The organism is Lachnobacterium bovis, assembly GCF_900111325.1.
Lineage (GTDB): Bacteria > Bacillota > Clostridia > Lachnospirales > Lachnospiraceae > Roseburia > Roseburia bovis_A.
Window position 1 is genome coordinate 1 of the sequence record NZ_FOGW01000007.1, and the last position, 115343, is coordinate 115343.

General features: G+C 30.9%; 110 protein-coding genes, 3 pseudogenes and 2 riboswitches (1 of these 115 running past the window's edge). Of the genes and pseudogenes, 95 read left to right on the plus strand and 18 right to left on the minus strand.

Features of this window, described 5'->3' with window-relative positions; genetic code table 11:
- The 31 genes and pseudogenes from BMY79_RS12115 to BMY79_RS03455 all read left to right on the plus strand — a co-directional run.
- A partial coding sequence (locus BMY79_RS12115) for an ATP-binding protein (protein ID WP_242941478.1) occupies nt 1–208 on the plus strand: 208 nt, incomplete at its 5' end.
- A 287-nt stretch (nt 209–495) separates the two neighbouring features.
- Complete coding sequence (locus tag BMY79_RS12620; RefSeq protein WP_330390084.1) at nt 496–759, plus strand: hypothetical protein; 264 nt, start codon at nt 496–498, stop codon at nt 757–759.
- 401 nt (nt 760–1160) lie between these two features.
- Nucleotides 1161–1310 carry a hypothetical protein gene (locus tag BMY79_RS12290; protein WP_196801254.1) on the plus strand — a complete coding sequence of 50 codons (150 nt, stop codon included), beginning with the start codon at nt 1161–1163 and terminating at the stop codon, nt 1308–1310.
- A gap of 26 nt (nt 1311–1336) precedes the next feature.
- Nucleotides 1337–1681, plus strand: coding sequence for a hypothetical protein (locus BMY79_RS03315; RefSeq protein ID WP_074730409.1), 345 nt, complete (start codon nt 1337–1339; stop codon nt 1679–1681).
- A gap of 508 nt (nt 1682–2189) precedes the next feature.
- On the plus strand, nt 2190–2570 hold the full coding sequence (locus BMY79_RS03325) for an SdpI family protein (RefSeq protein ID WP_022750141.1): 381 nt from the start codon (nt 2190–2192) through the stop codon (nt 2568–2570).
- Nucleotides 2571–3106: 536 nt separating this feature from the next.
- Nucleotides 3107–4273: an MFS transporter gene (locus BMY79_RS03330; RefSeq protein WP_022750144.1), complete on the plus strand. Its 1167-nt coding sequence runs from the start codon at nt 3107–3109 to the stop codon at nt 4271–4273.
- A gap of 112 nt (nt 4274–4385) precedes the next feature.
- Nucleotides 4386–4496: pseudogene (locus BMY79_RS12545) on the plus strand (ATPase); the annotation flags it as partial.
- A 27-nt stretch (nt 4497–4523) separates the two neighbouring features.
- Nucleotides 4524–5339 carry an alpha/beta fold hydrolase gene (locus tag BMY79_RS03340; RefSeq protein ID WP_022750145.1) on the plus strand — a complete coding sequence of 272 codons (816 nt, stop codon included), beginning with the start codon at nt 4524–4526 and terminating at the stop codon, nt 5337–5339.
- A 156-nt stretch (nt 5340–5495) separates the two neighbouring features.
- Nucleotides 5496–5648, plus strand: a complete 153-nt coding sequence (locus tag BMY79_RS12120) for a helix-turn-helix domain-containing protein (protein ID WP_022750147.1) — start codon at nt 5496–5498, stop codon at nt 5646–5648.
- A 271-nt stretch (nt 5649–5919) separates the two neighbouring features.
- Nucleotides 5920–6249, plus strand: a complete 330-nt coding sequence (locus tag BMY79_RS03350) for a PadR family transcriptional regulator (RefSeq protein ID WP_022750149.1) — start codon at nt 5920–5922, stop codon at nt 6247–6249.
- Nucleotides 6242–6910, plus strand: a complete 669-nt coding sequence (locus tag BMY79_RS03355; RefSeq protein ID WP_022750151.1) for a DUF1129 domain-containing protein — start codon at nt 6242–6244, stop codon at nt 6908–6910. Before BMY79_RS03350 ends, BMY79_RS03355 begins: the two co-directional genes overlap by 8 nt.
- Before the next feature lie 163 nt (nt 6911–7073).
- Nucleotides 7074–7418, plus strand: a complete 345-nt coding sequence (locus BMY79_RS03360) for a hypothetical protein (RefSeq protein WP_022750154.1) — start codon at nt 7074–7076, stop codon at nt 7416–7418.
- On the plus strand, nt 7405–8079 hold the full coding sequence (locus tag BMY79_RS03365; RefSeq protein ID WP_022750155.1) for a DUF4417 domain-containing protein: 675 nt from the start codon (nt 7405–7407) through the stop codon (nt 8077–8079). The genes BMY79_RS03360 and BMY79_RS03365 overlap by 14 nt, the downstream gene beginning before the upstream one ends.
- Nucleotides 8080–8221: 142 nt before the next feature.
- Nucleotides 8222–8632 carry a hypothetical protein gene (locus tag BMY79_RS03370; protein ID WP_074730410.1) on the plus strand — a complete coding sequence of 137 codons (411 nt, stop codon included), beginning with the start codon at nt 8222–8224 and terminating at the stop codon, nt 8630–8632.
- Entirely contained in the window at nt 8632–9051 is a 420-nt protein-coding gene (locus BMY79_RS03375; protein WP_031556555.1) for a hypothetical protein, read from the plus strand. Before BMY79_RS03370 ends, BMY79_RS03375 begins: the two co-directional genes overlap by 1 nt.
- Nucleotides 9052–9060: 9 nt before the next feature.
- Complete coding sequence (locus BMY79_RS03380; protein WP_022750158.1) at nt 9061–9420, plus strand: hypothetical protein; 360 nt, start codon at nt 9061–9063, stop codon at nt 9418–9420.
- 4 nt (nt 9421–9424) lie between these two features.
- Complete coding sequence (locus BMY79_RS03385; RefSeq protein WP_022750161.1) at nt 9425–9787, plus strand: hypothetical protein; 363 nt, start codon at nt 9425–9427, stop codon at nt 9785–9787.
- 284 nt (nt 9788–10071) lie between these two features.
- Nucleotides 10072–10401 carry a hypothetical protein gene (locus tag BMY79_RS03390; RefSeq protein ID WP_074730411.1) on the plus strand — a complete coding sequence of 110 codons (330 nt, stop codon included), beginning with the start codon at nt 10072–10074 and terminating at the stop codon, nt 10399–10401.
- 767 nt (nt 10402–11168) lie between these two features.
- Nucleotides 11169–11285, plus strand: a pseudogene (locus tag BMY79_RS12625) (site-specific integrase); the annotation flags it as partial.
- 427 nt (nt 11286–11712) lie between these two features.
- Nucleotides 11713–12066 (plus strand): hypothetical protein, encoded by a 354-nt coding sequence (locus tag BMY79_RS03400; RefSeq protein WP_022750164.1) that lies wholly within the window; start codon nt 11713–11715, stop codon nt 12064–12066.
- 303 nt (nt 12067–12369) lie between these two features.
- A complete protein-coding gene (locus BMY79_RS03405; protein WP_022750165.1) occupies nt 12370–13092 on the plus strand; it encodes an ATP-binding cassette domain-containing protein in 723 nt (240 codons plus the stop codon).
- Entirely contained in the window at nt 13082–14506 is a 1425-nt protein-coding gene (locus BMY79_RS03410; protein WP_074730412.1) for a hypothetical protein, read from the plus strand. The genes BMY79_RS03405 and BMY79_RS03410 overlap by 11 nt, the downstream gene beginning before the upstream one ends.
- A 243-nt stretch (nt 14507–14749) precedes the next feature.
- Nucleotides 14750–14932: a hypothetical protein gene (locus BMY79_RS03420; protein WP_177176419.1), complete on the plus strand. Its 183-nt coding sequence runs from the start codon at nt 14750–14752 to the stop codon at nt 14930–14932.
- A gap of 230 nt (nt 14933–15162) precedes the next feature.
- A complete protein-coding gene (locus BMY79_RS03425; RefSeq protein WP_051532749.1) occupies nt 15163–15507 on the plus strand; it encodes a helix-turn-helix domain-containing protein in 345 nt (114 codons plus the stop codon).
- A gap of 5 nt (nt 15508–15512) precedes the next feature.
- Entirely contained in the window at nt 15513–15647 is a 135-nt protein-coding gene (locus BMY79_RS12450; protein WP_278320622.1) for a hypothetical protein, read from the plus strand.
- Nucleotides 15648–15684: 37 nt separating this feature from the next.
- On the plus strand, nt 15685–16572 hold the full coding sequence (rhuM, locus tag BMY79_RS03430; RefSeq protein ID WP_242941479.1) for a virulence RhuM family protein/type II toxin-antitoxin system death-on-curing family toxin: 888 nt from the start codon (nt 15685–15687) through the stop codon (nt 16570–16572).
- A 100-nt stretch (nt 16573–16672) separates the two neighbouring features.
- Nucleotides 16673–16870, plus strand: a complete 198-nt coding sequence (locus tag BMY79_RS03435) for a helix-turn-helix domain-containing protein (protein ID WP_074730414.1) — start codon at nt 16673–16675, stop codon at nt 16868–16870.
- Between the two features lie 255 nt (nt 16871–17125).
- The gene (locus tag BMY79_RS03440; RefSeq protein ID WP_022749965.1) at nt 17126–17404 is read left to right on the plus strand and encodes a hypothetical protein; all 279 of its coding nucleotides are present in this window, start codon (nt 17126–17128) and stop codon (nt 17402–17404) included.
- A gap of 698 nt (nt 17405–18102) precedes the next feature.
- Nucleotides 18103–18651 (plus strand): GNAT family N-acetyltransferase, encoded by a 549-nt coding sequence (locus BMY79_RS03445; protein WP_027421616.1) that lies wholly within the window; start codon nt 18103–18105, stop codon nt 18649–18651.
- A 17-nt stretch (nt 18652–18668) separates the two neighbouring features.
- The gene (locus BMY79_RS03450) at nt 18669–19529 is read left to right on the plus strand and encodes an NAD-dependent epimerase/dehydratase family protein (protein WP_074730415.1); all 861 of its coding nucleotides are present in this window, start codon (nt 18669–18671) and stop codon (nt 19527–19529) included.
- Nucleotides 19519–20133 carry a dihydrofolate reductase family protein gene (locus BMY79_RS03455; RefSeq protein ID WP_074730416.1) on the plus strand — a complete coding sequence of 205 codons (615 nt, stop codon included), beginning with the start codon at nt 19519–19521 and terminating at the stop codon, nt 20131–20133. Before BMY79_RS03450 ends, BMY79_RS03455 begins: the two co-directional genes overlap by 11 nt.
- Before the next feature lie 332 nt (nt 20134–20465).
- Here the strand turns inward: BMY79_RS03455 and BMY79_RS03460 are convergent.
- Nucleotides 20466–20894: pseudogene (locus tag BMY79_RS03460) on the minus strand (FKBP-type peptidyl-prolyl cis-trans isomerase); the annotation flags it as partial.
- 177 nt (nt 20895–21071) lie between these two features.
- On the opposite strand from BMY79_RS03460, the gene BMY79_RS12455 reads away from it, so the two are divergent.
- From BMY79_RS12455 to BMY79_RS03530, 15 genes are all read left to right on the plus strand, one after another.
- Nucleotides 21072–21206, plus strand: a complete 135-nt coding sequence (locus BMY79_RS12455; protein WP_278244350.1) for a hypothetical protein — start codon at nt 21072–21074, stop codon at nt 21204–21206.
- Nucleotides 21188–21736 (plus strand): hypothetical protein, encoded by a 549-nt coding sequence (locus tag BMY79_RS03465; protein WP_027421613.1) that lies wholly within the window; start codon nt 21188–21190, stop codon nt 21734–21736. Before BMY79_RS12455 ends, BMY79_RS03465 begins: the two co-directional genes overlap by 19 nt.
- Nucleotides 21737–21900: 164 nt before the next feature.
- A complete protein-coding gene (locus tag BMY79_RS03470; protein ID WP_074730417.1) occupies nt 21901–23013 on the plus strand; it encodes a DUF5692 family protein in 1113 nt (370 codons plus the stop codon).
- A gap of 245 nt (nt 23014–23258) precedes the next feature.
- Entirely contained in the window at nt 23259–23594 is a 336-nt protein-coding gene (locus BMY79_RS03475; protein WP_022749975.1) for a DUF1622 domain-containing protein, read from the plus strand.
- A gap of 103 nt (nt 23595–23697) precedes the next feature.
- Nucleotides 23698–23991: a DUF6110 family protein gene (locus BMY79_RS03480; RefSeq protein WP_177176420.1), complete on the plus strand. Its 294-nt coding sequence runs from the start codon at nt 23698–23700 to the stop codon at nt 23989–23991.
- Nucleotides 23992–23994: 3 nt separating this feature from the next.
- Nucleotides 23995–26103: a heavy metal translocating P-type ATPase gene (locus tag BMY79_RS03485; protein ID WP_074730419.1), complete on the plus strand. Its 2109-nt coding sequence runs from the start codon at nt 23995–23997 to the stop codon at nt 26101–26103.
- A gap of 311 nt (nt 26104–26414) precedes the next feature.
- Entirely contained in the window at nt 26415–28445 is a 2031-nt protein-coding gene (locus BMY79_RS03490) for a methyl-accepting chemotaxis protein (RefSeq protein WP_074730420.1), read from the plus strand.
- Between the two features lie 296 nt (nt 28446–28741).
- Nucleotides 28742–29557, plus strand: a complete 816-nt coding sequence (locus BMY79_RS03495; RefSeq protein WP_420323075.1) for a transporter substrate-binding domain-containing protein — start codon at nt 28742–28744, stop codon at nt 29555–29557.
- A 2-nt stretch (nt 29558–29559) separates the two neighbouring features.
- On the plus strand, nt 29560–30219 hold the full coding sequence (locus BMY79_RS03500; protein WP_027421607.1) for an amino acid ABC transporter permease: 660 nt from the start codon (nt 29560–29562) through the stop codon (nt 30217–30219).
- The gene (locus BMY79_RS03505) at nt 30200–30874 is read left to right on the plus strand and encodes an amino acid ABC transporter permease (protein WP_022749985.1); all 675 of its coding nucleotides are present in this window, start codon (nt 30200–30202) and stop codon (nt 30872–30874) included. The genes BMY79_RS03500 and BMY79_RS03505 overlap by 20 nt, the downstream gene beginning before the upstream one ends.
- The gene (locus BMY79_RS03510) at nt 30875–31615 is read left to right on the plus strand and encodes an amino acid ABC transporter ATP-binding protein (RefSeq protein ID WP_027421605.1); all 741 of its coding nucleotides are present in this window, start codon (nt 30875–30877) and stop codon (nt 31613–31615) included.
- 189 nt (nt 31616–31804) lie between these two features.
- Nucleotides 31805–32422, plus strand: coding sequence for a TetR/AcrR family transcriptional regulator (locus BMY79_RS03515; protein ID WP_074730421.1), 618 nt, complete (start codon nt 31805–31807; stop codon nt 32420–32422).
- 22 nt (nt 32423–32444) lie between these two features.
- Nucleotides 32445–32591: a hypothetical protein gene (locus BMY79_RS11985; RefSeq protein ID WP_330390086.1), complete on the plus strand. Its 147-nt coding sequence runs from the start codon at nt 32445–32447 to the stop codon at nt 32589–32591.
- A 16-nt stretch (nt 32592–32607) separates the two neighbouring features.
- Complete coding sequence (locus BMY79_RS03525; RefSeq protein WP_074730422.1) at nt 32608–34362, plus strand: 1-deoxy-D-xylulose-5-phosphate synthase; 1755 nt, start codon at nt 32608–32610, stop codon at nt 34360–34362.
- Between the two features lie 231 nt (nt 34363–34593).
- The gene (locus BMY79_RS03530) at nt 34594–35955 is read left to right on the plus strand and encodes a sodium-dependent transporter (RefSeq protein WP_027421603.1); all 1362 of its coding nucleotides are present in this window, start codon (nt 34594–34596) and stop codon (nt 35953–35955) included.
- A gap of 61 nt (nt 35956–36016) precedes the next feature.
- Here BMY79_RS03530 and BMY79_RS03535 read toward each other — a convergent pair whose 3' ends face one another.
- The 3 genes from BMY79_RS03535 to BMY79_RS03545 are packed head-to-tail and all read right to left on the minus strand — an operon-like array spanning nt 36017 to nt 38318.
- Entirely contained in the window at nt 36017–36634 is a 618-nt protein-coding gene (locus BMY79_RS03535; RefSeq protein WP_029066850.1) for a hypothetical protein, read from the minus strand.
- Nucleotides 36635–36636: 2 nt separating this feature from the next.
- Entirely contained in the window at nt 36637–37248 is a 612-nt protein-coding gene (locus tag BMY79_RS03540) for a YesL family protein (protein WP_022748743.1), read from the minus strand.
- A gap of 17 nt (nt 37249–37265) precedes the next feature.
- Entirely contained in the window at nt 37266–38318 is a 1053-nt protein-coding gene (locus BMY79_RS03545) for a LacI family DNA-binding transcriptional regulator (protein WP_022748747.1), read from the minus strand.
- 315 nt (nt 38319–38633) lie between these two features.
- On the opposite strand from BMY79_RS03545, the gene BMY79_RS03550 reads away from it, so the two are divergent.
- The 6 genes from BMY79_RS03550 (at nt 38634) to BMY79_RS03575 (ending at nt 49305) form a co-directional block, all read left to right on the plus strand.
- Nucleotides 38634–39563 carry an ABC transporter permease gene (locus tag BMY79_RS03550; RefSeq protein WP_074730454.1) on the plus strand — a complete coding sequence of 310 codons (930 nt, stop codon included), beginning with the start codon at nt 38634–38636 and terminating at the stop codon, nt 39561–39563.
- Between the two features lie 45 nt (nt 39564–39608).
- Entirely contained in the window at nt 39609–40481 is an 873-nt protein-coding gene (locus BMY79_RS03555; protein ID WP_420323074.1) for a carbohydrate ABC transporter permease, read from the plus strand.
- Nucleotides 40482–40503: 22 nt separating this feature from the next.
- Nucleotides 40504–42168 (plus strand): extracellular solute-binding protein, encoded by a 1665-nt coding sequence (locus BMY79_RS03560; protein WP_027421600.1) that lies wholly within the window; start codon nt 40504–40506, stop codon nt 42166–42168.
- Between the two features lie 39 nt (nt 42169–42207).
- Entirely contained in the window at nt 42208–43698 is a 1491-nt protein-coding gene (locus tag BMY79_RS03565) for a glycoside hydrolase family 32 protein (RefSeq protein ID WP_022748753.1), read from the plus strand.
- Between the two features lie 291 nt (nt 43699–43989).
- Nucleotides 43990–44532, plus strand: a complete 543-nt coding sequence (locus tag BMY79_RS03570) for a BUD32 family EKC/KEOPS complex subunit (protein ID WP_022748754.1) — start codon at nt 43990–43992, stop codon at nt 44530–44532.
- A gap of 93 nt (nt 44533–44625) precedes the next feature.
- Nucleotides 44626–49305 (plus strand): DUF4011 domain-containing protein, encoded by a 4680-nt coding sequence (locus tag BMY79_RS03575; RefSeq protein WP_143065812.1) that lies wholly within the window; start codon nt 44626–44628, stop codon nt 49303–49305.
- A 101-nt stretch (nt 49306–49406) separates the two neighbouring features.
- On the opposite strand, the gene BMY79_RS03580 is transcribed toward BMY79_RS03575, so the two are convergent.
- Entirely contained in the window at nt 49407–51101 is a 1695-nt protein-coding gene (locus tag BMY79_RS03580) for a phospho-sugar mutase (protein WP_074730424.1), read from the minus strand.
- A 275-nt stretch (nt 51102–51376) separates the two neighbouring features.
- Between BMY79_RS03580 and BMY79_RS03585 the strand changes: the two genes are divergently transcribed.
- From BMY79_RS03585 to BMY79_RS12295, 11 genes are all read left to right on the plus strand, one after another.
- Nucleotides 51377–52075: a response regulator transcription factor gene (locus tag BMY79_RS03585; RefSeq protein ID WP_022748768.1), complete on the plus strand. Its 699-nt coding sequence runs from the start codon at nt 51377–51379 to the stop codon at nt 52073–52075.
- Between the two features lie 3 nt (nt 52076–52078).
- On the plus strand, nt 52079–54187 hold the full coding sequence (locus tag BMY79_RS03590; RefSeq protein WP_074730425.1) for a sensor histidine kinase: 2109 nt from the start codon (nt 52079–52081) through the stop codon (nt 54185–54187).
- Nucleotides 54165–55316: a glycerate kinase family protein gene (locus BMY79_RS03595; RefSeq protein ID WP_074730426.1), complete on the plus strand. Its 1152-nt coding sequence runs from the start codon at nt 54165–54167 to the stop codon at nt 55314–55316. Before BMY79_RS03590 ends, BMY79_RS03595 begins: the two co-directional genes overlap by 23 nt.
- A gap of 37 nt (nt 55317–55353) precedes the next feature.
- Nucleotides 55354–56031: a zinc dependent phospholipase C family protein gene (locus tag BMY79_RS03600; protein ID WP_074730427.1), complete on the plus strand. Its 678-nt coding sequence runs from the start codon at nt 55354–55356 to the stop codon at nt 56029–56031.
- A gap of 48 nt (nt 56032–56079) precedes the next feature.
- Nucleotides 56080–56185: riboswitch (TPP riboswitch) on the plus strand.
- 109 nt (nt 56186–56294) lie between these two features.
- Complete coding sequence (thiS, locus tag BMY79_RS03605; RefSeq protein WP_022748774.1) at nt 56295–56489, plus strand: sulfur carrier protein ThiS; 195 nt, start codon at nt 56295–56297, stop codon at nt 56487–56489.
- Nucleotides 56490–56491: 2 nt separating this feature from the next.
- Nucleotides 56492–57115, plus strand: coding sequence for a sulfur carrier protein ThiS adenylyltransferase ThiF (thiF, locus tag BMY79_RS03610; RefSeq protein ID WP_022748775.1), 624 nt, complete (start codon nt 56492–56494; stop codon nt 57113–57115).
- Between the two features lie 96 nt (nt 57116–57211).
- Nucleotides 57212–58024, plus strand: coding sequence for a thiazole synthase (locus tag BMY79_RS03615; RefSeq protein WP_083383455.1), 813 nt, complete (start codon nt 57212–57214; stop codon nt 58022–58024).
- Nucleotides 58025–58091: 67 nt separating this feature from the next.
- Nucleotides 58092–59426, plus strand: coding sequence for a 2-iminoacetate synthase ThiH (thiH, locus tag BMY79_RS03620; protein ID WP_022748778.1), 1335 nt, complete (start codon nt 58092–58094; stop codon nt 59424–59426).
- Between the two features lies 1 nt (nt 59427).
- Nucleotides 59428–60069, plus strand: a complete 642-nt coding sequence (locus BMY79_RS03625) for a thiamine phosphate synthase (RefSeq protein ID WP_022748780.1) — start codon at nt 59428–59430, stop codon at nt 60067–60069.
- Between the two features lie 43 nt (nt 60070–60112).
- Nucleotides 60113–61438 carry a phosphomethylpyrimidine synthase ThiC gene (thiC, locus tag BMY79_RS03630; RefSeq protein WP_022748781.1) on the plus strand — a complete coding sequence of 442 codons (1326 nt, stop codon included), beginning with the start codon at nt 60113–60115 and terminating at the stop codon, nt 61436–61438.
- Between the two features lie 33 nt (nt 61439–61471).
- Complete coding sequence (locus BMY79_RS12295; RefSeq protein ID WP_207645448.1) at nt 61472–62251, plus strand: DUF4186 domain-containing protein; 780 nt, start codon at nt 61472–61474, stop codon at nt 62249–62251.
- A gap of 103 nt (nt 62252–62354) precedes the next feature.
- On the opposite strand, the gene BMY79_RS03640 is transcribed toward BMY79_RS12295, so the two are convergent.
- Nucleotides 62355–63722: an MATE family efflux transporter gene (locus BMY79_RS03640; protein ID WP_022748784.1), complete on the minus strand. Its 1368-nt coding sequence runs from the start codon at nt 63720–63722 to the stop codon at nt 62355–62357.
- 124 nt (nt 63723–63846) lie between these two features.
- On the opposite strand from BMY79_RS03640, the gene BMY79_RS03645 reads away from it, so the two are divergent.
- The 13 genes from BMY79_RS03645 to BMY79_RS03705 all read left to right on the plus strand — a co-directional run bounded on the left by BMY79_RS03645 (nt 63847) and on the right by BMY79_RS03705 (nt 80749).
- A complete protein-coding gene (locus tag BMY79_RS03645; RefSeq protein ID WP_074730428.1) occupies nt 63847–64425 on the plus strand; it encodes a hypothetical protein in 579 nt (192 codons plus the stop codon).
- Between the two features lie 49 nt (nt 64426–64474).
- Nucleotides 64475–64936, plus strand: a complete 462-nt coding sequence (locus tag BMY79_RS03650) for an RpiB/LacA/LacB family sugar-phosphate isomerase (RefSeq protein WP_022748787.1) — start codon at nt 64475–64477, stop codon at nt 64934–64936.
- 68 nt (nt 64937–65004) lie between these two features.
- Nucleotides 65005–66504, plus strand: coding sequence for a methyl-accepting chemotaxis protein (locus BMY79_RS03655; protein WP_074730429.1), 1500 nt, complete (start codon nt 65005–65007; stop codon nt 66502–66504).
- Nucleotides 66505–66562: 58 nt separating this feature from the next.
- Entirely contained in the window at nt 66563–68203 is a 1641-nt protein-coding gene (locus BMY79_RS03660; RefSeq protein ID WP_027421589.1) for a GGDEF domain-containing protein, read from the plus strand.
- A gap of 22 nt (nt 68204–68225) precedes the next feature.
- Nucleotides 68226–69929: an ATP-binding cassette domain-containing protein gene (locus tag BMY79_RS03665; protein WP_074730430.1), complete on the plus strand. Its 1704-nt coding sequence runs from the start codon at nt 68226–68228 to the stop codon at nt 69927–69929.
- Nucleotides 69930–69963: 34 nt separating this feature from the next.
- A complete protein-coding gene (locus BMY79_RS03670; protein ID WP_022748793.1) occupies nt 69964–71604 on the plus strand; it encodes a GGDEF domain-containing protein in 1641 nt (546 codons plus the stop codon).
- Between the two features lie 58 nt (nt 71605–71662).
- Nucleotides 71663–71848 (plus strand): hypothetical protein, encoded by a 186-nt coding sequence (locus BMY79_RS03675; protein ID WP_022748795.1) that lies wholly within the window; start codon nt 71663–71665, stop codon nt 71846–71848.
- A 133-nt stretch (nt 71849–71981) separates the two neighbouring features.
- The gene (locus BMY79_RS03680) at nt 71982–72782 is read left to right on the plus strand and encodes a class I SAM-dependent methyltransferase (RefSeq protein WP_027421588.1); all 801 of its coding nucleotides are present in this window, start codon (nt 71982–71984) and stop codon (nt 72780–72782) included.
- A gap of 343 nt (nt 72783–73125) precedes the next feature.
- Nucleotides 73126–75240, plus strand: a complete 2115-nt coding sequence (gene glgX / locus BMY79_RS03685) for a glycogen debranching protein GlgX (protein ID WP_027429986.1) — start codon at nt 73126–73128, stop codon at nt 75238–75240.
- Between the two features lie 299 nt (nt 75241–75539).
- Complete coding sequence (locus BMY79_RS03690; protein ID WP_074730431.1) at nt 75540–76289, plus strand: response regulator transcription factor; 750 nt, start codon at nt 75540–75542, stop codon at nt 76287–76289.
- On the plus strand, nt 76274–77515 hold the full coding sequence (locus BMY79_RS03695) for a sensor histidine kinase (RefSeq protein ID WP_051532746.1): 1242 nt from the start codon (nt 76274–76276) through the stop codon (nt 77513–77515). Before BMY79_RS03690 ends, BMY79_RS03695 begins: the two co-directional genes overlap by 16 nt.
- A 95-nt stretch (nt 77516–77610) precedes the next feature.
- Nucleotides 77611–78366, plus strand: a complete 756-nt coding sequence (locus BMY79_RS03700) for an ABC transporter ATP-binding protein (protein ID WP_022748802.1) — start codon at nt 77611–77613, stop codon at nt 78364–78366.
- A 1-nt stretch (nt 78367) separates the two neighbouring features.
- Entirely contained in the window at nt 78368–80749 is a 2382-nt protein-coding gene (locus tag BMY79_RS03705) for an ABC transporter permease (protein ID WP_074730432.1), read from the plus strand.
- A 91-nt stretch (nt 80750–80840) separates the two neighbouring features.
- Here the strand turns inward: BMY79_RS03705 and ymfI are convergent, their stop codons facing one another.
- Nucleotides 80841–81572: an elongation factor P 5-aminopentanone reductase gene (gene ymfI / locus BMY79_RS03710; protein WP_022748805.1), complete on the minus strand. Its 732-nt coding sequence runs from the start codon at nt 81570–81572 to the stop codon at nt 80841–80843.
- 129 nt (nt 81573–81701) lie between these two features.
- A riboswitch (TPP riboswitch) is annotated at nt 81702–81806 on the plus strand.
- 24 nt (nt 81807–81830) lie between these two features.
- Between ymfI and thiD the strand changes: the two genes are divergently transcribed.
- Nucleotides 81831–83336 carry a bifunctional hydroxymethylpyrimidine kinase/phosphomethylpyrimidine kinase gene (thiD, locus tag BMY79_RS12495; RefSeq protein WP_083383456.1) on the plus strand — a complete coding sequence of 502 codons (1506 nt, stop codon included), beginning with the start codon at nt 81831–81833 and terminating at the stop codon, nt 83334–83336.
- 26 nt (nt 83337–83362) lie between these two features.
- On the opposite strand, the gene BMY79_RS03720 is transcribed toward thiD, so the two are convergent.
- From BMY79_RS03720 to BMY79_RS03730, 3 genes are all read right to left on the minus strand, one after another.
- On the minus strand, nt 83363–84271 hold the full coding sequence (locus tag BMY79_RS03720; RefSeq protein ID WP_074730433.1) for an N-acetylmuramoyl-L-alanine amidase: 909 nt from the start codon (nt 84269–84271) through the stop codon (nt 83363–83365).
- A gap of 277 nt (nt 84272–84548) precedes the next feature.
- Nucleotides 84549–85307: a response regulator gene (locus tag BMY79_RS03725; RefSeq protein WP_022748810.1), complete on the minus strand. Its 759-nt coding sequence runs from the start codon at nt 85305–85307 to the stop codon at nt 84549–84551.
- A gap of 1 nt (nt 85308) precedes the next feature.
- A complete protein-coding gene (locus tag BMY79_RS03730) occupies nt 85309–87225 on the minus strand; it encodes an ATP-binding protein (protein WP_177176421.1) in 1917 nt (638 codons plus the stop codon).
- 829 nt (nt 87226–88054) lie between these two features.
- Between BMY79_RS03730 and epsC the strand changes: the two genes are divergently transcribed.
- From epsC to BMY79_RS03755, 5 genes are all read left to right on the plus strand, one after another.
- The gene (gene epsC, locus BMY79_RS03735) at nt 88055–89008 is read left to right on the plus strand and encodes a serine O-acetyltransferase EpsC (protein WP_027421585.1); all 954 of its coding nucleotides are present in this window, start codon (nt 88055–88057) and stop codon (nt 89006–89008) included.
- The gene (locus tag BMY79_RS03740) at nt 88992–89909 is read left to right on the plus strand and encodes a hypothetical protein (protein WP_022748814.1); all 918 of its coding nucleotides are present in this window, start codon (nt 88992–88994) and stop codon (nt 89907–89909) included. Before epsC ends, BMY79_RS03740 begins: the two co-directional genes overlap by 17 nt.
- A 209-nt stretch (nt 89910–90118) precedes the next feature.
- Nucleotides 90119–90277 (plus strand): rubredoxin, encoded by a 159-nt coding sequence (gene rd / locus BMY79_RS03745; RefSeq protein WP_074730435.1) that lies wholly within the window; start codon nt 90119–90121, stop codon nt 90275–90277.
- Nucleotides 90278–90507: 230 nt separating this feature from the next.
- Nucleotides 90508–91059, plus strand: a complete 552-nt coding sequence (locus BMY79_RS03750) for a glutathione peroxidase (RefSeq protein WP_022748817.1) — start codon at nt 90508–90510, stop codon at nt 91057–91059.
- A gap of 28 nt (nt 91060–91087) precedes the next feature.
- Nucleotides 91088–91867: an HAD family hydrolase gene (locus BMY79_RS03755; RefSeq protein ID WP_022748818.1), complete on the plus strand. Its 780-nt coding sequence runs from the start codon at nt 91088–91090 to the stop codon at nt 91865–91867.
- 150 nt (nt 91868–92017) lie between these two features.
- Here the strand turns inward: BMY79_RS03755 and BMY79_RS03760 are convergent, their stop codons facing one another.
- The 3 genes from BMY79_RS03760 to BMY79_RS03770 are packed head-to-tail and all read right to left on the minus strand — an operon-like array spanning nt 92018 to nt 94773.
- Nucleotides 92018–92560 (minus strand): transcription repressor NadR, encoded by a 543-nt coding sequence (locus tag BMY79_RS03760; RefSeq protein ID WP_022748820.1) that lies wholly within the window; start codon nt 92558–92560, stop codon nt 92018–92020.
- A gap of 41 nt (nt 92561–92601) precedes the next feature.
- Nucleotides 92602–93459 (minus strand): carboxylating nicotinate-nucleotide diphosphorylase, encoded by an 858-nt coding sequence (gene nadC, locus BMY79_RS03765; RefSeq protein ID WP_022748821.1) that lies wholly within the window; start codon nt 93457–93459, stop codon nt 92602–92604.
- Between the two features lie 12 nt (nt 93460–93471).
- Nucleotides 93472–94773, minus strand: coding sequence for an L-aspartate oxidase (locus tag BMY79_RS03770; protein ID WP_022748823.1), 1302 nt, complete (start codon nt 94771–94773; stop codon nt 93472–93474).
- A gap of 221 nt (nt 94774–94994) precedes the next feature.
- On the opposite strand from BMY79_RS03770, the gene nadA reads away from it, so the two are divergent.
- A complete protein-coding gene (nadA, locus tag BMY79_RS03775) occupies nt 94995–95912 on the plus strand; it encodes a quinolinate synthase NadA (protein WP_074730436.1) in 918 nt (305 codons plus the stop codon).
- Nucleotides 95913–96239: 327 nt separating this feature from the next.
- A complete protein-coding gene (gene ade, locus BMY79_RS03780; protein WP_074730437.1) occupies nt 96240–98066 on the plus strand; it encodes an adenine deaminase in 1827 nt (608 codons plus the stop codon).
- Nucleotides 98067–98153: 87 nt separating this feature from the next.
- Here ade and BMY79_RS03785 read toward each other — a convergent pair whose 3' ends face one another.
- Nucleotides 98154–98588 carry a DUF4234 domain-containing protein gene (locus BMY79_RS03785; RefSeq protein ID WP_022750103.1) on the minus strand — a complete coding sequence of 145 codons (435 nt, stop codon included), beginning with the start codon at nt 98586–98588 and terminating at the stop codon, nt 98154–98156.
- Nucleotides 98576–99043 carry a DUF2752 domain-containing protein gene (locus tag BMY79_RS12630; RefSeq protein WP_083383457.1) on the minus strand — a complete coding sequence of 156 codons (468 nt, stop codon included), beginning with the start codon at nt 99041–99043 and terminating at the stop codon, nt 98576–98578. Before BMY79_RS12630 ends, BMY79_RS03785 begins: the two co-directional genes overlap by 13 nt.
- 244 nt (nt 99044–99287) lie before the next feature.
- Between BMY79_RS12630 and BMY79_RS03795 the strand changes: the two genes are divergently transcribed.
- Complete coding sequence (locus BMY79_RS03795) at nt 99288–100376, plus strand: C40 family peptidase (protein ID WP_074730439.1); 1089 nt, start codon at nt 99288–99290, stop codon at nt 100374–100376.
- A 209-nt stretch (nt 100377–100585) separates the two neighbouring features.
- On the opposite strand, the gene hydE is transcribed toward BMY79_RS03795, so the two are convergent.
- Complete coding sequence (gene hydE / locus BMY79_RS03800; protein WP_022750106.1) at nt 100586–101647, minus strand: [FeFe] hydrogenase H-cluster radical SAM maturase HydE; 1062 nt, start codon at nt 101645–101647, stop codon at nt 100586–100588.
- A 62-nt stretch (nt 101648–101709) separates the two neighbouring features.
- Nucleotides 101710–102192 (minus strand): DUF2798 domain-containing protein, encoded by a 483-nt coding sequence (locus tag BMY79_RS03805; protein ID WP_074730440.1) that lies wholly within the window; start codon nt 102190–102192, stop codon nt 101710–101712.
- Between the two features lie 148 nt (nt 102193–102340).
- Between BMY79_RS03805 and BMY79_RS03810 the strand changes: the two genes are divergently transcribed.
- The 7 genes from BMY79_RS03810 (at nt 102341) to BMY79_RS03840 (ending at nt 111247) form a co-directional block, all read left to right on the plus strand.
- Nucleotides 102341–103261: a tRNA modification radical SAM protein MnmL/YtqA gene (locus BMY79_RS03810; RefSeq protein WP_074730441.1), complete on the plus strand. Its 921-nt coding sequence runs from the start codon at nt 102341–102343 to the stop codon at nt 103259–103261.
- Nucleotides 103262–103364: 103 nt separating this feature from the next.
- Nucleotides 103365–104543, plus strand: coding sequence for a BTAD domain-containing putative transcriptional regulator (locus BMY79_RS03815; protein WP_074730442.1), 1179 nt, complete (start codon nt 103365–103367; stop codon nt 104541–104543).
- A 341-nt stretch (nt 104544–104884) separates the two neighbouring features.
- Nucleotides 104885–107512, plus strand: a complete 2628-nt coding sequence (locus BMY79_RS12125) for a lipocalin-like domain-containing protein (RefSeq protein WP_074730444.1) — start codon at nt 104885–104887, stop codon at nt 107510–107512.
- Nucleotides 107513–108044: 532 nt separating this feature from the next.
- Entirely contained in the window at nt 108045–108905 is an 861-nt protein-coding gene (locus BMY79_RS03830) for an SDR family oxidoreductase (RefSeq protein WP_022750115.1), read from the plus strand.
- Nucleotides 108895–110247 carry a dicarboxylate/amino acid:cation symporter gene (locus BMY79_RS03835; protein WP_074730445.1) on the plus strand — a complete coding sequence of 451 codons (1353 nt, stop codon included), beginning with the start codon at nt 108895–108897 and terminating at the stop codon, nt 110245–110247. The genes BMY79_RS03830 and BMY79_RS03835 overlap by 11 nt, the downstream gene beginning before the upstream one ends.
- A gap of 82 nt (nt 110248–110329) precedes the next feature.
- On the plus strand, nt 110330–110476 hold the full coding sequence (locus BMY79_RS12130; protein WP_177176422.1) for a hypothetical protein: 147 nt from the start codon (nt 110330–110332) through the stop codon (nt 110474–110476).
- Between the two features lie 42 nt (nt 110477–110518).
- Entirely contained in the window at nt 110519–111247 is a 729-nt protein-coding gene (locus tag BMY79_RS03840) for an ion transporter (protein WP_027421576.1), read from the plus strand.
- A gap of 79 nt (nt 111248–111326) precedes the next feature.
- On the opposite strand, the gene BMY79_RS03845 is transcribed toward BMY79_RS03840, so the two are convergent.
- On the minus strand, nt 111327–112217 hold the full coding sequence (locus BMY79_RS03845) for a YitT family protein (protein ID WP_022750120.1): 891 nt from the start codon (nt 112215–112217) through the stop codon (nt 111327–111329).
- Nucleotides 112218–112593: 376 nt separating this feature from the next.
- Here BMY79_RS03845 and pckA point away from each other — a divergent pair, with 376 nt between their 5' ends.
- The 3 genes from pckA to BMY79_RS03860 form a co-directional block, all read left to right on the plus strand.
- Nucleotides 112594–114198, plus strand: coding sequence for a phosphoenolpyruvate carboxykinase (ATP) (gene pckA / locus BMY79_RS03850; protein WP_022749893.1), 1605 nt, complete (start codon nt 112594–112596; stop codon nt 114196–114198).
- 169 nt (nt 114199–114367) lie between these two features.
- Nucleotides 114368–114880, plus strand: coding sequence for a flavodoxin domain-containing protein (locus tag BMY79_RS03855; protein ID WP_022749894.1), 513 nt, complete (start codon nt 114368–114370; stop codon nt 114878–114880).
- Nucleotides 114881–114977: 97 nt separating this feature from the next.
- Nucleotides 114978–115343, plus strand: the 5' end (the start) of a protein-coding gene (locus tag BMY79_RS03860; RefSeq protein WP_074730446.1) for a methyl-accepting chemotaxis protein. It continues 1110 nt past the right edge of the window; 366 of the gene's 1476 nt are visible here — the first part of the coding sequence; the start codon lies at nt 114978–114980; its stop codon lies beyond the right edge, outside the window.

The following is a 115343-nucleotide window of genomic DNA, read 5'->3' on the forward strand; positions in this document are numbered from 1 at the left end:
TGGTCCAAACAATATGATATTTACAAGTAATAAGAGCCCTGATAAATGGGGTGAATACTTCGGAGAAGATTCTTCTTTACTTTGCGCACTTGATAGAATATTTGACGATGCGATGGTTTTTATGATTAAAGGAAACAGCTATCGTGGAAGCAAATGTGAAACTGTAGCAATAACAGCTGGTGAATTATCACCATTAAATAATAAGTAAAACGAAAGGAAAAGGTACATTGGCTATTTTTATATGTCCTAAAATTGGTTAATTCTACCGGTCTAAAAATGGCTAATCTCGCCTGACTCCAACAAGAATGGATAAATCAGCGCCTGCAGGCAATTCAAGTAAGAAAAGAACTTACAGATGAGTGGGATAAGCGTGGCATCAAGAAAGGCATAGAATATGCAATCCTGACAGATGAGATTACGAAAGCTTGGTCCGGGATGACTACGCGGCAGTATAAGAATCATAAAGGTTTGAAAAAGGAAAACTTTAGGGATAATATGTCAACATTGGAGTTGGTGCTTAATATGTTGGCTGAGGCTACTACTACAGAAATATCAAAACAAAAGCAACCGGAGTCCTTTGAGGAAAACCGAATGGTTGCAATTGAAGGTGGAGAAGCCGCTGGAGAAGCACGATTGGCGGTGGAAAAGAGGACCGGAAAACCTGTAATTACGAATAAAAATGCAACCCAATTGCAAGATTTAGTTACAGGTCTCATCGAAACTATAAATGACAAAAACGATGATCAAGGAGAGGAATGAATCATATTCAGACTTATCAGATATGGTATATGAAATATTTATAGTAGTGTGTATAAATCGCAAACGCATGATATTATATTAGGTGAGGTGGTAGGACTAATTCATGCAGATGAATAAATGGGTATGGAGGAGCTTGAGAATCTTCATTTATATGCATATGGATTTGCGCGGTATTGTAAAGCAATAGAACTTCAAAGGATAAAGGATTCGTTTGGAAAATAGAATGGAAATATTTTCAAGGAGGGAGAACTTGAGAAAGATACTTCTGTCGATATATTCGACAGAAGTACAAATAATGTGAGAAAACCTGAAGTTATTGGAAAATACAGAACAAAACTATATAGGGAAGATGACGGAACACATGCAATTACATCTATTCCTCCGGCCTCAGAAGAACTACCTTGTTTTTTATTAATGAAACGCTTGAACATGATAAAGCGAATAATCATGCTCCAGATGGCAAAAGATTATATGGAATGTGGAAGGGTGTCAGAGTTGGAGTTATTAAAACAAATGGTCAAATTGGCACGATTTTTCCGGATTCAAAGTAACCTGGGAAGAAAGGCGGTAGAAAATAATGGATATAAATAGTTTTAGAGAAGTAATAAAGCAGCGCGAAGAAACCAATGATGAATGGACATATGGAGTTGAGCAGTGCTGGAAAAAAGAGATTGAAATTCTCACTGAGGATATTCCTTCTACAATTAGTTTTCTAAAAAATGACTGTACAGCGGAAGAGTATTCGTGGATTAGCGAAGTAATTGATGATGTAGTAGAGAAGGTTCCCAGCAGAGAACTTATTCAGTGTTATAAAGATATCATGATAAAGTTCCCAGAGGAATGCGCCAAGTATAATATTGCAGGGGTGATTGAAATTTGTGAGAATTTCCTCAAGTGGGAGGAAGAGAATAGCAAAAAGTAAAAAGATGTGGAGATGTTATGATGGAACTGAAAGTAAGTGAGTATAAGAGATTTGAGGATATTAAACATGTAAGAGATGATGGGACCGAGTATTGGAGTATTCTAAATGGGAGAAGTTTCATAAAGTAATAAAAAGAGCAATGATTTCTTGTGAAAACTCAGGACGCAGGATTCTTGACCAATTTCCTGAGGTCAGGAATTTGGTTGAAGGTGGCGTGGCTCCAAGGTCTAAGATTGATTATGAACTGACTCGGTACGCGTGTTATTTAATCGTTCAGAATGGTAATCCGCGTAAAGAAGTCATCGCGTTGGGACAGACATACTTTGCAGTACCGAATTGATTGCCAATTTATTCAGAATATCGCAAACAGAAGAAAAGCTACGCAAGGATAGAGTTGAGGGGTTGAAAATGCTACAAGCGTTTATTATAATGTTGGATGAGTGATAATGCAAAGAAGCGTTTGCCTTGATGCAATTTCAGATAAAGTATAAAAAGGGGAGAATTTCGTATGAAAATATTGGGATATATTATTAATATGATAATACCAGTGACATTATTTATGATAGGATTATTTTTCACGTTCAAACCAGCTACAAAAATAAATAATTTGGCAGGGCATCGTACTAAATATTCGAAATTAAGTCAACAAACTTGGGATTATGCTCAAAGGACTATGGCAAAAACATATTTAATCGTGGGAGCTATTTATACTATTATTTCAGCGACTGTAAATATCATCTTATTTAAACAAGGTATAAAAGTGGATGAGCTATGGCTTACAGTCGGAGTTATTGTTTTAGTGCAGTGTACGGCACCATTGATAGAGTATGTGATTGTAGAAAAAGGATTGAAACGTAAATTTGATATGAATGGAAATATACGAAAATAGCTCAAGGATTTGGAAAGAAAGTGGTCAAAATTATTTGTCTGAATCACGCAAGGGAAAGGATATTTAGAATCACAGAATCATACGAATGATTCTAAAATGATTCTATTTTCCAGAAAAGCACAGGAAATACAAGGCACTTCGTGGAATATAAAAAAATAGAAACGCTGAATTTATTAGTATTTCACACGAGAAATAGGTCTGGAATTATGGAGTTTGAGTAATAACATAATGAAAATGTAGTCTGACAATGCTACACTTAATAAAAATTTTTTGACTAGAAAGGAGCACATAAATGTCCTGGAAAACAGTAAATTTAAAGCTTAAAAAAGGTGCTATTTTTGCTGCTGACGGGGATAGTGCGCTCTTTTTTAGGAATTTAAGCGATTGATGACGCGACATATACAGTTATAATGTACCTTTTTATTTAAGGATAATAATTAGGTTATTTCTTTTTCTTGATAAAAGTACCTTTGTATATGCTAAAAAGATTACACTATCTCCTTAATTTTTATGAAAAAGATTAAGGAGATTTTTTTATGAGTAAAAATAATATACAAACAATGAACAATACAAAAATAGAAACAGTAGACAATACAATAGTAAAGGACACATGTAAGAAAATATCAAAAGCACGTGGGCAAATAAAAAAGCTATATTTGCTTGATGGAGTAGGGGCCATGATGATTGCGGGAGCATCCTGGGTGGCACTTCTTGCAGCAAGGGGATATTCGACTGTTGAAATTGGATTCTTTGAAAGCATATTTCATGTTGCAAGCATGATTTTTGAGGTACCATCGGGAGCACTGGCGGACGTTTTTGGAAGAAAGAAAATCATGGTGGCAAGTAGCGTGATGGCAATTATTTCTTCAATTATCATGGTGCTTTCAGATTCATTTTTTACAATAGCTCTTGCAATGATTACAAGTGCTTTTAGCTATAATCTTGCATCGGGGACACGAGAGGCTCTAGCCTACGATAGCTTAAAAGACGCCGGTATAGAGAATGAGTATGATAAATTTGCCTCAAACGATATGATGATTTATGAGGTGACAAGCTCAGCTGCTACACTTTTGGCAGGCGTCGCATTAATGCTTGGATATAAAAAGGCCTATATTATAGATGCTTTAGTTGGACTGCTTGCAGCTATTGTGGCAAGTTCTCTCATGGAAATTAAAACAGAAATACACAAGGAAACTAGCATAAGAAAACGCTTTAAAGAGGTAGTCGCTAGCAGCATCGAATTCATAAGGGAGAATCGAAGAGCAAGACTTATAATTGTTTTTAATGCGCTGATTGGAGCCGTTGATATTCTTATATTGTTTTTCCTGCAGGCGAAATTGCCTGAGATGGGGTTAGGCACAATCCTTCTTGGTCCTGCTCTTTTTGGCATGGGACTAGGCGCCGCGGTCGGGGCAAAGACTATTGAATTTTTTCCTGATGTGCGCTATAGAAATATTTGTATTTTTAGCTTTGTCGGCGTGGTGATAGCTTTTTCATCGATGTTTACACATAATGTAATTGCTATGATTATCGGAGGATTCATTGGCGCGTTTGCGGATGATTTTCTAGAGGTTCGCACTGATGTTGTTTTAAACAATATGATTCCATCCAACCAGAGAGCGACTTTGATGTCGATTAATTCGTTTACATTTTCAGTGGTAATGATAATTATGTCACCGATATTTGGCTGGTTGTTTTCATAGAGAATTAGAAATAATATATGGAGTAGAGAAATGATAGTACACCCAATACCGCCTTTTTATGTTGTGTTATTTTTTGATGCTGTATTTAAAAACCTAAAATTGCATTATGCTGCAAAAAATCGTAATTGTAAATGAAACATCAAAACTATGGAGAACCGATGATGGATATGTAATTATGGGAATGAAGTATTTTCTTTTGAATATTGATAGTTTAGATTTTTAACAGGATGATTTGGAAGGGGTTATGACTATGACAGAACAAATATATGGGACTTCTTGCGGTGATATACATTATTGGATAAATAAAGAGTCAATAAATAGTGAGTTGCAGTTAGTCTTTTTACCTGGACTTACCGCAGATCACAGATTGTTTGAAAAGCAAATTGAATATTTTGAAGGTAAGTATCCGATTTTTGTATGGGATGCACCGGGACACGCTACTTCATGGCCGTTTTGTTTTGATTTTAATTTGATGGACAAAGCAAGATGGCTAGACGAAATCCTTATAAAAGAGGGATTTGACCATCCTGTTATCATTGGTCAGTCCATGGGAGGTTATGTGGGTCAGGCTTATGCACAGCTTTATCCTGAAAAGCTAAAAGGATTTGTTTCTGTGGATTCGGCACCTTTACAGCGTAGGTACGTGACGGCCGCAGAAATTTGGCTGTTGAAGCGGATGGAGTCGGTGTATCGACACTATCCATGGAAGTCTCTTTTGAAGACGGGAACGAATGGGGTGGCCACATCGAACTATGGAAGAAAAATAATGCGTGATATGATGATGACCTATGATGGGGATCAAAAACGGTATGCAAAAATATCAGGTCATGGATTTCGAATATTGGCAGAGGCAATGGAGGCAAATTTGCCCTATGAAATTAAGTGCCCGGCCCTTTTGATCTGTGGAGAAAAGGACCATGCCGGCTCCTGTATCAGGTATAACAAGGCATGGCATAAAAATACCGGAATTCCTATAGAATGGATAAAAGACGCGGGACATAATTCTAATACAGATGCACCGGAAATTGTAAATCGGCTGATTGAAGACCTGGTCAAGAAATTATAGCTAAGAGAACAGTGAGTAGTATCACATTAGAAGAAGATGTGATACTATTTTATTTATGCGGAGAGAAATCTCCGCTTTTTTGTTATGTATAGTTGATAAAAACAAATATTATTGATACAACAAAAACACATAATGAGTGGTATATAACAGGTTATTATGGGAGATAAAAAGGAAGAATTAAAAAACCAGATAGAAACCTTGAAGAATATTAGAACGGATTTGGGGCTTAATCGTAAACAGTTTTCCGAATATATGGATATTCCGATTCGTACATTAGAGGAATGGGAAGCCGGAAGAAGAAAGAATTGATTCGAGAAAGCAATGTGCAAAAAATGCACATTGCAAAAGACAGTTGATATTCAAACCAGAATGCTGGCGAATGCGTTAAATGTTGAGGAGAAAGATGTACTTCGTGCGGTTAGTTTATATACAGACAGTTTAACTTTATTAGACCAGTACGATCATCAAGCGATAGTAAAGCCTACGGGGGACAAAATTTTAATATTGACAGCCATACTATATTGCATTACAATATAGTCACTAACTTGCAATGCAATATAGTGGGAAGGAGGTAATATATATGATTCCATCTCAAATGTTAAAAGGAACCTTAGAGGGTTGCATTTTAAAGGTAATCGATGAAAAAGAAACATATGGTTATGAAATATCTGAAAGACTAAAAGAGTACGGTTTTTTTGATATATCTGAAGGAACTATTTATCCTATGTTATTGAGACTTGAAAAAAACGGAATGATAACAGCGAGAAAAAAAGAGTCACCGGTTGGACCTAAGAGAAAGTATTTTTCATTGACATCTGATGGAAAAAAAGAGCTTCACAACTTTTTTGAAAGTTGGGAAGAGTTATGTGTAGCGGTTGATAACGTATTTAAGGAGAATAGCAATGAATAGAAAAACAAAAATATTAAACAAGCAGAATAATGAATTAGATAAATTAATCACTGATGAAAACCAGGAAGTTTTTACGGATATTATTTGTTATCTTAGAAACGCAGATATTTCTGATTACAATACTGAAGTGGTTAGAAATGATATTAGCAATATGATTCTTGACGCTCAAAAAAGAGGAGACAGTATTGAGCAGGTAATCGGAGGAGACTATAAGGAATTTTGCGATAATATTATTGCCACATTCCCCAAGAAAACGCTTTCCGAAAAAATATTTGGAATAATTGATTTGCTTTGCATATGTCTATCAAGTTTGATGGTGATTTTTTTATTCATATCAAAAAATACAATTGATATCATAAGAAATTTAGCAACTAATCAGGCTGTTGATTGGACATATACCGTTAAACTCGGAACGGTACTGTCATTTGCATTCATAATTTTATTTTCTGTTTTCTTAGTAAGGATGATATTAAATAATGTTTTTGAGGAGAAAGAGAAAAAAGTATCTTTGGCAGTTATTTGTTTAATTGGGGTTACAATTGTTTTAGCGATTGTATGTTTGTTTATTGAAATGCCGCTTTTTAATATAAACATCGGAATACTGCTTGCGATAATTATTTCATTATTTGCAGCTCATTTAATTATTGACAGGGTGGTGTGAAAGTATAAGTCGTGGGACTTTATAAAAAAGGGTTTCACGGCTTTTGTTTTTTTAAAGTACTAATGTGGAAAGGTGTTAGGGTTGGAGTTATAAAAACTCATGGTCAAATTGGTACGATTTTTCCGGATTCTAAACAACCAATAAAGAAAGGCGGTAAAAAATAATGGATATAAATAGTTTTCGAGAAGTAATAAAGCAGCGTGAAGAAACGGATAATGAATGGGATTATGGTATTGAGCAGTGCTGGAAAAAGGAAATTGAGATACTTTCTGAAGATATTCCTTCAACAATTGAGTTCCTAAAAAATGAATGTACAGCAGACGAGTATTCTTGGATAAGCGAAGTTATCGATGCTGTGGTGGATAAAGTGCCAAGTAAGGAGCTTGTACAATGTTATACAGAACTTATGGCAAAGTTCCCAGAAGAGTGCCAAAAGTATAACATTAAAGGAGTTATAGAGATTTGTGAGGGAATACTCAAATGGGAGGAAGAGAATGGCAAAAAATAAAGAAAACCTTGTTGATGAGGGATTTAGAGTATCTCTTGTTGAAACAGCCTTTTTTGATGGAAAATTTGAAATCCCACATATCGATGCTCCAGACAAAATTATTATTCCAAATGGTATGGTTCCTTTCTCAGTAAGAGAAAGGAGCCAGGATAAAAAAGATTTCGTGTGTTTTTATGAGCATGATATTAATTTCAGAGATATACTAACAAAAACAGAAGAATACGTTGATGAATTAAAACAATATCCAGGAATTATTACACCTGACTGCTCACTTTATATTGACGCACCGTTATGTGTCCAAATAGCGGATATCTATTTGAATAGAGCAGTAGGACATTATTTGCAGAAACAAGGGTTATATGTTATTCCAAATATTCGATGGGGAGATGAAAGGACATTTAAAGAAGAATTTCTTGGTGAGAAAGTTGCATTTCAAGGTGTTGACAAGCATAGTATTGTATCGGTAGGTACATATGGCCAAATACAATCAGCTGAATCAAAAAGATTCTTCAGGGAAGGCCTTTCGGAAATGATAAAAGAACTAGAACCTGAGGTTGTATTGGTGTACGGTTCAATGCCTGATACAATATTTGCTGATTTTAAAAAGACAACTAAATTTATTCCATATCCTGATTGGACTACACGGATGAAAAGTAAATAAGTTTGAAAAGCCAGTAACTCATGATATAGAGCCGCTGATGTATGTGCTAATTATATAATTACTTTTGGCAGGTATTCACTTGGATACCAGCTTTTTCGTACTTCATTTGATTGATTCCTGTTCAGACAAATTAGCAACATAGGTGGATAATCATAAAGGTTTCGGAGGATTTGACCTTAGTCCTAGAATAAATTGGGACGTTAATCTTCAAAGGTTTAATTTGCTTCTTAGTAAGTTAGCAGATGCTTTTTTGGCAATTAACGGTGTGAAATTAATGCCGAATTTTAGAACTGGTTGTTTAGATACATTTGAAGTACTTTCAATATATCCACCTAACACATGGTATTCAGTAGGCGCACTTGGATGTGGCAGAGGAAGAATCAAGATAAATGAGATGTATCTCAGAACAAAACTGATTGTTACAAATCCTAATATGCTTATTTACTATGGTAAATTAAAACCGGAATATGCTCATATTTTAGATGAATACGGAGTACAATATAAAGTCTTTACCGACTTTCAACGTCTTAGTCGTAGGAAGGAGGTAGCATAATGTCTGATGCTAAAACAGATTACTCAGAAGCAGTTAGCTCACAGAAGGATGCGGCAACAAGAGATTCAATGATAGCTGATCTGATTCAGCAAGGATATGCAAGAAAAGCTGAATATGGAGTTGGATGGGACACAGTGGATATTAATGATGTTGTATCTGTTGTTGCTCCTGGTGCAAAACCAGTTGTGGTTGGTAGTAAGATAATTTACTATAGTGCTGACGGAACTAAGGCAGTTGTCGCTGATGTTAGTGGATATTTGCGAGTACAAGATTTAACTAAAAAAACCAGAAAACGACAGTACTTAGACCAATTTGGTGACGACGCATATAATGTAGTTGAGAGCAACGGGAAAAAACGAGGTAGAAGTAAGTCGGAGTTTCAGAAGGCGACTCATTATATGATTAAAAAGAGAATGTGAGGTGAGTAAATGTTTGTATATTATATGAATGTTCCATTAAATAAAATAGGGATAGAAGAATTTGAAGGTTATGATGAAGAAATGTCAAATGTTAAGACATTTGAACTTACTCAAGAGGAGTATGATATTTTGAGACAACCTAAAGGCCTATTTCAAGAGTTTGACGAAAGATTCGGAACAATAATTGATGTCTGCGAAGAAGAGCGAATCGTTAATGAAAATTTGAAGGAGGCATTACAGTCTGCTAATAAAATGTTAAATAAGCAAAAAAATGACATTGCAGAAAAAGCTATTAAAAAAGTTATAGACTCTTTGGAATGTGCTATCCAGGCGGGAACTTTTTGGGAAATAGATATTTATTTGGAGTAATGCCATGAGTAAATATATTTATCAAAAATTTCTTCTTAATTGTAATTATGAAGACATAAATATAAATGACTTTCCTGTTTTTGAGGGTGATGTTAAATGCATACTGGATTATCGCTGCGACTATTGCTTGTTTGATATAAATAAAACATTAATACGAAAAATAAGTATTGCAGATATCGACGAACAAGTGGATACAGAAGAGGATTGGAATCAATTATTAAAATGGTTAAAAGAATTCGAGGTTATTGTTCTCTATGATTACCACGTCAATTCAGCTAATCCGATTATTCAAAGTTATCGTGAAGCAACTTTAAAAGCCTATTTGTATCGATTTCAAAAAAATGAAATAAAAATATGTCTTGCATAAACGATATAGTTATAGTATCACGATGATGCGCCTCGTGATAATATTATGATACGATTTCTTCGAAAAGCACAAGAAATATAAGGCATTTCATGTAATTGTGGAAAATAAGAATGCCGTATTTAACATGATTTACCATGAAAAATAGATTTGGAACTACCGACATGGAGTAAAAAATATTGAATATGTGAAGTTTGGTTATGATGAATTTGCAAGCACGGTTGATGGATTTCGTCCTGAAAAAGGGCAATGTGATTGTATAGCTTAATAAAGAAGAGGTGATAAATATGAGCGATGCTATTAAGTGTAGATGTCGAAGGTACTTTAGAAGTAATGACTCTGAATGTTGGTCAATAGAGCATGATGAGGGCGAAGGCTTTGTCTCAGAAGATGTGTTGGTGTTACAATTTACTGATACGAACGATGAACTTGTTAAGGCTTTATATCTATCAAAATCAGAGGAACGTATTAACTCAGAAGTGATTTTGTCTTATTTACTTGCAATTTTTGAAGATTTAACTAATGGAGAAGGCAGTTTTACTCTGAAACGTCAAATTGATGAACATATTGAGGATTATTGGCCAGAAGATTTGGTGAAAAAATTAAATGAGATATAGCTAATGTGTTTGTTGATTCTGATGAGACATCTATAGTAAGTGCTGTGAGGGTAGATGAGCATATGTGGAACCAGTAAAATGATGACGAAATGCTACAAATGGCTTGATATTAGGGTCTATACGGTTTATGATTTAGGTACCTCTAAAGGGATGTGATTGGTTCCCTTGCCAAGCGAAATGGGAGCTTTATCAGATGGGAACCCTACCATATAAAATAAATGGGAACTATAAAAGACGGGAATCATACCGGCAAAGAAGGAATATAACGGGCTGCATCTTCTGACGCAGCCCGTTATTATATTTTAGAAAGTTTAAAGTCTGTACTTGTGAATTGATGCTCAGTACAGACTTTTTAAAATTTTGAGTGACATTTACAGTGACAGCGGCTTTAAGCGTATAAATAGCCTGTGTAAAGATTCTAAAATCAAGTTTAGTTATGAGATTGATGAAGCAGGGTTTACTTTTATAATTCATAGAAAAAAGCTGGTGAAATATCATCGAATAAAACAAATGTTACTGTAAATGTCCCGGAAAATGTCACTCTAAACAAAATGGAAAAGCTAGTATATCAGTTATTTCGTCTATAAAATGTCTACCAAAACCTCAAAAAAGTTGTGGACAACATGGAATAATTAGAAAAGATATACCATATGGCTTGAGGCCGTGTGAAATAACACGGTTTCAGGTCTTTTTTTGGTCATCGCTTCTAATATGCTTCTATTTTTTTCTGAAAGATGCAGGATTTTATCAATAGCATTTATGGTATTGAGACTTCAGACAGAATCTTTGTACTTTCAAAATCATATTTGCATCATGAAACGGACAGAGGTGTTAAGGCAAGTGGAGTAAAGAGGATTCGTATCCATGATCTCAGACATAGCCATGCTTGCCGTTCTAAAGGACACTTCGAGACAGTGTCCTTTTTTCTTTTTATCAATCAGGTAAACGTCCTTCATACATGAGGTTCAGTTCACCATAGACCTGAGTCCAGGTTCTTTAGATAAAAGAAAAATTCCTTTGTTGCATAATATATACAGGTTCGCCAACAGTATAAAAAACAACAAATAAAGCATTTCTAAAATAAGCATGTTTATACTGACAGCATTGATTAGAATAGAATATGAGACCTTCTGACGGAAACTTTTCAAAAGAATATAAAGAAATTAGAAAATAAATAGAGACTTTAAAAAATGTTGACATGCTTTAAAAATGTTGATACTATGCAAATACAGACTTAAGTTTGCGCTTAATAGTTTAGTAGGATAATATGAAAGCAGACAAATCAATAATTTTAAGAAAGGGAGAAAAATAATGAATCAGAAGGAAAGTGAATTTTTGACTAAATGGAGAGAATCCTCAAGTATAACGATGTTTTTTTCTAGTATTTTTGTAGTTTTTGCAATCACATTAATTTCAATGACAGTTAGTTTTCTGGCAATGTTATTCTCGTCAGGGGATAACGGAATCAGATATTGCTTTTTTAAGACGATATATTTTGAAGCGATAACAAATGCAGATGGTGACACATCGTTGGCATTTGGATTTACAGGATCTACTTTCCCAATTTTATTTTTTGCAGGTATTCTATTTATGTTCATTTTTGGAACATATTTTTTTGCAAAAAAATTGCTTAAGTACAGACAGCATTTAATTGAAACAAGATGATGGATACTAAAAAAATTAAATTTTAAAATTTGCTATTAATAATTCTTAAATGCAATGTGATATTTAATTTTTTAGTGATGATTATTTCATTAACAACAATCATTTTTCTGAGAAGTGCTAATACTGCAATTGAGTTACATACTAAATTTTTGATTAGAGAACTGCCACAATTATTTGCGGAATCAATTAAGTGGAGTGAAGATGCAGAATATATTTTAATAGAGTAGGTGTAAAAATATTCATTAATAAATTGGCGAAAGCTGTAATTACATTAAAGGAAATATATTAAATTCGAGGTAAAATATGGAAAAATCAATTTTGGAGATTAACAACTTATCGTATGCTTATGATAAGACAAAAGTATTAGATAATGTAGCATTCCAATGTAATAGAGGAGAAGTGTTAGTAATAGCGGGTCCAAATGGAAGCGGAAAAACAACATTAATAAAACTTTTATTTGGATTGTTGGATAATAAGAAAGGTTCAATTAAGATATTTGGAAGTGATAACACTGATATTTCACTTAAGAAAAAGATGTATTATCTTTCTAGTGAAAACATTTTGCCTCAGTTTTTAACTGGAGACGAATATGTTAGAATGATGTGTAGATTATATGATATTAAAATTGATGAAGAAAAATATAAAAAACTAATTAGCTATTATGCAATGGAACATAGAATTAATCATCTTATAGAAAACTATTCTCATGGTATGGTAAAGAAAATTCAGCTTATTACAGCATTTATTCTTCAATCAGAAATAACTGTAGTTGATGAAACATTGAACGGAATAGATATAGAAGCGAAGGAAGTGAGTAAGATTCTATTTAGAAAATTAGCAGAAAAAGATAAGTTAGTAATTATGTGTACGCACGATTTGGAACTAGCTGAAAAGTTGGGAAATCGTGCAATACTCTTATATAAAGGAACTGTCAAAGACATTGTGAATTTAAAGGAAAAGGATTGTAATTTGACTGAAATTTTTAAGAACTTAGTAGGATTTAAGGAGTCAGATTATGAGATATAGTAAAGTTTGTGAAATTACTAAAATCATGTTTGTTTTTTTTCAACGCAATGTCTTAAATGTTGGTCTGCTTAATAAAAAAATATTTAGATTGTTTATTATTGGAGTTGTGGTCTTATTAACAGCCTTTTTATCATTTGAACTATATAATTTCTTCGAGAGCACAAATAGTTCTCAAAGACAAATAGGTGTGATACTCGATTCTTATAGTTGTTCTGTATTTATGTGGACTTTCGTTGCTTTTATTTTTGTAAAAATATTGTTCATGAAAAAGGGTTCGTTTCTAGAATTTACAGATCAAATGCCCGTGACTAAACAAGAAAAAAATATATCAATATTAATATTTGAAATATGTACTGCATTGTCAGTGGTTATTATCTTTTCATTGGCACTGATAATCACATTGATCACTCGTGATGGATCAGCATTTATTACAAGAATAATATGCAATATTTTCTTTAATTGTGTAACAATATATTTTGTATTTGAATTATTATATAGTATATTTGGAATTTTTTGTAATTATATGGGGCTTGAAAAAGTAAAAAACATTATTGTTATCTGTATACTTTCATTGCTTTTGGTTGGATTTTATTTGGTTATAATACCTGATGTCTTTTTGTCAATTTTGTATACATATAAAGACAATACAGGTACAGCTTCCATACTTTTTTATATGGTTGTTACTGAAAAATATGGTATATTGGCATCCACTATACTTTTTGTAGTGATTAATTCAATATTGGGGTTTTTAATAGTTCATATACCAAATAACGATGCTAACTGTACAAATAAATATGCTAGAACTTGTCGATTCATCATGAAAAAATCTGCAATACTGAGTGCATATGTGGTAAGCTTTTTGCGGAAGGTGGATACAATAAATTATTATTTTATTGCAGTATTCAGTTACTTGATAACAATTGTAATGAAGATTGATAAGGGATATTACGTAATTCTAATTTTGTCATTAAACTCTCTATATGCATATGTAGAGACTGAATCATTAAGAAATATTATTATTCAAAAGAAATATAGTGTTGTAAAAGATTATTGCAGAATAATAATGTCACAGATAATATATATATCAGTATTGGCGATTCCAGTGTGTATAGTAGATATATTCTTAAATAAAGAAATTTTATTTATAGTAGATTTATTTGTTGCAATAATATTTTCAGTGGTATTTTTTACAATGGCAGGAATCTTGTTCCCAGCCAAAAATGAGAATCCATTCTCGGCAATGGTTGGAATAATGTTTATAATTATGATTGGATTAATTGCAGTTTCAGTTTGTTTTTTCTTAAAACTTAATGAAAAGAGCATAATAGTATTTATGGTTTTACTATCAGTTGCCAGTGTGAGTATCAGTATATTTGGAATGAATAAATTGTATGGGAAATTAATTCATTCATGATTTAAAGGTAATGGATTGAGAAATAAAGATCGAATTGTAATTATATCCCCAAACTATCCTTTAGAACGTCACAGCCATGTGGCACATCTTATCGAGCTTGGTTTTTCTCCTGTGGAGATAGCTGATAGATTAGGCCATGAGAGCATGTCGGTTACGATGACATATTCTCATTTGTAGCCATCGAAACAGCGTAAGATGGCAGATAAGTTCAATCAGGATCATGAGCGGATGGAGGATTAGCTGATGAGTGATAAAAAAGAACAGGGAATTCCTTTTAGAGTTACATTACCGCAGGCACCGGATGCTATTAATGCGGATCTTATGACGACTGCAGAGATTCATACAAAATTACAGGAAGGCTTTGAGGATATTGAAGCTGGACGAGTACAGGATGCAAAGGCTGCATTTAGCCGTGAGACCTTTTAAATAAAGGGTTTCACGGCTTTTATTTTTTCTCAAAGTACTGTTGCAGCACTGTCTGGTATAAAAATAGTGATGACATAGCATCTTGACATTGCCAGAAAATGGGAGTGATATAACGTTTATACGGACAATATGCGAAAAGACGTATAAACAAAGAAAGATAGAGAGGAGGGCAAAAGTTATGCTGTGTCCGGAGGAGTTTAAGATATGGATAGAAGAAAGTGTAAAGGAAAATGGAGCAGAAAATGACAATTAGTGAACGCATTTTTAAACTGATGGAAGAACGTGAGCTTACACAGATGGACTTTTCAAAATCCACTGGAATAGCACAGAGTACTATTAGTGATTGGAAACGAAAGAAAACGAATCCGTCTGCAGATAAAATAATGATTATTTGCAATGTGTTAAAAGTGACTCCATATGAATTGTTGCAGGATACGGTTCAATCTGTAGAGGAGTTGGAATATCGAGTGGTTACAAAAGGCACAAAGGAATATGATTTTTTGATTGAAATGGAAAGTCTTAAGAAATCGCAAAAAGAAAGATTGTTGGGGTATATAGAGGCTTTAAAACAATAGGTTTGATGGCGGTGGAACTGGCTGGATTAGTTGAAAAATTATTATCAGGAATTAAGCCGGATAGACAGTTTGTGGAAGAAATCAAAAAAATTCGGAAAAAAGTAATATGCGCTGGAGGTGTTTTTAGTGAAGAAAAGTGAGATTATACTATTTGAAACGAAAGACAAGGAAGTAACTTTGTCTGTCCCGATGGATGGAGAGACAGTATGGCTTTCGCAAGCACAGATGACCGAATTATTTAATGTGGATCGAACAGTAATTACGAGACATGTAAATAATATTTTTAAGGAGAAGGAATTGATTCGAGAAAGCAATGTGCAAAAAATGCACATTGCAAATGCGGATAGACCAGTCCAGTTTTACACATTAGATGTCATCATATCTGTAGGTTATCGCGTTAAATCAAAACGAGGTATCGAATTTCGTCAGTGGGCAAGTAAAATCTTAAAGCAGTATATGATTGATGGCTATGCAATAAATGAGAAACGTTTACATGCATTGCAAAAGACAGTTGATATCCAAACACGAATGTTAGCAGGTGCATTAAATGTTGAAGAAAAGGATATCCTAAGAGCTGTAAATCTGTATACGGACGCATTGACGTTGCTGGATCAGTATGATCATCAATCAATCATAAAACCTGACGGAAAGCAACCGATATATAGGATTACGTATGATGACTGTATGACGATGGTTTCTCATATGAGGGATTCTTTTGATACAGATGTCTTCGGAGTCGAAAAAGAGGTTGGCAAAGTAAATGGTATCATTTCTGCGATATATCAGAGCGCATTTGGTCAGGATGCATATCCGACGATTGAAGAAAAAGCTGCTAATTTGCTGTACTTTATGATTAAGGATCATCCATTTGCTGATGGATGTAAGAGAATAGCGGCCTCTTTGTTTTTGGAATTTTTGGAGAGAAATGATGCATTACTTAGAGATGGCAATAAACGTATTGGTGACGGAGAACTAGTCGCTATTACGCTTATGATTGCAGAATCTAATCCGGAGGAAAAGGATGTTATGGTAAAGCTGGTTATGAATTTACTAGATATGAAATAGTGATTGTAAATTGAATCTATAAATAACTTTCCAAAACCACACGTTGCGTGTATGAAAAGGATGTGATATTATTAAGAAAACTCAATGCGAGGAGGATGAAATGGATATTGCAAAGATGATTAAAGAATTACGTGAGGGTGTGAAAATGAATCGAAAAGAATTCTCAGAGCATACTGGGATTCCAGTTAGGACACTTGAGGATTGGGAGGCTGGTCGTCGTACTCCTCCGGAGTACATACCAAGACTTATAGCATATCAACTGAAATATGAGGAATTGGTGGAAAATAAAGATGTGTAGATGTTATGATGGAACCGAGTATTGGAGTGCCAGAGAACTTGCGCCGACATTGGAATATATTTAATGGAGAAATTTTTCAAAGGTAATAGGCCGAGCTATGATTGCCTGTTAAAATAGTGGGCACAGTGTTTTGGATGATTTTGCTGATGTCAGCAAAATCGTGGATGCAGGAGTTATAACAAATGAGGAGTTTGCTGTTTTTCAAAATTCCGGAATCTATAAGAAGTACAAAAAATTTTTCAAGGGGGTATCTCTATGATTAATGGTGATATTAATGAGTTTATCGATAAACTGTGGAGCGGTGAAGAACTGATATATGTGTATAATGGGAAAAAGTATTTTTCTCAAGGTTACCTAAGGGAAGATAAAGTGTATGTTTTTGAATTACAGCTTTGGGAACCAGAGGTAAAAACGCTTTGGCAGATATCTGGTAAGGACAATCAAGAGAGTTACGAAATCTTTTTAAACCAACCTTTGTTTGATGGAAAAACCTTCTGGGAAATCGAGAAGGATACAGAATGGGTTGATGATTAAAAAATATCCCATCTAATGCTACCAACATTAGGTGGGATATCTGAGGATACGAATACCCTCCAAACAAGTGATTTATTATACTATAACATAGCGCAGCCGTCAAAGACTATTTATGATTCGTTTGGATACAATTTGGGTACAGCAGGTTTTGAATGATACGGACAGAATGAAAAGCGTATCAAATGACACGCACATGAAGCACGAAAAGAATAGAAAAAAACGGTTTGAATTTTCCGAGTAAATGAGATGGAGTAAGAACGTAATAAGCCGTGAGACCTTTTAAATAAAGGGTTTCACGGTTTTTACTTTTATACTTTATGATCAAAGATCATCCGTTTGCGGATGGGTGTAAGAGAATAGCGGCTTACAAGTGAGTAGAAATCTAGTAATATTAAGGGCTGAGAGCATTTGCTCCCAGCTTTTTTTTAACATTTATTGCTCCCAAAAATATTATCTTATAAATAATTGCCATTGTTTGAAGTATCAAATAGATAAGTAAGAAAGGACGTGATATAATAAGAAAAAACGTATAGAGAGTAATATTTTTCAGGACTCAAACCAACCTACAAAGAAACGAGGTAAAAAGTAATGGATATGAATGCCTCAAATTTGGGGCTTGAGAGTTAATTTGTAAACGTTGAATTGTAATATAGAGGACAGTTATGAATTTGTTATTGATGAGGAGGGAAAAATCAAAAATGAGATTTGGGCCGAAGGAGATAATAGATAAAAATGGGCGAAAGGTAATTCTTAGAAATGCTGAAGTTGAGGATGCTGAAGCTCTTATAGAGTACCTAAAAGTTACGACAGGAGAAACCCCTTTTTTGATACGTGAACCTGACGAGGTGACATTATCTTTGGAGCAGGAACAAAATTTTATTAAAGATAAAATAGATGCAACTAGAGAATTGATGCTGATTGCTACGATAGATGGTAATCATATAGGCAATTGTTCACTGATGACTATCGCACCATATAAGCGGTATGCACACAGGTGTGATGTGGCAATAGCATTGTACCAAGAATATTGTGGATGTGGCATAGGAAAAATTATGTTGCAGACAGTGTTAAAGGTTGCAAAGAATGTCGGATATGAACAGGCTGAACTTGAAGTTATTTCAGATAATTATAAAGCAATTTCTCTTTATAAAAAAATGGGGTTTAAGAAGTGTGGACATTTCCCGGATAATATGAAATATGCGGATGGTAAATATGCAGATGCGGACTGGATGATGAAAAAATTATAAGGAAGCAGGAGGAAACAATGGCTAAAATACTAGTAGTTGGTGGAACCAGATTTTTTGGTATTCCAATGGTGAATGCATTAATAGAGGCTGGACACGATGTGACGATTGCAACGCGTGGAAACGCAGAAATTTTATTTGTTGATAAAGTAAGACATATAATAGTAGACCGAAATAATCCGGAGCAGGTCAAAGAAAAGCTTGGAGGAATATATTTTGATTGCATTATTGATAAGGTAGCATATTCTTCAAATGATGTGAAACATCTTATGGATTACGTTTCTTGTGGAAGATATATATTGATGTCATCCTGTTCTGTGTACACAAAGTTTCATTCGAATATCTATGAAAATGAATTTGATCCGTTTTCTTACGAGCTCAAGTGGATGGATAGAATAGCTGATTATGATGAAGGAAAAAGGCAGGCAGAATGCGCAGCGGCTCAGATATATAACAGAATGCCTTTAACATTTGTAAGATATCCAGTGGTTATGGGACCGAATGATTATACAGGAAGGCTAAAATTTTATGTAGATCATATTCGTAAGGAAATCCCAATGTTTATCGATGATTTAAACCAGCGACTTAGTTTCATACATGAGGATGAGGCGGGAAGATTTATTAGTCATCTTGTAGATTATAGCGTTGATGGGGCTGTTAATGGTTCTTCCAAGGGAAGTATATCTATTTCGGAATTAATCAGTATGATAGAAAATTTGACTGGAAAAAAGGCAATTTTTTCAGAAAACGGAGATGCAGCTCCATATAATGGTTACATGGATGATATGACTTTAAACACGGATTTGGCAGATAAGACAGGTTTTGATTTCAGCAATATAAATAGTTGGATAGAGGATCTTATAGCTTATTATGTTAACTAGAGTATTATACAGTGCCTCTGATATTGAAAAGCGATTGAAAGAGGGGGTGTCTCAGTATTATGAAATAGAGCAGACAACGGACCTGTGGTCCTTTAATACAGGCAGGGTTCAGAAAAAGATGGGTGTTAATGAAAAGCCTATGCCTGTAAAGACACCAGTTTCATTTGTATTATTAGATAACAAGCATTTGACAGAGCATGGGGTGAAGTATTTTTGTGCGAGGTCAAAAGAGTTTGTATTGATAACAACAAATAGGAATCATCCGGCTTTTAATGTTAGCGAAGAGAACCTTCATATTATTTATCAGGACGAACTATCTCTTGAAGATGCATTGATTCAACTTAGAGATAAATATGGATGCGAACGAATTACAATCCAAAGTGGAGGAACCGTTAATGGAATATTTCTTCGTGAAAAACTTTTTGATTATGTTGATATTGTTGTTGCGCCAGTGCTGATTGGTGGAAAAGAGACATCTACACTTGTGGATGGTATAGCTCTGACAAAGGAAAATGAGCTTGATAAACTGGGAGTGTTAAGACTGCTTGGATGTGATGTTTTGGAAAATTCATATGTTAGGCTTAGATATAAGGTGATATCATGAGAAATAATAGCAGTTTTAAAGAGATAATTGTTGTGAGAGAGGTTATAAACGGTGAGGACAAAAGATGTAGTAGTGCTTCCATATGATGAGGAATGACATTGCAAAAGTAAAAGCAGATGGCATAGTTAATGAGGTAAATTCAAACGTTGACGTTGGAGTAGTAGCAAGTGGTTTACAAATAGTGAAATGAAACTAAGACCTGAGACTGTGCAAATTTACACAGCTTAAGGTCTTGGTCATTACATTTTTAAATAATATAATATTCAAATATGTTGTTAATAATAAACAGACACCTAATGTTCTTAATTATAAAAACGTCTAATGTTTTAAAATTATAAAACTTCTACAAGCTCAATTGTAAAGTTTAATTCCTTTCCAGCCATTTCGTGATTAGCATCAAAAGTAATGTTTGTATCATCTTTTTGAGTTACTTTTACTGGGAATGGTCTGCCTAATTGATCCTGTAAGTATACTTGTTGACCAACTTCTAATTCTTCGGCTCCAGGAATACTTGAAATTTCTACTGTAAAGATTGCATTTTCATCTGGCATTCCATAGGCTTCTTCTGGCATAAGGTGAATATCCACTTTTTCACCAACTTCCATGTTTGCAACTGCAGCGTCAAATCCTTTAATCATCATTCCAGCACCACATACAAATTCAAGAGGTTCTCCTCTATCATATGATGAATCAAATTGTGTACCGTCGTTAAATGTACCTCTATAATGTGTACGGCAAGTTTTGCCAACATTTTTACCTTCAAAAGTAGGTGTTGATTGATTGTTTTCTGTACTCATTTATTGTTCTCCTTAAAAATAGTTTTCTTTATCTTATAGAAACGATATTTCTATATTATACATGGAAAAAACATTCATTTCTATAATGTTTTGTGAAAAAATAAAATACTTTTCTATAGCATAGAAAAATATAGGGAGACTATGAAAGGTATTTACAAAACATCAATTAATGAATATACTTTAGATGAAATAAATACAAATAAACATAAAAAACGAAGGGCTAGAAGAGCTTCAGAAAAGAAAAAACAGAAGAAAGGATGGAAAAAGAGAGAATGATAGAAGAGTTCGCAAGAGGAAAAATAGGAGAATTTTATGTTAGCGAGGATAAATTTACAGTAGGTAGTTGCATGTTGGATTCAGAAAATGCAGTTTTAATCGAAGCAATTGATCCACAAGGTAAATGGGATGGCTATTATTGGTTTAAAAAAAATACTTTAACAGAAGTAAACTATGATACAAAATATCTTAATAAAATTGAATTATATAGAGAGTATTGGAATAATAATCATGATAATTGTGCGTCTATCAAGTCATCTGATTTGTCAATTAATATTATAGATTTAATAAAAATTGCCAAACAAAATAATGTAATTATAACTATTAGAAGAGATAGCGAAGAAGAATTAGATACCGGATTTGTAACTTCAATTGATGGAAATAGTATCAAGATGGAATGTATAAACCTTGAAACAGCAGAGTTGCTTGAAACAATAGATGTTGAAATTGATAAAATTAATTTTTTAGAAATTGACAGTCCAGATAATAGATTACTTGAATATGCATATTTAAAGAAAAAAAATGATTAAATTTTCAATGATTCGGTCTACCATGCTTTGGTAAATTTTGATATAATTATAACGTGTTGAATTATTTATTGTGATAAAATGCATAGTAAAAATAAACTAATTATTAAAAATTAGTAATTTTTTCTATGTTTTTTATAATAAATTAAATAAGAGGGAGGAAGCTTATGATTTTTCAAATCAATAGCTTATGGCAAGTAATTGGATGGTGTTTAGTGTTTGCAGGTCTTATTCTTGTCAATGAATTTGGACGCCGTAGTAAGATGGGAGGCATGATTGTCTTCGTGATTATTCCGGCTATTTTAACGTGTTATTTTATCGCTATTCATTGTAACGCATTTGGAGGATCTTCTAATCCAACTATGGCATATATGGATGGATGGTTCCATTATTTTAAACTTTATGCGGCTGATATAGGTTGTGTAGGTTTTATGATGATTAAATACAAATGGGGTATCGGTAAAGAAAAATGGTTCGCTTGGTGGCCTTGGTTTATTGTTTCTGCTAATATTATGATTGCAAATGTATCAGATATTGAATCAGCACTTGCAGCATATAAGATTGCAGGAAACTTATCTGGAGCTTGGTGGGCTTCAAATGAAGGTGTATTTATTTATGGTGGTTGGTGGAATGTTGTTAATGCACTTGCAGGTCTTATCAACATTTTTTGTATGACAGGTTGTGTTTATCTTTATACCTCTAAGGATAAGAATCAATCAGATATGTTATGGCCAGATATGACAGTGTGGTTTATAGTTGCATATGACATTTGGAACTTTGAGTATACATATCTTAACCTTCCTACACATTCATGGTACTGTGGAGTTGCTCTTCTTCTTGCACCTACATTTGCTAATGCGCTTTGGAACAAGGGTGCGTGGATTCAAAACCGTGCAAATACACTTGCAATCTGGTGTATGTGGGCTCAGATAGTTCCATTATTCCAGCTTAAAGGTACATTTGCAGCAGCGTTACCTCGTGTATATGGTGGAGCATCTAAAGCAGGTGTCACAACTATGATGCTTTATGATAAAGCGATTGAACTTTATAATGCAGGACAGGGCAAGAGTGCAGAAGTTGGTAAGGTTATTTCAAAACTTGGAATAACAGCAGATCCATCAATGCAAAGTCTTGTTGCAATGCTTTCAGTAGGTGTGAATGTAATTTGCATTTCTGTTATTATTAAGAAGTCAATTCAGAATAAGTGTAATCCTTATTCAAATGAAGTATTTAAAGGAACAAAAGATTACGAAGAAGCACTTGCGCGTTCACAGAGATAATTTTTTTTAAGAGATGATCATATCATTGATATGTACCAAGAATTTTGGACACATATCACATAATGATTGTCTCTTTTTTTATTTTCACATAGCTATGTTCTCTTTTTTATTTTCACATAACTATGTTCTCTTTTTTATTTTCAAAAATAATACTTAACAGAGTTATTTTTTCTAAAAAAAACACGAAATAAGATACGAGTGATGGACTTTAGAGGTGAGTTTAGTTTTCTGAGGGGGAATACAAAATGGAAGATATTTATCAAATGGCGGAAGAAATACTAAGATATATAGTTGAATTTTCCACTGTTTTGTTAGAGCTTTTTGGTATTTGTATTTTGGTGTATACGGCAATTAAAAGCTTTATTTTTTGGTTAAAAAAGGACGAATCAATAAGATTGGTGTTGGCACAAGGGATTGCGCTAGCACTTGAATTTAAGCTGGGTGGTGAGGTGTTAAGAACGGTTGTTGTTAGAGAATGGTCTGAGCTTGGAATTTTAGGCGCGATTATTATTTTAAGAGCAGCGTTAACTTTTTTAATCCATTGGGAAATAAAAAATGAAAAAAAAGCAATGAAAAGTTAGTTTGCCATATAAAACATGGAGGAAGTGAGTTGAATTATTTGAAAAAATATATTCGAGTGCTATAATTTAGTCTACACTAATTATTGAAAAGGAGATACAGGATATGAACAAATGGAGTAAATTAGGAGTTTTTGCAGGAGGAGTTTTATTTGGAACTGCAGGAATTGGTATTTTAAAGAGCAAAGATGCAAAGAAAGCATACACAAATTGTACTGCAGCAGTACTTCGTTGCAAAGATACAGTTCTTAAAACTACAGACAATATTCGTGAAAATTGCGAAGATATTTATGCAGATGCAATTGATATCAATGAAAAGAGATATGCAGCTGAAGATGCTAAAAAATTAGAGGAAGCAAGAGCATTAGTTGCTGAAGCTGACGAGATAAAGGAAAAGTAATTTATGAAATATGTGATTAGACATGAGTCAGTTAACAGGATAAGAATTCACTGTGCGATAACAAGAATGTCTATGTCAACTGCTGATGTTATTGAATATTATTTAGCGGATAAAGAGTTTGTTGTTTCTGTTAAGGTCTATGAAAGAACAGGCGATGCAACTATTCGTTATAAATCAGGAAAACGTCAGGAATTATTACAGTGTTTAGAGGAATTAGATGTAGAAGATGAAAAAGTTATTGCATTAGTTCCAGAAAATACTGGTCGAGAGCTAAATCGCTATTATCAAGAACGTCTTATGTCGATGGTGGGCTATCGTGTGCTAAAAAAATTATTTATGCCAGCACCAATACGCGTAGCCGTTACCTGTTTGCGTTCAATTAAATATATTTTTCAAGGATTATCTACATTATTGCATGGTAAAATTGAAGTACCATTATTAGATGCCGTTGCTATTTCGGCCTCCATTCTTAGAGGAGATTATAGTACAGCATCTTCAGTTATGTTCTTATTAGGAGCAGGCGAACTGTTAGAGGAATGGACACATCAAAAATCTGTAAATGATTTAGCAAAATCCATGGCGTTAAAGGTTGATAAAGTATGGTTACATACAGAACTTAACGATGTTTTAGTAGATATAAGAGATATACAAAAAGGTGATAAGATAGTTATACGTACTTCTAGTATTATTCCGTTAGACGGAAAAGTTGTAGCGGGAGAGGTACAGGTTAACCAGTCCTCTATGACTGGAGAATCTTTGCCAGTATCAAAGGAAATTGGAGATTTCGTATATGCAGGAACTGTTGTAGAAGATGGTGAATGTGTTGTAGAAGTAGCTAAAACAAGTGGAACTGGTAAATATGATCAAATTATTCATATGATAGAAGATTCTGAAAAACTAAAATCTGGTACAGAAGAAAAAGCATTTCATTTGGCAGATAGATTGGTTCCGTATTCATTAATTGGAACAGGTCTTACTTGGTTGTTGACCAGAAATGTTTCAAAAGCAATTTCATTTTTAATGGTTGATTTTTCTTGTGCTTTAAAGCTATCTATGCCATTAACTGTACTATCAGCGATACGTGAAGCGGGTGAATATAATATTACTGCAAAAGGTGGCAAATATTTAGAAGCTATCGCTAAAGCTGATACAATAGTTTTTGATAAAACAGGAACTTTGACTAAGGCAACACCTACTTTTGCTCAGATAACAACATTTAATGGAATAGATGAGACTGAAGCGTTAAGAATAGCTGCTTGTCTAGAGGAACATTATCCTCATTCTATGGCAAATGCTGTTGTTAAGGAAGCAGAGGATCGTGGAATAATGCACGAAGAGATGCATTCAAAAGTAAAATATATAATTGCGCATGGTATTGAAAGTGAAGTAGATGGCAAAAGTGCAATAATTGGAAGTTATCACTATATTTTTGAGGATGCAGGCTGTGAGTTGTCAGAGGAAGAGGCAAGAATAATTAAGAATCTTCCACAAGAGTATTCGCATTTATTTATGGCTATAGATGGAAAACTTAAAGCAGTTATTGATATTTATGATCCTATTAGAAAAGAATCAAAAGATATTATTCAAAAATTGCATGAGATGGGATTTACATCTGTTTGCATGTTAACAGGAGATAATAAAAAGACAGCAAAGTCTGTGGTAAGTAAATTAAATATTGATCATTATCATGCAGAAGTTTTGCCGGAAGATAAGGCTATGTATATTCGCAAATTAAAGGAGCAAGGACACACGGTTGTTATGGTAGGAGATGGTGTAAATGATACACCAGCACTTTCTGAAGCCGATTGTGGAATAGCAGTATCAGATGGAGCGGCTATTGCTAGAGAGGTGGCAGATGTAATTATAGGAGATGATAACTTATATCGATTGCTTACAATTCGACAAATTAGCCAAAGCATGATGGAAAGAATTCGACATAATTATCATTTTATAGTTGGATTTAATTCGTTGTTAATAGGGCTTGGTGTAGCAGGAGTACTTACTCCGTCAGCATCAGCTTTATTCCATAATACATCAACAGTTTACGCAGGTATCCATAGTATGTGTGATCTTTTACCAGAAAAGGAGGAAGAAAACGATGAAATGGCATAAAATGTTTGGCTGCTGTGCTGTAATATTTATGATATTAACAATAATTACAGGCTATGAAAAAAAATAAATAATTTTCTATATGAAAAGTAATAAAAAGTGTACTAAAAAGGAAAATTCCTTCTTTAGTACACTTTTTTAATATAAAAAATAAAAATGTCTCTATTTAAAGAATGTTCCGATAAAAAACATATGAAGTATGCGAAAAATGTGAGGAGAAAAATTTATTTACAGCTATTTGTATTATATGGAAAGAGTAGAGAATTTAATTTTGAGGGAATAACATAGTGTCGGAAAAGTAAGGAGGAATAAAGTTGAAAGAAAAAACTAAAAACAAAGTAGCACCGTTTAATTCGATTGCTGGAAAATTATTAATCAGTGTTGTTCCTATGATTGCGATTTCTTTTTTTATTGTTGCAGGTGTAATATTTAGCGTCGCAAAGAATGTGATTGTAGGAGACGCTCAGAATGCTTTAGTGCAAGAAACTAGAGCAAATTCGCAAGACATAGGCAGAATCTTAGCGAATAGAAAGGGATACTATAGTGCGATAGCAGATTTTTTATCTAACAACGAGGTTGGTGGAACTAAAGAAATAGTATCAACTTTTAAATATACTTCTAAGATATATAGTGATATGTATCCAGGTTTCTTTGGATATTTTGAAGGTGAAAAATATATTGATATGACAGGTTGGGAACCAACATCAGACTTTGATCCTACTAAAAGAGCTTGGTATATCACTGGAAGTGGTAAAAATGAAATGACATGGGGAGTACCATATTTAGATTCAACAAGTGGAGGGTATAATGTATCTGTTTCAAGAGAAGTAACGACACCATCAGGGAAAAAAGGTGTAATAGCTGCAGACTTATATCTTAAAGATATTGGTGAAAGAGTTTCAAAATATAGACCTTCTGGTACAGGAAGAGTTGTGTTGATGGATGATTCTTTGACAATAATTGCTTCTTCATTGAAGGGTTATGTTGGAACTTCAGCAGAAAAACATACAGAAAATCCAGTAACAATAGCTATTGCTAAAGAACTTAGAGCTGGTAAAAGTGGTATTCAAATTATAACGGGTGACGGTGGACAAAAGTATTATATAGCCATAGAAGTTATTCCAGATACAAAGTGGACTATGATTTCTTATATCAAGGAAGCAGATGTTATTTCTGAAATAACCAAATTGAAATACTTAACAGTTGTTATTGTTGCTGTTATGTTGCTATTGGCGATATTATTGTTAGTATTCTCTGTTAGAAGATATATAACATCACCTGTTGCAAAGCTTACAGGTAATATTGTAAGTATTACGGAAAATGATTTTACTGTGGATATTCAAAGTAAGGGTAAAGATGAGATTAGTATAATGAATGCGAGTATGCATAAATTTGTAGACAATATGCAAAAAGCATTGATTCAGATGAGAAATGAAACCGATAAGTTAATGGAATTATCAGATAATAGTAGAAAATCATCAGAAAACATGAATACTCAGGCTCAAGAACAATCAAGTTCAATGGAACAAATTTCACAGACAATGGATGGAATTTCTAGTGCAGTAGCAGAGTTGGCGGAAAATGCAACAGAACTAGCCCAAATGGTTTCAGATTTAACAGACCAAGGTCAAAATATTGGAGTAACTATGAAAGAACTAGTTGAAAAAGCTGATCAAGGACAAAGAGAAATGGTTGCTGCAAATCATGATATGGAAGCAATTTCAGCATCTATGGATGATATGAATAATGTTGTAAAAACAGTTGAAGAATCAACAAAGAGAATTACAGGTATTGTAGAGATGATTAATTCAATTGCTGAGCAAACTAATTTACTTTCACTTAATGCGTCAATCGAAGCTGCAAGAGCTGGAGATGCTGGACGAGGTTTTGCAGTTGTAGCATCAGAAATTGGATCATTAGCTAACGAAAGTGCTAACTCAAGTCAAGAGATTGGTAAGATAATTGGCGAAGTTATGGAGCAGATTTTTAGTTTGACAACAAAATCATCAGAAAATATGGAAGATATCCAAAAGAGTACAGGTGCTGTTAAAGTTGCTCAAAGTGCGTTTGAAGAATTATACAATAATTTAGACCAAGCAAGTAGTACTATGAAAAATATGATTAAGATGATTAATACAATTGATGATATTTCAAATAGTGTTGCTGCTATTTCAGAGGAACAATCAGCTAGTGCGGAAGAGGTAATGGCAACTGTTCAAAATATTACTGAAGCTGCAATTGAAGTTGCAAATGAAAGTAAAGGTGCAGCGGAAATGGCTACTGATGTATCAGATGCAGCAGAAACTATTAAGACATTTGTTGATACCTTTAAGTTAGAAAAATAAAAATGATAAATAAGACAATAAAAAAATAATAAGATAATAATAAAAAATGGCTGTGTCTAAGGACATGGCCATTTTTTGTGATAAGTTTTTTCTATAGTTAACGATAAAGATAATCTACTTTTATAATTCCTACCAAAATGGTAGAATATACACATCAAAAGATTATATATCATATAAACAATGAAAATAACAAAAGTAAAATTTTGTATTTGAACGGTGAGAGGAGACAAAGGAGCATGAAAAAAACAATTTTAAGTAAAGTAAAAAAATTAACGAGTTTATTGCTGATAGGATTAATGTTAACAAGTGTATTTACAGGATGTACTACTACAAAAGCAGATAGTAGTAACAAGAAAACGGTATACAGAACGTTAAAGGAAATTAAAAAGAGTGGAAAAATAAACATTGGTGTGTTTTCAGATAAAAGTCCTTTTGGTTATGTGGACAAAAATGGTAAATATGCTGGATATGATGTTTATTTTGCAAATAGAATCGCAAAAGATTTAGGTGTTGATGCTAATTTTGTATCAGTTGAAGCTGCTAACAGAATTGAATATCTTCAAACTGGTAAAGTAGATATTATTTTAGCAAACTTTACAGTAACAAAAGAAAGAGCTGAAGAAGTTGATTTTGCACTTCCATACATGAACGTTGCACTAGGTGTTGTTTCACCTTCGAATAAAGTGATTAAAAAATTAGATCAAATCGGAGCAAAAGATGAAGTGATTGTTATTTCAGGAACAACAGCTGAAACTTATCTTACTAAGAATTATCCGAAAATTAAATTACAAAAATATGATGCTTATGCAGAAGCAAAAACAGCTTTTGAAAATAAAAACGGTGTTGCTTGGGCAAATGATAATACTGAAGTAATTGCTTTTGCAAAAGAAAATAAAGGCTACACAGTAGGTATTTCTTCATTAGGTGATAATGATACAATTGCACCAGCAGTTACAAAAGGCAATAAGACATTGCTTAAATGGTTAAATGATGAGACTAAAGCATTAGGAAAAGAATCATTCTTCCATAAAAATTATGAGAAAACATTAGTAGATACATATGGTGCTGACTATGAAGAAATATTAGTTGTAGAAGGTGGAAAGGTTAAATAATAATGGATAAAGATATATTAGTTTCATATATCCCATTATATAAAAATGCATTGCTTTTGACATTAAAGATTGGATGGCAGGGAATTGGCCTCAGCATGATTATAGGTCTTGCTGGGGCTGCTGTCCTTCATTTTAAAGTTAAAGTTATAAAAAATATTGTGGGAATATATGTTGAATTGTTTAGAAATACACCCTTATTAGTTCAATTGTTTTTTATTTATTTTGCTTTACCAAAGATAGGAGTGAATATATCAGCAGAAATTTGTGGAATGCTAGGTATTGGATTATTAGGGGGAGCGTATATGATAGAAACTTTTAGAAGCGGATTAGAGACTATTCCTGTAATGCAGTCAGAAAGTGCTCTTAGTTTAGGCTTAGATAAACGTCAGACATTTTTGTATGTAATTTTACCACAAGCTTTTTCAGCAGTTGTGCCAGGATTAACTGCAAATATAATTTTTTTATTAAAGGAGACATCTGTTTTTTCAACAATAAGTTTGATGGATTTGATGTTTACAGCTAAAGATTTAATAGGTATGTATGCAAAAACAATTGAATGTCTGTTTTTATTAGTAGTATTTTATTTTATAATGATTCTCCCTGTTTCTATAATAGGAATGATAGTAGAAAGGAAAACACGTTATGCAGAGTTTGGGGATTGATGTGTTGTTGAAAGGTTCTAATTTCAGTAGATTGCTACAGGGATTGTATGTTGCGTTGGAAATTAGTTTTGTTTCAGTGACAATAAGTATTTTGCTTGGATTAATAGTCGGAGTACTTATGACTTTGAAAAATCCAATTTTATGTTTTATTTTAAAAATATATTTAGAGGTTGTAAGAATTATTCCGCAGATGGTACTGTTATTTGTTGTATATTTTGGAACAACTAGAGTCTTTGGTATGGATTTGTTAGCCGAGACTTCAGCAATTATTGTTTTTGTTTTTTGGGGAGTTGCTGAAATGGGGGACTTAGTAAGAGGTGCAATAAAAAGCATTCCTACGATTCAATTTGAATCAGCATATGCATTAGGAATGAATAAATTTCAGGTTTATGTTTATATTATTCTTCCACAGACATTAAGAAGACTCATACCATTATCAATAAATTTGATTACAAGGATGATAAAAACAACTTCACTTGTTGTGATGGTTGGAATTGTTGAAGTATTAAAGGTGGCGCAACAGATTATTGAAGCTAATAGAACAACTTCGCCTAATGCAGCCTTTGGTGTATTTGGAGTTGTATTTATAATGTATTTTTTAATTTGTTGGCCAATTAGCAGATTAAGTATTTATTTAGAAAAAAGGTGGGCATAGATGAAAGAGTTATTAAAAGTAAAGCATTTACATAAAAAATTTGGCGAAAATGTAGTGCTAAATGATATTGATTTAGTTGTTAATAAGGGAGAAGTTGTAGTTGTAATCGGACCGAGTGGGTGCGGTAAAAGTACATTTCTTAGATGTCTTAATGGGCTAGAAAAAGTACAAGGTGGAGTGGTTACTGTTGATGGACTTCCGGTTGAACCAGATAAAAAAAGTATAATTAAATTAAGACAAAAAATTGGAATGGTATTTCAGTCATATGAATTATTTCCACATTTGTCAGTAATCGACAATTTGATATTAGCCCCAACTAAGGTTCAAAAGAGGAATAAAGAAGAGGTTATACGAGAAGCGATAGAGCTTCTTGAAAAAGTAAATTTAGTAGAAAAGAAAGATTTTTTTGCAAGGCAATTATCTGGTGGACAAAAGCAAAGAGTTGCAATTGTAAGAGCTTTACTTATGCATCCAGATATATTACTTTTTGATGAAGTAACAGCTGCGCTTGATCCAGAGATGGTGCATGAAGTACTACAAACAATGTTAAATCTTGCAAAAAGTGGATCTACAATGATTATTGTTACACACGAAATGAACTTCGCAAGAGCCATTGCAGATAGAATTCTCTTTTTTGATAAGGGAGAGATTGTTGAACAAACGGATGATGTAAAAGCTTTTTTTGAAAAACCAAAAACAAAACGTGCTCAGAGATTTTTAAGTACTTTTAGCTACAGTTAAAAAAATTTGAAAAATAAAGAAAAAATACGTAAAAAAATGTACAACTACCCATATATTTCCGATTAACTATATGGGTAGTTTGTTTTTTAGAAAGTTGACACTGTGTTAATTTAAAGGGTATCATAGAAGTATAATGATGCCGTGTCAAAGTAGCTTATTTACATATAAAAAAGAAAATAGGAGTATGATATGGTTGATGAATCAAAAAAAATAAAACCGGTAAAAAAAGAAAAAATAATAGACACTTGTATTAGTTTGTATGAAAAAATTAGTTTTGATGATGTTACTATAAGAAAAATTTGCAATAAGTTAAATGTTTCAACAGCATCTATTTATCTAAGTTTTAGTACTAAAGAGGAAATTTTTGTTGCAATATTAATTCAAGAAATTATGAAGTGGAATGAAAGATTAGAAGGATTATTAGAGTATGAGGGAACACTTGATGACGATGAGTTTTTAAGTGAAATCGCTAATACTGTTGAGGAAAGAAAACTTTTATTAAAGATTATTGGACTTGATTTATATGCAATAGAGGATATGAGCAGTATAGAGTCTTTAGTACGGTATAAAGAAGAGTATAAAAAATGCATGTTTTTATTTGAATTTTGTTTAGAAAAATATAAAACAAATATAGATAGTGAAAGAAGAATTCAAATAGTACATGCTTTTTTTCATTATACTAAAGGATTGTATCTAACTGCATATCCAACAAAAAAGCAAAAATTGGTAATGAAGAATGCAAAAATACCATATGAAGAAAAATCATTATATGATTTATCTTACCAATTTTTAAAGTTAATACTATAGTTTTTTTAGGAGGAAATAAGGAGTGGCAATTGATTTGCATCATGAATCACCTATGATGAGCACTATTGCATCTCTTCGTGAAAAATACGATTTGCATATGACAGTAGAGCGCTATATTTTAGATGAAAACGGGGTACCAAATTCAGATGTAAAATTTATACGAAAGTAAGTAAAGGAGCAAAGTTATGTTTGATATTTTAAAAAGAATTGATAAACCATGTGATTTAAGAGGACTTTCAAATATTGAATTAGAAAATTTAGCTTCGGAAATGAGAGAAGCATTATTTAATAGATTAACTAAAATTGGTGGACATTTCGGCCCAAATTTTGGAATCGTTGAAGCTACAATTGCAATGCATTATGTATTTGATTCACCAAAAGATAAATTTGTATTTGATGTGTCACATCAGAGTTATCCTCATAAGATGCTTACAGGTAGACGAAATGGTTATATTGATGATGCGCATTTTTCAGAGGATTCAGGTTATACTAACCCGGATGAAAGTGAGCATGATTTTTTTAATGTAGGTCATACTTCTACATCTATTGCGCTTGCAGCAGGACTAGCAAAGGCGAGAGATCTAAAGAAAAGTAATGAGAATATAATTGCAGTTATAGGAGATGGCTCGCTTTCTGGTGGAGAAGCGATGGAAGCACTTAATATTGCAGGCGCTATGAAATCTAATTTTATAATTGTCGTTAATGATAATGAAATTGCAATTGCAGAAAATCATGGTGGAATATATGAGAATCTTGCACATTTAAGAGAAACAGCAGGTAAAGCGGAAAACAATTTGTTTAAAGCTTACGGTTTAGATTACATATATGAAGAAAACGGAAATGATATTCAAAAATTAATTGAATTATTCAAAAAAGTAAAAGATATAGATCATCCAATCGTTGTTCATATTCATACACAAAAAGGAAAAGGTTACAAATATGCAGAGCAAAACAAAGAGCCATGGCATTGGACAGCACCATTTAATAGGGAAACAGGTTTGCCAAAAGTTAATTTTGGTGGTGGTGAGTCTTATTCACAAATGACAATTGATTTTATATTAGAAAAAGCAAAAAAAGATAAAGATTTCTTTGTAATTACACCCGCAATGCCTGGTGTAATAGGGATGAATAAAGAGATAAGAGAGCAACTTAAAGATCAGTATGTAGATGTTGGAATCGCAGAAGAAGCGGCCGTTGCAGTTGCATCTGGAGCAGCCAAAAATGGTGCTAAACCATTGCTTTTTACAAATATGACATTTATTCAAAGAGCGTATGATCAAATTTCACAAGATCTTTGTATTAATAATAATCCAGTAACAATGGTTATGAATTGTAGCTCATTTAATATACTTACAGATGTTACACATTTAGGAATATTTGGATTGCCTGCATTTACAAATATTCCAAATCTTGTAGTTTTAGCTCCAAGTTCTGCAGAAGAATATAAAAATATGCTTTCGTGGTCTGTTGAACAAAGAGAACATCCAGTGATGATTTTAATGCCAGGTAATCAGGTTACACATAGAGAGGCAGATATAGATTATTCAGAAATAAACAAATATAAGGTAGAGAAAAAAGGTTCTAAAACAGCAATAATTGCATTAGGTGATTTTTATCAAAGAGGAGAAGAATTATTTGATGCGATTAAAGAGAAATTTAGCTATGAACCTACACTTATTAATCCACGTTTTGCATCAGGAGTAGATAAGAAACTCATACAAGAATTAGAAAAAGATCATGAACTCATAATTACTCTTGAAGACGGCGTTGTTGAAGGCGGATTTGGTCAAAAGATAGCGTCTTATTGTGGAACAAGAAATATTAAAGTAAAAAATTATGGCTTAGAAAAGATTTTTTATGATCGCTATAATCCAGAGGAACTCTTAAAAGAAGTAGGGATGACAACAGAACAGATAATAGAAGATTTAAAATGTTTTTAATTTCCTACAAAATAACATAAATTTGGAATGGTAAAAAGCATAAACATGGAATATAAATATCAAATAAGGCAAGGTATAAGATGATGATTTAATGCTTTTAAGTCATGTCCCTTTAAATTGTTGATGTAAAAAAGTGAATTCTATGTTATATTATTATGTGGGTCTATTTAAAGTGAAAGGGTTATTTCGTTTAGATCTAAGTAATAATTAATGATAGGAGAATTTTTTTAAATGAAGAGAGAGTCATTAGGGAGTCGACTAGGTTTTATTTTGTTGTCGGCTGGATGTGCTATTGGCATAGGAAATGTATGGCGCTTTCCTTACATGGTAGGAAAAAATGGTGGAGGTTTCTTTGTTTTAGCCTACGTATTTTTCTTGATTGCGTTAGGAGTACCAATTATGACAATGGAATATGCAATGGGACGTTCTAGTAAAGTAAGTATTTTGCCAGCGTATAAGAAACTTGAACCCAAAGGCAGTAAATGGCATATATTTGGTTATTTTGCTATGTTTGGTAATTATTTAATTTTGATGTTTTATTCTGTAGTTTCAGGATGGATGCTAAGATACTTTGTTTTGACAGTTACCGGTGAGTTTGAAGGTAAAAATACAGTTGGTGTTATGGCTATTTATTCTAAAATGATGGCGTCACCGGATGTTCTTATTGAATATATGGTTTTTACAATGATAATTACAGTAATTGTTGCCTCGGCTGGTTTACAAGCAGGTGTTGAAAAAATAACAAAAGTTATGATGCTTGCACTTATTGTTATCATGCTTGGGCTTGGTGTTTATGCAACAACACTTCCGAATGCAGCAAAAGGTATTTCATTTTACTTGATGCCAAATGTTGCTAATATTAAAAAAGCTGGTGTAGGTAGTGTTTTATATTCAGCACTTAACCAAAGCTTTTTTACTTTAAGTTTAGGTATTGGTAGTATGGAAATCTTTGGTAGTTATATTAACAAAGATAGAAGTCTCGTTGGAGAAGCCTTTTTAGTAGCCGGACTTGATACATTTGTAGCAATTGTGGCCGGACTTATTACAATTCCAGCGTGTTTTTCATTTGGTGTAGAACCAGGACAAGGCCCAAGTTTAATTTTTATTACACTTCCAAATGTATTTATGTCGTTAAAAGGTGGAAGAATTATAGGTAGCTTTTTCTTTTTATTTATGTATTTTGCAGCATTATCTACAATGATAGGCGTGTTTGAAAATGATGTAAGTTTTTCAATTGATAATCTAGGATTTAGTAGAAAAAAAGCAGCATTAATAGCAGGAGCAGTAATTACAATAGGTTCAATACCATGTGCTCTAGGATTTAATGTTTTAAGTTTTATTAAGCCACTTAAGGCAACAAATACAATAATGGATTTAGAAGATTTTATTGTTAGTAATCTTTTACTTCCTATAGGAGCATTAATTACTTGTATCTTTTGTACTAGTAGATATGGCTGGGGATTTGATAAGTATTTTGAAGAAGTTAATATTGGTAAGGGTATTAAAGTTAGTAAAATATTCAAACCTTATTTTAAATATGTGATACCAGTTATAATGTTGTTTTTAATTGTGTATGGAATCATTTCTTATTAACATAAGTATAAATTGATATGAAATAAATATAATTGCTTAATAAAAAAGTGGAGCACCTTTTTTAAAAGGTGACTCCACTTATATATTTTAGATAGTTAATTGCCTCTTTCTTATGAGGCGAATTCTTTATTATTCCTACATACAAATTTTTATTTGAGTTAAGCTTAATTGCTACATATTTCTTTGACGCATTAACGTTTTTTGATGAATTAATCAACGCGTTATCAGATAATTTATTGGTTACAGAGTTAGGTATTGTTAATAAATATCCTTTTTTCTTTAGAACTCGTAAGCCTTCTTTATCAAAAATCACTACATCAAGTGTCTTGTCTGTTATACGTGCTAAAAATTTAACATTAGACGCATATGTATAATCATAATCTATACTATCCTTAGAATTTGAAAATCTAAACCCTTTGACGAGTTCAATGTCTTTGGTTTTAATTTTTGTTGTATTTGATTGAATATATTTTTTAGTAAGCAAAAGCTCTCTATCATTATTAGTTGGAGTATTGATACAACCAATTGATAATGAAGGAGAAGACTTATTGACTGCGTTATAAATTAGTATGGATAAAATGCCAATAACAATAAAACCTAAAATAATATGCAGTTTATAATAATCATAAATATATTCAATCTTTGCTTTTGTACTTAATTTTTTAAATTTATCAGACATAATTATTCCTCACTAAGTGATACAAAAAGTGGTCGTAGTAAGTATGAAGATAAAAATGCACAAAGACCTTCTCCAAGGAAAATAAGTGGAGTAAAGTAATTAATTGCAATGTAAAAAATACTTACATGAATTATAACTAATGAAATTGTGCAAAATAAATATCTTATACCTATTAATAGTGCGTTTTTTAAAAGAGCTTTTAATGTATTGTCAAACATTGCCTGAAGAGGAAATGCATAAATACATACAACTAAAAATAAAACTGAAATTGGAATAAATGCTGCAAAACCTAAAGTCCAAATTGGATTAACAAATTTCATTCGTAAAAACACATACCCGTCAATACCTAATATAATTCCTAAGCCTGTAAGTACAAGACCTAGAGCAGTTCCCTTTTTAAAATTTTCTTTAAAACCTTTGAAATAATCAGCTGTTAGACAGACACTTCTATCATCTGCCATATTCAATGTAACGTGATACAAAGCGGCTGTTGCTGGACCGATTGTAACTATCGGAAGTGAAGTTACAAGCCAAAGAATATTTAGCCATAATGTATCAGATAATTTGCTAATAAAATTCATTATCGGATTGTCAAGATTAAAAAATTTTCCCATAAAATACCTCCTAAGTGTTAATTGCGTGTTGATTCCCTATAAATAAGATCAGAATTTACATATAATCTTCTGTATTCCATACCAGGTTCGCGAATTCGTGAAATTAATAATTCAACTGCAGAATACCCAATTGTCTGCGAATGAATATGAACTGTTGAAAGTGGTGGAGAGATTATTCTAGATTCCGATGAATCATCAAAACCGAGCAACATTATATCCTCTGGACATGAAAGATTAAACGATCTTAATGCTTGTATTACATCCATTGCGATAAAATCGTTGGCACATATGAATGCATCAGGAAAGGACTCAAGTTTCATAAAGTGATCAATAAGAAATTCTTGATGTGTAATCCCTGTTTTTTTGTAATCATAGTATCCTATAATACAATGCTCATCTTTAATAGGTAAGGAATTAAAATACATTCCATTACGAAAAGCAATAAATCTTTCTGAAAAAGAAAGACAATGATTAATATCTCCAATAAAACCAATTGAAGTGCAATTGCGTGTTTTCATTTCATGTATAAATGATAATATACCGGACGTATTTTCCATAAGTAAAATATCCGCATTTAGTGTTTCACCAAAGTTAAGTACAGGTGCATCTATCATTAATAGTGGAATATCAAGATCAGATAACATTCTACAGTAATCTGCATCAAATAATTCTACACAAACGATACCAGCTATATGTTCTAATTTAATAGAAGGAGGTAATGTTTTTGATGCTAAATTATTTGGAGCTACATTATGTAAACTTAAACTATATCCTAATCTTGATGTCTCTGCTTGAAATTTATCTAACATAGTTGAAGCAAAATGGGAATTATTCAAAAAAGAAGCTGTTAAAAGAACAATTTCTTTTGCTTCCTTTTTTGATGATGGATTATCAAGAAAAGAAAGATCCATATATGAAAATTGCTTATAACCCATTTCTACGGCTTTTGCTAATACTTTTTTTCTAGTAGATTCAGAGAGTACACCAGTATTGTTAATTGCTTTTGAAACCGTATTTCTAGATAATCTTAGTTCGTCCGCAATATCTTGAATAGTAACTCTTTTTGCCATTTTTAAACCTATTATCCTTTTTAGTATTTTTTATAAAAAAAGATGCTTTTCGCATCAATTATTTGTCAATACGAGTATAACATAGGCACACAATTGTGTCAAATGTAACATTTGTAAATGAGAAAATGTAAAAAAGTTGTGCAAATGTAAAAATTTTTATTGACACTCACATGTTGTTGATATATTATATTTATGTAACATGTACCGGTAATTATGTTATGTATTGTATTGTTTTAATAATATGGAAATTGAGTGAAAAGAAGAGGAAAGGTGGGGGACTATATGTCGACAGATATTACTATGACATCAAAACCAATGGAATCGACGAAAAGAGTTATTACATCGAAAAAAAAGGAATCGTTATGGCAATATATGCAGAAGCATTGGCAATTATACATTGTATTCTTAATGCCAGCATTCCTATTGACAGTAATATTTAAATATTTGCCAATGGGAGGAATCTTAATTGCGTTCCAAGATTTTAACCCAATGAAAGGTATTGCGGGAAGTACTTGGACTGGATTCGAAAATTTTACAAGATTTTTTAATTCACCTGATTTTATGAGCTATTTAGCTAACACATTGAAATTGAGTATTTACGGATTATTATGGGGATTCCCAGTGCCAATTATTTTGGCTTTACTACTTAATAGACTTCAAAACAGAAAGCTTAAAAGTGGTATTCAGATGATTTTGTACATGCCAAACTTTATTTCAGTTATTGTACTTTGTGGTATGGTTAGAATTTTACTTTCAGTAAATGGTCCAATTAATATGTTGTTCCATTCAAGTATTAACTTTATGACTATGCCAGAAGCATTCAGAAGTATCTATATCATAAGCGGTATATGGCAAGGTGCAGGATGGGCTTCAATTATGTACACAGCTTCATTATCTAATGCAAGTCATGAGTTAAGAGAAGCAGCTATTATTGATGGCGCTAACATTTGGCAACAGATGAAAGTTGTTGATTGGCCAGCAATTAAAGGTATGGTAGTTATTCAATTTATCTTATCAGCAGGAAATATTATGAGTATTGGTTTTGAAAAAGCATACGCTTTACAGACAGACTTAAATAATCCTACTTCAGAAATTATTGCAACTTACGTTTATAAAAAAGGTTTATTAGAAGGTAATTATAGTTTTTCAACAGCAGTAGGTTTATTTAATACAATAATCAACGTTGTCTTGTTGGTTGTAGTTAATAAAATAGTATCGAAAATGAACGATGGACAAGGAATTTAAAGGGAGGCGAAAATTACAATGAATACTAAAACATCATTTAAAAAAATGTGTGCATCAGATAAGATAATTACAGTAGTAGGTAATTTATTCTTAGGATTATTTGTTGCAGCAATTATTTTTCCACTTATTTATGTGGTAGTAGCCTCTTTTATTGATCCAGTTGTTTTAAGTAATAAAGGCATTACTTTTGATTTTAGTAAATGGACTACAACTGCTTATCAGAGGGTTATAGAGAATAGTCAAATTTGGGTTGGCTTTAGAAATGCAGTACTTTATTCTGTATTATTTACAGCTATATCTGTATTTGTTACATTGCTTTGTGCATACCCAATGTCAAGAGACGATTTTAGAGGAAAACCATTCTTCAAAATTGTATTCTATATCACAATGTTTTTCGGTGGTGGTTTAATTCCTACATACTTATTAATCAGTGATTTGGGAATGTTAGATACAATTTGGGCAATCGTAATTCCAGGTGCATTTAGTGTTTGGAACATGATTATTGCAAGAAGTTATTATCAAGGTATTCCTAAAGAATTACAAGAAGCAGCATCAGTTGATGGTGCAGATGATCTTACATTCTTTTTCAAGGTTCTTTTACCAGTTTGTAAACCAGTTATTGCTGTATTGATTTTATGGCAATTCGTTGGAATGTGGAACAGCTATTTTGACGCTTTAATTTACTTAAGTAGTGATGCTAAGCAGCCATTACAGCTTGTATTAAGAGCAATCTTGATTCAGAACCAACCAGAGTCAGGAATGATTGCTGATATTCAGAGTACAGCAGCAAGAGCACAGTTAGGAGAACTTTTGAAATATGCAACAATTATTATTTCATCTGTTCCATTACTAGTAATGTTCCCATTTTTCCAGAAATATTTCGATGCAGGAATTATGGTAGGTTCGGTAAAAGGTTAGTAGAATGGAGGAAGGTAGTATAATGAAAAGACGTATAGTATCCCTACTTGCGACTGTTACTTTAGTCGCAAATACACTTACAGGATGTGGTTCAACAATCTGGGGCTATAAAATAGAAGACAAATCATATGTAAGCGCTTCGGAAGTTAAGCTTCCATTAGAAAAGAAACAGACAATTACAGGAATGATAAGTTACCCAACAGGAACTGAATCAGATCCAAATAAAAGAACAATTTTCAAAAGATTAGAAGAAGAAACAAATGTACATGTTGATTGGACAGCTATTTCACAAGATCAATGGGGAGATAAAATCTCTTTACAGATGGTTAACTTCTCAACATTACCAGATTTTATTTTTTCAGCTTGTTTTTCAGACAGTGACTTATTAAAATATGGTGATCAAAAATTAGTTCTTCCATTGGAGAAGAATATTGACAAATATATGCCTAATTTAAGTGCAATTTTTAAGAAATATCCAGAATACAGAAAAATGTGTACTTCATCAGATGGACATATTTATGCTCTTCCTTGGATTGAGCAGTTAGGTGAAAATAAAACAGCAATTCAAACAGTTGGTAACATGGGATTCATTAACAAGAAATGGTTAGATTTCTTAGGACTCAAAGAGCCAAAAACTGTAGATGAATTTGAACAAGTTTTATTAGCATTTAAAGAAAATTCTAAAAAACTTCAGAAGGCATTTAAAATTGATGGCTCAATTATTCCTATGTCATGTATCGTAAATGACCAGGATCCTTCAATCATTATCAATGGTTTTGGCGAAGGATATGGTGATAATGATTCAGGAAAACATATTGCAGTTACAGATGACAAAAAAGTAATTTGTACAGCTACTCAAAAAGGTTACAAAGATGGAATTACTTGGATGCATAAACTTTACAAAGAAGGTCTTATCGATAAAGAGTGCTTTACACAAGATTGGAGCACATATGTATCAAAAGGTAAATCTGGAAGATATGGTGTTTGCTTTACATGGGATGTTGCAAATATCGATAATCTAAAAGATTGGATTCCACTTCCAGCATTAAAAGCTGACGTGTTAAATATTACACCACAGAATGGTTCATTCACTAGTGGTTTTGATAGAGGTAGATGTGTAATAACATCTATGGCTAAAAATCCAGCATTAGTATGTTCTTGGTTAGATAAAATGTATGCACCAATCCAGTCGCCACAGAATAACTGGGGTACATATGGAGAAAAAGGTAAATTCAATATCTTCAAAAAAGGAACAAACAAAGAAGGCAAATTCATGCTTAAACATGCAGATTTAGGAAAAGAATCTCCTGTTGAAGTTCGTGAAGCACAGTGTGTTGGTGGACCATTAGCAGTATTAAATGAATACTATGGAAAATATGTAACATGTCCAGATGATGCTCAGTATCGTTTGGATTGGATTAAAGATAATTACACAAATTGTATGACTAAAAAATATGTATATCCAAATCCATTAATGAGTATTGAAGATACAAGTAGAGCAGCAACACTTACAACTGATATCCAAAAAGAAATCAATGCAAGAAAATCTGATTGGATTATGAACGGTTTTACAGACAAAGATTGGGATAAATATCTCAAAAAATTAGATCGCTATGGATTGAAAGAATACTTAAGTTTACATCAGAAATACTTAGATAAATTCTATGCATCTGATAAAAATAAGTAAAAAAATAAAATGTGATAAGCAACGGAGAGTATAATCTTTATGACAAGAAAATTATTTAAAGCTAGAGAATATGAGGAAAAATATAGTAAAGAAATAACAAAAGAAGAAAGACCAGATTTTCATCTAACCCCTTATGTGGGTTGGATGAATGATCCAAACGGTTTTAGCTACTATAAGGATAAGTATCATTTATTCTATCAGTATCATCCATATGATACAAATTGGGGCCCAATGCACTGGGGACATGCAGTTTCAGAGGATTTATTACATTGGGAATATTTACCTGTTTCACTTGCATGTGATATGCCATACGATAAAGACGGTGTTTTCTCAGGTAGTGCAGTTGAGTTAGATGATGGAAGACATCTTTTGATGTATACTGGTGTTAAAGAAACACAAGTAAAAAGAGCAAAACACCCACAAGTTCGCCAAATGCAATGTATTGCAATTGGAGACGGAAAAGAGTATGAAAAGTATGAAAATAATCCTGTAATTGATGAAACAAAGCTTCCAAAGGGTGCAAGTTTAGTTGATTTTAGGGATCCTAAGATTGTAAAAACTAGTGATAATACTTTTCTAGCTTATATGGGATCACGCGATGAACAAAAAAGCGGACAGATTCTTGTATATGAAAGTAAAGATGCTCTTAATTGGAAATTTAAAAGTGTTTTAATAAAAAATAATGGCAGATTAGGTACTATGTGGGAATGTCCAGATGTATTTGAATTAGAAGGTTATGACGTTTTATTAGCAAGTCCACAAGACGTTACAGCAGATCAATTCGAAGGTTTAACTGGAAATGTACCATTAGCAGCAGTAGGTCATATTGATAAAGAAGCACAAAAAATGCATGATGAAGATTTTCAGGTAGCAGACTATGGAATGGATTTCTACGCTCACCAGACAGTTTTATCACCTGATGGTCGAAGAATCATGATTGGTTGGTTACAAAATTGGGATAGTTGTTCAAACAGAATTCCAGATACAAAATGGTATGGACAGATGTCTGTACCAAGAGAGTTACACATTAAAGACGGTAAATTATATCAAACTCCAATTAAGGAGTTAGAAAACTACAGAGAAAATCAAGTGTTGAAAAAAGATTTTGTTTTACAAGGGCAAGACCAGACAATAGAAGGTTTAGAAGGTAGAACAATTGATACAACATTTGAAATTGCTCTAAATGAAGAAAGCTTCAACAAATTTGAAATTAAATTCGCTTCAAATGCTAATAAAAATAGATTTTGTTCACTTTTATATAGAAAAGATGACAACACTATTACATTAGACAGATTATATTCAGGAACACAAAGAGCGCTTATGCATCAGAAAAGTTGTAAACTTGATGATGGTGCTTCAACATTAAAGCTTAGACTAGTTCTGGATAAATATAGTGCAGAATTGTTTATAAATGACGGACAAAAGGTAATGTCTATGTCATTCTATACAGAACTTGATGCACAAGAAATTACATTATCTACTGACGGCAAGGTTAAAATGTCTGTAGAAAAATACGATTTAAAAATGTAAAATTTAATTTACATTTTAATTTCAGTTGTACTTAAACAAAATATGAAAAATATCCAAATTTAAAAATCAAATCTTTTAAGAACTCCTAAACACAAAGACTTTCCCCTTTTGTTTCTTGTGTTTGGAGTTCTTTTGTATAATATTAAACTTAAATTTAATAAATGTAGCATAATGTATATTTATTAATGCAAGAGATTTTTTTATTGTATGTTGTTTTTAAAAGAATTATAATTTAAGTAAGAGGGTAAATTTTAGATAAAAGTAAAAGGGATATAATAAGGAGTGTGGAATATGAAATCATATATTGATGTTGGTGGCAAAACGTACAGAAATCTTAAATTAATAGGACACGGCAAAGGTGGATATTCATATTTGGTTGAAACAATGGGCAAACATTATGTTTTAAAACAAATTCATCATGAGCCTTGTGATTATTACAAACATAAAAATAAATTAGAAGAAGAATTAGAAGCATATAAAAAATTAAATAAAATAGGAATTAGAATGCCAAAACTTATAGAAGTTGATGTCTCAAATGAAATAATAATTAAAGAATACATTTCAGGTGATACAATTTATGATAGATTAAGAACTGGAGAATCAGTTGAAAAATATATTCCACAAGTTGAACAAATGGCCAATATAGCCCAAAATTCAGGCTTAAATATAGATTATTTTCCAACAAATTTTGGAATTAAAGATGAAATGTTGTATTACATAGATTATGAATGTGATGAATATGTGGAAGAAAAAAATTTTGCAAATTGGGGAATTAAGTATTGGTCTAGAACTATGGACTTTTTAAAGTATGTTGAGGAACACGAAGTAATATAATTTTTTCCTATTAATTCTACTAGTTCGTGCGAAAACAAGATATAAATGTTATAATAAAAAAGATGTTTATGACATCAAAGGCAATCAAGAGGCTTGAAAGGACTAGTAGTAATGGATATAAATAAGTTAGACAAATGGGCTAATCTTCTTTTAGATACGGGGAAAAAGAATAATTTAATTAATTTTCGAGATAATAAGACATCAACAGTTGATATTGTTGCTCCAAAAGTAGAAGATATAATTAAAAAGAATAGTTCATCGAAGTTTTATAAACTTGCAGATTCACAGAAGGTGGATACAAATAAATCAGAAGTAAAGGAATCTTTGTGGAAAAAATCAGATTCAAAAAATCAGATACTTCTTTTTAAATCGAATGAAAATCCAATTAATATAATAAAAAATATAGACAAGAAATCGAAAGAAAATATAGAAGAAACAGGTGTAAATGTTTCGTATGTAGCAATCGGATTTGTAGACTACAAGGAAGGGATTGCTCCAGTGTTACTTGCACCAGTTACTTTTAAATATAATATTGAAAAAGATATTTGGTACATTAATATTTCTGAAGATATAGTGGTTAATCCTACATTTAATTTTAAAATAAATCAAGAAAATAATATATCTTTGCCTGAGTATGAATATGATGGAATCGAAAAATATTTAGATCGAGTAGAAGAGATTATTAGACCATTTGAGTGGCAAGTTAAAAGAGAAAGCAAAATAGGTATTTTTTCATTTTTAAAAATGAACATGTACAAGGATATTACTGAAAATAAAGATCTAATCGTACAAAACAGTAGTATTAGAAAAATGCTTGGTGAAAAAAATGATTCAGATATAAAAATAGTTGAAAGTGGAGAATATCATTTAGATAATCCTTTACTTGAATTGCATAATGTTGTTGATGCAGATTCGAGTCAAATAGAAGCTATAGAAATGGCAAAATCAGGTTTAAGTTTTGTTTTACAAGGACCACCAGGAACAGGAAAAAGTCAAACAATTACAAACATTATTGCAGAATGTATTTATGATGATAAAAAGGTTCTGTTTGTTTCAGAAAAGCAGGCTGCATTAAATGTTGTATATAATAAATTAAAAAGAGCAGGATTAGAAGATTTTTGTTTAGAGTTACATAGTTATAAGGCAAATAAAAAAGATGTTGTTGAGGAACTTTGTAGAACATTAAAGGCAAATGAAGCACACGTATATAATCAGGCTGATAAAGTTATTTTATCAAAGGAAAATAGTCAAAAAGAACTAGATGAGTATGTTCATAATTTACATATAAAACAAGATGTAATTAATAAATCATTATATGAATGTTTTGATACATATTTATCATATAAAAATGTTCCAACAATTAATTTTCACATAGATGATATTAATGAAAAAGATACTAACTTTTTGTTGAAAACTTCAAATTTATTGCGTAAATACGTGGATTATGCTCAAAGCATTGGTTATAACTATAAAGATTGCGTATGGTATGGTTATTCGAGTGATGATACTTCATATCAAATGAGAGAGCAAATTAGAAATAGTATTACTAAGATTCTAGAACACTTTTTAGAAATAAATAAATTACAAAATCACTTAAAAGATCGATATGCAATTGTGGCAAATAGCTATGAAAATTTTGCAATGTGGCGTAATTTCTTTAAATTGGTTTCTAAAAGTAGAATTTTAACACCAGCTTTTTTTAAGCATACATCGTGTAAATATTTATTAGAAAATGTTGATCAAATGCAAAAATTAGCAATCGATATTTCTAAATTAAAAGATTCAATTACAAGAGAGTATTATAAAGATATTTTTGAAATTGATTATGAATTAGTTTATAAAAAATTGACACGCGAATTTAATACTTTTTTAAGTAGAACTGTGAGCTCAGACTACAAAAAAATTGTTAAATTGTTGAAATTTAATAGTAGAAGTGGAAAAAAGCCAAGTTATATTGAATGTTTGTCTATAGTTGAGGATATTGTAAAATATTATGCTAAGCTTAATAAATTTGAAGAACTTGAAGAAAAAGTAAAGCCATCACTTGGAAACGAGTATGTAGGAATTGATTCTGATTGGGATGAAATTACTAGAGATATCAATGAATTAAAGCAGATTTTCATGTCAGGTGCATATTTGAACAAGTTAGAAAATATGACCATCGAAGAATATGAGAAAAATAAAGTTGAATTTTCAATTATGGCTCGTGAAATTTCAAACGTTCTTGAGAAAAACAGAAAATACGTTGAGCTATTAAAAAATAATTTCGATAATGAAATTTTTGATATTACAAGACAAGATTTTACAATTGTAAGGGTAAAATTAAATGCATGTTTAGAAGAATTTGAACAAATTGATAATTGGTGTGGATTTAATAAAATTTTATGCCAAATGAAAAAATATAATCTGCTAGAATATATCGATTATGCAATTGCAACTAAGATAAAAAGATATAATTTAGTTGATGTTTATGAGAAAAACTTCTACAGACAGTGGATTGATTATATTCAGTCAACTATGCCAGTGATTTCTACGTTTAAACAATCAACAAGAGAAAAATATGTTGAGCAATTTTGGGCTAGTGATGTTATGCAGTTTGATGTTAATAAATCAAAAATTAAATCAAAACTTTCTAAAAAACGCCCTTCGATTGAACTTTTGTCATCAGACAGTATAGCTTCAATTATTTTGAATGAAGAAGATAAAAAGACTAAACAAAAAAGTATACGACAATTATTAGAAGAAACAAGAGAACTTGTACAAGAAATTAAACCATGTTTCTTGATGTCACCTTTAAGTGTTAGTACTTTTTTAACAGCAAAGGACATAGAATTTGATGTGGTAATTTTTGATGAAGCTTCACAAATTTTTCCACAAGATGCTCTTGGTGCTATTTACAGAGGAAAACAGCTTATAGTAGTGGGTGATTCTAAGCAAATGCCACCTAGTAATTTCTTTAACAATACAGTTGGCAATTTAAGCGAAAAAGCATCAAATAATACAGCTATAAGTAATAGTATGAAGTCTTCTGAGAATACTATAATTGAATCTAATAATCAATCTGAAGATTCATCGGCATTTGAAATGAGTGATTATGAATCTATTTTAGAGATGTGCATCCACTTTTTACCACAGATTCGTTTGAGATGGCATTATAGAAGTAAATTTGAGCAATTGATTGCCTTTTCAAATAGAAACTTTTATGAAAAAGAGCTTATTACTTTTCCGTCTGCGGTAATTAAAAGGGATGATATTGGAGTTGATTATTGTAAAGTTCCTGGAATGTATAATCATAAAGCTAGAACAAATGAGGTAGAGGCAAGGAAAGTAATTGACATTATATTTGAAAATTTAAATAAGTATCCACAAAGAAGCATTGGTGTTGTTGCTTTTAATAAAGCACAACAAGAGCTTATAGAAAATATGCTTTATGATAGACGAAAAGCTAATCCTAATATGGAAAAATTTTTCTCAGAGGATCTTGCAGAGCCTATTTTTATAAAGAATTTAGAGACAGTGCAAGGTGATGAGAGAGATACTATTATTTTTAGTATTGCATATTCTAAAGATGAAAATGGAAAATTAAAAAATAATTTTGGCCCTTTGAATAAAGCGGGGGGAGAAAGAAGATTAAACGTTGCAATTACACGAGCAAAATGCAACATTAAAATTGTTACTTCAATAGAAGCGGATGATATTGATTTGGAAAACACAAATTCAAACGGAACTAAATTGTTAAAAGAATATTTAAAATATGCAAAGGATAGCAAAAATGCGGCACTATCTGATGAGACAAATAGAGAAGTTGATTCAGAATTAGTTATAGAAATTTGTGATTTCCTTAGAGAAAATGGTTTTATGGTAGATACCAAAATCGGATTTTCAAATTACCAAATCGACATTGGAGTAAAAGATCCAAATACTCTAGATTATGTATTAGCAATTGAATGTGATGGTCGTACATATAGTTCTTTTAAAAATACAAGAGACAGAGAGCGTTTAAGACAACAAGTTCTAGAAAGTATGGGATGGAAATACTATAGAATTTGGTCAGCTGAATGGTATAAAAATAAGGAGACTGAAAAAACAAGATTATTAGATAATGTTGTTTGTGCGTTAGGCTATCAAAATGCAGATTATGTTTTAGAAAAAATGCATTATGAACCATTAAATATGATAGAAGAGACACCTATAGAAACTAATCCTTATGCTGACAGAGAAAAGTATAATTATATTAGTAATTTTGGTTTTCCTAAATACGAATTAGCTGATATTGTTAGTTTAAAATATGCTTGTGAGCAAAATAAATGTACGTTACAAGAACTTTTAATAGAGATTTTAAAGGTTGAAGCACCATTATCGGAAGCATGGATATTAGAGAGAATAAGTTGGTTCTACAACAGTGAATTTGTAGATGAAAACGTATGTAAATGTTATGAAGCTGATATGGCAAATTGTGGTGACAATGGAATAATTCGTATGAATGGATTCCTATACCTAAAAGAGCAGAATAATATTACAATGCGTGTGCCATCAAATATTGAAACTAAGCGTCAAATTTGTCAAATATGTCGAGAAGAAATAACAGCTGGAATTTTAACAGTAGTGGATAGAAATTTATCAGTAGATAAAAACTGGATGTATAATTTCTTGGCACATGAATTAGGTTATAATGAGTTGAACGAGATGATTATAGAAAAATTTGATGAAGCTTTAGAATTATTGAGTTGTTTAATAAATATTGATGGAGATATTTTATCTATTAAGAGATAAAATTCTTTAGAAAGTGAAAAAAGAGCTCAACTTTTGTTGTATATTAAGTGTAAAGTATACCAAAGTTGAGACTCTTTTTTTATTATTTAATTTAAAGTTAATTATTCTACAGAATTTAACATTTGTAAAATTTCTTCTTTAACTTTCTTGTTATTTTCTAATGCATTTTCATAAGAATTTCCTGTTGAATAGAAATAGAATTTGATTTTTGGTTCTGTTCCACTTGGTCTAATTGCAAACCATGAACCGTTTTCAAGGAAAAATCTAATTGCATTTTGTGCAGGAATATCTTCATAGCCATCGATATAATCAATAATTTTGTCAATCTTAAATCCAGCAACAGATGTAGGAAGATTATTTCTAATCCATTTCATCATGCGTTGAATTCTTTGAGCACCAGGAATTCCCTCTAAGATGATGTTAGGTTCATCTTCTGCAAAATATCCGTATTTTGTATAAATTTCTTGTAAAACATCCCATAAAGTTTTGCCTTGTTTTTTGTAGTAAGCAGCAGCTTCTGCAACAAGCATACCGGCTGAAATACCATCTTTATCACGAATATCTTCAGATGCAGCATATCCAACAGATTCTTCATAACCAAATAAATATGTGTATCCATTTTCATGTAAGTATGGGATTTTTCCACATATATTTTTAAAGCCTGTAAGTGTTTCAAACATTTCAACACCATAAGATTTAGCAATGAGAGTTGAAAGTGTTGAAGTAACTATAGACTTAACCATAGCACCTTTTTCTGGTAAGGTTCCAGCTGTTTTATGCCCCTCTAAAATATAATTAACAAGAATATATCCAGCTTGGTTACCATTTAAAGGAATATAATTTCCGTTATCGTCACGGATTTCAATTGCAAATCGATCTGAATCTGGATCTGTTGCCATTAATAATTCAGCACCGAATTCTCTACCATATTGTTCACTTAATTTAAATGCTTTAGGATCTTCTGGATTAGGATATCCTACAGTTGTAAAATCAGGATCAGGTTGTTCTTGTTCAGGAACGATTTTCCAATTTGTAAAACCACGATCAGTTAACATCTGACGGAATGGAATTGAACCACATCCGTTTAAAGGTGTGTAAACAAATGGAATATTTAAATCAAGCTCATCACCTGAGTGGATAGCTAATTGTTCAATATTATCGAGATATTTTCTATCGTAGGATTCATCAAGTACTGTAATAAGTCCAGATTTGACACCTTCGTTGAAATCAGATGATTTTACATCAGTCCACATATCAACGGCATTTATTTTTTCAGTCATCCCGTCTGCAATTTCAGAGGAAACCTGACATCCATCTTCCCAATATGCTTTGTAGCCATTATATTCCTTAGGGTTGTGAGATGCAGTAATATTTATTCCAGAAATAGTATGAAGATCTCTAATTAAAAAAGCAAGTTCTGGTGTGGGTCTTAAATCATCAAAGACATATACTTTTATTCCGTTTGCAACAAAAATTGATGCAGCAAGTTGTGAAAATTCTTTAGAAAAATGTCTTGGATCATGTGCAATAACAACACCACGTTTCATAGCTTCAGATCCTTGTGCTACGATGAAATCAGCAACGCCCTGAGTAGCTTTTCCTACTGTGTAGATATTCATACGATTAGTACCAGCACCAACTTTACCACGAAGTCCGGCAGTTCCAAAAGAAAGGTGTTGGAAGAATCTATCTTCTTTTTCTTTTTCGTCTTCTTTAATGTTTATTAATTCTGATTTTAATGGATTATCATCTTCAAGATGTAACATCCAGTCGTTAAAATTATCTTGGTAATTCATTTACTTACCTCCTAGGCTATAACCAAAATTATTATTTATCAATAATATTATACGAGATTTATTAAAATAATACTACAAGATAACTATGATTTTATTGGTGGAAAATAGTTGTAGTTTTTTAAAAAATATATTTCCTTATGCAAAAAGTGGAAAAACATTAGAAAATATGGTAAATTTAAAAATATTTTAAAAAATTAATCAAATCTTAATCTTTGCCCTCTATCATTTTAAAAATGTAGTGTGGTAGTATAAGTTTTGTCAGGAGGAATAAGAACATGTATAAAATATTAATTTGTGATGATGAAAAAGATATCGTAAGGGCGCTCAAAATTTATCTTACAAATAAAGATTATCAAATGTTCGAAGCATATGATGGAGAAGAAGCATTAGAAATTGTAAAAAAAGAAGAAGTTCATTTGATTTTAATGGATATTATGATGCCAAAAATGGATGGACTTACTGCAATGAGAAAGATTCGTGAAAATAGTAATGTGCCAATAATATTAATAACAGCTAAGAGTGAAGATGTTGATTTAGTTTTAGGTTTGAATGATGGAGCAGATGACTATATAACAAAACCATTTAATCCTATTGAAGTTGTTGCAAGAGTAAAATCTCAGCTTAGACGTTATATGATGTTAGGCGGTGGTAGTACAACACAAAATATAATTTCGATTAAAGGAATTGAATTAGATGATCAACTAAAAAAAGTAACACAAGATGGCACAGAATTAAAGTTAACAAAAAAAGAGTATGAAATATTAAAATTTTTTATGCTTAATCCTAATTGTGTGTATTCTCCTAGAGACATTTATGAAAAAATATGGAAAGAGCCGGCTATAGGAAATGATTCTAATACGGTAGCAGTACATATTAGACATTTAAGAGAAAAAATAGAGATAGATCCGGCTAATCCAAGAATATTAAAGGTAGTATTTGGGCAAGGATATATGATAGAAAAAGGGAGAGAATAAGAGATGATTAATAAATTTAAAAATCTTCAAGGAAAAATCACGTTATTTTTTATTGCATGGATTTTTGGAATGATTATGGCTGTTTTATCAATGGCAATATTAACGATGATTTTTCAGAAGGATTTTAAAGCAGAACGTAACAAAACATTAAAAGAAAATTATAAAAAAATGGAATACGAATGTGCAAAAAATGTTGTGTGCAATAAAATTCAAAGAATTTATTATCCTGGGGATAATGATAATGGAAATCAAGATAGATTTGAAAAATACAAGTATCGGATTGTAGACAGAAAAACTAAAGAAGTTGTTAGTGGAACAAAATTTACAGGAGGGAGAAAATTTACTTTTTTTTGCCCAATTGATAGGGCTCATAGTGTTGGATTTATTAGAAGAGGTGAACTGTCGGATTTTGAAATAAAAACGGAATTAAGTGGTAAGGAGATTGTTGTATATAAAGAGGAGGGGAAAGAAAGACAAATAGTTGAAACAAAAGTAGAAATGGGTATGGATGACGATGATACGAGTTTTGAAGATGAGAAAAATGTAGTACAAAAAAGGGATGCAACTGTTGATGATTTTTGTATTTATACGATTGACATAAAATATGTAGGGAATTATTTAGAAAATTCAAATTATAGTTTAGCATTGAAAATTATAGATAGTGTAAATAATAATAAGAGTTTAATAATTTTTGGGGAAGTAGTATCTGTAATTATATTTGTGGTATCATATATATTATTACTATGTGTAGCTGGGCAAAGAAAGGAAGAAGGCGTTTATCCGGGATATCTAGATAAAGTTCCTATAGAAGTATTAGGAATAGCAATATGTTTTATATATATGAGGATATTGAATAGCTCTCTAGTACAAGCGAGTAGTTTTTACGGTCTTATAGTAATAGGGGGATTGGGATTTACATTAATAGCCATTTTTATCGGTTTATCAATGAGCTTTGCAGTAAGATTAAAAGAGGGGTCAGTAATAAAAAATTCAGTCGCAGGTTATACATATCGCTTTATTAAAAGCAGTTATAATTATATTATAAAAAAAATAGGAGAAGAATTAAAGGAAATCACAAAAAAAGAATTAATAATAGCCTTTGTATTTGTTTATATTGGTATAGCATTTTTTTACGGCATTTTATTAATTGGATACAGAAGTGTTATTGCTTGGTTTCTTTTTAATTTAATAATTTTTGGCTTTTTATTAAAAACATTAGTTGATGTGATAAATATCAAAGAAGGTATCAAAAGAATGGCTTCTGGTGAAACAAAGTATAAGATAAAAGGTCAAAATATGCTTAGTTTTTTTAAGGCAGAAGTAGAAGATATCAATAATATTTCGCAAGGAATAGAAATAGCTGTTTCAGAAAAAACTAAAAGTGAGAGAATGAAAACGGAGCTTATTACAAATGTTTCACACGATATCAAGACCCCGCTTACATCGATTATAAATTACGTGGATTTCATAAAAAAAGAAGTTGAATCTGAAAGAATGAATGAATCTGCAGTAACAGATTATTGTGACGTTTTAGGTCGTCAATCAATAAAACTTAAACGATTAATAGAAGATTTAGTTGAGGCATCAAAAGCTTCAACGGGAAACTTAGAAATTAATCTTATGCCATGTGAAGCATCAGTTTTTTTGAATCAAATATCAGGTGAATATAGAGAAAAATTTGAAGAAAAAGAACTTGAGATGGTACTTGATGGATTAGAAAATAATCTGAGAATTATGGCAGATGGTAGACGTATGTTTAGAGTATTTGACAATATAATGAATAATATTTGTAAATATTCTCAAGCTAAAACTAGAGTTTATATCGAGTTATCGAAGAAAGATGACAATGCAGAATTTTCGTTTAAAAATATATCAAAGGATCCGTTAAATATTTCTCCAGATGAATTAATGGAGCGTTTTGTAAGAGGAGATAAATCCCGAAATACTGAAGGGAATGGATTAGGTCTTTCTATTGCAAGAAGTATGACAAACCTTCAAGGGGGAGATATACAAATAGAAATCGATGGTGATTTATTTAAAGTAAAATTAAGTTTTCCTTTAATTTATGAAGAGGAAGGAGAAAACAACAATGAAAGTAGTGATAGCAATTGATTCGTTTAAGGGAAGTTTAACTTCACTAGAGGCAGCAAATGCTATAAAAAGTGGAATACTTAAAGTATATGAGAATGCAGATGTTGTAATTAGCCCTCTCGCAGACGGAGGAGAGGGTACAACATACGCATTGACAAAAGGAATGGGAGGAGAGTTTCGTAAATTAAATGTATGTGGCCCTTTAGAAAATACTAAAGTTGAGGCTTCTTATGGCATAATAAGATCTAATAAAACAGCAATTATTGAAATGTCATCTGCAGCAGGTATTACATTAGTTGATGAATCTAAAAAAAATCCGCTCTATACAACAACTTATGGAGTAGGAGAAATTATACAGGATGCAATAACTCAAGGATGCAGAAATTTTATAGTTGGAATTGGTGGAAGTGCAACAAATGATGGTGGAATAGGAATGCTTCAGGCACTCGGTTATGAATTCCTAGATAAGGATAATAAAAAAATAAGTTTAGGCGGAATAGGTTTAAAAAATCTTGAAAGAATAGATGATTCGAAGGTTATAAAAGAGTTAAAAAATTGTAATTTTAAGATAGCTTGCGATGTTACAAATCCTTTATGTGGAGAAAATGGATGCAGTGCAGTGTTTGGACCACAAAAAGGAGCTAGTAAAGAAATGATAGTAAGTCTGGATGAGTGGTTAAAAAAATATGCTGTTTTGTCAAAAAAAATTAATCCTAAAGCAGATGAAAACTATCCAGGAACTGGAGCAGCAGGTGGATTAGGATTTGCTTTTTTGACATTTACTAATGCAAAATTAGCATCGGGAATAGATATTGTTTTAAAGGAAACGAAATTAGAAGAAAAAATAATTGATTCAGATATAGTCATTACAGGTGAAGGACGACTAGATAAACAAACAGTTATGGGAAAGGCTCCAATTGGCGTGGCAAATATAGCAAAAAAATACGACAAAAAAGTAATAGCTTTTGCAGGTTGTGTGACAAAAGATGCAGTACTGTGCAATGAAAACGGAATTGATGCATTTTTTCCAATATTGCGTGAGGTTGTGACTTTAGAAGAAGCAATGGATAAAAAAGTAAGTATTTATAACATGCAAGAAACGGCAAGAGAAGTATTTTCGTTGATAAAAGCAGTTGGAAATTTAAGCTAGAATAAAAGTATAAAAGAGATAGAAGATGAGGTAAAGTATGGCATTTCAGATGGTTCATATGGAAGTTGCATATAGAATGTTAAAATATATGCCTGACATGAAATATAAAGAAGATTTTATTTTAGGTTCGGTTGCACCAGATTCGGTACATATGGAAACGGTATATAAAGTCGAAGATAAAATAGATTCACATTTGTTTTGGGGCTGTGGTCCATGGGCTAAAACGACAGATTCTGAGAAGTGGAAGAATAATATTTTAGATTTTTGGGAAAAATCTAAAGAAATAAAAGATGTTTCAAGAGAATTCTTAATGGGATATGCTGTGCATTGTTTGACGGATTATTGTAACGATTTGAATGTGTGGATAGCCCTAAAAAACAAGAGTAAAATTCCAGAAGAAGAATTAAAGAAATTGTTTTATCCAGAATCAAGAGGAATAGATCAATGGCTTTTTTTGAACAGTCCAAATGCAAAAAATATAATGGAATTATTAGAAAAAGGAAGAGCTTTTTCGATAGAAAATAAAGTAAAAAAAGAAATGATAGAAAAAGAGAAACTTCATTTGTTAAATAGACAATACAAAACGGATTTAACAGATGAGGTTAGGGCAAATTTAAGAGATGAAATTGTGAATAATTATAGATTTGTACCACCAGAATTCATGGAGAAGTTTCTGAATCAAACGGCAAAAGATTTGTATTGTATGTTAAAATAAACAATTTGTTGCTTGATTTTAGAAAACAGTGTGCTATAATGAATTTGAATTGAAAAAAGAGGGTGCTCATAGTAATGGGCTGAGATTAAGCGGAAGCTTTGACCTATAACCTGATTTGGATAATGCCAACGTAGGGAAATATGATTTTATGAAAGTGAACGCTAGGACTTTGTATAGGACTAGCGTTTTTTGATAAAAGTTTTTTGCACCCGTTTTTATAATGGGTGTTTTTTTATTATATTTTAAGAGAAAAGGAGTAAGAAATGGTTACAGTAAATGGAAAAAAGTATGATTTTGCAGATATAACAGTTACGAATTTATTAGAAAAATTAGAATTCAATATTTCTAGAGTTGTTGTAGAGCAAAACGAAGAGATTATTTCTAAAAAAGATTATAGTAAAGTTCATATTTTAGATGGAGATGTAGTAGAAGTTATAAGTTTCGTAGGAGGTGGTTGAAAATGATTTCTAAAGATGAATTAGATAATGCATTAGCAGAACGTCATGGTAAAAGATTGCAACAGAAATTTCAAAAGGTTAACGTTGCTATTTGTGGATTAGGAGGTTTAGGATCAAATGTTGCAGTTGCACTTGCAAGGGCAGGAATAAGACATTTACATTTAATAGATTTTGATAGGGTAGATGTTACCAATTTTAACAGGCAGCAATATTTTGTTAATCAATTAGGCGAGTATAAAACACTTAGTTTATCTAAAACATTATCAAAAATTTATCCATATATTGATGTAAAAATAGACACAGTTAAAATCACAAAAGATAATATAGCTGAATTATTAAAAGATGATTTTATTATTTGTGAAGCTTTAGATGATGCAGAAAATAAGGCAATGTTTGTTGAAGAAGTTTTAAAAGAGTTTCCACAAAAGTATCTAGTGAGTGCTTCTGGCATGGCGGGAAAGAAGTCTTTAAACTACATAAAAACACAAAAAATACGAGAAAATTTTTATCTTTGTGGAGATAGAATAAGTGGCTTAGAGGATGGAGATGGTTTATTTGCACCAAGAGTTATGGCGGCAGCAGCACATGAAGCTATGACAATTATTAATATTATTGATGAACTGTAAAAAATAAATATAAGGGGAATATTATTAACAAGCAAATTTAAGTGTATGCAAATTAGAGTATATGCTAATTACTAAGATAAAAAGGAGTTGTATAAAATGACTAACAATGCTAAGGAGAAAATTAATATAGAAATATCAAATCAAAATGATTCTTTTACAATTGGTGGAAAGGAGTTTCATTCAAGATTTATATTAGGGTCCGGTAAATATTCTTTAAATTTAATTAAAGCAGCAATAGAAAATGCTAAGGCAGAAATGATTACTCTTGCAGTAAGGCGTGCTAATACAAAAGAACAAGAAAATATTTTAGATTATATACCAAAAAATATTACTCTTTTACCTAATACGTCTGGTGCTAGAAATGCCAAAGAAGCGGTAAGAATTGCAAAAATTGCAAGGGAATTAGGTTGTGGTGATTTTGTAAAAGTAGAAATAATGAGAGATAGCAAATATCTTTTACCGGATAATCTAGAAACTATAAAAGCAACCAAGGAATTAGTTAAAGAGGGATTTATTGTATTGCCATATATGTATCCAGATTTGTATGTTGCGAGAGATTTAGTTGAGGCAGGTGCAGCTTGTGTAATGCCACTTGCATCTCCTATTGGTTCGAATAAAGGTTTATCTACAAAGGACTTCATACAGATTCTAGTAGATGAAATAGAAGTTCCAATCATAGTTGATGCTGGAATAGGAGCCCCTTCACAGGCCTGTGAAGCTATGGAAATGGGAGCAACTGCAATAATGGCAAATACTGCATTAGCAACATCACAGAATTTACCACTTATGGCAAGTGCATTTAATAAAGCTATTGAAGCAGGAAGAAGCGCTTATTTAGCTGGTTTAGGCAGGGTAATAACAAGAGGAGCAAGTAGTAGTGATCCATTAACAGGTTTTCTGAGAGATTAAAAATATTATATTTTCAACAATAAGTGGACTACAACTGTTGATAAACTAGAATGGAGGAAAATAAAAAGTGGAAAATCAATTTTTGATAGATTCTGATTTTTTATCAGAAGATGCTTTAGCCAAAAAACATTTAATAGAAAATAATCCATCGGCAAGAAGTAATCCAATGGAATATATGCCAGATATGGAACGAATAGATTCTAAAATAAAAGATAGAGTAATATCTCAAATGAACGAATATGATTATAACCGCTATACAAGAAGTGATGTTATAAAAGCATTAAAAAATAAAAAATGTACGCTAGAAGATTTTAAAGCATTATTATCGCCGGCTGCTTTACCTTTTTTAGAACAAATGGCACAAAAAGCACATATTGAAACGAGAAAACATTTTGGAAATACAGTGTATATTTTTACGCCATTATATATTGCGAATTATTGTGAAAATTATTGTATTTATTGTGGATTTAATTGTTATAACCACATAAAAAGAATGAGACTTACAATGGAACAAATTGAACATGAAATGAAGGTAATTGCAGAATCAGGAATGGAAGAAATTTTAATTCTGACAGGAGAAAGTAAAAGTAAAAGTGATGTTAAATATATAGGAGAGGCGTGTAAATTAGCAAAAAAATATTTTAAAAATGTTGGAATAGAAATTTATCCAGTAAACACGGAAGATTATGCGTATTTACACAAGTGTGGAGTAGATTATGTGACTGTTTTTCAAGAAACATATGACATAAAAAAATATGAAACATTACATTTACTAGGACACAAAAGAATTTGGCCATACAGATTTGATGCTCAAGAGAGAGCGCTAAGAGGGGGAATGAGAGGAGTAGCATTTTCAGCACTTTTGGGGTTAGCAGATTTTAGAAAAGATGCGTTAGCAACAGCACTTCACGTATACTATTTGCAAAAAAAATATCCACATGCAGAGATGTCGATTTCGTGTCCACGATTAAGGCCAATTGTAAATAATGACAAAATAAATCCGCTAGATGTTCATGAAAAACAGTTATGCCAAATTATATGTGCGTATAGAATTTTTTTGCCTTTTGTAGGAATTACAGTTTCATCAAGAGAAAGCAAAGAATTTAGAAATGGAATAGTAAAGATTGCTGCAACAAAAGTTTCAGCAGGTGTATCAACTGGAATTGGTGATCATGAAAGTAAATATAAAAAACATAAATTAAAAGATTTACAGCAAGTTGGCTCTAACTTAAATGATTCTAATGACACCCTAAATAATGGACAAAGACTAGAAACATTCGAAGAAACTGGAGATGAACAATTTGAAATAAATGATACTAGAAGTATTGATGAAATGTATGCTGATTTAGTTAGTGAAGGTCTTCAGCCAGTATTAAATGACTATTTGTATGTTGGAGAATAAGATGTTAAATATGGATATAAAAAATAGAAAAAAACAAATTACCAAGATACAAAGCGAGAAAACAAAATATCAAGATACGATTTTTGTTACGAATAGAAAATTAGTTAAGGGTGAATTTTTAGAAAGAATAAAATATATAGTTTCATTTAAACCTAAAGCTATACTTTTGCGAGAAAAAGATTTGTCAGAAGAAGAATATAAAAAGTTAGCAATTGAGGTTCAAAAAATTTGCCAGCAAAACGAGGTACAACTTATAATACATAATTTCATTAATGTTGCTTTAGAGTTAGGAGTAAGAAATATTCATTTTTCACATGATAAATTAGAAAAAATTATAGATGAAAAAATGGATTTATCCTTCTTTAAAAATATTGGTACGTCTTGCCATCATTTAGAAGAAGAAAAAAAGGCAGAGACCATAGGCGTAAATTATATTTTTGTTGGCCATATTTTTAGAACAAATTGTAAGAAAAATTTAGAGCCAAGAGGAATTAAATTTTTAAAAGAGATGGTACAAAACTCGTCAGTTAATGTGTGGGCAATTGGAGGAATTGATATAGATGAAAGAAAAAAACAAATGTGTCTACAAACTGGGGCAAAAGGAGTTTGTATTATGAGTTATGCAATGCAACAAAACTTATAAAAAACGATACTATAAAAATAAAAAATAAAAAAGAGGTAATACAATGAGAAAATATAAGACACAAATGGAAGCAGCAAAAAAAGGAATTATTACAAGGGAAATGGAAATAGTAGCAAAAAAGGAAAAGTTAGATCCCAATTTTATTATGAGAAAAGTTGCAAAAGGAGAAGTTGCAATTCCTTGTAATATTATGCATACTTCTATTTCTCCAGAGGGAATAGGTGATGGTTTAAAAACAAAAATTAATGTTAATTTAGGTGTTTCAGGTGATTGCAACAATTATGAAAATGAAATGAAAAAAGTGGATTTGGCACTTAAGTTTCATGCAGAAGCTATTATGGATTTGAGTAATTATGGTAAAACAAATAGCTTTAGAAGTAAGTTAATAAAAAAATCAACAGCCATGATAGGAACAGTGCCAATGTATGATGCAATTGGTTATCTTGAAAAAGATCTGTTAGATATTAAAGCAAAAGATTTTCTAGAAGTAGTAAGAGCACATGCAAAAGAGGGTGTTGATTTTATGACAATTCATGCCGGAATCAATAAAAGAGCTGTTGAAGCTTTTAAAAGAGAAAAAAGAACTATGAATATTGTGTCTCGAGGAGGATCGCTTTTGTTTGCCTGGATGGAAATGACAGGACAAGAAAATCCATTTTATGAATATTATGATGAGTTATTAGACATTTTAAGGGAATATGATGTTACTATTTCATTAGGAGATGCGCTTAGACCAGGGTGCCTTGATGATAGCTCGGATGCAGGACAAATTTCAGAACTTATAGAGCTTGGTACTTTGGCACAACGTGCATGGGAGAAAGATGTACAAGTTTTAATAGAAGGACCGGGTCATATGGCAATGAATGAAATTGCAGCAAATATGAAAATAGAAAAACGAATTTGTCATAATGCTCCATTTTATGTTTTAGGACCGTTAGTGACAGATATTGCACCAGGTTATGATCATATTACAGCAGCTATAGGTGGGGCTATTGCAGCAGCTAATGGAGCTAATTTTTTATGTTATGTAACACCGGCGGAACATTTAAGACTACCTGATTTAGCTGATGTAAAAGAAGGAATAATCGCAAGTAAAATTGCAGCACATGCAGCAGATATTTCAAAAGGAATAAAAGGCGAAGCGGATAAAGATATAGAAATGGCAAAAGCTCGTCATAAGTTAGACTGGAATGAGATGTTTGATATTGCAATAGATGGGGAAAAAGCCAGAGAATATTTTGAAAGTACTCCTCCAAAAGATAGACATTCATGTTCAATGTGTGGTAAAATGTGCGCAGTCAGAACTACAAATAGGATTTTAGCAGGTAAAAAAGTAGAATTTGATGTTGTTACTGCAGATTGTGAATAAGAAAATTGTTTTCCTAGGAATTTATGATTTTTTATGAGAAAGGTCGCACTCGAGATGAAAGCTGTACAAAGAAACACGATGAATTATATAGTTTGTAATAATATGAAAAATATAGTTCCGATAATTGATAAGAAATACCGTGATAATATGAAAAATATACTATTAATATTTCCGTTGAATGAGGAGATTAATTTAAATAATATTAAAAGCGATACTTTGTCAAAAATTGATACAGTAATTTGTGCAGGAGATGGAAAAGAAGATAATCCATGTATATGTGATTTTTCTTATGTAATAAAATTAAGAGATGATTGTAAAAATTTAAATAAGAATTTTATTTTTAGAGATACTGGTAGAAGATTTAAAATGAATGATAAGATTTATAATATTCCAAAAGCCGTAGGAAAATCTCAAGCGCAAAAAGCAAATGTGGATTTTTATAGATCTGATGTTGATAAAGAAGTATTTTTTTATGAGTCTTTGTGGGAAAAATTAGCAAAGTCTAAATTTAGAAGTAAATTTGAATTGACTCAAAAAGACAAGGAATATGTAAAACAAAAAGGGCAAGAACAAATAAGAATTCATGCCTATGAGTTTGTTGAAAAAAGACTTTCGCCTCATAATCCTAAAAATGATGGAAGGCAAACTCCGTTAAAAGGCCATCCAGTTTTTGTGGCTCAGCATGCAACAGGAACGTGTTGCAGAGGATGCTTAGAAAAATGGCATAATATTAAGCAGCAAAAACAATTAAATCCCGATGAAATAAATTATATATGTGAGGTTCTTTTAGAGTGGATTAATCATCAAATATAAAAATCAAACCGACCTTAGAGGGTTAGACTGTAAACGATAAAGTGCAAGAATTATAGCTATTTATCAAGTACAGTTTAACTGTTAGGGGCGGTTTGTTTTATTATTATGAAATTTTAAATTCTTCTTTTTTTAGTTCGTGTATTATCAGAACAGTACAAAGCAAAGCTGCTGTAAAATCTGCGATAGGTCCTGCAAACATGATTCCATCAATACCAAAGAAAATAGGTAAAATCAAAATTAAAGGTAATAAAAAGATGATTTGTCTAGTAAGTGATAAGACAATACCTTTTTTTGGTTTTCCGATTGCGGTAAAAAAGTTTGATGAAATTGGTTGCATAAAACAAATACATATAAAGAATAAAAATATTCTAAAATAGTTAGTCGAAAACTTAAAATATAATTCATTAGCAGTTCCGTTGTCGAATAAAGAAATAATTTGACGAGGAAAAATTTGGAACATAGCAAATGAAAAAATACTAATAATTGCTCCATACTTAATTGCAAGTAAATAAGCACGTTTAACACGACTATAATTTTTAGCACCATAGTTGAAACTTGCAATAGGTTGAAGTCCTTGAGAAATACCTATTATAAACGCAAAAAATACTTGGGAAACTTTAGTAATTAGTCCAACACAAGTTATAGGAATTTCTTCTCCGTAAATAGAGCGATGACCGTAATATTTGAGTGATTTATTTAAAATTATTTGAACAATCATCATTGCAACCTGATTAAAACAAGGAGCAGCGCCAAGGGAAATAACTTTTATGAGGTAAGTCGCATGTGGAATAAAGCAATCTTTTGTAAGTGTCGTTGTTTTAAAATTAGTAAAATAAACAATAACTATTATACAAGAAATAACTTGACCAATAACTGTTGCAGTCGCAGCACCAGTCATTCCCCAATGAAAACCAAAAACGAATAATGCATCTAAAACGGTATTTATTATTGCGCCGGTCATGTTAATTATCATAGTCATTTTAGGACTTCCGTCAGCTCGAACAAGGTGACCTCCACCAGTGGATAGAATTAAAAAAGGAAATCCAATGGAAGTGATTCGAGTATATGTAATTGCATATTTTAAAACACTATTAGGAGAACCAAAGAATTTAAGCATTGGAACCATAAAAAACTGAGATACGAAGGTAAGAATTAATCCACATAAAAACATCATTGTTGCTGAATTTCCAATAAAGTATTTTGCATGAGTGGTATCACCTTTACCTAAGGTTAAATTAAAAGCTGATGCACCGCCAATTCCGAATAAAAGAGCACAGGCTATACAAGATATAGTTAATGGAAAAACTATATTAGTTGCTGCATTGCCTAGCCCTCCAACGGAGCGTCCAATAAAAAATTGATCAACAATATTGTATAAAGAACTAACTAGCATCGCAATTATACTAGGAATAGCAAATTGTTTGAGAAGTTTTTTTTCAGAAACAGTTGCTAAAGGGTTAGTTTGCTGCATTTTATCACACCTTTCAAAAATATATCCTTATTAGTTTAGCATAAAATATTTTACAGTGCAAAAAAAAGTGATATTATATAAAAGTAGTTTTATTAGGTTAAGAGAAGATGGGTGAGATAAGAAAATGAATAAAAAAAGTTTAGTTGTTTTATTTCCAGGTGTTGGATATACATGTGATAAACCACTTTTATATTACACAGGAAAGTTGTTTGTACAAGATGGTTATGAAATAAAAAAATTATCATATTGTGGATTTCAAAAAAATATTAAAGATGATAAAGAAAAAATGAATCATGCATATGAGTTGGTTAAAAATCAAACATTAGAACAATTAAAAGACGTTAATTGGGATGAGTATAAAAAAGTTATTTTTATTTCTAAAAGCATCGGAACAGTTGGTGCGTCATCGTTTTTTAAGTATCTGTCAGATAAGAAAATAATAAAAAAAGACTTAAAAATTTCTAACATTTTCCTAACTCCTTTAGAAGAAACATTTAAATATGTTATTGAAAAAAGTGGAGTAGTTGTAATTGGTGATAAAGATCAGTGGAGTGATTATACTAAAATTATTGAATTGTCTAAAAAGTATAAATTGTCATCATATGTTATTGAAAATGCCAATCACTCACTTGAGAATAGCGATATTATTAATAATTTAGAAATTATAGCTAAAGTTGTAAAAATCGTTGATTCTAGCCGATAAAACATGTAGTAAAGTGCGAATATTTTTATTATTAGGAGGTGCATTGTAGATGAAAATCGCAATGGCATGTGATCATGCAGGAACAAAATTAAAAAATGAAATTAAGGAATATTTAATTAGTGAAGGACATGAAGTAGTAGATTTTGGTACAAAAGATGAAAATTCATGTGATTTATCTGATTTTGTATATCCAGCTTCTTTAGCAGTTGCAAAAGGCGAGTGTGAAAGAGGAATATTTGTAGATGGTGTTGGTTATGGTAGTGCATTAATCGCAAATAAAATTAATGGTGTATATGCGGCAGTTTGCCAAGATACATTTTGTGCTAAATTAGCAAGATGGCACACAGACTCAAATGTATTATGTTTAGGTGCTAAGATTATTGGTAGTATGATTGCCATGGAAATAGTAAAAGATTGGATGGCAACTGAAGCTCTAACAGATGAAAAATATAGAAGAAGAGTTAAAAAAGTTGAAGAAATTAATGACAAACATTGTGTTCCAGTAAAATAGTCTCTTAAGTGATAGCTTTAGTGTTTCAGAAGTATTGTTCAGGGTTTATATGATGTGTAGGAGGTCCTATGAGAGAGCAAGAATTTGTATATGCGGACTTAACGAAACAGAAGGCAAGAATGAATCGGGCACTTGTAATGGGTTACGTAATTTTTGCGTTTTTCATTTTTTTGATAAGTGGAGTTAATTATGTAGCGAAATTAAATACATTAAAAACAGTTTTGAATGTAGATGGTTGTACACTTATTGTATTATTTTTATTAGTTTTAGATTTAAAGTTGGATAAAAATAAAGAGAGATTAAGATATTGTGCATTGTTTGGACTTATTTTAATCCAGATAGTTACATCTATTGTTTATAATGCAAGTTATATTTCAGTTTTAGTTACAGCTCCATTGATAGGTTGTATATTGTTTTATGATAAAATTTTTTCTGCATTGGCAGGCATATTAGTTAGTTCTTCATGTTTAGGAATATTTTTAGTAAAAAAATTTGTTCTTAAAAATGTATCAGTAGAAGATACAGTAGTTGAATCCTTTTTGATTGCCGCAATAATCTTAGTTGTGGCTATAGCATATTTGGCAGTTTCAATAGGTAAAGAATTTCAAAGTGATATGTTTGGAAAAATTGACTATGATAAAAGTATCCAGGATAAAATGCTAGGAGAAATAGTTTCAGTGGCTGATTCTGTTAGAAATCAAACTAACAGTGCAATGACTAATATGAGAGAATTAGAAGATGCAACAGGAGTAGTTCATAAGGTTGTAAACGATATTACTGTAAGTAACATGTCTACAGTAGAAAATGTTCAAACTCAAACTCAAATGACTCAAAATATTCAAGAATCAATTGAGGAAACACTTAAATACGCAAAAGATATGGTTGAGATTGCTAATGGAGCAGAAGAGATTAATGGAAACAATCAAGTGACTATTAATAAATTAAAAGAGCAAGCTGCAACTATTCAAAATACAAACTCACATGTAGCGACAGCAATGGATAATTTGCAAGAAAAAACAGAAGCTGTTAAAGGTATAGCAGATACAATTTTTTCAATATCAAGTCAGACAAATTTATTGGCTCTTAATGCATCAATAGAAAGTGCAAGGGCAGGTGAAGCAGGTCGAGGATTTGCTGTGGTTGCAGATGAAATCAGAGAATTAGCTGAAAAAACAAGGGCAGAGACAGAAACAATTGCAAATGTATTAGAGGAACTTTCGTTTAATGCAAATAATGCAGCAGAGGCTGTTAAAGAATCAACAGAAGCAACAAATTCACAAAATGAACTTATTACAGAAGCAGCAGGAAGTTTTGAAGCTATGAGCAAGAGTGTTGGTGAATTGACTAGAAATATAAATGAAATAGATATTATGATTAATAGTTTATCTGACGCAAATAATCAGATAGTGGATAATATTATGCAGTTGTCATCTGTATCGCAAGAGGTTGCTTCTAGTTCAGAACAAGCTCAAGAATATAGTAATCGTAATCTTGAAAAAGTTGAAACTACTAAAGGTTTACTTGAAAAAATTGAAAATGAAGCTGGAAAACTAGATAAATATATTTGAAATAAAAATTATAGAATTAAACACAAAAACCATAAAATACAGGGAGGAGAGTGAGACTATGAATAATGTATTTACCGAAAAAGATAGGCTATTTATTGTTTTAGTTTCACTTCTCGTTGTATTTATGTGGATAGCATCCTCGATGATATTTACAGATGGGGGTGTTAAAAAATACACAATTGAAAAGAAAAATGTAATTAAATTAGTACCACAAAAAATAGAAGAAATTCCACAAAAAAATTCGGATATACCGATAAAAAGGTATTATTTGAATGGAAAAACAATAAGAAATAATGGTGGATGCCTTCAATTTTATAGTCATTACACAGCAATTAATATTGAAGAAATGTATACAACAGGTGAAAAAAAGTGCGTTTATAGGGTAGAAAAATCAAACTCCCCTTTTGGAAGAAATTCAGGTACGCGCTTTAATTTTGCTTTAATTTCGCCACAAGTTCAAAAAGTTATAGTGGAAACAAAGGATGATTTTTCAATGACATCTAAACCAATAACATTTGAATGTGGAGAAGAATCAACACTTTATTATAATTTTATAATAAAGAATTTGTCGAGGTATGCACTTGTTACAATTGAGTTGCTTCTTGGAATTTATATTATTATAAGCTATTGGCTAGTTGGCTATAAGAAAAAAAGACAAAGATATATCTTGTATTATGGAACTTTGTTAATGTACATGGGAATGTGGTGCTCTTTAGAGATGGATATTTTAAACGTTTTGTTTGATAATAGTTCATCCGTATATTTTATGATTTATGGCATTTTATTAACAGTTCCTATTCCTTTTATTTTATTTGTGGATTCTTATTATGGTGTAAAATATAATTGGTTTTCAGAAATAATAAAATTAGTGTCTGCAATACAAGCTTTTATATATGTAGTATTGCAACTTTTAGGAATAATAGAATTTAGAGAAATATTAACATGGATCCAAATAGTTTTGACAGCTATGAATGGGTATCTTATTTATGTATCCTATTTATTTTTTAAGAATAATAAGGATACAGTTTATAAAATTGAAAAAATTACAGAAACGTGTGGCTTGTTAATTGGTTATGTGTTGGCTGTTTTATCATATAGGATGATGCATTTTGAGAATAATTTTTATGTGTTAGTGTTGGTTGTAGCATACAGTGTTGGAGTGTGGTATAATATCACGAAGCGCGAAATTGTATTAGACGAAGAAAATAAACGCATAGAAATATATCGTTCTCAGGCAGAGTATGATATTTTGACGAATATCAAAAATAGAAATAGTTTTGAAAATTTTATGTTCGGTTTAAAAGAGTATAGTGGGTATAGTGTGTGCGTATTTGATGTAAATAATTTAAAACATTGCAATGATACCTATGGTCATAAGGCTGGAGATAGACTAATAGTAGCCTGTGCTAACTGTATTAAAGATGTATTTGAAAAATTAGGTGATGTATATAGAATTGGTGGTGACGAATTCTGTGTCATCCTAAAAAAAAGAGACAAAAAAGATATTGAGTTATTACTAGATGATTTGAAGAGTTTACAAGATGAGTATAATAAATCTAATCATGAGGTAAAAATGGAGGTCGCTGCAGGTTACGCTATTTTTTCGACGAAATATGATGATAATCTAGAAAATACTTTTTCGAGAGCTGATAAAATGATGTATTATAATAAGAGAAATATAAAAGAAAAGACTAACTAGTTGTGTTAGAAAGGTATAAAAAATGATTAAAGTTGAGAATTTATCATATTCTTTTCCAGATAAAGAATTATATAAAGATGTTTCATTTGAAATAGAAGAAGGAATGCATTGCGTATTTATTGGAAGTAATGGTACAGGAAAAACAACATTAATTGATATGATGTTAGATCCAAAAAAGTATTTATACGACGGAAAAATAACAGGTTTAGAAAACAAAAGAATAGGTTATGTAAAACAATTTGAAGTACATGATAAAGCGTGTAATACTACTGTTTTTGAATATTTAAATGAATATTTTGTTAAATTATTAAAAGAGACAGAAGATACATGTGCTATGATGGCTGAAGCTGAAAACATGGATGAATTATTCGAAAAATATCAAAGTTTATTAGATGAGTTTTTAGCATTAGATGGAGAACATGCTTCTACTAATATTTATAAAGCATTAAAGGATGCTGATTTATTTGAAAAGTGTGATTTACCTATTAAGGATATTTCAGGTGGAGAATTTAAGCTTGTTCAAGTTATAAAGGCAATGCTTATGAAACCAGATTTGTTAATTATGGATGAACCAGATGTCTTTTTAGATTTTAAAAATTTAAATGGTTTAGTTGAATTAATAAAAACATATCCTAAAACAATGCTTGTTATAACACATAACAGATTCCTATTAAATCATTGTTTTAATCAGATTCTTCAGATTGAAAACTGCGAAGTTCAACAGTTTATCGGTAATTTTATAGAATATAACTTAATGAGATTAGAAACTAAGTTAGAAAATAGACAAATTGAGAAACAACAGGATGAAGAAATCGAAAAAAATGAGCAAATGGTTAAAAAGTTAAGAGCAACTGCAACCGTTATTGATTCGGCATCTCGTGGACGCCAATTGAAAGCAAGAGTTAGCTATTTAGAAAGACTTAAGATGAATAAGATTAAGTCACCATTTTTAGAGACTCCTGTATATGATATTCAAATTGAACCTTCTGATTCATTAGAAGAAGAAGATATTGCAATCAAGGTCTCAGATTTTGGAGTTGAATTTGAAGAAAAATTATTAGAAAAAGTTGAATTCGATATAAAAGGAAGAGAAAAAGTCGCAATTGTTGGAGCTAACGGAACAGGTAAAACTACACTTTTAAATCGTATTATGAAAGTGGCAAATGATTCTGTTGCAGAGAAACTGTCAGAAAATGTAGATAACAAGAATTTTACTGGAAAGATTGAATTTTCACCTAATGCTAGTATTTCTATTTTGTCACAAACAAGAGACGATTTAGAAGAGACTTCTGAAGACAAAAAAATGTCTGGTGGAGAAAAAAATATGTATCAGGTGAAAGAAGTTACATCTAAGAAACCAAATGTTTTAATATTAGATGAGCCAACAAGTCACTTAGATATTTATGCGCAAGAATCATTAGAAAAGGCTTTAAAAGAATATAATGGAGCAGTTCTTTTTGTTTCGCATGATTTTTATACTATTGCAACTTTAGCAGATAGAGTGTTATTAGTAGAGAATAATTCTATTCGTCAAATGAGTAATAGAGCATTTAGAAAAATGATTTATTCAAAGCATTTTAATAAAGATTATTTATTACTTGAGCAAAAGAAAAAAGAAGTTGAAAGACGAATTGAACAGCATTTATTGAAAGATGAATTTTCAAAAGCAAAAAAACTTTGTGATGAATTAGAAGAAATAACAGAGAAAATGACTGAAATTAGATAAAAGACTTTAAGTTTTTAACTTGGGGGGATGGTCTATGAAGAAGATTAGTAATAGAACTAGAAAAATTTTCTATTGGATAGAAGTAATTATAGTATCTATAATTTTCTTCCTTATGATAGCTTCTAATTTCCTTAAATATAATCAAGAATTTAATCTAAATGATGAAAAACAAAAAATTGAAGTCATTAAGCCTAAAAAGGTAGTTAAAATGGATGGATTAAAAACATTATATGTTTTTGATAGAGATGAGATACTGAAAAAAGGTAAAATGATTTCTTTTTTTACTAATAGATTAGAAGTTGATGCGTATGTTGACGGAGAAAAAATATATAGTTGTCATAAAGTTAATTCAAAATATGGCGAAACAACTGGAAACGTATGGAATCAAGTCATTATTAGAAATGATATAATGAATGATGTTTATATTTATACGAAATATGAAACTAGAATTAATAATATAAAAAATATACATTTTCTTATAGGGGATAAATCATTGACGATAAAGACTCTATTAGAAAAATATTTTTTAGAATTGATGGTTTCAATTATTGTTATAATAATTGGCTTGTATATTTGTGCTAATTTTGCTTTTGCTACGGTGGAATTAGATCAAAGTGATGGCGCAATGTATTGTGGAATTGTACTCGTATTATTAGGAATATGGGCGGTGAATGAGTCACATATTGTTACGATGTTTTATAGAAATAGTGTGGCACGTTATTTTACAAGCTATTTAATTATAATGCTTATACCATATCCATTATTGATTTTTTTTAGTAAATACTATAATAGGCATAATAAAGTAGTTCATTTTGTGGTTGGAATTGGATATATTTTAAATATAATTTTTTCATTGTTATTTCAACTAGCTGGTATTTTTGAATTACATCAAAGTGTTATTGTAACTCATATGCTTTGCCTTATCGTGATAGTAGATTTGATGTATACGGGAATTATTACGATTAAACAAAATATGCGGCATCAGAGGCATAGTATAGGGGCTGTTGTTGAAATTATTGGGTTGTTTTTAAGTATAATTAGTATAATCATTATATATTATTTTGTTAGATTTGATACTTATATGTATGCGATTACAATGATTATTATTGTAAGTTCAATTATATGGGGCAAACTCGCAGGAAATAGATCAAAGTTATTAGATGAAAAGCAGAGACTTGAGTACTATTATAATTTAGCTGAAAAAGATGTTCTTACAGGATTAAAAAACAGAAATTCCTATGAACGATGGATGAGAGAACGTCAAAGAAAAATTAATGTTGCAATAATTACCTATGATTTAAATGATTTAAAAAAAACAAATGATGTTTTTGGGCATCTTGAGGGTGATACATACATCATAGAAGCGGCTAAGATTATTGATAAAGTTTTTAATGAAGTTGGTGAAAGTTATAGAATTGGTGGAGATGAGTTTTGCACTATTATAACAAATAAATTAGATATGCCAATTAGTAAATATATTAATACAATTAAACTTTTACAAGAAATGTATAATCGTACAGAACCGGCTATAATTATGAATATAGCCATTGGTTATGCTATCTTTGATAAGAACATAGACAATAGTTTAGAGGATACAAGAGATAGAGCTGATGCTATGATGTACAAGAATAAGCGAAGATTAAAAAACAAAAATGGACCGCTTGAAGTAGAATGAAAAATTTGTTAAACTAGTAAAGAGACAAAATTTGAGACAGAGTAGTAGGTGTTATTTTATGCAACAAAAAGAAGATAAGATTATTTACAAAGTTACTAGTATTGGATTAAAAGATATTCAAATAGTAAATTTAGCAAATGACAAGGACCTAAGAAATGTACCAAAATACAAGCTTCCGTTAGGTTTAGAAATCGGAATGAGTGTCGAAATTAATTCATTCGGGTTATATGAGATAGTTAAATAAAAAAGGACCGTAGGGTCCTTTTTTTAATGTGGTTTTAGAAAAAAATATACACTAAACGGAATATGTATTATAATAAAGAACATGTGACGTTGTAGAAGAATCTAATTTTTTAGAATAGGAGAAAAGAAACGATATGACACACTTAGAAGAGTATTACAATAAATTCAATGAAGATAAGAGACTTAATTCGCGTTATGGAAGAATAGAATACGAAGTTTCGATGACATATATTCACAAGTACATAGATGAGTATTTAAAGAAGAACAATATGAAAAAAGAAGAATTAAAAATTCTTGAAGTTGGTGCTGGTACAGGACGATACTGCATTCCATTATCTGAGGAAGGCTATGATGTACATGCTATAGAACTAGTAAAACATAATTTAGGTGTTCTAAAGTCAAAAGGAAGTAGCGTTAAGGCAATTTTAGGAAACGCTTTAAAATTAAAGAAATACGAAGATAATTATTTCGATATAGTTCTTGTATTAGGACCAATGTATCATTTATTAAAAAAAGAAGAAAAAATTCAAGCGTTAAATGAGGCAAAAAGAGTATCAAAAAATGGTGCAAATATTTTTGTGTCTTATGTTATGAATGACTATGCAGTTTTATTTTTTGGAATAAAAGAGGGACATCTAGGGGAGAGCATAGCTTCTGGTAAATTAGACAAAACTTTTCATTGTAAAGAAAATGCAAATGAATTATATAGTTATGTAAGACTTGAAGATATCGATGAATTAAATGAGCAAACAAAATTAAAGCGTGACTTAATTTTATCTCCAGATGGCTCGACTAACGTTTTACGTCAATATTTAAATAAATTAACAGAAGACGAGGTTGATCAGGTTATTCAGTATCAATTAGCTACATGTGAGAGAAAAGATTTATTAGGAGCAGGAGCTCATACACTAGATATTTTAAGTGTAGAAAAATAAAAAAATAGAGCAAAATTTTCACAAAAATTGTTTGTATTACACGAAAAATATGGCAAATTAGCAAATTGAAGTAAAATTTTCGTTGTGTTAGACTTGAAATAAGAAAAGATATTGAAAAAAATGTCGATAAATAATATGTAGGGTATAGATAGATGCCGCCAAAAAATGTTTGTTTACATTGTTGTAGGCTATATAAGTAATAAGTATATTAATTTCAAGGAGGTTTTCCATGTTTTGGAAAGATAATAGACTTGTTAATACCATTAGACCGAAAAAGGAAAAAGGTGAAAGTGATGAAAGTCATGACATGGCAGATGCTCTAGTAGGCTATTATGAAATGGATATGGCAGCAGTTCAATTATATGGTAAAGATGGTAAATTACCACCTTTAAAAGAGGTCTCAGGCTACATGGTAAGACCAGGCTATTATAGAATGTTAGGAGCAACGGAAACTCCATTTGGGGTAAGCTTTACGATTAATTCTCATGGTGCAACTAGTTGTACATTATTACTTTTTAAACCAAGAGAGAGTGAGCCTTATGCTGAGCTTTTGTTTCCACAGAACTGTCATATAGGTAACACGTATTCAATGTTAGTGTATGGATTAAAAATTGACGAATTTGAATATGCTTATAAATTTGATGGACCATATCAACCGGAAATAGGTAAGATTTTTGATTCAAGTAAAGTTTTGCTTGATCCATATGCTAAGGCTGTAACAGGTCAAAGAAATTGGGGCGAGTCAGAAGATGGTGGTAAGCCATTCACGTATAAAGCGCGTGTTGTAAAAAATAATTTTGACTGGCGAGATGTAAAACAATTGGAGTTACCTTTTGAAGATTTAGTTATTTATGAAATGCATGTTAGGGGGTTCACAAAAGATAAATCTTCAGGTGTTCATGCTAAAGGTACATTTCAGGGAATTAGAGAAAAAATACCATATTTGAAAGACTTAGGTATTAATGCAATAGAGCTTATGCCAGTTTTTGAATTTGATGAAATGGAAAGTGCAAGAGTTGTTGATGGTACTCAATTATATAATTATTGGGGCTATAATACGGTATGTTTTTTTGCACCAAATACAAGTTATGCATATAAAAGAGAACACAATCATGAGGGCGAAGAATTAAAACGATTAATATATGACTTAAAGAAAAATGGAATAGAAGTAATCCTTGATGTTGTATTTAACCATACTGCAGAGGGAAATGAACAGGGACCTTGTTTTTCATTTAAGGGAATAGATAATGATGTTTATTATATGTTGACACCTGACGGATATTATTACAACTTTAGTGGTTGTGGTAATGTATTGAACTGTAATCATCCAATTGTAAGACGTTTTATTATTGATTGCTTGAGACATTGGGTTGTTGAATATAGAGTTGATGGATTTAGATTTGACTTGGCATCAATTTTAAGTAGAGATCAAAATGGTGCACCAATGGCTAATCCTCCAATATTAGAGGAAATGGCATTTGATGCTGTACTAGGAAAAGTAAAATTAATTGCAGAAGCTTGGGATGCTGGAGGATTATATCAAGTTGGTAGTTTCCCTTCGTGGAGTAGATGGGCTGAGTGGAACGGAAAATATAGAGATGACATGAGAAGATTTTTAAAAGGAGATGCAGGAACAGCTCAGGATGCAATTAATAGAATTACAGGTTCTAAGGACTTATATGATCCAAAATACCGTGGAAATAGCGCTTCTGTAAACTTTTTAACTTGTCACGATGGATTTACTCTTTATGATTTATATTCTTATAATATGAAACATAATGAGAAAAATGGTTGGGATAATACAGATGGCGATAATAACGGCAATAGTTGGAATTGTGGAGTAGAAGGTGAAACGAACAATCCGGTTATTCAGGGGCTTAGACTTAGATTGATTAAGAATGCATTTGCAACATTATTATGTAGTAGAGGACCTGCGATGTTTTTTGCAGGAGATGAATTTTGTAATACTCAGTTTGGTAATAATAATGCGTATTGCCAGGATAATATTGTTTCATGGTTAGATTGGAATCGATTAGAAGAGTTTGGAGAAATACATGATTTTGTAAGGTTTATGATTAAATTTAGAAAAGATCATCCAGTACTCAGAAAAACGACTAGACCATCAAAATCTTCTTTACCAGAGATTAGTATACATAACGGTTATCCATATAAGGCACAAACTGATTATGATACCCATATGATTGGTGTAATGTATGCGGGGCGTGATGAAGAGGATACGAAAGATGATATTGTTTTTGTGGCAATTAATACATACTGGGAGCCACTTACTATGCAGTTGCCAGAATTACCATATACGTTCGAATGGAGAGTAGAAGTTAATACATTTTGTGAATATAAAGATGGTATTGATGCACAAGCTTTTACTGAGATTTACGGACCAAATACAATCAGAGTACCAGCTAGAACAGTAATTATTTTAAAAGGCGATAAAATTTAATATATAGTAATAATAGCAAAAATATTAAACCTCATTGCTAGGCTAATGTGTCAGATTTTAAAGTATTAGTTTTTGATACTAATGTTTTAAGAAGTGGCAAGGCCTAGAAATGAGGTTTTTTTTGAAAATTAAAAAAATTTTTAAAAAATAAGAACTAGATTTAGCAAAAAAATGTGCTCGATCCCAAAATAGGTAAAAATGCTGAAATATAATAAGTAATATGTTAAAATCATATTAGAGAATATAATTTTAAATGGATTAGATAAGGCACTAAAAAATATTGCGAGGAGGAAAACACGATGATATATCAGTGTTTAATTGTTGAAGATGAACGTGAATTAGCAGAAGCAACGTCAGAGTATTTTAATATGTTTGATATAAAATCGGCTTTTGTTGAAGAGGGAAAAGATTGTTTTAAATTTTTAGAGAAAAATCAAGTCAGTATTTTACTTTTAGATATAAATTTAAAAAATGAAAATGGGATAGATATTTGCAGAAAAATCAGAGAAAAATATGATTTACCAATAATATTTATAAGTGCAAGACAAAAGGATGATGATATTTTAGTAGCTTTAAGTTCTGGAGGCGATGATTATGTGAAAAAGCCATATTCGTTAAGCGTACTTATGGCGAAAGTTAAGGCTACTTTAAGACGTCTTGAATTAAATAATAATGAAAAAGAGTGTACTGATGAAAAAATAAATTATAATAAAACGGATAAAAACAGTAATTATATGCTAGTTTCGGAAGAAGAAAACATAATAAAATTAGATAATAGAAATTTTACTATTATATATAAAGGAAAGAAAATATATTTAAAGGCTAGAGAATTTGCTTTGTTGCAAGAACTGTATAACCATAGAGGTGAAATTGTAACAAAAGAAGAACTGTTTGAGACTGTTTGGCAAGATGGATTCTATAGTGATAGTACATTAAATGTTCATATCAGGAGATTAAGAGAAAAAATAGAAAACGACCCGAGTAGACCACAGCTTATAAAAACAATATGGGGAACGGGGTATAAATTAGACATATGGGAAAACGATTAGATACAATTATTTTTCTTACAATAATAGTTTCATTTATATATATTTGTGTTACGTTGTTTCAATATGATGAACCACAGGTGAATTTGTCATATATAAATGAACGTTATTATAAGGTCACAGAAGATTATGAGAAGACTAAGAAAATTACGGATAATAAATCGTATAAAATCATTTTGAAAAAGGATGAAACTTATGAAAAAGAATTATATAAAGCATATAAGAATAATGATTTTGTAATGGAATTTGAGCCAAATAAAAGCACAAGAGGTACAGTTATTTGGTTTAATAATCATGAAAAATTTAAAAAATTTAAAGAAGAATTAATAAAAAAAGTACTTATTATGTGGACAATTATTTCAGGATTGTTTGTGAGTGTGTATTTTTTTATTAATAAAGGAATATTACAACAATATAATGAGATACAAAAATATACAGGAGAAATAGCAAAATTAAATTTAGATATAAAATTACCTAGGCATAAATATAATTATTTTGGCAAGGTTACAGAAGGTTTTGATATTATGAGAGAAGAATTAAAAAAAGCAAAGCAGAAAGAATATGAGGCTAATGTGGCTAAAAAAGAATTAGTAGCTGAATTGAGTCATGATATTAAAACGCCAATCTCAACAATAAAGGCTGTTACAGAACTTTTACTTATTAAAGAAGATGATCCTAAAAAATTAGAAAAACTTCAAACTATTGAAAAAAAGAGTGACACTATAAATGAGCTAATAAATAATCTTTTTCATGCAACTTTAGAAGAATTAGAGGAATTAGAAGTTAATCCAGAATTAGTGGATTCAAGAAAGCTTTCATATTTTTTAGAAGAGCTTCGAATTTTTGGAACGATTGAAGAAGAAAATCAAGTGACAGAGTGTTTGATTTATATGGATGAATTAAGAATGGAGCAGGTTATAACTAACATAATATATAATTCTTATAAATACGCAAATACTGTTGTAAAAGTTAAGTATGAAGAAAATGAAACAGAACTCGTTATGACAATAAGAGATTTTGGAAAAGGAGTTTCTGAAGAAGAACTACCACTTTTGACACAAAAATATTATAGAGGATCTAATGCTAGAAATTCTAAAGATACAGGTGCTGGGCTCGGAATGTATCTTGTAAAATATTTTATGGAAAAACAAAATGGTGGTGTAGAAATTTATTGTGATAAGGGCTTTGTAGTGGTGCTTCACATAAAAAAACAGTTAAGAAATAGTTAAGAAATATGCAAGTTTAAGGTAAAGATTTTTATAAAAATTTGCTGTAGTATAAATATAAATCAAGGAAAAATATAGCGAATTTTTAGGAGGTCATTATGTCGGAGTTGATTATAGCAAAAGATTTATGCAAAACATTTTCAAATAATTCGGTACAACAACACGTTTTAAAAAATTTGAATTTAGAAATACATAAAGGTGAATTCTTAGTGATAATGGGAAATTCAGGATCGGGAAAATCGACGTTATTGTATTCCTTATCCGGAATGGATCGTATAACTTTAGGAAAAATAATATATGATGGGACAGAAATACAAAATTACTCAGATGCAAAATTATGTGTTTTTAGAGGAAAAAATACCGGTTTTGTTTTTCAACAAAATTTTTTAAATGATACATTGACTGTTTTAGATAATGTGATGGTGTGTGGACTTTTAACGCATAAAAATAGAAAAAAATTAGTTCAAAAAGTCAAAACGCTTTTATTACATGTAGGTATAAAAGAAGAGGATTTTAATAAATTTCCTAGTCAACTTTCAGGAGGTCAAAAGCAAAGAGTTGCCGTTGTTAGGGGAATTATAAATGAACCACAGGTACTTTTTGCAGATGAACCAACAGGAGCATTAAATTCGGATAATACAGAAAAACTTCTAGATATTCTTACAGATATGAATGAAAAAGGCCAGACAATTGTAATGGTAACACATAGTGTTGAGGCAGCACGAAGAGGCGATAGAGTAATGTATTTAGAAGATGGAATTATAAAAGATACTATTGAGTTAGGAAAATATTCAAAACGTGAAAAAAGTGTAAATAAGAAACTAAATCATTTCTTAGAAGAAATGGGGTGGTAATATGTTTGCACAAATATGTTTAATTAAATCCAACATAAAAAAACAAAAGGTTGATGTTATTGTATTTTTGACATTAGTGTTGATTTCAACAATGCTTATGTCAGTTAGTATAGCTATGTTATTTAATATGTCGAAAGTTGTTGAAAGTCATTTTGAAGAGATAAATGGTGCAGATATTACTATATCGATAAATAAAAATGCTAAAGCTGTTACTCAAAAAATTATTGAAAAAGATAATAGAATTAAGGCGTATGATGTATCTAGAAGGTTGTTGATTAATGCAAAACATAAAGCAAAATCTAGTTCAACATGGCGTGATTTTACATTTACGGTTCAATCCTACAACGAAAAAAGAAACATTAATAAAACTTATAAATACCCTAATAAATATAAGGACAATGAGATATTAATACCTTATTATTTGCATTCAGATTATAAAGTGGGTTCGATTCTTCAACTTAAATTTTATGGTGTAAAGTATGATTTAAAAGTTGTTGGATATGTTCAAGATCCAATGTATGCGACGCCGCTAAATGTTACGTTATATACTATTTATGCTTCAGATAAGATGATGGATGAATTTAGTAAGATAAAGGATGTTATATCACAGGTAAAATTTAATGCGACATTATATCCGCAATATTATAACGATAAAGTTGAAGATGATATTGTTGATAAAGTAACTAAAGAAACAGGTGGAGTTGTTGATTCACAAAAATTAGTAACAGAAGCAATTGGTTGGTATAGTGGCATGAAAGGTGGATGCATGTTTATGCCAAATATGGCACTAGGAATATTGTTAGTATTTTCAATAATGATATTTGTGATTTCAACCTTAGTAATATCATTTGCTATTAGAAATTTTATTGAAAAAAATATGAGAGACTTTGGACTCTTAATGGCATCTGGTTATAAAATATCGACACTTAGAGGAGTGGTTGTATATGAAATTGGATTGGTTACTTTATTTGGAACAATAATAGGTTCAACAATAGGAAAAGTTGTTTATAAACGAGCAGGAAAGTTAGTAGAGAATGTTCTAGGTTTAGAGTGGAATCAAGGGTTGAATTTTATAAATATGTTTATTGTTTCGCTTTTTATTATTTTATTTTCATGTGCTGTAGCCTATATAAGTTCAGGAAAATTCAAAAAGATAACGGTTTTAACAGCATTAAGAGGTGGTATCAATACTCATAATTACAAGAAAAACTTTTTCCCATTAACAGCAACAAGATTACCAATTAATTTAGCGCTTTCTTTAAAAAGTATTTTCTCATCGTGGAAAAAATCACTTGCTATTTTTTTGATGATGGCCATTACAGCAATTATAATGCAAACAGCATATGGAATTTATTATAATTTTGGAAATAATCAAGAAAAAATTTTTGAGTTTTCAGGAACGGAAAGCGGTACTATAGGTGTTTATGGAAATGAAGCATTAGGAGAAAAACTTAAGAAAATGAAATATGTAAAAGCAATGAATGCAAAATATGAAAATGCTACTTGCTATTACAAAAATGGGGAAAAAGGGAGAGTTATTACGACTTCTGTTTATAAGGATTTATCAGAATTAAGATATTGCAATTTAATAGAAGGCCGTTTGAGTAAATATCCAAATGAAATAATAGTTGCAGGAGGTCTTGCAGATGATTTAAATATAAAATCAGGTGATGCTATCGAAGTAGGATTAACAAAAGCAGGTAAAAAAAAGATTTTCATCGTTACAGGAATATATCAGCAGATAAACAATATGGGAAGAACTGTTATGATGAATAAAAACGCTTTTGAACGTTTGAATCCTGTTGAGAAAAAATGGAAAGAAGAAGTTTTTTATGATATCTATGCAGAGGATGGAAAAAATTTTCAAAATATGAAAAAAGAAGTTTTAAAAATCTATCCTGAAGGAAAAAATAAAATAGATAATTATGAAAAATTGGCTAGTGAGACAATGGATGTTGTAAGAAATGTTCTAAGTAAAATAAGTATTGCAATTTCAATTATTACAGCATTTATAGTTATGTTTGTAGAGGGGTTATTAATACATTCTAAGGTTGTTATGGAATGGAAAAATTTAGGGCTTAATAAGGCATTAGGTTTTTCTTCAAAAAAATTAATGGCACAAATGGTAATGTCTAATATTCCTATAATTTTAGTTGGGGCATTTATAGGTGCAATAGTTTCTAAACCAATAGCATGCAATTTATTAATAATTGGAATGTCATCATTTGGAATGAAAACGGTTAAAATGGAATTTGGAATAGAGGGAGTGATACTTACAATTTCAATTATCACAATTTGTGCAATAATAAGTGCTACAATAACTTCATTTAGAATAAGAAAAGCAAATCCAATAGATATGTTAGTAAAATACGGAGAAAATTAATAAAAAAGGTTGGAAGTATAATTTTTAAAACAGATATGCCCTTGTCTATTTGCGAGGGGAGTATCAAACTTCCAACCTTTTATTTTTAAAACTAAATCCATCCACCATCTAATGTGATAATTTGACTAGTTAAATAATTATTTCCATCTACAAGTTGTAGAGCAAGTTTGGCAACTTCTTCGGGTTGTCCGAATCGTCCAGCTGGTATTTCATCAGCTAATTCTTGGCGTTCTTCTTCACTAAAACAAGCATTCATGGAAGTATCAATACATCCACAAGCTATAGCATTTACCTGAATATTACTTGGAGCAAGTTCCTTGCCAAGAGCCTTTGTGAAAGAGTTAATTCCACCTTTACAAGCGGAATAAGCAACTTCGCAGGAAGCGCCTACATTTCCCCAAACGGAAGAGATATTTATAATTTTTCCGGATCCTAACTTTAACATGTTAGGAATGACAAGTTTTGAAGTATAAAAAGCAGAAGAAAGGTTAATATTCAGGATAGTATTCCACTCTTCTACAGACATATCTGATAATAATCCTATATGTGAAATTCCGGCATTGTTCACTAAAACATTTATGTGACCAAAGTGCTGTAGTGTTTCAGATATCATATTTTCTACAAAAGAAAACTCTCCAATATCGCCAATTGAAGTCATGACTTCTACATGATAAGTCTCTTCAAGTTGTTTTTTTAAAGCAAAAAGATCCTCTTTCGAATTTCGACAGCAGAGGCTTAAATTATATCCAGTTTGTGCAAATTCGCGCGCAAGTGCAGCGCCAATTCCTCTTGAGGCGCCTGTAATTAATGCAATTTTTGACATATTATTTCTCCAATCATTTAGAAATATATGAATAATATACCATATTTTTTCACCTAAAAAAATAATATGTATTATAAAAAATACAATAGAATAATTGATAATATTTTTAAAATGAATTAAAATGAAAAAAAATAATTTTACGGGAGCTCGTAGGCGGGCTGAGAGGAAGAAATTATCTTCGACCGATAACCTGATTTGGATAATGCCAACGTAGGGAAAAATGTTGCGTGAGCTCTCGTAGATAGAAATGAGGAGAAAATGAAAGCGTTTATAGAAAGAGCTAAGCAAAATAATTATAAGTTAGAGTTCGTAAATAAAAAATGTCTAAATAATAATCTAAAAGAGGATTTATCTAGTAAATTAAATTTATATGCAATTACAGATAGTTCGTGGGTGACCGCTACGAATTCGTTGAATTCCCAAGTTAGTAAAGCAATTGAATATGGTGTAACGATGATTCAATATCGTGAGAAAAAAAAATCTTATGTTCAAAAAAAGAAGGAAGCGCGAGAATTGTTAGAAATATGCAGACAGAAAAATGTTTTATTTATAATTGACGATGATGTTTTATTGGCGAAAGAAATTGATGCTGATGGTGTACATTTAGGTCAAAAAGATATGTCACCTAAAAAGGCAAGAGAAATACTCGGTAATCATAAAATTATTGGAGTGACGGCAAAGACAGTTGAACAAGCGCTTGAAGCACAATTAAATGGAGCAGATTATCTAGGTGTTGGAGCAGCTTTTAAAACGGATACTAAAAAAGATACATATATAATTGAGCATTCACAAATAAAAAAAATAGCAAGTACTGTAGAGATTCCTGTAGTAGCGATTGGTGGAATAAATAAAAATAACGGAATGAATCTTATTGGAACTAATGTCTGTGGTTTAGCTGTTGTGAAAGAAATTTTTTCGGCAGAAAATATTAAAGAAGCTGTAGAAGAATTAAAAAATATAACAAAGCAATTAAATAGAAAAACTAAAACAGCATTGACTATAGCAGGGAGTGATTCGAGTGGTGGAGCAGGAATACAAGCTGATTTAAAAACATTTAATGCAAATAAAGTTTATGGAATGAGTGCTATAACAGCTATAACAGCTCAAAATACAAAAGGAGTTTTTAAAATAGAAAATGTATCAAAAGAACTTTTAGATAGTCAATTAGAGAGCATTTTTACAGATATTTATCCAGATGCGATTAAAATTGGAATGATAGCAAGGGAGGATTTAGTTAAGGTAACATATGAGAAACTAACAAAATATGAAGCAAAAAATATTGTCATAGATCCAGTTATGGTCGCAACAAGTGGCGCAAATTTAACAGATAATAAAACAATAAAGAGTGCTCAAAATTTATTATATCCATTAGCTACTGTTTTAACTCCTAATATTCCCGAAGCGGAAATTTTATCGAATTTAAAAATAAAAAATGAAAAAGATATGGAAAAGGCTGCAAAAATAATAACACAAAAATATAAATGTGCAACGCTTATAAAAGGCGGACATTGTATAAACAGTGCAAATGATTTCCTATATGAAAAAAATGGAAATTCGAATTGGATAAAGGGAAGAAAAATAAATAACTCAAATACGCACGGAACTGGCTGTACACTTTCTAGTGCTATAGCATCTAATTTAGCGAAAGGATGTGAATTAAAGGAGGCCATAATTTTAGCAAAAAAATATATAGAAAAGGCCATAGGTGCTAATCTTGATTTAGGATTAGGTAGTGGACCTATGGCACATTTTGTGAGTGAATAATTTGAAATTTAAATATTTTTAAAAGGTTATTTTTTTTCGTGATACTGGTTATATGTATCAATTATTGCATCACCAATTGCTTTAGAATATTTTTTCTTGTTACTATCAAAATATTTATTGTCATTATAGTTATTTAAAAAACCAAGTTCTAATAAGCATGCAGGTGTAGTGGTGTTTCTAAGAACGAAGTAATCTTCCTTAGAACTTTTTTGCGAACCGCTTTTTACACCACGATCTTTACTGATTCCAATATCAACTAAGCCGCTATGAATGCTATTTGCAAGATATTTAGATTCTTCATTTGCATCACTAGAAGTCCATGTTTCATAGCCAGAACCATTACCACAATTTCTGTGAATTGAAATAAAATAATCACATTTTTTTTCAGAACAAATATCTACACGTTTTTGTAAACTTATAAAATAATCATTAGAACGAGTTAAAATAACCTTTACTTTTTTTGATTTGAGATATTTTTGAACTTCAAGTGCTATTTTTAAAGTGTCATTTTTTTCGTTCCTTTTTTTGGAGTTACATCCAATGTCTTTGCCGCCGTGTCCAGCATCGATACAAACGATTAATTTTCCATCATCTACAAAATCTTGTTTGCGTGGCTTATTATCTGTAACATTAGGAGATACACTTGTATTTTTATTTGAGGCATCGTTTGTAGTACTTGCAACAACGGTATTATCTGTGTCATAAGAATCGTAATTATACATTACGATGTCTTTGTTTTTTGAACCAATTGAAGTTGAGTCTTTTTTGAATTTAGATGTTATAAAAGAATATGAAAAGTAAAAAATAAGGGCAATAAGTATTGTCCAAAATCCATAATAAACAGTATAAACACCCGCGCGTAATATTTTTCTTTTTTGTTGACGGCGTTTTTTGATTTTTATATATTCGCTGCGTGTGAGCTTCCTTTTTTCCATGTTACCTCCTAGAATGTAATATGATAATTTATTTAAATGTATATTTATCTTTTTAATGTGGAGTTATTATAAATGCTCTAATCTTTATTTTAATGAATTTACGTATTTAATACAAGGAAAAGAGGAAAATTAGTTTTTACAAAAAAAGTTTGTGCTGACCATGCCAAACAATCAAAGCACAATCAGCACAAACCATAAAATATGTTCACCAAATAGCTAGAACTGCTATATTAGTGAATTGGTTCGATTAAATCATTTTGTTTGAATAGATTTAATCTTATTTATTTAAAAATGCGTCAATAGTAGAAAGAATTGTATCCGGCGGGAGAGATTTTAAAAGATATTTTTCGGGCTTGAATGCCACCGCCGTTTTGACGCTTTCAGAATCTTGTTTAGCTGTCAAAAACATAACCGGAATAGATTTGGTCAATGCATTCTCCTTTAGGATAGCAAAAACTTCTGGGCCAGACATTTCCGGCATTTCATAATCTAATAAGATTAAGTTGACAGGTATATTTTTTAAAAATGTAATTGCATCCTTACCAGAACTTAAGATAAAAGTCTGATAACGCTGTGATAATAAGTTTCTCATCGATCGAAGCATAGAAACGTCGTCGTCAATAATTAATATTTTCTTTGTTTTTGAATCTTCTGCTTGAGCTTCATAGATTTTATCTAATTCATGCTCAAGATCGATGACATTGATTGGCCTAACAAAAGCTCGTGCAATCTTGTTTTTGGGGATGATAAAAAAAGCATCTTCTAAATCATTTTTACTACCTAATAGTATTATCTTTATATGATGAGAATCATATAAATCAGACAAATATTTTAGAGCTGCTATGGTAAAATCATCAAGTTCCTTTAAGTAAACTAAACAAGTTTTAGGCAAGAGATTTTCTTCTTCCATATCCATGAGGCTTCTTAAAGTTAGGTCTTTTATATTAAATTCATATCCTTTAGTCGACAATTCACTGACTAAAGCATTAAGCATAAAGCTTTTTGAATCACATAAAATAAGGATTTTTCGTGCCATTTTAATACTTCCTATCAATTAGTATTTTTATTGCTTCATCACGTTTTAAAAATAAAATGCAATCAGAGAGCTTTTTAAAAAATTCCTCTTCTCCGTCAGGTAGTTTGTATTTTTCTAAGGAATTAAAAATACTTTCTGCAAGTGTAAAATCAAACACCTCTATACACTCTAAAATATCTTTATAGGCATTATTTAAATCTTTTAGAGAAATCTTTTCCTTAACTGATTCATCAATTTCAGGACAAAGTGCAGATAGTTTAGTAGTATAACTCTCTAATTCTTTTAGCATACTTGGAGAAAGTTCTTTTATTTTTTCCCAATCTCCATTGTTTCCGTAATTTTCTAAAGCTAAAGCTTTATGAGAAAGCTCCATTGCACCTATGAGTCGGGCAGAACTTTTTAGTGCATGAACTTTGATAGTATAATTTTCTATATCTTCTTTTTCTATATAATTTTTTAATTCTGAAGAGATAGAAGGTATTGTTTTATAAAAAGTTTTAGCACTTTCTAGCCACAATTCAACTGTTCCACAATTCTTTTGAGCCTCATCAAATGAAATACCATCAATAATATTCTCATATATCTTACTTATTCTATCGGTGGTATTTTCATGTTGATTTAGATTGCTGTCAGAAATTTTTTCACAAGTTATGTATCCAATATCATTTGGATGTAAAATCATAGATTTATTCAAGTTTTGAACAATAACGTTTTCTAGGCGAGCAGAATTTATAGGCTTAGAAAGATAATCAACAAATCCTTCGCTAATATATTGTTCTTTTGCACCTTGTATAACATTTGCGGTTAAAGCTATACACGGAGTATCTTTACATAAATGTGGAAAAGTACTCATTTGATGTAAAGCTTCAACACCATCCATTATTGGCATTCTGTGATCAATAAAAATTAAATCATAATGTTTTTTGGTAATCATAGATAGCATTTCTAGTCCACTTAAGGCTGTATCAATTTTCATTCTAGTGTTTTTTAATAAGCCTTTAAAGACAATTAAGTTCATTTCAGTATCGTCAACAGCTAGAATAGTTGCTGTTGGAGCTTGAATTTGAATTTGGTAAATATCTGTTTTTGTGCCATCATAATCAATGTAGGAATTGCCGATAGCTTCAGGATCAATGATTCTTTGTGTTAATTTAAATGAGAATTCACTTCCCTCATTGTAGACACTTTTTACTTCAAGGGAAGAATTCATAAGTGCAAGTAATTTTGAAACAATTGTTATACCAAGTCCACTGCCTTCAATTGTTTTATTTCTTTTTTCCTCAAGACGTTCAAAAGGTGAAAAAAGTTTATCCATATCACTTTTTTTCATTCCCATTCCAGTATCTTTTACAGAGAAAAGAAGAGTTGTAGTGATTCCATCTCGTTCAAGAATTTTTATAGAAAAAAGTATTTCTCCAGAAGGAGTATATTTAACAGCATTAGTTAAAAGATTAAGCAAAATTTGTTTGATTCTAACGCTATCACCGTATAAAACACTTGGAATATCTGAATCAATTTCAATTTTATAGGTTAAATTTTTTTCTTTGACTTTTGGCATAATCATATTGTTTAAATCATTAATAATCGAACTAAGAGCATATTCTCCTGGTAAAATTTCTAATTTTTGAGCTTCTATTTTTGAAAAATCTAAGATATCATTAATAATACTCAAAAGAGATTGGCCAGCATTGTGAATGTTCATGGCATATTTGTGAATTTCAGGGTCATTACTTTGTCTAATAATGATTTCATCAAGGCCGAGTATAGCATTAAGTGGGGTCCTGATTTCGTGAGACATATTAGACAAAAAAGTTGTTTTTGCTTCATTTGCAAGGTTTGCTTCTTTTTTTGCTTTTTCTAGTTCATTCAAAGTTAAAATCATGCGGTTGTAGTCTGGAAATTCGACTGAAAAAAACAATATATATAAACCTACAGAAAGGCCTAAATATCCAATCCTTAAAATATTACCCAAAAAGATTTCAAGTAACAATCCAATGAAAAAGATTGTATAAGATACTAAAATAGTCACAAAAATAGTATGATTATATTTGTGCCAGTTGAAAATAATTAGTCCCATCGAATAGGAAGTATAATAAAGTGGAATTATGGTTTCTATCCAACGCGCAAAAACTGGAGGCAGGAAATTATTATCAAGTGGATGATATGAAAAAAATAAGCTAACAACTATGAAGAATAAAAGAATGGTTAGTATCCAATATAATAAAATTCTATTAAAGGTATGTAGAGTAAACGCTGTCTGGGTTCCATATAAATAAGTCTCAGTGTATGATGAGAGATAATATGATACAAAAATCATCAGAACATGTTGCAAACAGTACATTATTAGGGCAAGTCCGTAATTTATTTGCTTGAAATTAGATATTATTATAGTGCTTGCAATATCAAAGCTGGTTGCGTAAATAACATAATATACCAATTTTCTATAAAAAGCGCTTGATTTTGAAGTTGCATTATATCTTAAATATAAAAATATTAATAAGATTATATTGTAAAGGCATGCCGAAAATTCTAAAAATAATTTCGAATAAATATTAAAAAATTCCATATATTAGGCTCCTTTTTTTATTTATTACAACGATAAGGCTTATAGATGCTATATCGACAAAAAATAATTTATAAGGAATATACAAAAGCAGAATTTATAAATTATATTTGGTAAAAGGCGAAAGATATAGTATACTTAATGAAATAGAAAATATTATAGATAATTGGTTAGAGGAGGAAAAATGCGTAATTTTGAAGAAAAAGATGTAGTAAGAGATATTGTTGAAAATATATTATCTGATTATAAAAATGGTAGAGATATAGATAAGATGACAGTCTTTCATCAACCAGATAGAGAGGCTATTATTGATATTGTCACAAAATTAATGAGAATATTTTTTCCAGGATTTTATAGAGATAAGGTTTATCGATTCTATAGTGTAAGAAATAATGTATCAGTTTTAATAGAAGATGTTATGTACAATATGCAAAAACAGATTGCTATTGTATTACATAATAAATGTGAATTTGAGTGCTGCGATGAAGACGATATTCAAAAAACAGCTCAGGAATTAACTTTTGAATTTTTCCAAAAAGTACCTAAGATTCGCGAATATTTAAATACTGATTTACAGGCAACATTTGATGGGGATCCAGCAGCAAATGGAAAAGATGAAATTGTCTTATGTTATCCAGGATTTTTAGCGACAACTATTTATAGAATTGCACATGAATTATTTATTTTAAAGGTACCACTTATTCCACGTATTATGACAGAATATGCTCATAGTAAAACAGGTATAGATATTCATCCTGGTGCAACAATTGGTAGATATTTCTTTATAGATCACGGTACAGGTATTGTAGTAGGTTCTACAACTACAATAGGTGAACATGTTAAAGTATATCAAGGAGTTACGCTTGGCGCGCTTTCAACAAGAGAAGGACAAAAACTTCATGGTAAGAAGAGACATCCTACTATCGAAGATGATGTTACAATTTATTCAGGTGCATCAATTCTTGGTGGAGCAACAGTAATAGGCAGCAATTCTGTAATCGGAAGTAATGCATTTATTACTAAAGCTGTTGAAAAGAATTCACGAGTAAGCATTCAAAATCAAAAATTATACTGCAGACCGGGTGAAAAAACACAAGCAGAATTGAAAGATTTAAATTTAAATGATGGATGGTATTAATAAAAATAAAAAAGAGCCTAAGGCATATTTTCATTTGCCGGGATTATTTGAATTTTATGAATTATATAAAGCGTTTTTGCCAATCTATAAAGATAATAGAGAATATTTTTATGAATGGAGCGAAATATCGTCAATATATGGTGCCCCAACGGATTGTTTATGGGGCGGCGGACGTATAGAATTTTCAGATGTAGAGTCGCAAAAAGTTTTAGAGCTTACGAATAAATATAATATTTCTGCGCGATTAACATTTAGTAATTCACAACTTAAAAAAGAGCATTTAAATGATAAAAAATGCAATGAATTATGTGAATTATTTGAGCAAAATTCAGGAGGAGTTATTATTCATTCTGAACTATTGCTTGAGTATTTGCAAAAAAAATATCCAAATTTATATATGGTTAGTTCAACAACTAAAGTTCTTACAGATTTTAATGATTTTTTAAATGAAGTAAAACGAGATGAATTTTTATATGTTGTGCCTGATTTTAGATTAAATAAGTCATTCGATAAATTGCAAAAAATGACACAACAAGAAAAAGATAAAGTTGAGTTTTTATGTAACGAATGTTGTTGGTTTGGCTGCAAAGATAGAAAGCGTTGCTATGAAGAGGTAAGCTATAGAAATTTAGGCGAAAAAGGTATAGGTCATATCTGTAGTGCACCAAATGCAAGCGACGGATATAGTTTTTCAAAGGCAATGGAAAATCCTGGATTTATTTCTGTAAAAGATATTAAAAGTAAATATGTTCCAATGGGATTTTCTAATTTTAAAATAGAAGGTAGAAGTCTTGGAAGTGCAATGATATTGGAATTCCTGTTATATTACATGGTTAAACCAGAATATCAAATTCACGTCAGAGAAAAAATCTATCTAGATAATATGTTAGATTTATTTTAATTTAATTATTGAATTGTATAAGCTATGTTCCTAAATAATCGATATATTATATGATACGAATGTTGCGATAGGTTTGTTAAGGTAAAAATCTATTGCAAAATGTTTTGAACTGATTCGATTAGGGGCAAATTTATTAAATTAATTATTTTGTTATATTAATTACTTTAATAAGAGCCTTAGTGTGATGAATTTAGAAAGGAGAATATGCGATGGACAAGTATGTATGCGGCCCATGTGGCTATGAGTATGATCCAGCAGTAGGAGATCCTGATAATGGTATTGCACCAGGAACAGCTTTTGAGGATCTTCCAGATGATTGGGTTTGTCCAATGTGTGGAGTTGGAAAAGATGAGTTTGAGAAAGCCTAGATTTTCATGATTCTCATATAAAAAATTAAAAAATAGTAAATCAGTTTTTTAGAGCATGTGCGAGTGATAAGCACATGCTTTTTTTGTAAAAATTAAAAAAGTATAAAATTTTGGGAAGAGTAATTGACAAAAGAAAAGGATGTGATACAATTCGATTGTGGACAACCTAATATAAATAAAATGAAATGACGAAACAAAAGTGATTATAAATGTGAAATGGAGGACAATATATGAAATTTTATGATTTAACAGTTACAAATGCAAATGGTGAAGAAGTAAAAATGAGTGATTATGAAGGCAAAGTGGTTATGGTAGTTAATACAGCTACAGGTTGTGGATTTACACCACATTATACACCGATGGAAGAAATGTACGAGAAGTATCATGACGCTGGTTTTGAAATTATTGATGTACCTTGTAATCAGTTTGCAGGACAGACACCAGAATCAGATGAAGAAATACATGAATTTTGTACATTAAAATATAATACACAATTTCCACAGATGAAGAAATCTGATGTTAATGGAGAAAATGCAATTCCATTATTTAAATTTTTAAAAGAAGAAAAAGGATTTGAAGGATTTGGAAAAGGTCCTAAAGCATTAGCCATGGGTGCAATGTTAAAGAAAATTGATAAAAATTATAAAAATAATCCAGAAATAAAATGGAACTTTACTAAATTCATTGTTAATCGTAAAGGTGAAGTAGTTGCGAGATTTGAGCCAACAGTTGATATGAAAAAAGTAGCGGAATTCGTTGACGAGCTTATGAAGGAAAACTAATAAAATAAAAAACAGAAAGAAGACTATAATGAAGACTATAATGACTGCTAAAAAAAATACGAACATAAAAAAATTTGATAATTATTTATTTGATTTATATGGAACATTGATTGATATTCGTACAAATGAAGATAGTGATAAATTATGGAATACAATAAGAATATTGTATGGATATGAAGGTGCAATTTATACTAATGAAGAGTTAAAAGATATGTATCATTTTTTCATAATGGAAGAAATGAATATCATAAGAAAAAAGAATCCCAATCGAAAACATATAGATGTTGATTTGGGAAAAGTTTTCAAGAAATTGTTTGAATATAAGAAAATAAATAAGATTTCAGAAGACAAAATAAAAAATTTAGCTACAACTTTTAGAAGCATTTCAACAGAAAATATAACATTATATGATGGAGTGTATGAATTACTTGATTTTTTAAAAGAAAATAAGAAAAAGATATTTTTGTTGTCAAATGCGCAAAGTTTATTTACTTTAAATGAATTAAAAATGTTTGGTTTAGATAAATATTTTGATGATATTTTTATCAGTTCGGATTACGAAGTAAGTAAGCCGGATGAAGAATTTTTTATGATTCCTATAAAAAAATATAATTTAGATACAAACAAAACTGTAATGATAGGTAATGATTATTTATCCGATATGCAAGGAGCATCTAAGGTGAAAATACATGGAATTTATATACATCAAGAAATATCAACACCTGTAGACAACCCTGATAAAATAATAGCGGATTGTAAAATAATGAGTGGGGTATTTAAAAATATAAAACTTTTTCTAGAAGAGTAAAAAAATACAAGAGAAATAAATACAAGAGAAATAAATACGAAAGAAATAAATACATAAAAGTAAATACACAAATAAAAAAAGCTCACACAGAAACAGGAATCAATTTATAAGGTTCTATCTGAGTGAGCTTTTATAATTGTTTTTAAAAAATTATTCTTTCCAAAAATCGACAGGTTCATAATCTTGTAATTTTGCAAGAAAGCCTCTTTCGGCTAATGCATTTTTTATTAAATCTAAAATCGAATCGTTATCTGCTTCGATGGTATGATAATGATATCCTGAAGTGATATTTTTAAGAGGTGTTGATTTGCCGGAATGAATTTCATCCATATAGCGTTTAACATCTAATCTTGAGCGAATGTTTAATTCTGCTTTCAACAGACCATAAACTTTGTGGTAGACAAATACATCTTTGATCTTACCACCTAAATCAACTATAAGGGTTAATTCTTCTTCAACCTCATCATCGGAATGAATAACTTTAAAAACTTTTTTAGATATACCAGATTTACTAAGTACGTACCCTTTATTAGTTGAGTGTATATCAATTCCTTGGGCACGAATCAAAGCAATATCTTGTACAACTATTTGACGGCTTACCTCTAATAATTTTGCGAAGGCACCGCCTGAGATAGGCGTTTTAGAGTTTTGTAATTCTTCTAGGATTAGCTTCCTTCGTTCGTTTCCAGTCACAAACAATGCCCCCTTTCGTAAAGATTATTTAAAAAATCAATTTAAATTGTACGTAGATTCTTTAATGAAATATCCATAATTGGCGCAGAATGTGTTAATGCACCACTAGATATATAATTTACACCTAAATCGGCTAGTTTGGCAATATTTTCTTTTGTTACATTTCCAGAAACTTCGATTTCGGCAGTGCCATTAATAATTTGAATCGCTTCTTTCATTACTTCATGTGACATATTATCTAACATGATAATATCAGCTTTTGCAGCAACTGCCTCGCGAACCATGTCTAAAGTTTCAACTTCAACCTCTATTTTCCTAACAAAAGGAGCATAATCACGGGCTAATTTGATAGCATTTGTTACACTACCAGCTGCATCAATATGATTATCCTTAAGTAAAACACCATCAGATAAGTTGTATCGATGATTATTTCCACCACCAACAGTAACAGAATATTTTTCAAAAATTCTATTGTTAGGTGTTGTTTTTCTAGTATCTAATAATTTGATAGATGTTCCATCTAAAAGTTTAGCAACAGAATGAGTATATGTTGCGATACCACTCATTCTTTGTAAGTAGTTAAGTGCTACACGTTCTCCAGAAAGAAGCACTTTTACATCACCATGAACTCTAGCCATAAGTGTTTTGTTTTTTACAAAATCGCCATCTTTAACAAAAAATTCAACAGTAGTATCCTCGTCTAATAATTTAAAAACTCTTTCAAAAACTTGCAACCCACAGATGATACCATCTTCTTTGCAAATTAGGTCAACTTCACCTTTAACTTCTTTTCCTTGTAAAATAGCATTAGTTGTTACATCTTCATCAGAAATATCTTCCCTTAAAGCTTGAATGATTAAAGGATCAATATTTAATTTAAGTGTACTTTTTTCAAACATAGTGTCCCTCCATTATGCTGTAAGCATTTTTTCTTTCTTGCGTTTTATTTCTTGTAAAACAATATTGTGATATTCCTCTTTAAGTGCAGCTATATCTTTATATTTTTCAAGGTTGATATTAGCAACATAAGTAGGATTTTTTTTCAAAGTTGAGTAAGATGAAACTAAATCTTTAGCAGCACGTTTAGCAAAAACTAAGCTCTCAAGAAGAGAATTACTTGCTAATCTGTTTTTACCATGCACACCGTTACAAGCTGTTTCACCAATTGCGTAAAGTTGTTCCATTGAAGTTTTGCTCTCATGATTAACTTTAACACCGCCCATAAAATAGTGTTGAGCAGGAACAACAGGGATACATTCTTTTTCAGGATCATAGCCCATTTCTTTGCAATAAGCTACGATGTTAGGAAAATGTGATTCTAATTCTTCAGAAGGAATTGGACGTAAATCTTCCCAAACAAATTCGGTATTATCTTTTTGCATCTGCTCGAAAATGGCATTAGCAACTACATCTCTAGGCAATAATTCGTTAACGAAACGATGCATATTTTTGTCGTATAATTTAGCACCTTCACCACGAACAGACTCAGAAATTAAGAATGAACGTTTTGAATTATCTTTGCAGTAAAAAGTGGTTGGATGAATTTGGATATAATCAATGTCTTTTAATTCAATATTATGTTTCAAGGCGATTGCTAAAGAATCTCCTGTTAAATGTCTAAAGTTTGTTGAGTGTTTGTAAAGACCACCAATTCCACCAGTTGCAAGAATAGTAGCATCAGCTTCAATTGTAAAAATATCTCCATCTTCTTGAAGGCATACAGCACCATAGCATGTATTATGCTTTTCAATAATGTCAATCAAAGTTGTATATTCGTAGATTTTAACATTTGGAAGTTTTTTAACACAAGCTAATAATTTTCTTGTTATCTCTTTTCCAGTAATATCCTTGTGGAAAAGAATACGTTTATCTGAGTGAGCACCTTCTCTTGTAAATGCAAGATTACCATCTTTATCTTTTTGAAAATCAACACCGTAGGAAATTAAATCCTGTATAGTATCTTGTGATGAACGAATCATGATATCGACTGATACTTCATCATTTTCATAGTGACCAGCCTTCATTGTATCTTCAAAATAGCTATCATAATCAGCATTATTTTTTAGCATGCAAATACCACCTTGAGCTAAAAATGAATCACTACTTTCACAATCAGATTTGGTAATAATTGTTATTTGTTTGTCTCTAGGTAATTGAAGTGCAGCATATAATCCTGAACATCCACTACCAACTATTAAAATATCTGTTTTCATTTTTATATTCTTCTTTCTTTTTTGGATTTGCAAGCGCGTATAACAACGTACTTGTTATTTGAGTAAAAGTTTATCACATTTCATCTTGACTGACAAGACAGTTGTAAAATAAAATGTTTACAATTGTCTTGACAGCTGTAAAGCGTTTTTTTATAATGAAAATTAATAAATTTTAAATCAACATTTGTTGTTGTGAAAAATATGTCAAATGGGAGAAGATTATGACTATAAAAGAGTTACAAAATAAAATAATAGAGTTAAAGAAAGAAAAGGATGTATGTCTTTTAGTGCATGCTTATCAAGATCATGAGATTGTTGAAGTCGCAGACTTTGTTGGTGATTCATATGGACTTAGCTTAAAAGCAAAAGAGGCTCCACAGAAAAACGTTGTTATGTGTGGTGTACGCTTCATGGCAGAAACAGTTAAAGTCTTATCACCAGAAAAAAGAGTTTTTATAGCAAATGAAAATGCTCTTTGTCCAATGGCGGATCAAATGGATAGAGAACAAGTAGAAACATTAAGAGAACAGTACCCAGATTACACTATTGTTGCATATATTAATACTACATCTGAGTTAAAAACAGCTGTAGATGTATGTGTTACATCTTCATCAGCAGTTGAAATTATAAAGAATATCAAAAATGATAAAATTTTATTTATTCCAGATTGCAATTTAGGAAGTTGGGTTCAAAAACAGATTCCAGAAAAAGAGTTTGTTTTTTATCATGGCGGATGTCCAACACACCTTAGAATTACAAAAAGAGATGTTGAACGTGCAAGACAAATGCATCCAAATGCAGAAGTTTTAGTTCATCCAGAGTGTTTAGAAGAAGTAACTAACGAAGCAGATTATGCAGGTTCTACAACTGGAATTATGAATTATGCTAAGAAAAGTGAAAAAAAAGAATTCATAATAGGAACAGAAAATAGTATCGTTGATCACTTACAATATGAATGCCCTGGTAAAATGTTTTATCCTTTATCAAAAGAATGTGTATGTCACAATATGAGAGCTACAACACTTATGGATGTATATAACACAATTAACGGTGTTGGTGGAAAAGAAATATTTATTGATGATGAAGTTAGACAAAAGGCTAAAAATTGTATTGATAAGATGATAGAATTAGGTGGCTAATTGCTAGAGAAAACTACATAATGTTCTAAAAGTAGCTATATATAAATAGTTAGTATAAATTTAATATGAACATGATTAAAAATAATTAAAGATTATTTAAGACAGGAGAAATCCTGTCTTATTTTTTTTGCGTATTTTGAATGATTTTTTTTTGTAAAAATGTATATTTGTAAAAAAATAAAATAAAAATAAAAAAGTTCTTGCATATTTATAGTTTTTAAGGCATAATATATAGCAATATAAGAAAACGTGATGCACAACATAAACAGCACTTATGTAAAATATTTTATTTATCAAAAAATATATTAGAAAACAAGGAAGAAAAAAATGAGTGTACAAAAACTAAAAAATTTAATTGTAACAGCAGAAAGAAAAGAGGAAGCAGATTTATTAATTAAGAATTCTAAATTAGTAAATGTTTTAACAGGTGAAATTTATAATGCGAATATTGTTGTTACAGATGGAATTATAGTTGATATAGAAGAAAATGTAGAAGAAGATATAAACGCAAAAAAGGTCATTGATGCAAAAGGAAGCTATGCAATACCTGGATTGATTGAAGGACATATCCATATAGAATCATCTTTTGTTACTCCAGAAGAATTTTCAAGATTGGTTGTTCCACATGGTACAACTACAGTTGTTGCTGATCCACATGAAATTGTAAATGTTTGTGGAAAAACAGGAATGAAATATATGCTTGATGCAAGTGAACTTGCAGCATTAGATATTAAGTATATGATTCCTTCTTGCGTACCAGCGACACAATTTGAGAATAACGGTGCAATATTAGATGCTGAAGGAGTAAGAGAATTACTAGAGGATGATAGAATTCTAGGACTTGGTGAATTTATGAATGCACCTGGAGTGTGCGGATGTGATGAAGAAGTTCTTAAGAAGATACAGTATTCAAAAGATGCTAAAGTTCCAATTGATGGACATGCGCCAGGTATGAAAGGAAGCAGTTTAAGTGCTTATATTGCAGCAGGAATAGAAACAGACCATGAATGTCAGACGGTTGAAGAAATGCAGGAAAGACTTAGAAAAGGTATGTACGTTTTGCTTAGACAAGGATCTGCATGTAAGGATTTGAGAAATCTTTTAAAAGGAGTTACTCCACAAAATTCTAGAAGATGTTTACTATGCTCTGATGATCGTCAGCCTGTTTCAATTTTAAAAAAAGGTGATTTAGATGAACATCTAAGAATATGTGTTGAAGAAAATATTGATCCAATAATTGCCATTCAAATGGCTACTTTAAATGCGGCAGAATGCTACGGATTAAGAGATAGAGGCGCGATTGCAGTTGGAAAAAGAGCAGATATATGTATAGTGGATGACTTAAAAGAATTTAAAATGCTTGATGTGTTTATTAATGGAAAGCATGTTGCACATGATGGGAAATATTTATGTGAGGTAAAAAGGTTAGAATGCTCGAATGTTGAAGGTAGTGTGCATGTAAAGGATTTTTCAATAGAAAAATTAAGAATAGAGCCACGAAATCAAAGGGTAATTGCTAATACAATAGATATTACACCAGGAAGCATTGTTACATCAAAAGGTCAGGCATATGTAAAAATTGATGAAAATGGTGATTTTGAATTTGACGAAAAAGATGATGTGGCTAAAGTAGCAGTAATTGAAAGACATCATGGAACTGGAAATATCGGAGTCGGGTATTTAAGAGGTTTTGGAATTAAACACGGTGCAATTGCTTCAACAATTGCGCACGATTCACATAATATAATAGTAATAGGTACAAGCAATCAGGAGATTGAATATGCAGTTAATAAGTTAATTGAACAAGAAGGCGGAGTAGTTGTTACTAAAAATAATCAAATTTGCGATTCTATTTCACTTAAAGTTGGTGGACTTATGAGTGAAGAGAGTGGTGAAATTGTTATGGATAAACTTGATAAGTTATATGAGACAATGAAAAAAGAAGTTGGGGTAAAAGAAGGCGTTGATGGTGTTATGTCTTTGGCATTTATGGCACTTTCAGTTATACCGGAAATTAAAATTACAGATATGGGTTTATTTGATGTTACAAAATTCGAGTTTATTCCAGCAGTAGAAGACATTAATTTGAATATAAAAACAATGATAAAATTTAAGACATTTGCGAATGCAGATGTAGATAAAACAAGATGTTAAGTAAATAAAAAAAGGCTATATACTATGTCAAAACATTGTATATAGCTTTTTTTATGACGTATAGTTTATTGCTAAACGTAGAATGAACTAGAACATGTTTTTATTGTTATTGTTCATTCCTTGCTGTTGCTGATTATTCATACAATAGTTATATGCTTTAGAAAGTGCATTTAAGTTTTTGAATAATAGGATAGTGATTACAAAATATCCAATGTAAGGAATAAATGCACAAAGAAGGTAAATAATACCAGATTCATTAATCATAACGTTATATCTTGGACCGTTATTTTTTAATCTTTCACCAACTTTGTAGTACCAATATAAACCATAGATTCCACAAGTTACTAATGATAAAAGAATTAATTTTCCAATTGAAGCAACATCTGCTTCTCCGTCACCTTGACAAATAGTGTTAGTGTCTTGAGCAATTCTGCTTAAGATTACAAGTTGATAAATACCGCAAGTTACAAGTGAAAGTAAAATTGCAGTTACTGCATTTCTGTTTTCTTCTACATAAAACATGACATAATCCTCCTTAAATAAATGTATAAACGATAAAAAATTCCCTTTTTAATGTCAAAATAAACAATATTATTATGTGGATCCAATAATCTAATAAAATACACAGTAATAAATAATATTAGAAAAAAGATTACTAATGTATCATATATTTTAGTTGGAATACGTTCTTTAAAAATTAAAACTAAGATAATTAAAGGAACCAACCAAAATAATGGATGGTAATAAAATGCTTTTGAAATACATAAATTAAAAACACACAACCATGCTCTAGTTAATCCACATCCTGGACAAGAAAATCCGGTTATAAATTTGATAGGGCATCCTATGTTGGTAATATGTAACAAAATACATAATATTGTAAAAATTAGCAAGTATTTAATTTTTTTAATAATAATGTCTAAAGGTAAATTTTTCATAAGTGATATATTAGCACAAAAACATAAAATAATAAACATAAAATTAATAAAATATAATATTTTATAAAAGTCAAATAAAAATTTTATAAAATATTATAAATAAATGAATATATTATACAAAATATTTTATGAAGAATATAAAAAATATATGAAAATAATTGTGTAAATATTATATTTTAAAAGATCAGTTGACATAGTCTAAATGGTATGCTATTATTATTTTTGTAATAAATGTAATATATTTGTAACATTTTGAAAGAAATACTTGATTTTGGAGGATATCATGTTCAAAAAAACGACAAGAGTAGCGACTTGTATTATTGCAGCTTCGGTTACACTTGGATGCTTAAATATGACTAGCGTTAATGCGGCAACAACATCTAAGACAACAAGTACTACGAATGTAACACAAGAGAATCTACCAATAGCTGGCTTTTCTCTTGCAGTCTCATCAACATTAGATGGTAAAGACAACAAAGGTAACGAGACTCCTAGAGAAAGTGTTAAGAAATCAGCAGTGGTACAGACAAGTGATAAAGTTATTGTTTATACAACAAATAACGAGAAGTCACAAGAAGTAGGAAAGCTTTACAATAATAATTTGGTTGAAGTTATTTCTAATAAAAAAGGATGGGCTAAGATCTCATCAAGAAATTTAACTGGTTATGTGAAGAATGACTGCTTAAAGAAAGACAAATCATTACTAGAAAGTGCAGCAAAAAGGACAGCTAAAGTTAAAACTGAAACTTTAAAACTTCGTGAAAATTCATCAACTGATTCTAGAATAGTTAGTTTATTAGGAATTGATGAAGTGTATTCGGTTACAGATGAATCTGTTACAGGTTGGGTCAAAATAAATACGCCTGCAGGGGAAGGATTTGTTTCGAATGAGTTTGTAGATGTTACAAGAGAATATACATACGGAGAAACTTTACAAGAAGAAAAAGACAGATTACAAAGAGAAGCTGAAGAAGCAGCAGCTAGAAAAAAGGCAGAGGAAGAAGCTGCAGCAGCTGAGTACGCTAGAACACATGGTAATCAGGCAGCATTATCATTTGCACAACAGTATGTTGGTAATAGATATGTCTGGGGTGGAACTAGCTTGACAAATGGAATAGATTGTTCCGGATATGTAATGCAGGTATTTGCTAAGTATGGAGTAAGTTTACCACATAGTTCAGCAGCAATTAGAGGATATGGTAAAGCTGTTAAAACATCAGAAATGCAACCAGGTGACGTAGTTTGTTACCAAGGGCATGTTGGTATTTATGCAGGTAATGGAAGATTACTTAGTGCATTAAATTCTAGAAAAGGTATTACATATTGTTCTGTTAATTATAAACCGATCATTACGGTTCGTCGTATGTTATAGTACATCAATTTTGAGTAGTGTACTTTAATCCCCTATCATAAAGCATACGATGTATCTAATGAATATAGAGCAACATGATAAAATGGCTATCGCGAACGTAACATAAGCGATAGCCATTTTTTGCGTTATATTTTATACAGTTTTATTATTTTTTATTAATTTAATTATTTTATTATTTTTTTAATTTAATTATTTTATAATTTAATAAGTTAATTATGAAGAGGCTCTTTTTTAACGTCACCTCTAGAATCTAAAACTTCAAACCCAAACGTTTTTAATTTTTTACATAGAGAAGATTTGAACTCAGCTGCTTCATTACCACTACATAACTTGTTATCATACAATAAGTATTTTTTGCGAACATTAACAGGTGATAAGTTAGGCATCATTACATTTGCTCCAGATAAAAATCCCTTGATTTGTCCATCGTTATCGATAGTACCAAGTGATGTTGTTGCTGGTAACAAAACGTAAGGTAACATTATTCGAATTAAAGAAAGCAAAAATAATGTTGTCCTTGAAGTGCCAGATTGTTCATTGGCAAAAGGTGTTGAATGATGCACTATGTAGGGCCCAATTCCTACCATATCAGGGTTAAGTTCTTTTAAAAAAATAAAATCTTCGGCCAAGGTTTCAGGAGTTTGATATGGTGATTCAACCATAAAACCTGTACCAACTTGATAACCTATTTTTTTTAGATTATATAGACATTCGATTCTATTTGTAAAACTCATTGATTGTGGATGTAGCTTGTAGTAATGTTCTTCATTAGCTGTCTCATGTCGTAGCAAATATCTATCGGCACCGGCATCATAATATTTTTTGTATTGATGATATGTTTTTTCGCCAATAGATAAAGTAACAGCTACATCAGGATAAAGTTTTTTGATTGAAGAAATAATGTCACATAAGACATCGTCGTTATAATATAAGTCCTCCCCACCTTGTAATACGAATGTTCTGTAACCTAAAGAATAGCCAGTTGCACAACATTCTAAAATATCTTCTTTAGATAATCGATATCTTTCTGCAGCAGAATTACTTCTGCGAATTCCACAATAGAAGCAATCATTTTTACAAATGCTTGAAATTTCGATTAAGCCTCTAAGGTATATTTTTTTTCCATACCATTTGTCTCGAATTTTGCATGCTATAGAGCGCGCATATTCGATATCTTCATCAGTAAATGTACTGAATAAAGAAATAAATTCCTCTTTTGTAAGTTCTTTTGTTGAATTAAGTTTGTCAATTAATAATATATTTTTTCCCATAGGTTTAGTATCTCATAATGGAAAATAATATTCAACTACCATAAGAGGATTTTATAATTGTCTTATTCAGTTATTTCATTATTATTTGGAATGATAGACATTACTGTTCTGAAAATAAATCTAACTAGTGGACCAGCAAAGAAAATCTGCCAGCAAAAAGCCATTGGAAAATTAAAAACTGCAGTTTGTAGCCATACAGCTATGATTTGTGAACCTGCATTTTTAAATAAAATTGTTGCAATAAAACTCATTACAGGACACATGATACAAACGATCATTGATGAAATCGCAAGTAAAATAAAAATAGGTTTATCCTGTGGAGTAACAAATCTAAATGCAAGAATTTTGGCTAATTTACCTACAATAAAAAATTCTAGGATAAAAGCGATTGGCCACATAATTAGCATTTCGTGAAAAGCCATTAAAAAGACTTCGTTCGATAGGCCGGATTTAGCTAATGAAATGTTATAGCATATCATAGCATAAACCATAACAAAAGCCATTAGAGCTGTGAAAAAAATATCTTGTAATTTTGTTTTTGGCATAATTACACTCCTTTTCTAAAATATCTAGATAGTTTGTGTTGTTCGAAACGTTTCCAATTAATACCAAAATACCTATTTGATTTGTAACGATCCTATGATACACTTTAAAAGGGAAAAAAGTCAAGAAAAATTTTCAAAAGGTGGTTAAATGGAATATATTAGTTTGTCACAGAGTTTAAAAAAAATATTTAATACTAAAGTATATAAAATTTCATTAACAAGCGGCTGCACTTGCCCTAATCGAGATGGAAAGATTAGTTATGGTGGATGTACGTTTTGTTCAGAAGGCGGCTCTGGTGATTTTGCGGCACCATTTGTGCCTATAGATGAACAGATAAAAATAGCTAAAGAAAGAGTTAATAATAAGTTTTCTAGTAAAATAGCACCTGAAGATAGAAAGTATATTGCGTATTTTCAGTCTTTTACAAATACATATGGCGATGTTGATTTCTTAAGCAGAATTTATATGGAAACAATAAAAAAAGATGAAATTGTTGCTCTTTCGCTTGGAACTAGACCAGATTGTATAAATGATAAAGTATTAGAAATGCTAAAAAATCTTAATAAAATTAAGCCGGTTTGGGTTGAATTAGGTTTACAAACGATACATGAAACAACAGCTCAAAAAATAAATAGAGGTTATAAGTTAGAAGTTTTTGAAGAGGCATATAGGAAACTAAAAGAAATAGGGGTTACAGTAATTGTGCATGTTATTTTGGGATTGCCAGGAGAAAGTGAAGACGATATCTTACAAACAGTTTCCTATTTGTCTAATATTTCACCGAAACTTGATGGTATAAAACTTCAATTGCTTCATGTTTTAAAAAATACTAAATTAGCAAGGGAATATGAAGAAAATCCTTTTAAAATTTTTACATTAGATGAATATGTTGATCTTGTTATAAAGTGTTTAAAAATTTTACCAGAAGATATTGTAATACATCGTATCACGGGTGATGGCCCGAAAAAACTATTAATTGCTCCGTTGTGGAGTGCTGATAAAAAACGTGTTTTAAATACCTTAAATAATGCTATAAGAAAAGCAAGTAGAGAAGATAAAAATAAATAAAATAGAAATAATTATTAAAAAATGTTAAATGTACTGAATTGTATTTTTAAAACTGATAAAATTACATAGTACTGTGAATAGTCTTGTATTGGAGAGTGGAAAAATGCTAACAGTAAGCACATTAGGAACATTTCATATGATGTGGAATGGGATTACTTTAAAAGAAAAAGATATAGATGATAAAGATGAGATTCGTCTTTTACTGTTTTTAATTTTATATAGAAAGAAGCCACTTATGGAAGTACAATTAAGTATTGCATTGTGGGATCATGAAGCGTTTTCATCAGAACGAACAATTGAAGAAATATTTAATAGCTTACAAAATAAAATCCAAAGTAAATTCGGTGATGTATTGTTTGTGATTCGTGAGGATAATACTTATAGGTGGAATGAAGAGATTAAAGTTAACTTTGATGGAGAACAGTTTGCGATGCTTGTTACGCAAGCTTTATCAGAGTGCGATTTGAAATCAAATATAGAGATTTATGAAAGAGCCTTAACTTTTTATAAGGGTGACTTTATGTCTGAATACATTGATACAAGTTGGATTTCGACTAGAAATACGTATTATCACAATTTATTTGTATATGCGGTTAGGGGGTTAGCTGAGTTGTATTGCATGACGGAGCAATATGAAGAAATAGAAGAGTTATGTCATGGTGCACTTTTAATAGAAAATTCGGATGATCTTTTATATGGTTACTTGATTAAAGCTTATGTTAGAAAAGGCAGTATTTCGCTTGCAATGGAATGTTATGAGCAAGCAAAGATAGTCATGGAACAAAAGATGAAAATCAAGACTTCAGGTATATTAGATAAGGTCTATAAAGAATTTATTATTACTAACAAAGATGAAGCAAGCGAAGAAATCACAATGGAGTACATAGAAGCGTTAGAGAATCAAGATACAGGTGTATTTGAGTGTAGCTATCCTATTTTTAGAGAAATGTATAAGATTGAAGTTACGGAAAGCATACGTTATAAGAGAGAATCTCAGATTTTATTAATTAAAGTTGATGATTTTGATGAAAATAGTTATCCAAGTGCATTAAGTGATATACAACAGGCGATTCGTGAATCGTTAAGAGAAGGAGATGTTGTTTCGACTTACAAGAAAAATCAATATATAATATTGTTGTCGAGATGCAATTATGAACAGAGTATGCTTGTTGCAAACAGAATATTATCAAGATTATATGATGAAGATTTATGGTATTCTGAGGATGTAATAAAAATTTCAGTTGTATCACAGTCTGTCAGTGATACAAATTTGTTAGATTAAAAAGAATATTATATTTATATTTTATAAGTAAAATATAAAAAAGACTATTGAAAAAACATCTCAAATGTTACAGAAAGATTTAGCATTTTGAGATGTTTTTTTATGCAATATATTTAAAAAGAGATATAATAATTTATGCAAAACTAAAGAAAAAATATAAAATAGCTCGTATTTTATTGACAATATTAGAAAAAGTGTATATGTTAGTAGTTAAGAGGTACTGTTTAGAAAAAAATAAAATAATTCAAATTAAGTTAAAATATGAATTAAAAAATTATCATTCAGCGCTTCAAAAAACATAAAAACATAAGGTAAATGTTTAATTAAGGGAGGGATTAAACATGAGTAAAAAAATGGTTAAGACGGTTGCTTTAGCGTTAACGGCAGCTATGTCAGTAACTGCAATTGAAGGTTTTGTAGGAAAGGTGGAAAAAGTAAGTGCAAAAGATTCGACCGTGAATCTTCCAAGAATAACGGGAAAAATCAATAGAGTTTCTGTACATGATCCATCTATTTTTGAAGACCCTAATAATCCTGGTACGTTTTATGCGTTTGGTTCACACATTGCAACGGCAAAAACGTATGATTTGGCGAATTGGACACAGGTTTCAACAGATTATCAATCGGCTCATAACAACAAGATTTATGGCAATATTGATGAAAATTTAAAAGAATCATTTAAATGGGCTGGAAAAGATGATGCAGATTGTAAAGCTGGTTATGCAGTTTGGGCACCTGATGTGATTTATAATCCAAATTATAGATGGGATGATGGATCAAAAGGTGCTTATATGCTTTATTATTGCACATCATCGACCTGGAGACGTTCCTGTATCGGATATATGGTGTCAAAAAAAGCAGATGGTGACTATAAATATGTTGATACCATAATGTATTCTGGTTTTACAAATACAGGCAAGGTTGAGCATGATGGAAATAGTACAAAAGATACCACCTGGACAACGAATAATATGAATCTAAAAAAATTGGTGGACAATGGTGTAATTGAAGATATAAAAACGGATAAATGTTTTAATGCAGATGGCACCTGGAATCACAGGTATGCACCTAATGCAATTGATCCAAATATCTTTTTTGATAAAAATATGAAAAAAATGTATATGTCATATGGTTCGTGGTCAGGCGGAATATATGTTTTAGAGTTAGATCCAAATACCGGAAAACCAATTTATCCAGGCAAGGATTCAGTTGATCCAATTTCTAAAAATGTAGTAGATAGATATTTTGGAACTCATATCGCTGGTGGAAATCATCAATCAGGAGAAGGTCCTTACATAAAATATGATAAGGGAACAGATTATTATTATTTTTATGAAACATACGGTGGCTTAACAGCATCTGGTGGTTATAATATGAGACTCTTTCGTTCTAAAAATCCAATGGGACCATATGTTGATGCGGCTGGAAGAAATGCCAATCAATCAGGTGTTAATTGTGGAAAATATGGAATAAAGCTAATTGGAAATTACCAATTTTATAATCAACCGGGTTATAAGGCGGCAGGACATAATTCTGCATTAATAACAGAAGAAGGCAACCATTATTTGGTTTCACATCAAAGATTTGCGGACGCTTCTCGTGGTGAAAGTCATGAGATTAGAGTGCGTCAACAATTTATGAATCAGGATAAATGGCCAGTTACAGCCGTTTATGAAAATAGAAATGAAAAAATAGGACACTATGATAGAAAAGATGTAGTAGGAACCTATGAGTTTATTAATCATGGAACAGCTGCAACTAGTGGAACAATGCTTGAAACAAAAAGTATAACTTTAAATGATAACGGAACAATTAGCGGAGATCTAGTTGGAACATGGAAAAAAGATGATACATCAAAATGTGATTATGTAACAATTAACATTAATAAAGTTAATTTTAAAGGTGTATTTTATAGACAAGAAAATGATAATGGTAAGGAAGTAATGACTTTTACAGCAATTGGTAATAATAATGAATCTATCTGGGGAAGTAAATTCGATTTGACAGATAAAGATTTAGTAAATCGTGCAATTTCCATTGTAGAAAAAAAATTACCAAAGGCTACAAGAGAAAATATTGAATTACCCCAAAGTATATCAGGGGTAAATGTAAAATGGAAATCTGATAAAACAAAAGTTATTAGTAATGAAGGTGTTGTTAAAAGTGCTAAAAAAGATACAAATGTTACTTTAACAGCTACCTTTATTAAAGGAAATATTAAGATAACCAAAAAATTTATAGTTACGGTAAATAAGCGCCCATCAATGATTATTGGCTATGATTTTGAAAAAAAAATAAAAAAAAATGAAATTGCTGCAATGAAATCTTCAAAATCAAAAGAAAAAGCACACCTTGTGGGTGAATCAAAAGTTATAAAAGATGTTAAAAAAGGTAATGTGTTACAAATAAAAAGTAATGCAAAAGATAAGAAAGTAAATTATCTTGCATTACCAAGTGATACATTAAAAAATGTAAAAAATTCAGGTTATACTGTAAGCATGTGGGTTAATGTTTCAAAGGATACGTTTGAACATAGTGCCTTGTTTGAAGCTGATAGAGTAACAGCAACTGAAAAGTATGGTCAGTACCCTATGACAAGAATAGGTGCAAACTTGATAGGAAGAATTAATGCTGCAAATAATTATTCTGATGCAATTGCACCAGACAATTTAAAACGTGGACAATGGCAACATGTAATATATACAGTAAGCTCAAATGGTATAAAAGTATACCTTAACGGAAAATTAATGGTTAAAGACGAAAAAGATATATCATCATGCTTTGATATGACTAATCAGGATTCAATACAAAACACAAATAATATTATGGTCGGAGCAGGTGCAATTTGGAATGATGAAGATTGCCGTGATACAAGATTTGATGATATAAAAATTTTTGATGTTGCAATTACTTCAAAAGAAGCAACATATTTATACGAAGGAAAGGATATAACTAAAGATTTAAAATAAAAGAATAACAAATAAAACAACAAAAAAACTCCCCTTTTAAAAATATTTAAAACCACTTTTACTAGAATTATCTGGTAGAAGTGGTTTTTTGTTCATATAAAAAACTAGTTTTTTATGTGAAAGTAGACTACTATTATATAGAAGGGAAACTGTGTAGGAAATATTAAATAAATAAAAATACTTCTTTGAAGTAAAGTAATATAGAGAAAAAGAAATTGAATTTTTAGTGTTATGATTGTTCAAAAAACTATTTTTAAAAAGGCATGTAAAAAACAAAAAACAGCTAATAAAAAATAATTAAGTGATAATAAATTAAAAAAATAAAAAAAGAAAATGCTTATTTTCATGGAAAAACTATAAATAAAAACCATTTTTTACTTGTTTTTAGTGAAAGGGGATGGTATAATTGTATACAAAGTTGTGGTTATGAAAATATAAATAAGAAAATAAAATGCAGGAATCGAATTGACATCTTGCAAAATGTCAAAATGGAATGTGATTGTAAAATTAAAATTTTAGGAGGAAAGTTTGTATGAGTTATTGTTCAAAAATATGGGTTGTTGGAGCAAATGGTCGCTTAGGAAGTGCGTTAGTAGAACGTCTTAAAGCTAATACAAAATATATCGTTTTAGTTAGTGATACTGATGTTCCAGTTGAAGATAGGGAAAAGGTATTAAGTTTTGCGGATAGAAATCATCCGGGAATTATTATAAATTGTGCGGGTTTGACAGATGTAAATAAATGTGAAGAATTTCCAGAAGAAGCTTATAAAGTAAACGCATTAGGTGCAAGAAATTTGGCAATAGCAGCAAGAAAAGTAGATGCTAAAATGATTCAGATTTCGACAGATGACGTTTACAATGGAAAAGATATGACAGCTTTATGTGAGTTTGATACACCTGAACCAATTACAATGTATGGTAAGAGTAAATTAGCAGGTGAGAAACTTGTTTCAGAATTGACAGATAAACATGTAATTGTTAGATCATCATGGGTTTATGGAGTTAAGAAAGATTTTGTTAAAGAGATTCTTACAAAAGCCAGAAATCATGAAAATATTATGTTACCAGGTAATGAATTTTCATCACCAACATCAGCAGATGCTTTGGCTGGATTTATTGAAGTTCTAATGAATACTTCAGAATATGGTATTTTCCACGCATCATGTGAAGGTTGCTGTACAAGAGCTGAATTTGCTAGAGAAATATTAAGACAGGCGAATATTACAGATGTAACAGTTGAGACAACAGCAGACAGCTTAAAATTAAGACCTAACTATACATTGTTAGATAATATGATGCTTAGAATTACAAACTTATATAAAATGCCAGAATGGAAAGAAGCATTATCAGAATATTTAGCTAAAGGAAAGGAGAATAGTGATGCAAAATAAAGAAAAGAAAAAGATAGGTTTAACGACATTAATTTTTATAGCACTTATTGCAGGCGCAATTATCGGTGTAATTTTACACTACAGTATAGTAGAAAATGCACATATGCTTTCAGTAGTTAAATCATCACCTAAATATGATACAGGAAATGATCATATTCTTAGAATTGTTTATAAAATTTTTAATGATTTTATTATAAATGGTGTATTTTTTGTAGTTGGTCAAGGTTTTATTAGAGGAATGAAAATGCTAGTAGTTCCACTCGTATTTACATCTCTTGTTTGTGGTGCATCTTCCATGGGAGATACTAAGACACTTGGTAAAGTCGGTGTTAAAACAATGGGATTTTACATTATGACAACTATGATGGCTGTTGCTGTTGCGTTAACTACAGCTAGCATAATTAATCCGGGTAAGAATTTAAACATGGCAGCTATTAAAGCTGACACAGGTGTTAAGGCGGCAAAAGGAGGAGTAAATGTTGCAGAAACTTTATTAAATATTATTCCAGAAAATCCAGTCGCATCACTTGCTAGCGGCGAAATGTTACAGATTATTTTCTTTGCATTATTAATTGGTATTATTTTAGCTAAGTTATCAGATAAAGTTCAGGTTGTTACAAATTTTTTTGCACAGTTTAATGACATAATGATGGAACTTACTATGATGGTTATGGCTGTTGCACCAATTGGTGTATTTTGTCTTATTTCTAAGACATTTTCACAATTAGGATTTTCGGCTATGTTACCAATGGTAAAATATATGGCAGCAGTATTTATTGCATTAGGAATTCAATGTTTAGGTGTTTACCAAGGATTATTATTTGTATTCACAAGACTTAATCCATTTAAGTTTATTAAGAAATTTTTCCCAGTTCAGGCTTTTGCATTCTCAACAGCAACATCGAATGCAACTATTCCACTTAACATTGATACATTAGAGGAAAAAATGGGTGTATCAAGAAAAATCTCATCATTTACGATTCCTCTTGGTGCAACAATTAACATGGACGGAACATCAATCATGCAAGGTGTAGCAGTTATATTTGTTGCTCAAGCATATCACATTAATCTTTCAATAGTTGATTTGATTACAGTTATTTTTACAGCTACATTAGCTTCTGTTGGTACAGCTGGAATCCCAAGTGTTGGTCTTGTAACACTAACTATGGTATTTAATTCTGTTGGTTTACCAGTTGAAGGAATTGCACTTATCATGGGTATCGATAGAATCCTTGATATGACAAGAACAGCGGTAAATATTACAGGTGATGCAGTTTGTACAACAATCGTTGCAAAACAATGCGGAGAGCTTGATCAAGAACGATTTAATAGTATGGTATAAATGGTATAAAATGTAATTTATTTTTTAGCATATTCATCCGAAAAAGATAAATAATATTATTTATTTTTAAGGAGTATTGAATATGAAAAAAAGAAAAAATCATACAAAATTAGTAGATGATAATGGCGTTAGAATAGAAAAAAACTCCTTTGAAAACTCATTTATAATTATATGCAATGTGTTGAGTTTAATTTTAGTTATACTAGGAATACTTGCAATAGTCAGATGAAATATATATATTTAATGATCGATATCAAAAGGAGAATTCTTTATGGATGAGAAAAAGAAACGATTGTACGAGATTATCGAAGTTTCACAAGGTAAAGATAGAACTAGTAAGTCATATGACTTATTGATGCTAGTTTCCGTAATAGTTGGTTTAATACCACTTACTATGAAGAAAACAAATGGATATGCGCAGTCAATCGATATTGTAACAGCCATTATTTTTCTATTTGATTATGTAATGCGTTTTTATACAGCTGATTATAAAATGGGAGTTAAAAGCTATAAAGCGTATATTGCACATGTGTTTACGCCAATGTCAATAATTGATTTGATGGCTATAATTCCGGTGTTTACACTATTTTTTCCAGAATCAAATGCAATCGGTTTGTTTAGAATATTTAAAGTCTTTAGGGTGTTAAAATTATTAAGATATTCAAAAACAATGGTTATTATAGAAAATGTAATGAGAAAAGTTAAACAACAGTTAATTGCAGTTTTGGTTTTGACACTGATGTATATAACGGCATCAGCAATGTTTATTTTTCAAATAGAACCAAATTTATTTAATAATTTTTTTGATGCATTATATTGGGCAACAATTTCAATTACAACTATAGGTTACGGTGATATATCGCCGGTGACGGTTCCAGGAAGAATGTTGACAATGATATCAGCATTAGTGGGAGTTGCTGTTATTGCACTTCCATCAGGTATAATAACTGCAGCATATATGGATGAAGCAAACAGAACTAAAACAAGATTTCAAAAATAAAAAAATCCAGATTATTGATTCAAAGCATTTAAGAATCTATAGTCTGGATTTTTTTTAAAAAATAATATTAAAATAGTTATTATTTGTTTTTGGGAATGTCAAAACGTTGATGACGGTGAGTGTCATAAACTTCAGAAACAGTATAGACTGTAACAAAAGCATTTGGATCCGTTTTGGCAATAAAATTAATTAACGTACGATAATCGTTTTTGGTTAAGATACTAATTAACTCATTACGACTTTCATTGTTATAAGCGCCAATTGCTTTATATATTGTTGCACCACATTTCATTTCATTTATAATAAAATCTTTAATTTCTTCTTCTTTTTCACTGATAATACAAACACGACGTTTGATATTGTGTCCGAAAATAAAATAATCAAGAACGATTCCGTTAAAATATGTTCCGATAAGAGATAATACAACTATTTTTGGATTACTAACAAATATCGATGATAAAGCAACACAAATTCCGGCAAAAGACATAGCACGTCCAAGCTCAATGTGTAGGTATTTATTTAAAATTTTAGCTACAATATCAAGGCCACCAGAAGAAGCGTTATCATTAAATAATATAGCTGCTCCAAAACTAACAATTAGAATATATGCAGTTACATCAAGGATACTGTCTCCTGTTATAGATTTGTAGTTAGGAAAAACTTTTTCAAAAATTCCTAAAATAACAGGAAGTAAAACAGAGGTATAAATTGTTTTTGCACCGAATTCTTTACCAAAAAGAATAAATCCTATGATTAAAAGAAAAACATTTAAAATCATAGTAATTTGAGCGATTGATAAATTAATAAAATTTGATAAAATAATTGCCAAACCTACAATACTTGAAATAGAAGCATGAGATGGATACAAAAAGAAGAAAACGGCTGATGCGACAATAAAAGTAGCAACAGTCATTAAAAAAATATCTTTAAAAATCAAACGTAATTTTAAAGATCTGTCTGCCTGAGTCATTTTACTACCTCCGAAAAAAATAATTTTTAAAATAATAAAAAACATACATATTTTTTAAACCAGAATGATTATATCATAAAAAAAATAATTAGCAATAACGAGCGTTAATGTTTTAAAATGGAAAAATAATTTAACTATTTAAAGGCTAATATTTGTAGGGATTATAAGCATTATAAGTGTCAATTATAGACAGCGAAAAAAACGAAAAAATAATGCTTTTTTTTAAAAATTTTTAGCACAAAGCGGCAAAAAAATGGTAAAATTAGTTCTAGAGTATTTTAGGACTAGAGATACTTATTTAATTATAAATGGTCCAAAATTTTATGGGCAAAATATATATTAGGACTGCCAACATAAAGAAAAGAGGTAAAGTAAAATGGGAAAATTAGATTTAAGTAAATATGGAATTATGGGAACAACAGAAGTTGTTTATAATCCTTCATATGAGGAGTTATTTACTGAAGAAACAAAGGCTGAACTTGAAGGTTATGAAAAAGGCCAAGTGAGTGAATTAGATGCTGTAAATGTAAAAACAGGTATTTACACAGGCCGCTCACCTAAAGATAAGTTTATTGTTGTGGATGAAAACTCAAAAGATACAGTATGGTGGAATTCAGAAGAATATCCAAATGATAACCATCCAGCTTCAAAAGAAACATGGGAGGCTGTTAAAGATATAGCTGTTAAAGAGCTTTCAAACAAAAGACTTTATGTAGTAGATGCTTTCTGTGGTGCTAACAAAGACACACGTATGGCAATCCGTTTTATTGTAGAAGTTGCTTGGCAAGCACATTTTGTAACAAATATGTTTATTCAACCTACAGAAGAAGAACTTAAAGATTTTGAACCAGATTTCGTAGTATACAATGCTTCTAAAGCAAAAGTTGAAAATTATAAAGAATTAGGTCTTAACTCAGAGACTGCAGTTGTATTTAATATTACAAGTCGTGAACAGGTTATTATTAATACATGGTATGGCGGAGAAATGAAAAAAGGTATGTTCTCTATGATGAACTATTTCTTACCATTGAAAGGTATTGCAGCAATGCACTGTTCAGCAAATACAGATTTAAATGGTGAAAATACAGCTATTTTCTTTGGACTTTCAGGAACAGGTAAAACAACATTATCAACAGATCCAAAGAGACTTCTTATCGGTGATGATGAGCACGGTTGGGATGACAATGGCGTTTTCAACTTTGAAGGTGGATGTTACGCTAAAGTTATCAACCTTGATAAAGAATCAGAGCCAGATATTTACAATGCTATCAAACGTAATGCTTTATTAGAGAATGTTACACTTGATGAAAATGGTAAAATTGATTTTGCAGATAAATCAGTTACAGAAAATACTCGTGTATCATATCCAATTCAGCACATTAAAAATATAGTTCGTCCTATATCTTCAGCTCCAGCAGCTAAGAATGTAATTTTTTTATCAGCTGATGCATTTGGTGTGTTACCACCAGTTTCAATTCTTACACCAGAACAGACACAGTACTATTTCTTATCAGGATTTACAGCAAAATTAGCTGGTACAGAGCGTGGAATTACAGAACCAACACCAACATTCTCAGCATGTTTTGGACAGGCTTTCTTAGAGCTTCATCCAACAAAATATGCAAAAGAGCTTGTTAAGAAAATGGAAAAGAGTGGAGCAAAGGCTTATCTTGTTAATACAGGATGGAATGGAACAGGAAAACGTATTTCAATTAAAGATACTCGTGGAATCATTGATGCAATCTTAAACGGAGATATTTTAGATGCTCCTACAAAGAAAATTCCATACTTTAATTTCGAAGTTCCAACAGAGTTAAAGGGCGTAGATACTAATATCTTAGATCCAAGAGATACATATGCAGATCCATCAGAATGGGATGCAAAAGCAAAAGATTTAGCTTCTAGATTCAATAAAAACTTTGCAAAATATGAAAGTAACGAAGCAGGTAAAGCATTAGTTTCTGCTGGACCACAGTTATAATTATAAGATTTATATACGATAAACATTGATTTGGCCTTATGAACCACGGTAACATTGATATGTGGTTTATAAGGCTTTTTAAAAAATTTATATATCAAAAGAACGTAAGAAGTGATAAAATAGAATAGAGGGATTGGTATAACTTTGTTTTATTTGTAGGGGGGTACATATGAAAACAGCAATTATTTATTATTCTAAACATCATGGTAATACAAAAAAATTAGTGGATGCGATTGTAGAATCAAATCCAGATATTGATTTAATTGATATAACCGAAAAGCATGAAGTAAATTTATGTAAATATGATAGAATTGGAATTGCATCAGGAATTTATTTTGGAAAATTTGCAAAAGAAATTTTAACATTTGCTAAAATTAATTTACCAGAATATTCAAAAGTATTTTTTGTTTATACGTACGGTTCAGCAGATAAGAAATCATATACAAATGAAATTAAAAAAATAGTAAAGGATTTGTATTGTGATGTTGTAGGTGAGTATTCTTGCCCAGGATTTGATAGTTTTGGACCGTTTAAGTTGATTGGTGGCATTCAAAAAGATCATCCAACAGAAGATGAAATTAGTGGTGCAATTAAATTTTATGATACGGTAATTGAGAAGACTAATGCATTAATAACTAAGAGAAAACTTAGAAAGAAATTACAATTAGAAGCTTGCAATTAAGCTATAAAATTTTTATAAAAAAGAGTATAATTATAAAATTTATATTTTTTCTCCTCCGATATAGAATACGTAGTATTGTATGTTCGGAGGTTTTTTTATGGAATATAATGAATTGATAAGGAAAAAAACGAGATTTTTGAGTATAGCATTGCTTATAAGTATAGTGTTAAGAGGTATAGTAAATGCTTTTTATGTAGATATTGAAATAGTTATAGGCTTAGTGGGGGCAGGTTTAGTTTTAGCGTTAATCGTTCAAGTCGTTGCAAAATTTTGTGCGCCTAAATTATCGATGTTTTTTATGGTGTTTTTATTAACAGGCTTATCAGTGTTGTGTATGGTAATATTTCCTACGACAACAAATTTTTTAATGTTCTTTCAAGCTGTGTTTATGATAGTAATTTATGAAGATATATGGGCAATTAGCACACAATGTATGGCAAGTTCAATTGGAATGTTTTATTTT

Coding starts and splice junctions, on each gene's coding strand:
- BMY79_RS03340 (WP_022750145.1), top strand. CDS start 4,524: ATGACAGAACAAATATATGGGACTTCTTGCGGTGATATACATTATTGG.
- BMY79_RS03585 (WP_022748768.1), top strand. CDS start 51,377: ATGTATAAAATATTAATTTGTGATGATGAAAAAGATATCGTAAGGGCG.
- thiD (WP_083383456.1), top strand. CDS start 81,831: ATGAAAGCGTTTATAGAAAGAGCTAAGCAAAATAATTATAAGTTAGAG.
- BMY79_RS03855 (WP_022749894.1), top strand. CDS start 114,368: ATGAAAACAGCAATTATTTATTATTCTAAACATCATGGTAATACAAAA.
- ade (WP_074730437.1), top strand. CDS start 96,240: ATGAGTGTACAAAAACTAAAAAATTTAATTGTAACAGCAGAAAGAAAA.
- BMY79_RS03355 (WP_022750151.1), top strand. CDS start 6,242: ATGAATAGAAAAACAAAAATATTAAACAAGCAGAATAATGAATTAGAT.
- BMY79_RS03400 (WP_022750164.1), top strand. CDS start 11,713: ATGAATCAGAAGGAAAGTGAATTTTTGACTAAATGGAGAGAATCCTCA.
- nadA (WP_074730436.1), top strand. CDS start 94,995: ATGACTATAAAAGAGTTACAAAATAAAATAATAGAGTTAAAGAAAGAA.
- BMY79_RS03440 (WP_022749965.1), top strand. CDS start 17,126: ATGATTAATGGTGATATTAATGAGTTTATCGATAAACTGTGGAGCGGT.
- BMY79_RS03500 (WP_027421607.1), top strand. CDS start 29,560: ATGGATAAAGATATATTAGTTTCATATATCCCATTATATAAAAATGCA.
- hydE (WP_022750106.1), bottom strand. CDS start 101,647: ATGGGAAAAAATATATTATTAATTGACAAACTTAATTCAACAAAAGAA.
- BMY79_RS03695 (WP_051532746.1), top strand. CDS start 76,274: ATGGGAAAACGATTAGATACAATTATTTTTCTTACAATAATAGTTTCA.
- thiS (WP_022748774.1), top strand. CDS start 56,295: ATGGTTACAGTAAATGGAAAAAAGTATGATTTTGCAGATATAACAGTT.
- BMY79_RS03550 (WP_074730454.1), top strand. CDS start 38,634: ATGGAATCGACGAAAAGAGTTATTACATCGAAAAAAAAGGAATCGTTA.
- BMY79_RS03600 (WP_074730427.1), top strand. CDS start 55,354: ATGGCATTTCAGATGGTTCATATGGAAGTTGCATATAGAATGTTAAAA.
- BMY79_RS03375 (WP_031556555.1), top strand. CDS start 8,632: ATGTCTGATGCTAAAACAGATTACTCAGAAGCAGTTAGCTCACAGAAG.
- BMY79_RS03470 (WP_074730417.1), top strand. CDS start 21,901: ATGATTTTTCAAATCAATAGCTTATGGCAAGTAATTGGATGGTGTTTA.
- BMY79_RS03560 (WP_027421600.1), top strand. CDS start 40,504: ATGAAAAGACGTATAGTATCCCTACTTGCGACTGTTACTTTAGTCGCA.
- BMY79_RS12450 (WP_278320622.1), top strand. CDS start 15,513: ATGGCGGTGGAACTGGCTGGATTAGTTGAAAAATTATTATCAGGAATT.
- BMY79_RS03530 (WP_027421603.1), top strand. CDS start 34,594: ATGAAGAGAGAGTCATTAGGGAGTCGACTAGGTTTTATTTTGTTGTCG.
- BMY79_RS03595 (WP_074730426.1), top strand. CDS start 54,165: ATGAAAGTAGTGATAGCAATTGATTCGTTTAAGGGAAGTTTAACTTCA.
- BMY79_RS03590 (WP_074730425.1), top strand. CDS start 52,079: ATGATTAATAAATTTAAAAATCTTCAAGGAAAAATCACGTTATTTTTT.
- BMY79_RS03740 (WP_022748814.1), top strand. CDS start 88,992: ATGATGGATGGTATTAATAAAAATAAAAAAGAGCCTAAGGCATATTTT.
- BMY79_RS03385 (WP_022750161.1), top strand. CDS start 9,425: ATGAGTAAATATATTTATCAAAAATTTCTTCTTAATTGTAATTATGAA.
- BMY79_RS03405 (WP_022750165.1), top strand. CDS start 12,370: ATGGAAAAATCAATTTTGGAGATTAACAACTTATCGTATGCTTATGAT.
- BMY79_RS03840 (WP_027421576.1), top strand. CDS start 110,519: ATGGATGAGAAAAAGAAACGATTGTACGAGATTATCGAAGTTTCACAA.
- BMY79_RS03450 (WP_074730415.1), top strand. CDS start 18,669: ATGGCTAAAATACTAGTAGTTGGTGGAACCAGATTTTTTGGTATTCCA.
- BMY79_RS03410 (WP_074730412.1), top strand. CDS start 13,082: ATGAGATATAGTAAAGTTTGTGAAATTACTAAAATCATGTTTGTTTTT.
- BMY79_RS03330 (WP_022750144.1), top strand. CDS start 3,107: ATGAGTAAAAATAATATACAAACAATGAACAATACAAAAATAGAAACA.
- BMY79_RS12630 (WP_083383457.1), bottom strand. CDS start 99,043: ATGTTTATTATTTTATGTTTTTGTGCTAATATATCACTTATGAAAAAT.
- BMY79_RS03655 (WP_074730429.1), top strand. CDS start 65,005: ATGAGAGAGCAAGAATTTGTATATGCGGACTTAACGAAACAGAAGGCA.
- BMY79_RS12125 (WP_074730444.1), top strand. CDS start 104,885: ATGAGTAAAAAAATGGTTAAGACGGTTGCTTTAGCGTTAACGGCAGCT.
- BMY79_RS03505 (WP_022749985.1), top strand. CDS start 30,200: ATGCAGAGTTTGGGGATTGATGTGTTGTTGAAAGGTTCTAATTTCAGT.
- rd (WP_074730435.1), top strand. CDS start 90,119: ATGGACAAGTATGTATGCGGCCCATGTGGCTATGAGTATGATCCAGCA.
- BMY79_RS03835 (WP_074730445.1), top strand. CDS start 108,895: ATGCAAAATAAAGAAAAGAAAAAGATAGGTTTAACGACATTAATTTTT.
- BMY79_RS03770 (WP_022748823.1), bottom strand. CDS start 94,773: ATGAAAACAGATATTTTAATAGTTGGTAGTGGATGTTCAGGATTATAT.
- BMY79_RS12620 (WP_330390084.1), top strand. CDS start 496: ATGTCAACATTGGAGTTGGTGCTTAATATGTTGGCTGAGGCTACTACT.
- BMY79_RS03830 (WP_022750115.1), top strand. CDS start 108,045: ATGAGTTATTGTTCAAAAATATGGGTTGTTGGAGCAAATGGTCGCTTA.
- BMY79_RS03535 (WP_029066850.1), bottom strand. CDS start 36,634: ATGTCTGATAAATTTAAAAAATTAAGTACAAAAGCAAAGATTGAATAT.
- BMY79_RS03690 (WP_074730431.1), top strand. CDS start 75,540: ATGATATATCAGTGTTTAATTGTTGAAGATGAACGTGAATTAGCAGAA.
- BMY79_RS03315 (WP_074730409.1), top strand. CDS start 1,337: ATGGATATAAATAGTTTTAGAGAAGTAATAAAGCAGCGCGAAGAAACC.
- BMY79_RS03480 (WP_177176420.1), top strand. CDS start 23,698: ATGAACAAATGGAGTAAATTAGGAGTTTTTGCAGGAGGAGTTTTATTT.
- BMY79_RS03380 (WP_022750158.1), top strand. CDS start 9,061: ATGTTTGTATATTATATGAATGTTCCATTAAATAAAATAGGGATAGAA.
- BMY79_RS03485 (WP_074730419.1), top strand. CDS start 23,995: ATGAAATATGTGATTAGACATGAGTCAGTTAACAGGATAAGAATTCAC.
- BMY79_RS12295 (WP_207645448.1), top strand. CDS start 61,472: ATGAGAAAGGTCGCACTCGAGATGAAAGCTGTACAAAGAAACACGATG.
- BMY79_RS03325 (WP_022750141.1), top strand. CDS start 2,190: ATGAAAATATTGGGATATATTATTAATATGATAATACCAGTGACATTA.
- BMY79_RS03565 (WP_022748753.1), top strand. CDS start 42,208: ATGACAAGAAAATTATTTAAAGCTAGAGAATATGAGGAAAAATATAGT.
- BMY79_RS03640 (WP_022748784.1), bottom strand. CDS start 63,722: ATGCAGCAAACTAACCCTTTAGCAACTGTTTCTGAAAAAAAACTTCTC.
- BMY79_RS03815 (WP_074730442.1), top strand. CDS start 103,365: ATGCTAACAGTAAGCACATTAGGAACATTTCATATGATGTGGAATGGG.
- BMY79_RS03455 (WP_074730416.1), top strand. CDS start 19,519: ATGTTAACTAGAGTATTATACAGTGCCTCTGATATTGAAAAGCGATTG.
- BMY79_RS03365 (WP_022750155.1), top strand. CDS start 7,405: ATGGCAAAAAATAAAGAAAACCTTGTTGATGAGGGATTTAGAGTATCT.
- BMY79_RS03525 (WP_074730422.1), top strand. CDS start 32,608: ATGTTTGATATTTTAAAAAGAATTGATAAACCATGTGATTTAAGAGGA.
- BMY79_RS03465 (WP_027421613.1), top strand. CDS start 21,188: ATGGAAAAAGAGAGAATGATAGAAGAGTTCGCAAGAGGAAAAATAGGA.
- BMY79_RS12130 (WP_177176422.1), top strand. CDS start 110,330: ATGAAAAAAAGAAAAAATCATACAAAATTAGTAGATGATAATGGCGTT.
- BMY79_RS03845 (WP_022750120.1), bottom strand. CDS start 112,217: ATGACTCAGGCAGACAGATCTTTAAAATTACGTTTGATTTTTAAAGAT.
- BMY79_RS03545 (WP_022748747.1), bottom strand. CDS start 38,318: ATGGCAAAAAGAGTTACTATTCAAGATATTGCGGACGAACTAAGATTA.
- BMY79_RS03720 (WP_074730433.1), bottom strand. CDS start 84,271: ATGGAAAAAAGGAAGCTCACACGCAGCGAATATATAAAAATCAAAAAA.
- BMY79_RS03675 (WP_022748795.1), top strand. CDS start 71,663: ATGCAACAAAAAGAAGATAAGATTATTTACAAAGTTACTAGTATTGGA.
- BMY79_RS03615 (WP_083383455.1), top strand. CDS start 57,212: ATGACTAACAATGCTAAGGAGAAAATTAATATAGAAATATCAAATCAA.
- BMY79_RS03540 (WP_022748743.1), bottom strand. CDS start 37,248: ATGGGAAAATTTTTTAATCTTGACAATCCGATAATGAATTTTATTAGC.
- glgX (WP_027429986.1), top strand. CDS start 73,126: ATGGCAGCAGTTCAATTATATGGTAAAGATGGTAAATTACCACCTTTA.
- BMY79_RS03755 (WP_022748818.1), top strand. CDS start 91,088: ATGAAGACTATAATGACTGCTAAAAAAAATACGAACATAAAAAAATTT.
- BMY79_RS03555 (WP_420323074.1), top strand. CDS start 39,609: ATGTGTGCATCAGATAAGATAATTACAGTAGTAGGTAATTTATTCTTA.
- ymfI (WP_022748805.1), bottom strand. CDS start 81,572: ATGTCAAAAATTGCATTAATTACAGGCGCCTCAAGAGGAATTGGCGCT.
- BMY79_RS03650 (WP_022748787.1), top strand. CDS start 64,475: ATGAAAATCGCAATGGCATGTGATCATGCAGGAACAAAATTAAAAAAT.
- BMY79_RS03435 (WP_074730414.1), top strand. CDS start 16,673: ATGGATATTGCAAAGATGATTAAAGAATTACGTGAGGGTGTGAAAATG.
- BMY79_RS12455 (WP_278244350.1), top strand. CDS start 21,072: ATGAAAGGTATTTACAAAACATCAATTAATGAATATACTTTAGATGAA.
- thiC (WP_022748781.1), top strand. CDS start 60,113: ATGAGAAAATATAAGACACAAATGGAAGCAGCAAAAAAAGGAATTATT.
- BMY79_RS03700 (WP_022748802.1), top strand. CDS start 77,611: ATGTCGGAGTTGATTATAGCAAAAGATTTATGCAAAACATTTTCAAAT.
- BMY79_RS03420 (WP_177176419.1), top strand. CDS start 14,750: ATGAGTGATAAAAAAGAACAGGGAATTCCTTTTAGAGTTACATTACCG.
- BMY79_RS03515 (WP_074730421.1), top strand. CDS start 31,805: ATGGTTGATGAATCAAAAAAAATAAAACCGGTAAAAAAAGAAAAAATA.
- BMY79_RS03725 (WP_022748810.1), bottom strand. CDS start 85,307: ATGGCACGAAAAATCCTTATTTTATGTGATTCAAAAAGCTTTATGCTT.
- BMY79_RS03660 (WP_027421589.1), top strand. CDS start 66,563: ATGAATAATGTATTTACCGAAAAAGATAGGCTATTTATTGTTTTAGTT.
- BMY79_RS03475 (WP_022749975.1), top strand. CDS start 23,259: ATGGAAGATATTTATCAAATGGCGGAAGAAATACTAAGATATATAGTT.
- BMY79_RS03580 (WP_074730424.1), bottom strand. CDS start 51,101: ATGAATTACCAAGATAATTTTAACGACTGGATGTTACATCTTGAAGAT.
- BMY79_RS03805 (WP_074730440.1), bottom strand. CDS start 102,192: ATGCCAAAAACAAAATTACAAGATATTTTTTTCACAGCTCTAATGGCT.
- BMY79_RS03810 (WP_074730441.1), top strand. CDS start 102,341: ATGGAATATATTAGTTTGTCACAGAGTTTAAAAAAAATATTTAATACT.
- BMY79_RS12120 (WP_022750147.1), top strand. CDS start 5,496: ATGGGAGATAAAAAGGAAGAATTAAAAAACCAGATAGAAACCTTGAAG.
- BMY79_RS03645 (WP_074730428.1), top strand. CDS start 63,847: ATGAATAAAAAAAGTTTAGTTGTTTTATTTCCAGGTGTTGGATATACA.
- BMY79_RS03390 (WP_074730411.1), top strand. CDS start 10,072: ATGAGCGATGCTATTAAGTGTAGATGTCGAAGGTACTTTAGAAGTAAT.
- BMY79_RS03445 (WP_027421616.1), top strand. CDS start 18,103: ATGAGATTTGGGCCGAAGGAGATAATAGATAAAAATGGGCGAAAGGTA.
- BMY79_RS03705 (WP_074730432.1), top strand. CDS start 78,368: ATGTTTGCACAAATATGTTTAATTAAATCCAACATAAAAAAACAAAAG.
- BMY79_RS03670 (WP_022748793.1), top strand. CDS start 69,964: ATGAAGAAGATTAGTAATAGAACTAGAAAAATTTTCTATTGGATAGAA.
- BMY79_RS03510 (WP_027421605.1), top strand. CDS start 30,875: ATGAAAGAGTTATTAAAAGTAAAGCATTTACATAAAAAATTTGGCGAA.
- pckA (WP_022749893.1), top strand. CDS start 112,594: ATGGGAAAATTAGATTTAAGTAAATATGGAATTATGGGAACAACAGAA.
- thiF (WP_022748775.1), top strand. CDS start 56,492: ATGATTTCTAAAGATGAATTAGATAATGCATTAGCAGAACGTCATGGT.
- BMY79_RS03625 (WP_022748780.1), top strand. CDS start 59,428: ATGTTAAATATGGATATAAAAAATAGAAAAAAACAAATTACCAAGATA.
- BMY79_RS03665 (WP_074730430.1), top strand. CDS start 68,226: ATGATTAAAGTTGAGAATTTATCATATTCTTTTCCAGATAAAGAATTA.
- BMY79_RS03570 (WP_022748754.1), top strand. CDS start 43,990: ATGAAATCATATATTGATGTTGGTGGCAAAACGTACAGAAATCTTAAA.
- BMY79_RS03425 (WP_051532749.1), top strand. CDS start 15,163: ATGGAGCAGAAAATGACAATTAGTGAACGCATTTTTAAACTGATGGAA.
- BMY79_RS03360 (WP_022750154.1), top strand. CDS start 7,074: ATGGATATAAATAGTTTTCGAGAAGTAATAAAGCAGCGTGAAGAAACG.
- BMY79_RS03495 (WP_420323075.1), top strand. CDS start 28,742: ATGTTAACAAGTGTATTTACAGGATGTACTACTACAAAAGCAGATAGT.
- BMY79_RS03750 (WP_022748817.1), top strand. CDS start 90,508: ATGAAATTTTATGATTTAACAGTTACAAATGCAAATGGTGAAGAAGTA.
- BMY79_RS03350 (WP_022750149.1), top strand. CDS start 5,920: ATGATTCCATCTCAAATGTTAAAAGGAACCTTAGAGGGTTGCATTTTA.
- BMY79_RS03795 (WP_074730439.1), top strand. CDS start 99,288: ATGTTCAAAAAAACGACAAGAGTAGCGACTTGTATTATTGCAGCTTCG.
- nadC (WP_022748821.1), bottom strand. CDS start 93,459: ATGTTTGAAAAAAGTACACTTAAATTAAATATTGATCCTTTAATCATT.
- BMY79_RS03785 (WP_022750103.1), bottom strand. CDS start 98,588: ATGTTTTATGTAGAAGAAAACAGAAATGCAGTAACTGCAATTTTACTT.
- epsC (WP_027421585.1), top strand. CDS start 88,055: ATGCGTAATTTTGAAGAAAAAGATGTAGTAAGAGATATTGTTGAAAAT.
- BMY79_RS03680 (WP_027421588.1), top strand. CDS start 71,982: ATGACACACTTAGAAGAGTATTACAATAAATTCAATGAAGATAAGAGA.